Here is a 115,343-nt window from a genome sequence, read left to right as displayed (position 1 = left end):
CAAGATCATCAACGAGATCACGGGGATTCCGGCAGCCGATGTCACCCCGGAGAAGAACTTCGTGGACGAGCTCGACATCGACTCCCTGTCCATGGTCGAGATCGCTGTCGCCGCGCAGGACGAGTTCGACGTGGAGATCCCTGACGACCAGCTCAAGAACCTGAAGACCGTCAAGGACGTCATCAACTTCATCCAGGCCTAGCCCCACCGGGCCGCCTGAATCTTTAGCCGACCAAGAGGAGTGCACGCAAGTGAGTAAGGACCAGGTACGCGTCGTTGTCACCGGGCTCGGCGCCACCACGCCCCTCGGTGGGGACGTCGGCTCGACCTGGTCGGCGCTCCTCGCCGGTCGGTCGGGTGTCAAGACGCTCACCACGGACTGGATCGACACGGTGCCGGTGAAGTTCGCCGGGGTCGCCGAGGTCGATCCGGGCGAGGTGCTGCCACGCCCCGAGGCACGCCGGCTCGACCGGGCCGAGCAGTTCGCGCTCATCGCGGCCCGCGAGGCCTGGCAGGACGCGGGGGCTCCCGAGGTCGACGGCGACCGGCTCGGGGTGGTGGTCGGCAGCGGGATCGGTGGCATCACCACGATCCTGGACGCCTACGACACCTACCGCAACAAGGGCTGGAACCGCCTGTCGCCGTTCACCGTCCCGATGCTCATGCCCAACGGAGCCGCGGGCTGGATCAGCATCGACCTGGGCGCCAGGGCGGGAGCCCACTCCACGGTCAGCGCCTGCGCCACCGGCGCCGAGGCCATCGGCTACGCGATCGACATGATCCGTTCCGGCCGGGCCGACATCGTCGTCGCGGGCGGCACCGAGGCCGCGATCCACCCGCTCAACATCGGCTCCTTCGCCGCCATGCGCGCCATGTCGAAGCGGAACGACGAGCCGCAGCGGGCCTCACGCCCCTTCGACAAGGGCAGGGACGGCTTCGTGCTCGGCGAGGGATCAGGCATCCTGGTCCTGGAGTCGGAGGAGCACGCCCGTGCCCGCGGCGTCCGGATCTACGCCGAGGCGGCCGGGGCCGGCTACACCAGCGACGGCTACCACATCTCCGCCCCCGAGCCGAGCGGCCGGGGCGGCAGGCTGGCCATGCAGCACGCGCTCAAGGACGCGGGGCTCGCCCCCGAGGACGTGATCCACGTCAACGCGCACGCCACCTCCACTCCGGTGGGCGACGAGATCGAGACCCAAGCGATCAAGGACGCGATCGGCGGCCACGCCCTGGTGACCGCCACCAAGTCGATGACCGGCCACCTGCTGGGCGGCGCCGGCGGCATCGAGTCGGTCTTCACCGTCCTCACGCTGCACGAGCGCATCATCCCGGCCACGGTCAACCTCGACGACCCGGCCGACGGCATCGAGGTCGACATCGTGTCCGGTGATCCGCGCAAGCTTCCCGACGGTCAGCTCGCCGCGATCAACAACTCATTCGGTTTCGGCGGTCACAACGTCGCGGTCGCCTTCACCACTCGCTGAGGAGTCGTCCATGACGGTGCTCGACAACGGGGTGGTGACTCCGGCCTCCGATCAGGAGGCCGGCGATCCCCGTGACCCTCAGGTACGGCTGGCCGCGCTGCTCGACGAGGGTTCTCTCCGGTTGATCACCCCTGAGGACAAGAGCGGAGTCCTGGCCGCGTTGGGCCGCGTCGAGGGCGTCCCGGTGGTGGCCTTCTGCAGCGACGCCAGGGTTCAGGGCGGCGCGATGGGCGGCGAGGGGTGCGAGCACATCGTGCACGCCTACGACGTCGCGGTCCGCGAGCGGGTACCCGTCATCGGCGTGTGGCACTCGGGTGGCGCCCGGCTGGCGGAGGGCGTGGAGTCCCTGCACGCCGTCGGGCGTGTCTTCACCGCGATGACCAAGGCGTCGGGCGTCGTCCCGCAGATCTCGGTGGTCCTGGGCGCCGCCGCGGGCGGTGCGGCCTACGGCCCCGCCCTCACCGACATCGTCATCCTCGCCGACCAGGGCCGCATCTTCGTGACCGGTCCCGACGTCGTGCGCAGCGTCACCGGCGAGCAGATCGACTCGGCCGCCCTCGGCGGTCCCGAGCCGCACAGCAGGCGCAGCGGCGTGGCACACGTCGTCACCAAGTCGGAGACCGACGCGCTGCTCCAGGCCAGGCGGCTCGCCGTACTGCTGGGCCACCAGGGCAGGGTGCGGATGCCCGAGGTGCACGAGGTCGACTTCGGCGACCTGCTTCCCGAGTCGCCCCGCCGCGCCTACGACGTCAAGCCGCTGGTCAAGGGCCTGCTCGACGAGCCGGGCGTGGAGCTCCACCCCAAGTGGGCGCCGAACATCGTCACCACCCTCGGCCGGCTCGGCGGCCGGACCGTCGGCGTGGTCGCCAACAACCCGATGCGCCTGGGCGGTTGCCTCGACGCCACCTCGGCCGAGAAGGCCGCCCGCTTCGTCCGGATGTGCGACGCCCTCGGCGTGCCGCTGGTGGTCCTCGTGGACGTCCCCGGCTACCTCCCCGGTGTCGGCCAGGAGCACGACGGCGTCGTACGGCGCGGCGCGAAGCTGCTGCACGCCTTCGCCGAGGCATCGGTCCCCCGCGTCACCCTCGTCACCCGCAAGGCGTACGGCGGCGCCTACATCGCGATGAACTCCCGCTCCCTCGGCGCCACCAAGGTCTTCGCCTGGCCGACCGCGCAGGTCGCCGTCATGGGCGCCGTCGCCGCGGTGCGCGTCCTCAAGCGGCGTGAGCTGGCCGCCGCGCCGGAGGAGGAGCGCCCCGCCCTGGAGGCGCGGTTCGCCGAGGAGCACGAGAAGCTCGCGGGCGGCCTCGACCGCGCGGTCGACCTCGGGGTGGTCGACGAGGTCATCTCCCCGGAGACGACGAGGGGCGCCCTCGCCAAGGTGCTCGCACAGGCCACCCCGGCCAGGGGCGCGCACGGCAACATCCCGCTCTGAAGCTTCCCGCCGCAGGCACAGCGAAGGCCCCCGCACGGATATCCTCCCGCGCGGGGGCCTTCGTCGTACCTGCGGCGGTTGTGCGGCTTCCCCGACCGCACACACGCGTGACAGGCAGTCTTACACGGCGGCGTGGAGCCAGCGGACGGGCGCGCCGTCGCCCGCGTAACGGAACGGCTCCAGTTCCTCATCCCACGACCGCCCGAGAAGCTTGTCAAGCTCGTCTTCCAGAACGAGCCGTCCCTGGCCGGCCATCAGCATCGCCGCGCGCAGCCGGTCCTCGGGCACGAGGATGTCGCCGTTCGCCCCGATGATCGCGGTGAACGCGCCGAGCGTGGGCGTGTAGGCGTGCCGGGACCCGTCGACGCCCGGTGAGGCGTCCTCGGTGATCTCGAAGCGGATTCGCTGCCACCCCATGAGTGAGGAGGTGACCGCGGCGGCGATCCCCGGCCGGCCATCCCATTCAGCCTGCGCGCGCACAGTGTTGGGCGCGGCGGGCTGGGGCGTCCACGTCAGGTCGACGGGCACGCCAAGGACAGCCGCGACCGCCCATTCGATGTGCGGGCACAGCGCAGGCTGAGCCGAGTGGACGTAAAGCACGCCACGAGCAGACACCGGACCTCCCGTTTCGGTACGAGGTGCGCCTTCCCCAACGGCCTCGTACTGGGATGATCACAAGTGACTGTAGGAGAGACTACCGTCGGTCGTGACTCGACACCAGTGGCGGGTCATACCGAGATGTTGCGCCGGTGACACTTGACACAGTTCAGCAGGCAAGGGGATACACTCCGCGATCGACCCAACACTCTCCGGAGGTGCGTGTGGACCGTGAGATCACGGTGGCGGGCGGGGACGACGCCCCGGCGCTGATCCGCCCAGGCCAGCTCCTGACGGACGGGGCGGGGGCCGCAGCGGCGGAGCGGTGGAGCGAGGCGGTCTCCGAGTTCGGCGGCATCTGCCGGCTCCGGCTCTCCCCCGGCGTCGACCCCTGCGAGATCGCGTCCGACCTCCGCGACCTGGGTCACACCGCCTCGCCCAACCACGTGCTCGCCGGCCAGCCGCTGTTCTTCGGCGGACCTGCCTCCCGCCCCTTCCCCACCGGCCCGATCACCCTCGCCCCCGCCGGCGCCGGACGGCTCGGCCGGGGCGCGACGGTCGCCCTGCTCGACACCGGGCTCGACGCGCACCCGTGGTGGGCGGAGAGCGCCTGGTTCACCGATCAGCGGGGCGACATCGGGGAGCGCACCGACGCCGACCGCGACGACCGCCTCGACGCGCAGGCCGGGCACGGCACGTTCATCGCCGGCCTCCTGGTCCGCCGGGCCCACGGCGTACGGCTCCGCGTCATGCGGGTCCTCGACAGCCACGGCGTCGGCGACGAGGCCGGGCTGCTGCGCGCGCTCGCCCGGCTCCACGACCGGCCACCCCACCTGATCAACCTCTCCCTCGGCGGGCACACCGTGCAGGACCTGCCGCCGCTCCTCGTGGCCGGGGCGCTCGCCCGGATGCCGGGCACGGTGGTGGTCGCCGCCGCGGGCAACAGCGCCTCGCCGCGCCCCCTGTGGCCCGCCGCGCTCCCCCAGGTGATCGCCGTCGGCGCCCTCGACCCGACCGAGACCTTCCGGGCCCCGTTCTCCGCCTACGGCCCCTGGGTTGACGCCTGCGCCAGGGGCGAGTGGCTGGCCAGCACCTTCCTCACCACCGGCCCGTTCGACGGCTACGCGCGCTGGAGCGGCACCTCCTTCGCCGCCGCGCTGGTCACCGGCGCCATCGCCGACGCGGCCAGGGACATGCCGCCCAGTCAGGCCGCCGCGCACGTCCTCGACCCACTGCGTTCCCGGGAGATTCCGGATCTGGGCGTCGTGGTGCCCGCAGATCGCTAGAGTCTCACTCGGAGTCCCGCGACGACTACGCACAGTCGCGAGACCTTGGAGGCTGTAGTGAGCGCACCTGACCCATGGCCGCCGCATCGGGACATCCTCACCGATCCCGACGCGCCGGCCCTACCGCCGGCGACCCCGTCCGAGCCTTCCACCGCCCCCGCGGTGCTGGTCAGGGAGGCCGCCGACGGCGACCACAGCGCCTGGTGCCTGCTCGTGGAGAGGTTCGGGCCCGCGATGTGGGCGACCGCCCGGTCCTACGGGCTGAGCGGCGCCGACGCCGACGACGCGGTCCAGGCGGCATGGCTCCGCCTGGTCGAGAGCCTGCACGCCATCCGCGACCCGCGCGGGATCGGCGGCTGGCTGGTCACCACCACCCGCAGGGAGACCCTCCGGCTGGCCCGCGAGCGGCGCGACGTCCAGCCCTCCCACGAGCCCGCCGACCTGATACCCGATCCGGCCTGCGAGGACGCCGCTACGGCCGTGCTCGACGCCGACCGCGGCAACCGGCTCTGGCTGGCCGTCGAGTCCATGGAGGAGCCGTGCCGCACCCTGTTACGGCTCATCGCGACGGCCCCCGAGTCGGGCACGCACCAGCTCGCCGTACGGCTCGGCATGCCCAGAGGCAGTGTCGGGCCCACCCGTGGCCGGTGCCTGCGACGGCTTCGCACCCTTGTCTCAGCAGAGGAAACGTTGCATTGATCGACGACGAGTCCACGATCGCCGCCCTCCGCCTCGCCGCGGGCCGCGATCCGGTGCCCGCCCACGTGGTCATCTCCGCCCGGCGCGCGCACGCGTTGCGGGCCCCCGGCGCGGTGGTCGCCGAGCGGGTCGGCGCCGCCGCGCCCGGCGGGGTACGGCTCGGCTGCGGGCCCCGACTGCTCCGCTTCGCCGCCGCGGGTCTCGCCGTGGACGTGGAGATCGTCACCTCCGACGGCCTGGTCGACCTGGCGGGCCAGGTGACCCCCAATCCGGGCGCCGGCAGCCGGGTCGAGATCCGCACCCTGCACGTCAACCAGACCCGGGAGCTGTCGGAGTCGGGCCAGTTCGCCGCGGCGGGGCTGCCGCCCGGATGGTTCAGCATCGTCTGTCACCGTTCCGCCGGTCCGCCGATCGCCACCAGCTGGGCCCGCATCCGCGCCTGATCTCCACCGTGATCCCCTCTTCCCCCACCCCGCGCCCCGGAGACGACGTGCCCCCCACCGCCGACCCCGTAGACGACGTGCCCGCCATCACCGGCGACCGCGATGCTCACGCCGTCGGCGGCTGGCGGGTCGATCCGGTGGCCATGGCGGAGTACGCCGTGCTGTTGTGCGGGGTGGACCCCGCGCGTGCCTGGGAACGGGCGCGGCAGGCGCTGGAGATGGCCGCGACGGCCGGGTGCCTGGAGGCCGAGGTGGTGGCACGCCGGGCCCTCGGGCTGGCCGCCAGGGAACTGGGCGACCTCGCGCTGGCCGAGGAGGAGCTGCGGCGGTCCGCGGCCGAGGCCCGCCGGCTGCCCAGGCGGGCGGCGCAGGCCAGGCTGTCGCTGGTGACCGTGCGGACCGAGCTGGGCCACCCGGTCGAGGCGCTGCGGATCGCCGACACCGCCGAGCCGTACCTCTGCTCGGTCGAGCGGGCCAAGCTGTGCTCCCAGCGGGCCGTCGCGCTCATGCGGCTGGGGCGCAACGACGAGGCCGTGCTCAACTGCGACCACGCGGTCCGGGTCCTGACCGCGATCACGGCCGAGCCCGACTCGCCGCCGCTGCCCCTGACGTACGTGCCCGCGCAGCCGGGGCCGGATCCGCGGCGCGAGTGGCACGAGGATCTGAGCCGGGCGGACGACCTGCGGTTCCTGGCCGGGGCGCTGCTCAACCGCGGGCTCGCGGCCGCCTACCTGGCCGACTTCGAGCGCGCGGAGGCCGATCTGGTGGCGTGCGTGGAGCTGGCGTCTGAGGCGGGGCTCGGCCACGTGGCGGCCCTGGCCAAGGCCAACATGCCGTTCGTCGCCGCGAAGCGGGGCGACATCCCGGCGGCCTTCGCGAGATACCGCGAGGCCGAGGAGGCGCTGTTCGGCTACCCGGAGCGGCTGGCCACGATGCGCTGCGACCTGGCCGACGCGCTCGTGGTCGCCTACCTGCCCGGAGAGGCCAGGGCGCTGCTCGACCTCGCGGTGCCCGAGCTTGAGGCGGCGGGGGCGCGGGGCGCGCTGGCCGAGGCCCGCCTGCTGCTCGCCCAGCTCGAACTCCAGGCGGGCGCCCCGTACCAGGCGGCGGCCGCCGCGGAACTGGCCCGCGCCGACCTGACGGCCCAGGGCCGTGACGCCTGGATCCCGCTCGCCACCGAGGCGACCCTGCGCGCCCGGCTGGCCACCTCGCCGCCCTCCACCGGCCTGCTCACCGACCTGATCGACTGCGCGGAGGCGCTGTCCGCCGGCTCCTGGGGCACGGCCGCCGGGGCACTGCGGCTGTCCGCGGCCGAGCTGGCCATCCAGCTGGGCCTGACCGACACCGCCGAGGGGCAGCTGCGTCTTCTCACCGCCGACCGCCGCGGTCAGTCCCGGCACCCGGACGGCGGGCCCATCGAGCAGCACGCCGTGGCCCTGTCGTGCACGCTGCGCGGTGATCTGGGCGGCGCGTTCGAGGCGGTGGGCAGAGGGCTGGCCGAGGTGGGTGCGAGCAGCGTGGCGCTGACCGACCCGGTCACCCGGGCCCACGCGGTGAAGGCCGGCGAACGGCTCGCCGCCCTGGGCGTGTCGCTGGCCCTCCAGACCGGGCAGGGCCGTACGACCCTGGCGTGCGCCGAGCGGTGGCGCGCGGTGGCGGCGTCCGGTTTTCCCCGCGCCCCCGACCCCGGCATCGTGCAGGACACGCTCGGCGAGGCCGACCTGGTCGAATACGTACGGCACGGCGACGACCTGGCCGCCGTCGTGGTGACCGCCCACGAGATCACCCTGCACCATCTCGGCCCGGCCAGAACGGTCGCCGAGGCGGCGGTCCGCCTGCGCTACAGCATGCGCCGCGCCAGCCTCCGCGACACGCCTCCGCACGCGAGCCCTCCCGTGCCGGGGCAGCCGACCGGCAGCGGGACGGGCGTGCTGCCGGAGGTGGCCGAGGCGGTCAGGCAGGAGGCGGCCGTCGTCGACTCCCTGCTGGTCGCGCCGCTACGGCACGCGTTCGGGCCCGGGCCGCTGGTGATCGTTCCCGCCGGGTCGCTGCACACGATGCCCTGGCAGGCGCTGCCCTCGCTGGCGAAGCGGCCGGTGTCGGTCGCCGCCAGCGCCGCCGCCTGGCTCTCCGCGACCCGCACCTCGCCGCGCGGGACGGCGCGCCCGCTGGCCGTCGCCGTGGTGGGCGGCCCGGGGCTGGCCCACGGCGCCCGGGAGACGGAGCTGGTGGCGCGGCGGTACGACGGCGCGCGGGCGGTGCCGGCCCGGGTGAGCGAGGTGCTCAGGGCGCTCGACGAGGTGGACATCGTGCACTTCGCCGCGCACGGCTCGTTCAACGCGCGCAGTCCGCTGATGTCCAGCATCATGCTCGACGACGGCCCGCTGATGGCCTACGACCTGCTCACCCTGCGCACGCCCCCGCGCCTCGTGGTCCTGTCGGCGTGCGACTCCGGCATGGCCCACGCACCCGCAGACGGCGCGCCCCTGGGGCTCGCGGGCACCTTCCTGACCAAGGGGACGGCCTGTGTGATCGCCGGGATGATCCCGGTGCGCGATGAGGAGGCTCCGGTGCTCATGACGGAGTTCCACGACCTGATCGCCGGAGGGCACACCCCGGCCGCCGCCCTCGCGGTGGCGACCGCGAGGACCGGTGTGGCCGGGTTCGGCTGCTTCGGGGCCGGTGATCAGCCGGTGGCGACGGGCCTGTCGGGCGAAGCGACCCAGTGCGACCAGGATCCGACGTAGAGCGCGGCGGGGATGCCCGCGAGCTCCAGCGCCAGCACCTCGTGGGCGGCCGTCACGCCTGACCCGCAGTAGGCGCCGACCTGCGTCTCCGGGCCCGCCCCGAGCGCGTCGAAGCGTGCCCGCAGCCTGCCCGGGTCGAGGAATCGGCCGTCGGCGGCGACGTTCTCCCCCGTGGGGGCGTTCACCGCGCCGGGAATGTGTCCCGCCACCGGGTCCACCGGCTCGACCTCTCCCCGGTATCGAGCCGCCACCCGCGCGTCGAGCAGCACGCCCTTGCCCGCCGGTGCGCCCGCCAGTGCTCCGGCCTCCTCCGCCGAGAGCACCGCCATCCCCCCGGCGCGCGCCACGAAGTCGCCCTCGGGGACGGTCTCCGGATCGCCCGCCGTCACGGGCAGACCGGCGGCCAGCCAGGCGCGGTAACCGCCGTCGAGGACCCGGACGTCGGGGTGCCCGAAGTAGCGCAGGGTCCACCAGGCACGGGCGGCGGCCGTGGCGTCGGCGTCGTCGTAGACGATCACCGGCCGCCCGCCGCGCACGCCCAGCCGGCGCATCGCGGCCTGGAAGTGGTCGGCCGGGGGCAGCGGGTGCCGCCCCTCCGTGCCCGGCGGACCGGCGAGATCGGCGTCGAGGTCGCAGAAGACGGCGCCGGGCACGTGTCCCTCCCGGTAGGACTCGGCACCGGGCGGCCCGGCCAGCCGCCACCGCACGTCGAGCACGGTCGCCCCGTCACCGGTGAGCCGGGCCACCTCGCCCGGGCTGAGGAGGACGCTCACGAGGCGGAGCGGGCAGTGGCCTCGGAGAGGGCCTTGGCGAAGGTGAGGACGTGGGCGACGGCCTCCGCGCCGTCCGCGGCGTCGCTCACGCGCAGCGAGAGGTCGTCGGCGGTGACGGCCCCGGTGTAGCCGTGGTCGGCCTCGCAGTTCTCGTCGCCGCAGGTGGCGGGCTCCAGGTCGACGTGGGAGATCGCGCCCCAGCCGATGGTGAGCGTGGCCTCCGTCGGCGGCACGCCGGGCGCGTAGGAGGCGGGGTCGGGGACGACCCGGGTGACGGCCACCGACTGGATGCGGCTGAGTCGGACCGCCTCGGTGGTGGTTGACGCGTGGGCCACGGTGACGCCCTCGGCCGGCGGATGCTCGTCGGTGTGGCACACCAGCAGCCGGGTGGGCGAGAGCACGAGCACCGTGACGTGCCTGCGGACCTCCATTGCCGGATCGAAGGTCGCCTCGTGGTGCACCACGTAGGCGGTCACCGCTTCCTTGCCCAACGCGGAGTCGACCGCATCGGCGACAAGGTCGGGGTAGTAGCCGCTGCGATCGATGGCCTCACGCAGGCCGGCGGCCGAGACTCGGGTTTCCCTCATGGGTCCATCCTGCCCTGTTCCGGACCACGCTTTCACCCCACGCGCGGACTGCCGTCTAACCCAGCCGCCGCGGCCCCCCGTCAGGCCGCGGGCCCGCATGGCTCCGGAGTACGGCGCGGGCCCCCAGGACGATGACTCCCGACTCCCCCGCCAGGACCGGGTCGAGGTCGAGCCGGCACACCTCGGGTATCTCGTCGACGACCCGGCCGGCCAGCATCAGCAACTCCTCCAGCGCCTCGACGGCGACCGGCGGATAGCCGTACTCCCCGAGCAGCAGGGGCGCGGCCCTGACCGACCGCACCAGCGCGGCGGCGTCGCTCCGGGACAGCGGGGCCAGGCGGTAGCCCTGGTCGCCCAGCAGCCTGGCGGTCACCTCGCCGAGCCCGAAGGAGACCACGGGCCCGACCGCCGGATCCTCAACGACGCTGATCACGATGGGCACGGCGGGCTGGGGGGCCATCCGCTGCACCGCCAGCGCCGCGCCCGGCCCGAGTTGGCGGGCCAGGTCGTCGTAGGCCAGGCGCAGGGCGTCGGGCCCGGACAGGCCGAGCCGGATCGTGCCCGCCCGTTTGGCCGCGGCCGGGTCGGCGGCCTTCACCACCACCGGCCAGCCGAGCCGCTCGGCGGCCGTCACCGCCTCGGCCGGCGATCCCGCCTCCGGGGCGGGCCAGACGGTCACGCCGTACCCGGCCAGCAGTTCGGTGGCGTCGATCTCCAGTGGCCCGGTCTCCGCACCCAGCGTGAGCCGTACGCGCTCGCCGGCCTCGCGCGAGTCGCTGCCGCCCGGCTCCGGCGGGTCCTGCGCGGGGCGCTCGCGCCAGGCGGCGTACCGCACCGCGTGGGCGAGCGCGCGGACCGCCTCCTCGGGGGCGGCGTAGGAGGGGATGGAGCCGCGCGTGGGGACGTGGCCCGCGCCGGGGACGCTGAGCTCGGCGAGGATGCCGATCCGGCCCTCGAAGGTGGCGAGCACCGGCTTGGGCGAGCCCTCGACCGCACTCAGCAGGGCGGCGGCCACCTCGTTCGCCCTGCCGGGGATCGGCGGCATGTAGACGATCACGACCGCGTCCACCTCGCCGTCGGCGAGCCGCCCGGCGACGGCCACGCCGAACTCGCCCGCGCCGGCCTCGGGACCGAGGTTGACCGGCGGGCGGGGGTCGAGGCCCGCGCCGACGCAGGCGTCCACGGCCAGCAGGGCGAGCGCGTCGGAGTTGCTGACCACGGCGACCCTCGGCCCGGCGGGCAGCGGCTGGTAGGCGAGGAGCTGGGCCACGTCGAACTGCTGGATCAGGTCATCGACCCTGATCACCCCCGCCTGCTCGAACAGCGAGGACAGCGCGGTGTCGGGCAGGCCGAGCACGGGCGCGGCGTGGCCGACCGGCACCCCCTGGGTGCTGCCGCCGCTCTTGACCACCACGATCGGCTTGCGCCTCGCGATCCGCCTGGCCAGCCGGGCGAACTTGCGCGGGTTGCCGAACGACTCCAGGTAGAGCAGGACCACCTCCGTCGCGGGGTCCTCCTCCCAGAACTGCAGCAGGTCGTTGCCCGAGACGTCGGCCCGGTTGCCCGCGGAGACGAAGGAGGAGATGCCCATCCCGCGCTGGGCGACCCGTTGCAGCAGGGCCGTGCCGAGCGCCCCCGACTGGCTGAAGAACCCGACCCTGCCCCTGTCGGGGACGGTGGCCGCGAGGGTGGCGTTCAGCCGGACGGCGGGATCGGTGTTGGCGATCCCCAGGCAGTTGGGGCCGACGACGCGCAGGCCGTACGCCCTGGCTATGCGGACCAGTTCGTCCTGCCGGGCGCGCCCGTCGTCGCCGGTCTCACCGAACCCGGAGGAGACGACGACCAGGCCGCGCACCCCCTTCTCCGCGCACTCCTTGACGACGTCGATCACCCCCTCCGCCGGTACGGCCAGCACGGCGAGGTCCACCTCGCCGTCGATCGCGGTGACGCTCGGATAGGCGCGCACCCCGGCGACGGCCCGCACCTCGCGGTGGACGGGGTAGACGGGGCCGGTGAAGTCGGCGGCCAGCAGGTTGCGCAGCACGGTCTGGCCGACCCCGCCCGGCTCCCTGGACACGCCGATCACGGCGACGGAGCGGGGGGTCAGCAGCCGCTCTATGGAGCGCGCCTCGGCCTGGTGCTCGCGGACCCCAGTGACCTCCTGCGCGGTCTCCGTGGGGGTGAGGTCGAGGGTCATCCGCACGACGCCGTCGGCGAACCGGCTGTCCGCGGTGTAGCCGGCCTGCCGCAGGACGCCCATCATCCGCCGGTTGGCGGGCAGCACGTCGGCGACGAACCTGGCGATGCCCCGCTCGCGTGCCGTCGCGGCCAGATGTTCGAGCAACACGGAGGCGACGCCGCGGCCCTGGTGGGCGTCCTCGACGAGGAAGGCCACCTCGGCCTCTCCCGGCTCGATCCGGTCGTAACGGATCACCGCCACCATCTCGGTGCCGATGGTCGCGATCAGCGCGACCCGGTCGGTGTAGTCGACGTTGGTGAACCAGGAGATCTCGCGGTCGGTCAGGCGGGGCCGGGGGCCGAAGAACCTGAAGTAGATGGACTCCTCCGACAGCCGGGAGTAGAACGACCGGAGCACGCCGGCGTCCGCCGGGCGGATCGGCCGGACGTGCGCCGTTCCCCCGTCGGCCAAGACGACGTCCGCCTCCCAATGAGATGGGTACCGAGCATCCACGAGACCGCCTCCACTGTCACATCTCCAGTCCCGAGCGTAGACCGGGATCTCACATGACAAGACTCGACGACCCGGTTCAACAACGCTTGTGCATCGACTGGCGCCCGGTCTCCGCTCATCGGCCCACGCGCAGGCCAGAAACTGTTAGGTTTCTCGGCGTCAGGCGCGTGGAGGGCATTGCAGCAAGGCGGTGACATCATGACCAGGGTTGTCGTGGTGGGCGATCTCATGACCGATGCGGTCGCACGCGCCCGCTATCCGCTCGCCAGGGCAAGCGACACCCCGGCCATCGTCACGATGCATGGTGGCGGTTCCGGGGCCAACGTCGCCTCATGGCTGGCCGTCGAGGGCTCCGATGTGGCGTTCATCGGCCGCAGGGGCGCCGACATCACCGGCCGTAACCGTGACATGGAGCTGATGGGCTACGGCGTCGACGCCCGGCTCGTCATGGACCCCGAGCGGCCCACCGGCACCTGTGTGGTGCTCGTCACGCACAAGGGCGAGCGCACCATGCTCTCCGACCCGGGCGCCAACGCGGCCCTCTCGCCGGAGGATCTGCCGCGCGACCTGTTCACCTCGGGCACCCACCTGCACCTGTCGGGCTACACGCTGATCAACGAGGGTTCCCGCGAGGCCGGGCAGACGGCGCTGGAGTTCGCGCGCAGGGCGGGGATGTCCATCTCGATCGACTCCTCCTCCTCGGCGCCGCTGGAGCGCACCGGGGCCGAGTCGTTCCTGGAGTGGACCCACGGCGCGAAGCTGCTGTTCGCCAACGCCGACCAGGCCAAGGTGCTGACCGGCCGCGACGACCCGGCCGCCGCCGCCAAGGTGCTGACCGCCTGGTTCCCGCAGGTCGTCATCAAGATGAACACCGACGGCGCGCTGTGGTACACCAACAACCGCGCCGAGCCGGTCCGGGTGCCCGCGGAGTCGGTCGACCGGGTGGTCGACGGCACCGGCGCGGGCGACGCGTTCGCGGCCGGCTTCCTGTCTCCGTGGCTCACCGGCAAGCAACCCTCCGACGCCCTCGCCGCCGGTTGCTCACTGGCCGCCAAGGCCATCGCCCACCTCGGCGCCCGCCCCCGCCTCTGACCCGAGGCCCACGATCGACCACCCCGGCCGTGAGCGCACCACGCCGGGTTCCCGCGCGCCCTGAGCATCGCCTGCCACGAGGTGACGAGGACTCGGGTACGGCGCAGCCGTACCCGAGTCTCCCGGCCGAGACGCCCCGGCCGGGCCTGGTCAGGACACGGTCGCCAGGGCCAGCGGCAGCACGGCGGGGGCGCCGGCGTGGCGGACCAGGGCCGCGCCGAGGGTCATCGTCCAGCCGGTGTCGACCCGGTCGTCGACCAGCAGCACGGGGCCGCCGCATCGGGTGATCGCCGCGCCGACGTCGGTGGGCATGGCGAGCGTCCCCCTGACCGCCTGGACGCGCTTGGCGCTGTTGAACTGGCGGCCGGGCGAGCCCGCGCGGTAGCCCAGCTCCCCCAGGTAGGTCAGCTTGCCGACCTGGGCGAGCCGTTCGGCGAAGCCGCGGACCAGCAGCGGACGCGACGCCGACGGCACGTTGACCACGGCGACCGGGCGTGCCCGCCACTCCCAGGCGGCCAGCACCTGGATCATCGCCGCGAACATGTCGTCGGCGATCGGCCCGTCGCCGGCGTTGAACAGGTCGCGCAGCCGGTTGCCCCAGCCGATGTCGGTGAGCCGGCCGAGGGCGCGGCCGGGCTCGGCGGCCAGCTCCGGTTTGATCCGGCCCGACAGGTCCGCCAGGCCGGTCGGCCACTGCTTGCGGGGGTCCAACTCCACGCCCGGCCTGCGAAGCCGCTCACGGGCGCCCTCCACCGCCGCTGAGGCGATCTCCTGCGACCGGTGCGTGCCCGTGCAGTTGTCGCAGCGCCCGCAGGGCCGGGCCGCGTCGTCGTCGAGGCGGCGGCGGAGGTACTCCTCCCGGCACTCGGTGGTCGTCAGGTAGCCGAGCATGGCCTCCTGCTCGGCCCCCCGCTCGGCGGCGATCCGCGCGTAGCGCTCGGCGTCGTAGGTCCACGGCTCCCCGGTGGCCTCCCAGCCGCCCTTGACCCGGTGCACGGCGCCGTCGACGTCGAGGACCTTCAGCATCATCTCCAGGCGGCTGCGGCTGAGATCCACCCGGTTCTCCAGCGCGGGGGTCGACAGCACGCCGCCCTCGGCCAGCGCCTGCAGGGTCGCCTGGACGACGGGCTCCGGCGGAAAGGCCAGCGACGCGAAATACGCCCAGATGTCACGATCTTCCGTGCCCGGCAGCAGGATCACCTCGGCCCGGTCGACGCCGCGTCCCGCCCTGCCGACCTGCTGGTAGTAGGCGACGGGGGACTGCGGGGCGCCGACGTGGATGACGAAGCCGAGGTCGGGCTTGTCGAAGCCCATGCCGAGCGCGCTGGTCGCCACCAGTGCCTTGATCTTGTTCTGGAGCAGCGCCTCCTCGGCGGCGAGGCGCTCGGCCGGATCGGTCTGGCCGGAGTACGCGGCGACCTCGTGGCCCTGGTCACGCAGGTAGGCGGCGATCTCCTGGGTGGCGGCGACCGTCAGCGTGTAGACGATGCCGGAGCCGGGCAGGTCGTGCAGCGTCTGGGCGAGCCAGGCCAGCCGCTGTTCCGCGCTCGCCAGCCGTACGACGCTCAGGTGGAGGCTCTCGCGCTCCAGCGCGCCCCGCAGGACCAGGGTGTCCTCGCCCATCTGCTCGGCCACGTCGCGGGTCACCCGGGCGTTGGCGGTGGCGGTGGTGGCGAGCACCGGAACGCCGGGCGGCAACTCCTCGAAGAGCTTGCTGAGCCGGCGGTAGTCGGGACGGAAGTCGTGGCCCCAGTCGGAGATGCAGTGCGCCTCGTCCACGACGACGAGGCCCGCGCTCTCGGCCAGCTCCGGGAGCACGTTGTCGCGGAACTCGGGGTTGTTCAGGCGCTCGGGGCTGACCAGCAGCACGTCGATGAGGCCCTCGGCGACCTGGCCGTAGATCTCCTCCCAGGCCTCCGGGTTGGCGGAGTTGATGGTGACGGCCCGGATGCCCGCCCGCTCGGCGGCGGCGATCTGGTTGCGCATCAGCGCGAGCAGCGGGGAGACGATGACCGTGGGGCCCTCACCCAGCTCACGCAGCAGCGCGGTGGCCACGAAGTAGACGGCGGACTTGCCCCAGCCGGTGCGCTGCACCACGAGCACCCTGCTCCGCTGGACGACCAGGGACTCGATCGCGGTCCACTGGTCATCGCGTAGCCGGGCGTGGTCTCCCGCGAGCGCGCGCAGGCGTGCCTCGGCCTCGTCGCGGAGCGTGCTGTCCTCTGTGACCTCAACCATGAGGTCCTTGTTACCAGGTTTCGGCTCACACCTTGTCCCTGTGCTCGGGAAAGGCGTTGATCGTGACCCTGTGCATCCGCCTCCGCTCGGTGTAGTCGGCGACGGCGTAGTGCTGCGTGGCGCGGTTGTCCCAGAAGGCCAGGGTGCCGACCCGCCATCTGAGCCGCACCTGGTACTCGGGGTCGCGGACGCGGTCGATCAGCAGGGGCAGCAGGGCCTCGTTCTCCCTGTCGGCGAGCCCCGCCAGGCGGGTCGTCGAGGCCCGGTTGACGAACAGCGCCCGCCGCCCGGTCTCGGCGTGCACCCGGACGACCGGGCGCTCCAGGGGCGGCCACGCGGCCTGGACCTCCGCCAGGTCGAACGGATGACCCTTGGAGATGGCCTTCCGCATCGAGTTGGTGATGTCGTGCACGGCGGTCAGTTCGTCGCACAGGCGGCGCAGCGGCGCGGAGAGCGTCTCGTAGGCGAGGTAGGTGTTGGCCCACATGGTGTCGCCGCCGACATCGGGCAACTGGACGCAGCGCAGCAGCGAGCCCATCGGCGGGGTCGGTTCGAAGGTGTTGTCGCTGTGCCACTCGTCGCCGCCCTCGCCCTTGGGGGCGGTCTGGTCCAGGACGTGGATGGGGCTGCCGCCGTCCTTCTTGAAGGCGGGATGGTTCAGGGTGCCGAAGTTCAGCGCGAACCGCAGGTGCTGCTCGTCGTCGATGTGCTGGTCGCGGAAGAACAGCACGAGGTGGTCGAGGAGCCCCCGGCGGATGGTCGCGACCTCGTCGAGGGAAAGCGACCGGCGCAGGTCGACGCCGGTCACCTCGGCGCCGATGTGCCGGGTCACGGGGTAGAACTCGATCATCTCGCACGCCTTCCCTCGACGACGGCCCGATCCGACCGTAGCCAGCAAGCAACCGCTTGGTCAAGCAGGTCGCGACCCCGCGCCCCCTTTTCCCGTACGCCAAGGCGTCCGCGGTCGCGGCCCGAACCATGATTCGGCAGAATGTTCGAGGAGCGGTCATCCATACGGGCACCCGCGCGTGGGCCCATACTGGACGCGTCGCCCTACACCCACGATGAGAGCAGGAGGATGCGCCTCCCCTTCGGCAAGCAGGCCGAGGTGCCCGCGCAGGAAAATCAGATGCCCCGACGAACCACCAGCACACCCCCGCCTGAGGACTTCGAGGAGCGGATCGTCGATATCGACGTGTCCGCGGAGATGCGTACCAGCTTCCTCGAGTACGCCTACTCGGTCATCTACCAGCGCGCGCTCCCGGACGCCAGGGACGGCCTCAAGCCGGTGCAGCGCCGCATCCTCTATTCGATGAGCGAGATGGGCCTGCGCCCCGACCGCGGACACGTCAAGTCCTCACGGGTCGTCGGCGACGTCATGGGCAAGCTGCACCCCCACGGCGACACCGCGATCTACGACGCGCTGGTGCGGATGGCGCAGCCCTTCTCGATGCGCCTGCCCCTGATCGACGGACACGGGAACTTCGGCTCCCCCGACGACATGCCGGCCGCCATGCGTTACACCGAGGCCAGGCTGGCCGCCTCGGCGATGCTCATGGTCCAGTCGATCGACGAGGACACGGTCGACTTCAAGGCCAACTACGACGGCCAGGAGACCGAGCCCACGGTCCTGCCGTCGGCGTTCCCCAACCTGCTGGTCAACGGCACGTCCGGGATCGCCGTGGGGATGGCGACCAACATGGCGCCGCACAACCTCGTCGAGGTCGTCGCCGCCGCCCGGCACCTGATCAAGAAGCCGGACGCCACGCTCGACGACCTGATGCGGTTCGTGCCCGGCCCCGACATGCCCACCGGCGGCACGATCATCGGCCTGGAGGGCGTCCGGGACGCCTACGAGAAGGGGCGCGGCACCTTCCGGATGCGCGCCACCTGCACCATCGAGGCCGTCACGCCCCGCCGCAAGGGCATCGTCGTCACCGAACTGCCGTTCAACGTCGGTCCCGAGCGCGTCGTCACCAAGATCAAGGAGCTGGTGACGGCCAAGAAGCTCCAGGGCATCTCCGACCTGAAGGACCTCACCGACCGGCACAAGGGCCTGCGCCTGGTCATCGAGATCAAGAACGGCTTCCACCCCGAGGCCGTCCTCGACGAGCTGTACCGGCTCACCCCGATGGAGGAGACCTTCGGGATCAACAACGTGGCGCTGGTCGACGGCCAGCCGCGCACGCTGGGCCTGCGCCAGCTCCTCCAGGTCTACGTGGACCACCGCCTCGACGTCGTCCGCCGCCGCTCGTCCTATCGCCGCCGCAAGCGCGAGGAACGGCTGCACCTGGTCGACGGCCTCATCGTCGCACTGCTCAACATCGACGAGGTCATCCAGGTCATCCGCACCTCCGACGACTCCGCCCAGGCCCGGACGCGCCTGATGGAGGTCTTCGAGCTGTCGGAGATCCAGGCGAGTTACATCCTGGACACGCCGCTGCGCCGCCTCACCAGGTTCGACAAGCTGGAGCTCGACAACGAGCGCCAGACCCTCCAGGAGGAGATCGCCGAGCTGACCGCGATCCTCTCCTCCGACGACCGGCTGCGCAAGGTGGTCTCCGCCGAGCTCGCCGAGGTCGCCAAGACCTTCGGCACGCCCCGCCGTACGATCCTGCTGGAGTCCTCCGGCGTGTCCCGCTCGGCCAGCGTCCCGCTGGAGGTCCCCGACGACCCGTGCCGGGTCCTGCTCTCCTCCACGGGCCTGCTCGCCCGTACGGCTGACGCCTCGCCGCTGTCGGGCGAGGGCGAGCGGTCCAACCACGACGTGCTCGTCGCTGCGGTCGACTCCACGGTGCGGGGCGAGGTCGGGGCGGTCACCTCACACGGCCGGATGATCAGGGTCAACGTGGTCGATCTGCCCGCGCTGCCGCCCTCGGCCAGCCCGCCCTCGCTGTCGGGCGGCCATCCCATCAGCGAGTACGTCACGCTCAATCCCGGCGAGAGCGTCGTCGGGCTGGGCTCGCTCGCCACCGACGGTCCCGGGCTGGCGATCGGCACGGCGCAGGGCGTGGTCAAACGGGTCGTGCCCGAATATCCGGCGAACCGCGACGACTTCGAGGTCATCGGGTTGAAGGACGGCGACACGGTCGTCGGGGCGGTGGAGCTGGTCTCCGAGGACCACGATCTGGTGTTCATCACCACCAGCGCCCAGATGCTGCGTTTCACCGCCTCGATCGTGCGGCCCCAGGGGCGCCCGGCGGGCGGCATGGCCGGGATCCGGCTCGACGAGGGCGCCTCGGTGGTCTTCTTCGGCTCGGTCGACCCCGTCAAGGAGGCCAGGGTGGTCACGGTGGCGGGGTCCTCGACGGCACTGCCCGGCACCCAGACCGGCGGCGGCAAGGTCTCCGACTACGCGGAGTACCCGGCGAAGGGACGCGCCACCGGCGGGGTCCGGGTGCAGCGCTTCCTCAAGGGCGAGGACAGCCTGCTGCTCGCCTGGGCGGGCCACGCCCCCGCGCGCGCCGTCTCCGCGACCGGCAAGCCCGTGCCGCTCCCGGAGGAGCTCGGCCGCCGGGACGGCTCCGGCGTCCGGCTGACCAACACCGTGGGCGCGGTGGGCGGCGCGCTGGGCACCCACCTGCCGGCCGTACCCGTCGTCACCGAGACGCCGTGACCCAGGGCCGGCGCCCCGCGGGCGCCGGCCCCGCACCGTGCCGTCCCCAGCCGGTCCTTAATCCGTGACCAGGCAGAAGGGGTGCCCGGCCGGGTCGAGATAGACGCGGAAGTCGCCGTTCTGCTCCCCCGGCTGGTAGTCGTGCTTCACCGCGCCCAGGGCCAGCACCGCCTCCTCGGCGGCGTCCGGGTCCTCCACCCTGAAGTCGATGTGGAACTGCTGCGGATGCTCCTGGTCCGGCCAGATGGGCGAGTGGTAGTCCGCCACCCGCTGAAAGCTGATCTTGGACGTGCCGTCCCCGATCGAGATCCAGCCGGCATCGGAGGTCACGATCTCCCAACCGGCGATCTCACCGTAGAAGCGCGCCAGTGCCGTGGGGTCCGGACAGTCCAGGACGACCGCCTCCAGCTTCGCGATGCCAGTCATCGATCTCTTCCTCCCCGGCGATGGGCCACAATGGTGCCATGGCAGTCAGCTCGTTCATGGTTCCGCTCGGCACTCCGGCACCCGGCTTCGACCTGCCCGCGATCAGCGGCGGAAGGGTGGCGCTCGGCGACCTCAAGGGGTCTCCGGCGACTTTGGTGATCTTCCTGTCCAACCACTGCCCCTACGTCCGCCGGATCGAGCGCGGCATCGGCGCCTTCGCCGCCGACTACCGCGACCGGGTCGCCACCATCGCCGTGTGCAGCAACGATGTGACGAACTACCCCGATGACGACGCCGCACACCTCGCGGAGCAGGCCCGCCGGGCAGGGTTCGGCTTCCCCTACCTGCTGGACGAGGACCAGGAGGTGGCCAAGTCGTACAAGGCGGCCTGCACGCCCGACTTCTTCCTCTACGACGTCGACCTCCGGCTCGCCTACCGTGGCGAGTTCGACGGCGCGCGGCCGAAGAACGACCTGCCCGTGACCGGATCCTCGCTCCGGGCCGCGGCCGACGCCGTGCTGGCGGGAGAGGCCGTCCCCGAACCTCACCAGCCGAGCCTGGGGTGCGGCGTCAAGTGGAAGCCGGGCAACGAGCCGTTCTAGGTGAGGGTGCTCTGCAGGGTGGAGCGCATGGCCAGCAGCAACTGCCAGGGCTCGCCCGACTCCCATGACCGGATCAGCCGGGCCACCCGCTCGCCCGGGTCGAAGCCGCGCGGACCGAAGTCGGCCCGGTGCAGACCGGCGATGAGCGGGTCCTCGTCATCGAGCAGGTCGGCATAGGCCGCGGCGTCGAGCAGCGCGAGGGCGCAGCGCGCGTTGCGCCCACCGTCTCGCCGCTCCACCCGGTCCAGCCGCCGCCAGGCCTGGTCCCGGAGATACTCGGCCACTGATTGGCTCATGCTCATACCATCTCCAGTGTCGCGTACGTTAGGTAGCGACATCTTCACTCATGGCGAGCGCCGATCGTGGGTTCTTCACCAACCCTTGGGATGAAGGAGCCCGTTGACGGGTGAGAAACAGCCATGGTGAATCATAAGCGGCATGACCGTGTTCGACGATCTGATCGCCGCCAATCAGAAGTACGCCCGCAAGTTCAAGGGTTCCAACCTGAACGGCAGGGCCGCCCGCGGGCTGGCCGTGGTGACCTGCATGGACTCCCGGATCGACCCGCTCGGGCTGCTCGGCCTCAAGGCCGGAGACGCCAAGATCCTGCGTAACGCCGGAGCGCGGGTGACCGACGACGTCCAGCGCACGCTCATCCTCGCCGTCTACCTCCTCGGCGTCGAACGAGTCCTGGTGATGCCGCACACCGACTGCCGGATGTCGAAGTCGACCGACGAGGAACTGCACCGGCTCATCAGCGAGGAGCAAGGCGTGGACACCCGCAGCCTGGAGTTCCACACCGTGCCCGACCAGGACGCGACCCTCCGCCACGACCTGCTGCGCATCCGGACCAGCCCGTTCCTGCCCCGCACGCTCGCCGTCGGCGGCGCGATCTACAACGTGCACACCGGCAGGCTCATGCCCGTGGACCTCTGACCGCCGAGCGGGGACCCGAACGTGGGTCACCGTCCGCGCCCTGCCAAGACGCTGCGACTTGTCCGGTCCGCCTGGCGCTCGGTCGGCTGTCGTGTGCCGACGGGTGGCGAACATTTCCTGGTTCAGCCACCAGGTGGCGCCACCGTCCTGGGACGCATTGGAAGGTGTCGGTGAGGCGCCGGCGGTTGAGGGTGCCGTCGGCCTCGGGCTCGCTCTCCAGCAGGATGTCCCGGCCGGTTCGTCCACCGTGCGGCGCCACGTGACGCCGGCGACCGCGCCGAGCCAATAGGCGTGTCAGGCTCCGGTTCCGGGGCGCAGTAACGCAGGCGTTCCGTTGCCAGCATCCACCCCCGCTCGCAGCCCCGCCCGGCGTGGAGGCTCGGGTATGGCGGCCGCGCTTCAACCGCAGGTTCGGCCCATCGTCGGTCTGACCACCGTGGAGGCTGGGGTCCACGGCGGCACGGAGCAGACCGTCTTGTGGCTGTTTTGACAGGGGGCTTCAGCAGGGGAAACACTCGAATTGTGCATGCGGAATGGCCGAAGGATGCCAACTTTCCGGACACCGGCCGGACATCCGCGCACGAGCGGGAGGCGGCTGGGGGGTCTGAGGAGGAACGCGCTCTCCTGCTGCAGCGGGTGCAGCCGGGCTTGAGCGGACTCATCGACGGTTCGCTGTCCTCGCTGGCGCCCATCTTCGCCGTAGTGGTATCGACGCAGAAGCCCGGCTACGCGTTCGTCGCGGGGCTGGCCACGGCGATCGGAGCGGCGATCAGCATGGCCTTCTCCGAAGGCTTGTCCGACACGGGAACGGTCACCGAACGCGGCAACGCCTGGAAACGCGGTGGCGTCGTCGGCGGCGGCACCTTCCTGGGCGGGATTCTGCACACCCTGCCGTTCCTGATCCCCGACTACCTACTCGCGCTCGCCGTCGCGCTCGCCGTGGTCGTGGTCGAGCTGCTGGTCCTGGCCTGGCTACGTCACCGCTTCTTCCGCGTCTCCTTCGCCGGCTCGCTGGCCACCGTCACCCTCGGCGGCGTGCTCATCGCCGGCATCAGCATCGGCCTGGGCGCACTCCTGGGCACATCGATCGCCGACTAGGGCGCCCCGGCCAAGCTGTGCCGGCTCCTTAAGAAGATGTGAGTGCCGGGAAACGGGAGGGTCGCTCTGACGTGAGGGCGGGCTGTCATGCATCGGGCATAGGCCGCTTTACCTGCGATTTGTACTGTAAATGACACCATATGAACATGGCGTGGGGTCGCTCCATCCGGGCTCGGATGACGATTGCGGCGGTGACGGTGTTCGGCGCCATCGTCTTGGCGGGAGTGTTGGCGATCTCGCTGACCTATCCGGCGCGGGCGCGGGCCGACCTCGTCGTCTATGCCGACGACGCCAGCCGCCACCTGGCCACCGTCATCGACAAGCGGCCCTTCACCGGCCCCATCCCGCCCCGGGACCGCGTGCACATCATGCAGATCGTGGACGCCTCCGGACGGGTACGTGCCGCCAACGAGGGACCGACCAGCCGGCAGGTCCTCACCCGTGCCTGGCCCACGGAGGGCGACTCACGGGTCCAGGACCGGGTGTGCCTGCCTGACGGGTGCCTGGTCGTGGTGGGAACGAGCAACCCCACCAGCGTGTACGGGTCCGTCGTGGCCTACGCGGCCATGCATGAGCCGTTCCTGCTGAGGACGCCGTTCCTGCCCCTGCTCCTGTCCGGCTCGGCGGCGGTGCTGGTGGCACTGCTGGGATGGGGCGCCTGGTACGGGACCGGCCGGGTGCTCGCCCCGGTGGAGCGGATCCGCTCGGGGCTGGAACACTTCAGCATCCAGGACCTGGGCCGGCGCATCGACGTGCCCGACACGCGCGACGAGATCGCCGAGTTGGCCACCACGGTCAACCAGACGCTGGCGCGGCTGGAGGACGCCGTGGAACGCAACCGGCGCTTCGTCTCCGACGCCTCCCACGAGCTGCGCACGCCGATCACCGGGCTCATGGTACGGCTGGAGTCGGGACTCGAGGACCTGGACAAGAAGGAGTGGCGGGCGGCGATCACCTGCGCGCAGCGGTTGTCGGACATCGTGCACGACCTGCTCCTGCTGGCCCGGCTGGACGCGAGGGTGGGGATGGCGACGGAGCGGATCGATCTGGGGCAGCTGGTCGAGGAGGAGATCGCGCTGCGGCGCTTCAGGCTGCCCCTGGCCATCGATGTGGTGCCCGGACTCCACGTCGATGGCAACCGGCTGCGGCTGGGGCGGCTGCTGACGAATCTGCTGTCCAACGCCGACCGGTACGGGGACTCCCGGATATGGATATCCGTGCGGGGACAGGCGGACCAGGCCGTGGTGGAGGTGCAGGATGACGGGCCGGGGATTCCCCAGGACATGCGCGAGCGCGTGTTCGAACGGTTCACGCGGCTCGATCACACCCACTCCCGGGACATCGGAGGGAGCGGGCTCGGGCTGCCCATCGCCCGCGACATCGCCACGGCTCATGGGGGCACGCTGGAGGCCGGGGACGGCCCAGGGGCGCGGCTGATCCTGCGCCTACCGAAACGTTGACCGGGTTCTGCACCGCCCCGTCCGGCGTCGGCACGGTCACGGGCCGCCACGCGTGACGGGCCCACGCCCCGTGGGACGTGGGCTCAGCGCGTCAGGCGTCGATGTGGTCGCGGTCGACCTCGGCCGCGCTGCCCACGATGAACTCGCGGCGGGGAGCCACGTCGCTCCCCATCAGCAGGTCGAACACCTTCTCCGCGGCCTCGATGTCCTCGATGCGGACCCGGCGCAGAGTCCGGTGACGGGGCTCCATGGTCGTCTCCGCGAGCTGGTCGGCGTCCATCTCACCGAGGCCCTTGTAGCGCTGCACGGGGTCCTTCCAGCGCTTCCCGCGCCGTTCCAGATCGCGCAGGACCCGGTGCAGCTCGGCGTCGCTGTAGCAGTAGACGTACTTGTCCTTGCCGCGGCCCGGGTTGCTGATCTCGATGCGGTGCAGCGGCGGGACGGCCGCGAACACCCGCCCGGCCTCGACCATCGGCCGCATGTAGCGGTGGAAGAGCGTGAGCAGCAGGCAGCGGATGTGCGCGCCGTCGACGTCGGCGTCGGCCATCAGGATCACCCTGCCGTAGCGGGCGGCGGCGATGTCGAAGGTACGGCCGGACCCCGCGCCGATCACCTGGATGATGGCGGCGCACTCGGTGTTCTTGAGCATGTCGGCCACGGAGGCCTTCTGCACGTTGAGGATCTTGCCGCGAATCGGCAGCAGCGCCTGGAACTCCGAGTCGCGCGCCGCGCGGGCGGTGCCGAGCGCCGAGTCGCCCTCGACGATGAACAGCTCGCTGCGGTCGACGTCGTCACTGCGGCAGTCGACGAGCTTGGCGGGCAGCGCGGAGTTCTCCAGCGCGCTCTTGCGGCGCTGGTTGTCGCGGTGCTCGCGGGCCGTGATGCGCGCCTTGGCGGCGGCGGCGATCTTCTCCAGGGCCGCGCGGAGTTGCTGCTTCTGGCCACGCTTGGGGGCCTCGAAAACGGCCTGGAGCTCACGCGAGACCACGTGGGAGACGATCCGGGCGGCGGCGGAGGTGCCGAGCACCTCCTTGGTCTGCCCCTCGAACTGCGGCTCGGGCACCCGGACGGTCACCACGGCGGTGAGCCCTTCCAGGATGTCCTCCTTCAGGACGGGGTCGTCGCCGTTCTTCAGCAGCCGGGTCTCCCTGAGCTGCTCGTTGAGCGTGCGCACCAGGGCGCGCTCGAATCCGTTGACGTGCGTGCCGCCCTTCGGGGTGGCGATCACGTTGACGAACGAGCGGACCGTGGACTCGTAGCCCTTGCCCCAGCGGACCGCCACGTCGACGGTGAGCTCGCGCTCGACCTTGGTGGGCGTCATGTGCCCCTGGTCGTCGAGGACCGGCACGGTCTCCTGGAAGTGCCCCAGGCCCTGCAGCCTGAGCACGTCGCAGACCGCCTCGTCGCGGGCCAGGAACTCGGTGAACTCGGAGATGCCGCCGTCGAAGCGGAACTCCTCCTCCACCGGCTCCTCTCCCCGGCTGTCACGCAGGCTGAGGGTCAGGCCGGGGACCAGGAAGGCCGTCTGGCGGAGCCGTACGTGGACCTCGTCGAGCGAGATCTCGGCGTCGGGCAGGAAGATCTGCTTGTCGGCCCACCAGCGGACGCGGGTGCCGGTGCCCTTCCTGCCCAGCTTGCCCCCGTCACGCAGGCCGGACTTCTTCTTGAACTTGGCGGTGGGGCCCTCTCCGTCGAAGACGCCGGGCACGCCACGCCTGAAGCTGATCTCGTGGATCCGCTCGTCACGGTCGACCTCGACGTCGAGGCGCGAGGACAGCGCGTTCACCACCGAGGCGCCGACGCCGTGCAGGCCGCCCGACGCGCCGTAGGAGCCGCCGCCGAACTTCCCGCCGGCGTGCAGCTTGGTGTAGACCAGCTCGACGCCCGGGAGGCCGCTCTTGGGCTCCACGTCCACGGGGATGCCACGGCCGTCGTCGCGGACCTCGATGGAGCCGTCGCCGTACAACTCGACTTCGATCCGGCTGCAGTAGCCGGCCAAGGCCTCGTCCACGGAGTTGTCGACGATCTCCCACAGGCAGTGCATGAGGCCGCGTGTGTCGGTGGACCCGATGTACATGCCCGGGCGCTTACGGACGGCTTCGAGGCCCTCCAGGACCGACAGATGACGGGCCGTGTAACCCGTCTCCACACTTACGGCGGTCACACCGACTCCCACTCTTCCATTCTCCATCGAACACGTGTGCGCAGCTTACCGTTCTTCCCGATCGCGCGCGTACAAGCTTGCCAGGAGGGGATGATTAGCGTTACCTGAAGAGTGATCCCCGTCACTTTCCGACACATTCCGCTCTCGGCGTAGCCGGGGGGTGATTGGGAACGTCCAGGTCCGGTTAGATGTTGTCCCAAGTGACTGACGCCAGATCCTCGCCCAGACGGGGATGACCTGAAAGGCGATACGTGACTGGAGCTCTCGCCCCCACCAAGCCGCTGACGGCCCTCGACCGCTGTGACAGATGCGGCGCCCAGGCCTACATTCGCGCGACCCTGCCCGTGGGTGGGGAGCTGCTGTTCTGCGCCCATCACGGACGCCAGCACGTAGCAGCGCTGCGCGACAAGGGTGCCGACATCCAGGACGAGTCCGCGCGGCTCAGTGATACGACCCCTTCAATCGCTAACGACAACGAACGGTAAAGGTCAGCGGACCCGATAGTGATATCGGGCCGACACCGTGAAACCCGCTCGCTCATAGAGCGTCCGGGCCACGGCGTTGGATTCCGTCACGACCAAATATGCTTGCTTCGCGCCCTGTCGCCTCCCCTGGGAGAGCAGGGCGCGAAGTACACCAAGAGCGTGGCCTCTACGGCGCGCCCCCGGGACTACGGCCATGCAGTAGATCCCCCACCAATCTTTTTGCCTCACTCCACGCCCCACCACGACGGGGCCTTCCCCGCCGGGGCCGACACCGCCGGGGCCGACAACGGCCTCGGCGACGCGTGCACGGCCGACGTCTGCGGCGGCCGCTCCATGGTTTGACGTGCCCGCATCTCCAACGGCGTCAGCACCTCCTGCCATGCCGCCGCCTCCTCCTGCCGTGCTCGCGCCTCCTGCCGCGCGTGCTTCTCTCGTCGCGCCGGCGGGCTCCACCGCGCCCGCAGTTCCCACTGTGCACTCGGGCCCGGCCATGCCCGCACCTCCGACGGTGCCCACCTGCCCGCGCGACCCCTCTCCGGCCGCGTACCCGGAGGCGTAGCACGCCGGCACTCCCGTCAGGATCCGCCGCGCCATCTCTTTGCCGCCCGCCCCGACCCTGCCGTCGACGCTCCACCAGGCGTCCAGCCACTCCTCGGACGGCCGCGTCGCCAGCGCCACCTCGGTCCGGTGACCGCCTCGGTCCCCACCGGCATCAAGCCGATCCCCGCCGCCTGCGGCACCCGCCTCGCCGTTCCCCACGGCGAGTACGGCCGGCACCACGCCGGGTACGGCCGGCACCACAGCAGGTACGGCCGGCACCACGCCCGCCGTACCCGGGCTCTCTCCGGCGGATACGGCACCCACCGGCAGACCACTCGGCACGCCGGAGCAGAGGGGTGCGGTCATGACGAGCGTGGGATCCACCAGGCGGTAACCACGGGCGTCGAGTTCCGCGTCCAGCCCCGGAGCGGCTCCCCCACCCACCGTGAACACGCACGGCAGCCCCACCGACGCGTAGAACCTCTCCGCGTCCGCCACGGCCGCCCCGAGATCCCCCGGCTCCCCCACCGCGAGTACCGAATTGGCCCGCTTGGTCACCCCGCCCGCATGCCGGTAAACCCACGCGCCGGCCCGAACCCGGTACGGCGCCGGCCACGCCTCATCAACAAGACCGTCAAAAAGCCCATTAATCACTCAGTGAGCCTAATACTGGGACGGTCAACCGTAAGTCGGGTGCGGGGCGCCGCGCACGATCACGTCGAGAGTCTGGCCCTACCGTCCCGCAGGCCGCACACCGCCGGCGCACCGAGCCACGACCCGATTCCAGGCAAAGCAAGGGGACACTGGGCCTGCCGCCTCGCGTCGATGACGACGGCGTCGCTGTGGCGGATCCGGCCGATAGCCCACGAGACCGAACCGTGGAAGCCACGGATCTTCAGCCACGTTCCGATGACGGCGACCGGCGCCGGGCTGCGTCTCCGGTGTCCGGTTGCCCGAGCGGGCGGGCCGTCGATCACGGTGGTGGTGTTCCAGTCGGCGGTGTCCAGGCTTGTCTCCTCGCCCTCGGGGTTCTTGCTGACCACCCTGGGTGGATGGCTCTCGTCGAATAGGCCCTGGCTACCTATGGCCGATCGTGCGAGAACCGGCCGGATCACCCGATTTCGCCGGGCGGGAGCAGCGAGGCGAGCAGGGCGGCGGTGAGGGCGGCGGCGGTCCTGTCAAGCGTGCCGGGGTCGTCCTCGTCTCGGAACCGGGCGAGGAACGCGTGCTGGAAGCAGGCTCCGACGAGCAGCGCCGCAGCGGCTTCCGGGTCGGCGGTGGCGGCGATCCGGCCGAGGTCGCGCTCGGCCCGCAGGTAGGCGGCGACCTCCTGGTTCGGCAGGTCGGGCCCGGTGGCCTCACGCCGGAGGCTCTCCTGGTGAGCGGCCAGCAGACGCGGTTCCGCGAAGATCGAGGCGGCCATGGGAAACGTGACGCGGTAGAACTCCAGCGCCGAGCGAGCCGTGGCGAGGAGGTTCTCCGCCACGGTGTTCCGCCCCGCCAGATCGGGATCGGGCGCGAAACGTGGCAGCCGTTCGCGCAACACGCCGACGAAGATCTCCGTCTTGTCCCGGAAGTGCTTGTAGAGCGCGGCCTCCGAGCAATCGGCCGCTCTGGCGATCTCCTTGGTCGTCGCGTGGGCCAGCCCTCGGGCCCGCATGACCTCGGCGGCCGCGTCAAGGATTCGTTCTCTGGTGTTCCGGGCCATTCGCGCCCCCTAGGCAGGTGCTGGCTATCGTAGTGGGTGAGTACTCACTTACCGAAGGGGCAGGCGTGAAGATAACGATCATCGGGGCCAGCGGGGGCACCGGCACCCAGCTCGTGCGCCTCGGTCTGGAGCAGGGCCACGACGTCACGGCCGTCGTCCGCGACCGCGGCAGGCTCGCCGTACCCGATCACCCGCGCCTGGAGGTGGCCGTCGCCGATCCGCTCGACGCCCGCGCACTCGGACCGCTCGTCGAAGGCCGCGACGCGGTCCTGTCCGCCCTCAGCGGCGTGTGCGCCGACGGGGCGACCGCCACCGTGCGGGCGATGCACGAGTACGGCGTGCGCCGCCTGCTCGTGGTGAGCGCCGGCGGAGCCCATCCCGGCCCCGGAGACGACCCCTTCACCCGATACATCCTCAAGCCGATCCTCTGCCAGGTGCTCCGCCGGCCGTACGCCGACATCCTGCGCATGGAGGACATCGTCCGTGACAGCGGTCTCGGCTGGACGATCGTGCTGCCGCCCCGGCTCACCGACGGCAGCCACACCGGACGTTACCGCGCGCTCGCCGGGCGCAACATCCTCGGCGCGCTGAGCATGTCCCGCGCCGATCTGGCCGGCGTCATGCTGACCCTGGTCGGCGAGGACCGCTACCTCCGGCAGACGGCCACCGTCGGCTGAGCGGTCACCGCACGGACCTCCCACCGGGCGGAACCCGCGACCGTGAGACGATCGCCCCAGCTACGACCGACGGAGGATCTCATGCCCAGAACCCACGGCTATGACGTCACGGTCACCTGGACCGGCGATCGCGGCACGGGAACGAGCGGATACCGCGACTTCGATCGCGATCACGACGTGACGGCCGACGGGGTTCCGACGATCACGGGCAGCTCCGACCCGGCCTTCCGCGGCGATTCCCATCGCTGGAACCCGGAACAGCTGCTCACCGCCGCCCTCTCCCAGTGCCACATGTTGTGGTATCTCCACCTGTGTGCCGTCGCGGGAGTCGTGGTGACCGGTTACACCGACACCGCACACGGCACCATGGAGGAGTCCGCCGACGGCGGCGGCCGCTTCACCCAGGTCACGCTCAGGCCACACGTCACCGTCGCCTCCCAGGACATGGTCGAGAAGGCGGTCAGCCTGCACGAGCCGGCGAACGAGAAGTGCTTCATCGCCAATTCGGTGAACTTCCCGGTCCTTCACGAACCGGTGGTCACGATCGGCCAAGCATGAAACCCAGCCTTTACCCGATATCGTCCCTTTTGACCCTTATTTGCCTATTATGATGGTTTAATCCACTTGAGGCTGCCCCCGGGACTACACATGAAGATCGTCCACTTCCGGCCGACCACGGACTCCGTCGTCCACGAAGAGAGCGCCGACTGCGTCTGCGGACCGCAAGGCGACATCGTCGGCACCCGCACGACGCCGCACCCGGCCGGCGTGATCTACCACCACCACGCGCTGCACCACTGCGCCGAGTGGGAAGTCTCCGAAGCGAACTGAGATCGGCGGCCACCACCCGCAGGAGCACGACCTGACCTGCTCCCCTGCACCGGTAGGCTCGACAGCCGTGCTGATCCTGTTGCCGCCCTCGGAGGGCAAGGCCACCGTGGGAGACGGCCCGTCGCTACAACTCGACGGGCTGAGCTTCCCCAAACTGGCGCGATCCCGGAAGCGGGTCATCACCGCGCTCCTCGCCCTGTGCCGCACCTCGAAGGCGCGGGACGTGCTCGGACTGTCCGAGGGGCAGGCGGAGGAGATCGCGAAGAACCGCGCGCTGCGCACCGCCCCCACGCTGCCGGCCGGCCGCCTCTACACCGGTGTGCTCTACGACAATCTGGGACTCGCCACCCTCGACGCGGACGCCGCCGGGCGGGCCGCCGACAGCCTGGTGATCTTCTCGGGCCTGTGGGGGGTGCTGCGCGTGCATGATCACGTCCCGCCGTACAGGCTTTCGATGGGGGTGGGGTTGCCCCCGCTCGGCGGCCTCGCCGCCTTCTGGCAACCAGCGGTCGCCAAGGTGCTCGACCCCGAGCCCGGCCTGGTCGTCGATCTGCGCTCCTCGACGTACGCACCCGCGTGGCGGCCGGGCGCGCGCGCTGTGGCGATCAAGGTGACCAGGGACGGCAAGGTCGTCAGCCACATGGCCAAAGCGACGCGGGGCGCGATCGCGCGCTCCCTGCTGACCTCCGGCGCCGACCCCGCGACACCCGAGAAGCTGCACCGGCATCTCGCCGACCTCGGCTACCGAGTGGAACTGGGCGCGCCCCCCACCGGCAGACGCCCCTGGGAGATCACCTGTGACGTGACCTGACAGGCGGGAGCACGACGCGAAGCTCAGGTCGAAGGACTGCGGGAGCACGACGCGAAGCTCAGGTCGAAGGACCGATGAGGGCCGAATGGCTGGGACGCGTCCCCCCGCAGGGGACGGCCGCGTGAACGCCAGATCACCGGACGCCACAAGCGGCGCCCGGTGACCGGGTGAAACGAGAAACGTCAGTCGAGGTAGTCGCGGAGGACCTGCGACCTCGACGGGTGACGGAGCTTGGACATGGTCTTGGACTCGATCTGGCGGATCCGCTCCCGGGTCACGCCGTAGACCTTGCCGATCTCGTCCAGCGTCTTCGGCTGACCGTCGGTCAGGCCGAACCGCATCGACACCACGCCCGCCTCGCGCTCCGACAGCGTGTCGAGAACGGAGTGGAGCTGCTCCTGAAGGAGGGTGAAGCTGACCGCGTCGGCGGGAACGATGGCCTCGGAGTCTTCGATCAGGTCACCGAACTCGCTGTCGCCCTCCTCACCCAGCGGGGTGTGCAGGGAGATCGGCTCGCGGCCGTACTTCTGGACCTCGACGACCTTCTCCGGGGTCATGTCGAGCTCGCGGGCCAGCTCCTCCGGCGTCGGCTCGCGGCCGAGGTCCTGGAGCATCTGGCGCTGTACGCGGGCCAGCTTGTTGATCACTTCGACCATGTGGACCGGGATGCGGATGGTCCGCGCCTGGTCGGCCATGGCCCTGGTGATCGCCTGCCGGATCCACCAGGTGGCGTAGGTGGAGAACTTGTAGCCCTTGGTGTAGTCGAACTTCTCGACCGCGCGGATCAGGCCCAGGTTGCCCTCCTGGATCAGATCCAGGAACAGCATGCCGCGCCCGGTGTAGCGCTTGGCGAGCGAGACCACGAGGCGGAGGTTGGCCTCCAGCAGGTGGTTCTTGGCCCGGCGGCCGTCTTCGGCGATCCACTCCAGCTCGGCCCGCACGTCGACCGGGAGCCGGTCGCCGTCGGTGCCGAGCTGCTCCTCGGCGAACAGGCCGGCCTCGATCCGCTTGGCGAGCTCGACCTCCTGCTCGGCGTTGAGCAGGGGAACCTTGCCGATCTGCTTCAGATAGTCCTTGACCGGGTCGGCGGTGGCACCCGCGGCCGCGACCTGCGCGACAGGGGCGTCATCGTCGTCGTCGGTCAGTATCAACACTTCGTCGTCGCTCTGCACGACGACCTCGGCCTTGGGCTCCTCGTCGGGCTCCGGCTCGACGACGGCCTCAGCCTCGGGCGCCGCCTCGGACTCGGTGTCGTCGGTGTCGGCCTCGACGTCGATCTCGAAGTCTTCGAGCTCGACCTCTACGTCGATCTCGAGGTCCTCGTCGTCGACGTCGGCGGACTTCGGCTTGGTCTCGGTGCCGGCCTCGCCCTTCGGCGCCGGGCCGGCGGCCTCCGACCTGACGGTCTTCTTGGCAGGAGCGGCCTTCTTCGCCTGCGCGACCTTCTTCGCCGGAGCCTCGGGCCTGGCCTTCCTGGCCATCGACTCGGGCTCGCTGACGACCGCGGTCACGGTCTCGGGCTGCGGCTCCTTGGCGGCCGCCGAGGAGGCGGCCTTGGTCTTCTTAACGGGGGCTGCGGTGCGACGCTTGCCCGACCCACGAGACCTCTTGGGCGCGGCCGCCGAGTCGGCGGCGGTCACGACGACGGTCACACCCTCCTTGCTGAGGCTCCTGAGGAACCCAGCGGCGTGTGACATCGGGATGTCGGCCTCCTCGAAGGCCTTACGGACATCCTCGGACTCGAGGAATCCCTGCGAGCGCCCACGCTCGAGCAGTCGCTGAATGACGGGCTCGTTCAGCTCGGATGGCTTTGAGCGAGTCGAACTTGCAGGCGACACGAACACCTCTCGAACGAACGCGTGGCGACAATGGACCCAGGTGCCCGCTAGGGGCAGATGCCTTCTATGTTGTGATGGCGTGGCCGTACGGACCGCGACAGACCTGTCCAGCATTGTGACACGACACCGCACTCCATACGCCCGCCTCCCGGCGGTTGCCCTCCACCCTAGGCCGCCCCAGAGACTGGTGCGTACGGAAGCGGAGCACTGATATCCGAAAGCAACCGTTATGACTGTTTCATTCAGTCACTCTTCGTGGCCCCGGGAACGTGTATCGCCAAAACCGTAACATCATCATCTTGCTCGTACCCTGCCAACATGCGCTCTACCAGGAAGTCGAGCAACATGTGCGGGCTTCCCACCACTTCAGGTGGAGCCTCGGTCACAACCGAGCAAAGCTCGGCGAGTCCGGCGTCGAGACCCCGCTTCCGGTTCTCCACCAGGCCGTCGGAGTAGAGGACCGCGGTGTGCCCGGGCGGCACGCAGAAGCGGAACTGACGGCGGCTGCTCGCCCAGCCCAGCGGCGTGCCCGGCTCGCCGTCGCACAGCAACGGCACCCCCTGCGGCGAGACCAGCAGCGGCGGCGGGTGGCCGGCCAGCGCCAGCGTGCCCTCTCCGGTGCCGGGCTCGACCACCATGTAGGCGAGGGTGGTGACCTGCTCCTCTTCCTCGGTCGCCTCGAAGACCCGGTCGAGACCGGTCAGGACGGCCGCGGGCGGCGGGTTCGTCAGCGCCAGCGCGCGCATCGCGTTGCGGATGCGGCCCATGCCCGCGGCGGCCTTGACGCCCTTGCCCATGACGTCGCCGACCACCGCCGCGACCCGGCCGTCCTGCAGGACGAACGCGTCGTACCAGTCGCCGCCGACCTGGACGTGCCGGCTGCCGGAGCGGAACCGCTGGGCGAGCACCAGGCCCGGCACCACCGGGAGGCTGTCGGGCAGCAGGCTGCGCTGAAGCGTCTCCGCCGTGCGGTGCTCCCGCTCGAACAACGTGGCCCGCTCCACCGCCAGCGCGCACTGTCCGGCCAGCGCCTCCAGGAACACGCCGTCTTCCTGCGAGATCTTCTGCGGTCTGGTGAAGGCGAACCGGAGCGCGCCGAGCGCCCTGCCCGCCGCCAGCAGCGGCAGCCCGACCCAGGCCCGCTCGTCGCTGTGCGTGAGCCCGGCCACGGCCTCCTCGCCCCCTCCCGCTTCGAGGAGCAGCGCGGAGAGACTCTCCGGCGACTCGGCGAAGACGGGCCTGCGGCTGTTCACGGCCATGGTCATCACGCTGGAACGCGACAACGGGATCTCATCGCCGGGGGCGTCGGGCACGCCGCCGCTGTTGATCAGCTTCAGCGCGGCGCGGTCCGGGTCGAGCAGCGCGACCGCCGAGCGGTCGGCGGCCAGCGCCGTACGGCCCACATCGATGATGACCTGGACGACCTGCTCGACCGTGAGCGCCTCGGCCAATATCGCCGTGGCCCCCTGGAGCCTGGCGGTGCGCAGCGCGGCGGCGCCGAGCTGGTCGGTGAGACGGCCGCGCATCTCCTCGGCCTCACGCTGCGGCGTGACGTCGGTGTTGGCGCCGACCCACTCCACCACGCGGCCGTGCCGGATGATCGGCACCGCCCTGACCTCGAAGTGCCGGTAGCCGCTCGCCCGGGTGCGGACCCGGTAGTTCCACTCGAACATGGTGCGGCCGCGCAGAGCCTCCCGCCACGCCTCCTCGGTGTGCGGCCGGTCGTCGGGGTGGACCGCCTCCAGCCAGCCGTGGGCGAGGTACTCCTCCAGCCCCTGGCCGGTGATCGCCCGCCACTGCGGCGCGTCCTCGATCACCGCGCCGGACGGCGAGGTGATCCAGACGAGCTGGGACTGGGCCTCGACCAGCGAGCGGTAACGCTCCTCGCTGCGGCGCAGGTCCTCCTCGGTCTGCCTGCTCTCGGTCATGTCGACGCCGACCAGGACCACGGCGCGCAGCACGCCCTCGTCGTCGTTGACCGGCGAGAACGACAAGGTCCAGTGGCTGGTCTCGCCGTCGGCGGACCTGACCCGGACCCGGTGGTCGCCGTCGTCGATGCCCTGCCCGCCGTCGGCCACGTCGCGCACCGCGCCCTCGATCAGGGCGGTGAGGTCGGCAGCCAGCGTCTCACTGGGCAGCCGGCCGATCAGGCGATCGGCGGGAACGCCCACCACCTCGACGAAGACGTCGTTGACCCGCTGGACACGGCCGGCGGGGTCGAAGAAGGCGAAGGCGTAGGGAGTCTGGAAGACCAGACCGTTGAGCAGGCCGGAATCTGAGATGTCCACACCCGACTCCCGGGGACGGGGAACGGAGGTCTCGGCGCTCATGGTCGGCACCTCCGTCGCGTGCCAGGGTCTCCCACGAGGCACATCTCCAAACTCGAGAATCGGTCTAGCGCGGCTCCGGGGGACCGGATCCTGCAGTACATCATCGGCGATGGGCATGCGCGTACGGAAGCCCTGGCCGCTATGCGGTCAACGCATACTGTCAAAAACGCCCCACCGCCCGCAGCACGATCAAGCTACTTCCCCTTCGTCGCCCGCTTCGCCTCCTGCTTCGCGGCCCGCACCCGCGCCAGGCTGTCATCGTCGATCACGTCGGCGACCGAGCGGAACGAACCGTCCTCGCCGTACGCCCCCGCCGCCTCACGCCAGCCGGGGGGCCGCACCCCCATCTGCTTGCCCAGCAGGGCGAGGAAGATCTGCGCCTTCTGCCTGCCGAAGCCCGGCAGGGCGGTCAGGCGCCGGTACAGCTCCCGGCCGTCGGCCGCGTCACGCCAGAGCCCTTCCGCCGACCCGTCATAGTGATCGACGAGGTAGGCGGCCAACTGCTGGACGCGCTTGGCCATCGACGAAGGGTAGCGGTGGACGGCGGGTTTGCGGGCGAGAAGTTCCGCGAAAGCCTCGGGATCGTATCCGGCGAGCTCCTCGGCGGTGAGGTCGTGGCCGAGCCGCTCGGCGATCGTGTAGGGGCCCGTGAAGGCCCATTCCATGGCCACCTGCTGGTCGAGCAGCATGCCGATCAGCAGAGCGAGCGGGTTGCGGCCGAGCAGTTCGTCGGCCTCGGCCCGCTGGGCGAGCTGGATGCGCATGGGACCAGCTTCGCATGTCACCGATGAGGGGCTTGACACTCGCGCGAGAAGAGATGAAATGGGATCGCCAGCCCTTTAAAGCGAGGAAATGCGACTTCTATGCCCGCTCTCGCCACACGTGTCAGCGTCGGTGACACCGCACTCTGTGACCGGGTGAGCGCCCGTCTGGCCGCCGAGTTCCGCAAGGTCCCCGCCGATACCGTGGGCCGGTGCGTCACCGATGTCTGGGCCTGCGCCGACCATCTCGGCATCCCTCCCACCCCGGACGTCGTGGAACGGGTCGCGAGAGAACACCTGCTCGCGATCGTCAACTCCGCGCCGCCGCCCCGATCTGCTCGGTAACATAGGGGTCACCGGGCCGCGTTCTACGCACCGTTCGGCCCCGGAATGCGAGAAGGTTGAGGCGTGAAGCACACGGTCGCCTTCTGCCCACGCAGCCGAAACGGGAGGGGTGCGTGAGCGAGCGATCCGCCCTGCACGCGCCGCCTGCCCAGGAGGTTGCGTGATCCGAAAGCACCGCAGAGCACCACAGGAGAGCCCGCCGCCGGACGACGTCTTCGCGGAGATGTTGCTGGCCGCCCGGGAGCTCCTCGCCGTGCGCAGTCCTCTCGACGCCGAGTTGATGGTGTCGGACATGATCGGCGCCTGGTGGGGCAAGCGCCTGCGCGGTGGCGATGTGGAGCAGGTGCTGGGTGAGGGGCTGGTCGACTACGCGGCGAAGGCCGGCACGCCCGCGGGGCTGACCCTGCTGGTCGCGATGGCCTATCTGGGCACCGCGCGGCAGGCGGCCAAGGCCGAGGGCGCGGCACTCGCGCTGATGGAGTCCGGCGTGGCCAGGCCGCGCTGGGCCGACCGGGTGGGCGCGGTCAAGCCCGCCGGTTGCTTCGTCTCCAGAGACGCCTACGGCGATCAGGACACCGTCGTGTGCACCTTCGCCTACCGCGGGCCCGACGGCGGCGCCCCGGGCGAGGACCGGCACGCGCTGGTCGTCGTCGTCGACTACAACATGCGCGGCATGGCCCGTGACGTCTGGGTGTCCTCCCAGGTGGAGAAGCTGCTCGAACAGGCGGGCGCGGAGGCCGGGGCCAACCCGATGCTGCGCTTCGAGGAGCTCGAACCGCAGCAGGCCAGGGCGATGCTGGAGTCGGCGATGAAGGCCACCAGAAACGCCTTCAACCGCACCGGACCGCCCCCGGTCAGCCAGAGCTACGGCACCTACCACGCCTTCGCGCGGTCCCGGATCAAGGCGCTGCCTCCCGGCCGCAAGCGTCCCGCGCCGCTGCACACCGAGGCCCCCTACAGCCGGGAGCGCCGGGCGATGCTCGCCGCCGAGTTCCTCGCCTCCGACGCGGCCGAGCACCTGTCCGACCCCTCGGCCGCCTCGCGCTGCGCCGACCACATCATCGACTACGGCTGCGAGCAGGACTTCGGGCGACCGCTCCGGGTCAGCCCGACCAAGTGCGAGACGTTCCTGCTGGAGTGGCTGCCGAACAAGGTGATGCTGAGCCTCGCCGAGCAGGAGGCCGTGCCGTACGTCCTGTCGGCCTGGGCGCGGTTCGCGGGGCAGCGCACCGCCCTGCCCGAGGAGGGACTGCGCGCGACGCTCGACGCGATCTGGGAGGCCACCGCCCGCTTTCCCGACGCCTACCGCGACCCGACCAGCTTCGGGCTCGACCGCGAACTGGTGGAGCGGCTGCTGCCGGACGGCGACCTGTCGGCGCTGGCCCGCCGCGCGTTCGCCTTCCCCTATCTGCAGGGCGCGCACGGCGACATCCTGCTCGACGCGCTCAACCCGGCCGACGAGGGCGACCGCAGGGTGCTGCTCCAGGTCGACCACGTCGCCGAGCGCAACCGTCCCGACTACGACGAGCACCTGGCCTGGCACGAGGAGATCGCCACCCGGCTGTGGGAGGGCGACCCGCCGCAGCTCTGGGAGGCCGCGCAGCGCCTCCTCGACCTCGGCCACGACCGCCACGACGTGCTGCACGTGCTCATCGAGATCGCCGAACGCATCGGCGACCACCCCGACGAACTCGCGGACGCGTTCGACGACATCGCGGATATCCCAGACTCACCACCACTCTGAGTTCTCATCGTACGGCGTGCCACCTCTGCCACTCGCCGTAAGTGGCGAACGTCCGCGGGGTCAACGCTTCTCAGGCGCGCGTGGCCGGTCACCGTTTCGGCCGGCCCGCCGGCCATCTCCTCCGGCGCCGGACCCATCTAGGGCTCTTTCGTACGGCACGCCACGTTCCACCCCCACTCGCCGTAAGTGGCGAACGTCCGCGGGGTCAACGCTTCTCAGGCGCGCGTGGCCGGTCACCGTTTCGACCGGCTCCCCGGCCATCTCCTCCGGCGCCGGACCCATCTAGGGCTCTTTCGTACGGCACGCCACGTTCCACCCCCACTCGCCGTAAGTGGCGAACGTCCGCGGGGTCAACGCTTCTCAGGCGCGCGTGGCCGGTCACCGTTTCGGCCGGCTCCCCGGCCATCTCCTCCGGCGCCGGACCGTTGCCGCGACGGCAGGGCTCGGGCGGTGCGGTCCCGCGTGTCCTCGTCTCGGTCCGGGAGGCGGGCGGCCCGCTAGGGTGAGAGGTGTGAAGGTGATCGATCTCAATGCCGATCTCGGTGAGGGATTCGGCATCTGGCGGCTCGGTGACGACGACGCCCTGCTCGACATCGTGACCAGCGCCAACCTCGCCTGCGGGTTCCACGCGGGTGATCCGGTCACGATCCGCCGCACCTGCGCGGCGGCCGTCGACCGAGGGGTGACGATCGGCGCCCAGGTGTCCTACCGCGATCTGGCCGGGTTCGGGCGGCGGGAGATGGACGTCGACCCCGAGGAACTCTGCGCCGAGATTCTCTACCAGCTCGCCGCCGTCGACGGAATCGCCCGGGCGATGGGCGGCCGCGTCTCCTACGTCAAACCGCACGGCGCCCTCTACAACCGGATCTGCCGCGACGCCGAGCAGGCCGAGGCCCTGGTCACCGCCGTCGCCGACTACTCTCCCGGCATGCCGGTGCTGACCCTGCCGGGCTCCGCCGTACACGCGGTGGCGGCCGCGCAGGGCGTCGCGACAATCACCGAGGCCTTCGCCGACCGGGCCTACACGCCGGCGGGCACACTGGTCTCGCGACGCGAGCCGGGGGCGGTGCTGCACGATCCCGGCGTGGTCGCGGCGCGGGCCGTGCGGATGGCCGTCGAGGGCACCGTGACCGCCTCCGACTCTTCGGAGGTGGCGGTCGACGCCCGCTCGATCTGCGTGCACGGCGACACCCCGGGTGCCGTCGGCCTGGCCCGTGCCGTCCGCGAGTCGCTCATCGCCGCCGGCGTCACCCTCCGGCCCTTCTCGTGACCTCCGGCGGACACCCCGCGAACCGCCCGGCCGAAGCACACGCGCCGGCCCCGGAGGGGGACGCGCCGGGCGTGCCTGGCAACGACGCGGGGAGCCGACCGGGAAACGACGCGGAAGATGGCGGGCTGGGGAACAACGCGAAAGGCCGACCGGGGAACGACGCGAAAGGCGGGTCGGGGAACGGCGCGGGAGGCGGGTCGGGGAACGAGGTTGTGATCCGGCGGGCCGGTGAGGACGCGTTGCTCGTGGAGACCGGCACCTTGACGGTGTCGCACCGGCTCGACGCGCTGCTCCGCGCGGACCGGCCGGGCGGCGTCGTGGAGATCGTTCCCGGTCCCGCCACGGTTCTCGTCGTCGCGCCCGGCGCCGACCTGTCACGCCTGCGCGGGCACCTGTCCGCCCTGGTCCGTACGGCGAGCGCCGCCGGGCCCTCGGCACGGGAGATCCGCCAGGAGGTCGTCACCATTCCGGTGATCTACGACGGTGACGACCTGGCCGACGTCGCGGAGATCACCGGGCTGTCCACGGAGGAGGTCGTCGCCCGGCACAGCCGCAGGGAGCTGGTGGTCGGCTGGCTCGGCTTCGCGCCCGGCTTCGCCTACCTGAGCGGCCTCGACCCCAAGCTGCACGTGCCACGCCTGGCGACCCCGCGCACCTCGGTACCGGCCGGCGCGGTCGCCGTGGCGGGGCCGTACGCCGCGGTGTATCCCTCGGCCTCGCCCGGCGGCTGGCGGCTGCTCGGCCACACCACGACTCCCGTGTGGGACGTGCGCGCCGACCCGCCGTCGGTCCTCCGGCCGGGCATGCGGGTCCGTTTCGAGGTGGCCGGCACGTGATCGAGGTCCTTCGGCCGGGGCCGTACGCAACCGTGCAGGATCTCGGGCGGCCGGGGTACGCGCACCTCGGGGTCCCCCGTTCGGGGGCGGCGGACACGCGCAGCCTCAAGCTGGCCAACCGGCTCGTCGGCAACCCGGAGGGCCACGCGGCGATCGAACTGACCTACGGCGGAGCGCGGCTGCGGTTCGCCGGAGGGCGCTGGATCGCGCTCACCGGAGCGCCCTGCCCGTTGCGCCTGACGCCCGCCGGCCGGCCGGCGGGGATGTTCGCGCCGATCTGGGTTCCGCCGGGGACCGAGTTGGCGGTCGGGACCCCCGGCTTCGGGCTGCGCACCTATCTGGCCGTCCGGGGCGGGGTCGACGCTCCGCCGGTGCTCGGCAGCAGGTCGACCGACTCGTTGTCCGGCCTCGGTCCCGCGCCGTTGCGCCGGGGCGACCACCTCGCGGCGGGACCGGTCGCCGGCCTCGGCCCGATCACGACGGACGCCGCTCCCCCGCTCACGCTCCCCGGCGAGCCGGTGCTGCGCGTCGTCCCCGGCCCCCGGGACGACTGGTTCGCCCCGGGCACCCTGGACGTCCTCTGCGGCGGGCCTTACAAGGTGAGTCAGAACAGCAACCGGGTGGGGGTGCGTCTGACCGGCGCGGCGCTCGAACGGGCCCGCGCCGGCGAGATCCCCAGCGAGGGCATGGTCGCGGGGGCCGTCCAGGTGCCGCCGGACGGGCAGCCGATCATCTTCCTCGCCGACCACCCGCCGACCGGCGGCTACCCCGTCGTCGGCGTCCTCACCACCCGCGACCTCTCACTCGCCGCCCAGCTCCGCCCCGGCTCCGCCATCACCTTCCGGCTGGTCAAGACGGCAACCGAGCCGTAACCGCCGGCACATCCGCGAAGAGGGCGCGGCCGCAGTGTGTCGCGCCGGCGCTCTCACGCCGGAACATGCGAAAGGCCCGCACCGTGACCTCTCCTTCCGGAGAGTGGCGACCCGAGGCAGGAGCCCTCCGGCGTACGGCGAGCCACCGCCAAAGGCTGATCAGGACAGACATGACCCGAGCAGCGACGACATCGCGGAACCGAAGGCGGCGACCCGAGCACCCCCGGTGACCACCCGACGTGGAGGGTCTAGCGGGTGAAACCGATGTCGGCGTAGCGGAGGTCGTAGAAGCCGCGGGCGCCGGCGTTGGCGAGGGTGGACTTGACGGCGACGTTCTGCGGGCGCTGGTAGAGGGGCAGCACATTGACCTGCCGCCAGATGAGTGCGTCGGCGACGTTGGTCGCGGCGCGGGCCCGTGCCGGGTCGAGTTCGACGGCGGCCCGCTGCAGAGCCTTGTCGATCTCGGGGACGCCGATCCTTCCCAGGTTCGCGTTCCACTGCCGCTGGCCGGTGGAGTCGGTCATCGCGTTGACATACTGCCCGTAGGAACTGGAGACGGGGTACGGCGTGCCGATGTAGGAGAAGGCGGTCAGGTCGTAGTTGCCGGGGATGATGTACTTCCCGAAGAAATCGTCACCTGGCACCGCCTGCAGGACCACCTTGACGCCCACTTGCTGCAGCATGCTCTGCACCATTTCGCCCTCCGACTTGCTGAGTTGCAGCCCGGAGGGCATCACGAAGCGCAGCCTGAGTTGCCTGCCGTCCTTCTCCCTGACCCGTCCGGTGAGCCGCCAGCCCGCCGCGTCGAGCCGCTGTCTGGCCTTGGCCGGGTCGTAGACGCCGATCTCGCCGGAGTTGTCGTGGTAGCCCTTCTGGGAGTTCATGAAGAAGTGGTTGCCGAGCAGGGTGATCGGCCAGCCGAGGCCCTGAAGGTCTGACTGGGCGATGGCCTGGCGGTTGACGCCCATCGCGATGGCCTGGCGGACGGCGGGGTCCTTGAGGATCTCGCTCTGGCCGTTCATCGTGAGGTGGCGGAAGTCGGGGCCGGCGGCCTGCCGTACGACGGCGTCGCGGGTGTTCTTGGCGCGGGCGTAGTCGGGGGCGGAGGGGCCGACGTCGAAGAGGTCGAGCTCTCCGTTGGAGAAGGCGCCGACCAGGGCGTCGCTCTCCAGGGCACGGAAGATGATCTGGTCGAGCTTGGCCTTCGCGCCCCACCATTTCGGGTCGCGGGCGAGGGTGATGGTCTTGGCGGTCGGGTCGAAGCCCTGGAGGGTGAACGGGCCGGCGGTGACGGGGATCTTGTTCAGCCAGGCGGTGTTGAAGGCGTTCGGGGTGGCGTTGGCCGTCTTGGGGTAGAGCGGGCCGAACAGCGACTGCCAGTCGCCGAACGGGCGCTCGAAGGTGATGACCACCTGGTAGTCGTCCTTGCCCCTGGCCACGCTTTCGATGTCCTGGTAGCCGGTCATGCTGGTGACGCGGTAGTCGGCGTTCTCACCTCGCATGGCCTTCCACTGGGCCTCGTAGTCCTGCCAGGTGATCGGGCGGCCGTCCGACCATCTGGCCCGGGGGTTCAGGGTGAGGGTCACGACCTGTTTGGGCCGGCTCGCGGTGATCTTGCCGTCGATCAGGTAGTCGTGGTCGACCGAGATGGTGGCCATCTCGTCGGAGCGGAACGGCGCGGGCAGCAGGGCCGAGACGATCGACCTGACGTGCATCAGGTTGCCGTCGACGTGGTTGAGGTTCCACTGGGCGGGATACTCGTTGATCCCCCAGCGCAGGGTGCCGCCGTCCTTGATCTGGTCACGGGAGAGCTGGTTGATGTCGAAGGCCTTGACCGACGAGCCCATGTCGGAGCCCGCCACCTTGGGCCGGCTGGCGCAGCCCGCCAGCGCGCCGGCCGCCACGAGGGTGCCGCACAGCACAACCACCCCGAAAATTCGCACTATATCCCCTTAAAAGCTCGCATAATGACAGGCCGCGCCCTGATCCCCACCGGACCATCGGATCTCCGGCTCCTCCGCGACACACCGATCCCGCTCGCCCGCTCCGAGCACCGCGAACCTGGGACACCGGCCCCGGAACCGGCAGCCCGACGGCCGGCCCATCGGCCCCGGCAGGTCGCCGTCGAGCAGGATCCGCCTTCTGGAACGTTCCACCACCGGGTCGGGCACCGGAACCGCCGACAACAGCGCCTCGGTGTAGGGATGCGCGGGCGCGGCGTAGATCCGGTCGGCCCGGCCGATCTCCGCGATCCGTCCCGAGTACATCACCGCGACCCGGTCCGCGATGTGCCTGACCACCGCGAGGTCGTGCGCGACGATCAGGTAGGACAGGCCGAGCCTCGATCTCAGATCGTCGAGCAGGTTGATCACTCCCGCCTGTATCGAGACGTCCAGGGCCGAGACCGGCTCGTCGAGCACGACCAGCCGCGGCTCCAGCGCGAGGGCCCTGGCGATGCCGACCCGCTGCCGCTGCCCGCCGGACAGCTCCCTCGGGTAGCGGGCCGCGTGGTCGGGATCGAGGCCGACGAGTTCGAGCAGCTCGCGCACACGTGGTCCCGGCCTGCCCATCCGATGCGCGCGCAACGGCTCGGCGACGATGTCGTGGACGGTCATCCTCGGGTCGAGCGAGGCCATCGGATCCTGGAACACCACCTGCAGGTCGCGGCGGATCGCCATCCGGTCGGCGGCGGTCACCCGCGCGGTGTCCCTGCCGAGCACCGCGATCCGGCCGGCCGCCGGGCGCACCAGCCGGAGGATCTCCATCAGCGTGGTGGTCTTGCCGCACCCCGACTCGCCGACGAGTCCCAGCGTCTCCCCCTCGCGCAGGTCGAAGGTCACACCGTCGACCGCGCGCACCGTGCCCACCCTGCGCCGCAGCAACGTGCCCTTCGTCACCGGGTAGTGCCTGGTCAGCCCGTCAACCTCAAGGACGACCGGCACCGGCCGCACCCCGACACCGTCGGCGTCGACCGCCCGAGACACCCCACACCCGTCAACCCCCAGCACAACCGACTCCGGCCGCACCCCGACACCACCGGCATCGACCGCCCGAGACACCCCACACCCGTCAACCCCCAGGACGATCGGCTCCGGCCGCGCCCTCCCCTCCCCCGGCGCGTTCTCGCTCCGCACCGGGCTACGGACCTCCGCCGCCCTGAAGCACGCCGCCAGATGCCGGGGACCGCCCACAGATTCGGGCACGGGTTCGAGCACGGGTTCGAGCACGGGTTCGAGCACGGGCTCCGCCGTACCGCAGGCGGCGACCGCCATGGGGCAACGCGGCTGGAAGGCGCAGCCCGGCGGCAACGCCCCCGGCGACGGCGGGTGGCCCTCGATCGGGACCAGCCTCCCGCCCCGGTCGAGCCGCGGCACCGAACCGAGCAACCCCAGGGTGTACGGCATGCGCGTGCGGTAGTAGACGTCTTCGACGGAGCCGGTCTCGACCGGCCGGCCCGCGTACATCACCAGCATGCGGTCGGCGAACCCGGCCACCACCCCGAGATCGTGCGTGATCATGACGATCGCCGCGCCGGTCTCCCCGCGTGCCGTCTTCAGCACCTCCAGCACCTGCGCCTGGACCGTCACGTCGAGCGCCGTGGTCGGCTCGTCGCAGATGATCACGTCGGGGTCGTTGGCGATCGCCATCGCGATCATCGCGCGCTGGCGCATGCCGCCGGAGTACTCGTGCGGGAAGGCCAGCGCCCGCCGTCCGGGCTCCGGGATGCCGACCAGGTCGAGCAACTCGACCGCGCGCCTGGCGGCCTGCCCCCTGCCGGTCCGCTGGTGGACGCGCACCGCCTCGGCGATCTGGTCGCCGACCCGGTAGACGGGGGTGAGGGCGGACAACGGGTCCTGGAACACCATGGAGATCGTCTTGCCCCGGTAGGCGGCGAGCCCCTTATCCGTCGCGCCGAGGATCTCGGTCCCGCGCAGCCGTACCGAACCGGAGGCCCGCGCGCCCCGCGGCAGCAACCCCATCACCGCGAGCGCCGCCACCGATTTGCCCGACCCCGACTCCCCCACGATGCCCAGCACCTCGCCGGCCGCCAGCTCATAACTCATCCCCCGTACGGCGGGCACCGCGCCGAAGGAGACGTGCAGGTCGGTGACCCGCAGTATGGGCTCGATCATCCCGGCCTCTCAGGGTCGAGGGCGTCACGCAGGGAGTCGCCGATGAGGTTGACAGCCAGCACCGTGACGATCAGCAGGCCGGCCGCGAACCAGAACGTCCACGGCGCGTAGGTGGCGGTCCTGGTCCCGTCGGCGATCAGGGTGCCGAGCGAGACGTCGGGCGGCTGGATGCCGAACCCGAAGTAGGACAGGCTGGTCTCGGTCAGGATCGCCGCGCTGACGTTCAGGGTCGCGTCGACGACCAGCAGGGACGACAGGTTCGGCAGGATGTGCCGGAAGATGATCGTCACCGGCGGGACCCCCATGAACCTCGCCGCCTGGACGAACTCCCGCTCCCTGAGCGAGATGGTCATGCCACGGACGATCTTCGAGGTCACCATCCACAGGAACAGCGCCAGCATGGCGACGAACAGCGGCCACTGGCCGCTGGAGAACAGCGGCGACATGACCGCGAGGATCAGGAAGGCCGGCAGCACCAGCAGCAGGTCGGTGACCCACATCAGGGTGCGCTCGGTCCAGCCGAGGAAGTAGCCGGCGAACGCGCCGACCAGCGCGGCGAGCACGGTGGAGAGCACGGCCGCGAGCAGGCCCACGACCAGTGACCGCTGCAGGCCGCGCAGCGTCACCGCGTACACGTCGGCGCCCGTCTGGAGGGTGCCGAACCAGTGCAGCGCCGAGGGCGGCTGCAGGAAGGCCAGGAAGTCCTTGTCGGTGTGGCTCCATCGGCCGGCCAGCGGGCCCGCGAAGGCGAGCAGGAACACCAGCGCCAGCAGCGCGGCCCCGGACCTGCCCTGCCCCGAGCGGAGGAACCTGCCCGCGACCAGCCGCCCCCGCGAGGGCACGGCGAGCCGCCCGGCGCCGGCCGAGACCCGCGCGAGCTCCTCCCTGGAGAGCGTCACCGTCTCACCCCGCCCGGACCCGGGGATCGAGCGCGGCGTGCAGCGCGTCGGCGGCCAGCGCGGCCACCAGCACGGCGAACGCGGCGACGCAGCTGATCGCGGCCACGGTGTTCACGTCATTGGTGAAGATGGAGTCGATGAGCTGCTCGCCCAGGCCGTGCCAGCCGAAGATCTTCTCGGTGAAGGTGGTGCCGACCAGCAGGGTGCCGAAGGTGAAGGCGAAGTAGGTCACCGCCGGGATCACGGCGGTGCGCAGGGCGTGCTTGACGAGCGCGGTGCGCCTGCGCAGGCCCTTGGCCATCGCCGTGCGGACGAAGTCGGCCCCGAGCACGTCGAGCATCAGGTTGCGCTGGTAGCGGCTGTAGACGGCGGCCAGCGCCAGCGAGAGGGAGATCGTCGGCAGCACGAGGTGCTGCGCCCGGTCGAGCAGCCGGGCGAGCCAGCCGCCGGTCAGGCCGGGCGTGACCTCCCCGCTGACCAGCAGGACCTTCGCGCCGACCAGATCGTTGAACCAGGTCGCGCCGATGACCAGCATGTTGGCCAGCACCACCGTGGGAATGGCCAGCACGGCGAAGGACAGGCCGGTGGTGACCCGGTCGAGCACGCCGTACTGCCGGACGGCGGCGCAGGCGCCCACCAGCACGCCGGTGACGCTGCCCACGGCCAGGCCGGTGAGCATCAGCCGGAGCGTCACGCCCGCCCGGCGCCGCAGATCGTCGTTCACCGAATCGCCGGTGACCGTCTCGCCGAAGTCGCCGCGCACGACGCCGGCGGCCCAGGTGAGGTAGCGCGTGAACAGCGGTGACTTGTCGTTGAGGTTGAGGTCGTCGAGCCGGGCGTCGACGACGGACTCGGGCGGGCGCGGGTTGCGCTCCTGGTAGTTGGACCGCGGGTCGAGCGTGCCCGCGGCGAGCAGGTAGGCGAGGCTGGTGGCGACGGCGATGAGCACGACGTAGTTGATCAGCCTGCGCAGCAGGAAACCCGCCATCATCCCCCTTCCGGCGACACTCCAATGAAAGCAGAGTGTAGTCAAACGCACACGGAAAGGGACAGCTTCGCGCTCAGCGGTCGGCGAGCTCGTCCACGGCCGCCCGGACGTCCTCGCTCATGATGGTGGTCAGGTCGGCCGCGCTGGCGGATCCGCCCCTGGCGGCGAGGCGCACGTCACGGCGCATCGCGGCGCGCTCGAACAGGGAGCGGGCGAAGCGGCCGTTGCCGAGCCCGTCGATCAGCCGCTCGTCGCAGACCCAGGAGAACACCTCGGCCAGGTCACGGCGGGCGGCCTCGTCGAACCGGTCGCCGGCCCGCTCGGCCAGCAGCTCGGCGATCTGGGCCAGCTCCTGCGGCGCGTAGGAAGGGAAGCCGACCCGCTGGTTGAAACGGCTGGCCAGCCCCGGGTTGGTGGCCAGGAAGCGGTCCATCTCACCGGCGTACCCGGCCAGCACGATCACCAGGCGGTCGCGGTCGTCCTCGGCCCGTTTGAGCAGGGTCTGCACGGCCTCCGCGCCGAACGCGTCGCCCCCCTGGTAGCCGGCGTTGACCAGGCTGTACGCCTCGTCGACGAACAGCACACCGCCGAGCGCCCGGTCGACCAGCTCGTTCGTCTTGATCGCGGTCGCGCCGAGGTGCTGGCCCACCAGGTCGGCCCGCTGCGCCTCCACCACGTCGGGTTTGGAGAGCAGGCCGAGCGCGGCGAAGATGCGGCCCAGGATGCGGGCGACCGTGGTCTTGCCGGTGCCCGGCGGGCCGACGAAGACGAAGTGCCGCATCTGCGGCGGAGTGGGCAGGCCCTGTTCCTGGCGCATCCGCGCGACCCGCAGTTGCGCCGTGATCGCGTGGACCTGCCGCTTGACCGGCTCGAGGCCGGCCATCTCGTCGAGGTCGGCCAGCGCCTCCTCCAGCGTGGGGGTGGCCTGGTAGCCGCGGAAGCGGGCGGTCAGCTCGCTGAACGCCTTGGCGACGTCGGCGCTGCTCGTGGTCACCAGGTCGGCGGTGCTCGGCGAGCCGCCGCCGCCGACCACCCGGACGTCACGGGCCTGCGCCGCCGCCTCCACCAGGCTGCGGGCGAACCTGGCGTTGCCCAGCTCGTCGACGGAACCACGGCGGGCGACGTCCTCCAGGAGGCCGGCGAGCACCGGGCGGGCGTCCTCGGCGAGCCGGTCGCCCCGGCCGCGCTGGATCAGCTCGGTGATCAGCAGCAGTTCCTCGGCGGAGTAGCCGGGGAACTGGACCCGGGTGGAGAACCGGGAGGACAGCCCCGGGTTGGAGGACAGGAAGGCGCCCATCTCCTTCTCGTAGCCGGCGAGGATGATGATCAGGCGGTCACGGTCGTCCTCGGCCCGTTTGAGCAGGGTCTGCACGGCCTCCGCGCCGAACCGGTCGGCCTGGCCGTCGCCGGAGTTCATCAGGCCGTAGGCCTCGTCGACGAACAGAACGCCGCCGAGCGCCCGGTCGATCAGCTCGTTGGTCTTGATCGCGGTCGCGCCCAGGAACTCGCCCACCAGGTCGGCGCGCTGCGCCTCGACCACGTAAGGCGTCTCCAGCAGCCCGAACGCGTAGAAGATCTTGGCCACCGTGCGGGCCACGCTGGTCTTGCCGGTGCCGGGCGGGCCGATGAAGACGAAGTGCCGCATCGGCGGACCGGTGGTGTATCCCGCTTCCGCGCGCAGCCGGGAGGCTTCTATCGAGGCGGCGATGGACCGCATCTGCTCCTTGACGGGCAGCAGCCCGATCATGCTCTCCAGCTCGCCGAGCGCGTCCTCGACCGAGATCGGCGGCGGCGCCGCCCGCTCCGTGGCCGGCTGGCTCGGGCCTCCGCCGCGGACCCGAACCCTGACGGGCTGCTCGCGGGCCGCGAGCGCCGCCCGCTCCCGGCGCGCGATCACCAGCCGGAAGAGCAGCACCGCCCCGGCCGCGACGTAGGCGACCAGCACCGCGGCGGCCGGCGCGAGAAAGGAGAACGCGGTGGCGAGCGCGCCCGCGGCGGCCAGCGCCGCCAGGGTCGTCACCCAGGGTGCGACCCAGCGGATCAGGTGCGCCGTGGCGGCCACCGCGATGCCGAGGATCATGAGCAGGATGGGCGCCGGTGACTGCGGCTCGAAGAGCGCGACGAAGACCGGCAGCAGCGCCGCCCACCCGGCCAGCACCAGGGCCGTGGCGGCGGCGCGGGGGAAGCGCAGCGTCAGCGCGACGAAGGAGAGCAGGATCAGCGTCAGCAGGAACGTCTGGAACATGTCCCAGCCGGCCGCCGCCGCGACCCCCACCGAGCCGATTACGATCACCACGAAACCGGCTCGGCGCAGGTGTGGTGGAATCCGGAAATAGCGCAATCGCACCTGTTCGAACAGATCCCTGGCCTTTGCGCGCCCCGCCGGCCGGGCCCTGTCGGGTTCCCGCATCACGCCTCCCCGGTCCGCCCCTGGTTATACCGCACCCGAGCGGCGTTTGGGGATCTGTGCCCGTTCCGCGTTTCGGCGTGGCGTGCGGAACGAAGAAAGGCGCTCCAGGGCAGCGGAATGTCACCTCTCGGCAAGGCTTGTGCGATTACCTCCTCCGGCCCTGATGACGTCCGGGGTACTCCCCCACGATGACCTGCTCGGGAGTGACGCGCAGGATCTCCGCCGCCGGGTCGCCGACCGCGATCCCGCGCACCTCGGCCCAGAAACGGCGACCGGCCGGGTCGGCGGCGAACACGGCCACCTTCGGGTCGCGCTCCGCCGCCTGCCACGCCTCGTCGGCGACGATCAGCCGCAGCTCTCCGCCGGACCCGACGGAGGTGACCGCGCCGACGGCGAGCGCCCTCGGGCCGCCGTCGCCGGCGTAGGAGAGCACGACGCTCCGTGAGGACACGAAGGCGCGGCGGACCTCGTCGCTCAGCCCGACGGACGGCCGCGCGTCCCCCGGCAGCCGTCCCCCGCATCCCGCCCCCATGATCAGCGCCCCCCGCCACGGCCCCGGCGCCCCCCGCCACCACGCCCAAGCCGCCCGCACGCCGAACACGACCACCACCGCGCCCAGCGCCCCCGCCCCGGCCCGCCATCCCCACACGACGACCGCCCCGGACAGCGACACGGCCGGCGACCCAGGCAGTGACCCAGGCAGTGACCCGGGCGGCGACCCCGACACCGTCATCCCGACGCCCGCGGCCGCCAGGGCCGCCGACGCCGCGAACAGGAGAAGCAGGGCCAGGCCGAGCAACCGGTCGGCGGCGAGGATCTCGCGCAGGTGCCCGCCGAGCCGGGCCCGCCGCCGCGCGACCGCCAGCCCGGCCGGTACGGCGAGCACGCCCGCCACCGGCCACGGCGCGGAGATCGTCAGGGCGGCCGCCGCTCCCAGCAGCACGAGCGACCACGCCCGCATCGTGATGATCCAGACGCCGATGTCCGCGTCCCGCCTCGCCGTGCGCTCGGACATGGCGGCGGCGAACTCGGCCACCGCCCGCACGGGCCGGCCACGCCACGCCTCGGCCAGCAGTCGCAGCGTCATGACGGCCGGCCCGTTGAACACCACCAGCCCGGACAGCCCGGCCCACAGCGGATCCGGTCCTGAGCCGGCGGACGTGGCGACCGGGAAGGCGGGCAGGGTGAGGACGGCGGCGGCGTAGGCGGCGACGGTCAGCGGGGCCAGCGCGACGGACACGGTCAGCCACACGTCGCGGGCGAGCATCCGGGGGACATGGGACCACAGGCGGACCCTTCTGGCCTGCCGTACCGTCGGCGCCAGGACCAGGAGCAGCACCGCCACGCCGGCGAACCGGGCCTGGGCGTGGTGTCCGGGCCAGTGGGCGAGAGCCGCCGCCGCGCACAGCGCCACCGCGAGCAGGAGCCGGACCTGCCGGGACCAGACCGCGAGGGCCCGCCGCGTCCGGCCGGTGTCCTTCGGGTCGGCGGTCCAGGCGGGGTCGTGGTGCGTGCGCCGCCGCTCCCAGCGCAGCAGGGCCAGGCCGAGGTTGATCCGCGCGCCAGGGTGGTCGTGCGCGGCGCGCAGCGCGGTCCGGTAGGCGCCGGCGGCCCGCCGGTGCTCGCCCCGGACGAGGGCGAGGTCGCCGGCCAGCACGTGCGCGTCAGGCTCCCCGGGGGCGAACCACACGGCCCTGGCCGCCTGGGCCGACGCCTCGCGCCAGCGCCCCGGCACCCGCCGCAACGCGCCGCCCAGTCGTAGCCGCGCGGTCCACGCGCCGGGCGCCAGCCGTACGGCCTGCTCGGCGGAGACGACGGCGTCGGTGTCCCGGCCCAGCCGCTCCAGCGCCAGGCTGGCGAGCCGGTGCGCCCAGTCGAGGGACGGGTCGCGCCTGATCGCCTCACGGGCGGCCTGCAGCGCCGTCTCCGGCCGGTCCGCGTCGAGCCGGGCGATCGCCGTGACACACCACTCCCGTGCGGTGCCCGGCCCCGCCGCGGGTTTCCTGGCGGGCGGACCGGGCGCGCCCGCGTCGCCTCTCCCTCGCAGGGCCGGCCTCACCCGGGGTGCCGGGTGGTCGGTGAGGGAGGCGGAATCGACGACGGTTGCCGGTCCTCGGATTGCCTGGCCACGATCGCCATCGTCCGCGCGTCAGCACATTTTGCCTAGATCAGGGCACACGGCTGTATCTCTCTAGAGAGGACGTCACCGGCCGGTGACGCTGCGCGCACGGCCGGACCGATCGGCGGATGCCCGCCCCCGGCCGCGGGAGATGGCCTAAGCTGCCACGCATGTTCAAGCGGGCCGGGACCCCCTGAGCGGCCTATGATCACGTTCGGAGTCACCGACTCCCGCGCCGAGCCGGCCGGGACCAGCACGGATGAGCACCGGACCAACCGGTGGTCGATACTCGTGCTGCTCTGTTTCAGCCTGCTGCTGATCGCGGTGGACGCGACGGTGCTGCACATCGCGGTCCCGGCGCTGACCGCCGCGCTGGAGCCCAGCGCGGTCGAACTCCTGTGGATCATCGACGTCTACTCGCTGGTGGTCGCGCCGCTGCTCGTCACCTTCGGCACGCTCGGCGACCGGTACGGCAGGCGGCGGCTGGTGCTGACCGGATACGTGGTCTTCGGGATCGCGTCGGCGGCGGCGGCGATGGCGGGCACCCCGCTGGCCCTGATCGTCTCCCGGGTGCTGCTGGGCGTCGGCGGCGCGATGATCATGCCGGCCACGCTCTCCATCCTCCGCCAGGTCTTCACCGACCGCCGTGAGCGGGCCATCGCGCTCGGCGTGTGGAGCGCGGTCGCGGCGGGCGGGGCGGCGATCGGCCCGCTCGTCGGCGGGGTGCTCGTCGAGCACGCCTGGTGGGGTGCGGTCTTCCTGATCAACGTGCCGATCCTGCTCGTGCTGCTGCCCGCCGCCGCACGGCTGCTGCCGGAGTCGCGCGGCCGTCCGGGGCACCGGTGGGACGCGATGAGCGCGGCGCTGTCCACGCTGGGGATCCTCGCGCTGGCCTTCGGCCTGAAGGAGGCGGGCTCCGGCCACCTGCTCGGCCGCCCGGCGGCGGTGCTGGTCTTCCTGTGCGGGGCGGGGCTGCTGGTCTGGTTCGTCCGCAGGCAACGGCGGCTGCCCTATCCGCTGCTGGAGATCGGGCTGTTCCGCGACCGGACGTTCTCGACCGGGGTCGCGAGCGTGCTGCTGGCCGTGTTCGCGCTGGTCGGGCTGCAGCTCATGCTGGCGCAGTATCTCCAGCTCGTGCTCGGCGACAGCCCGCTGCAGGCGGCGGTGCGGATGCTGCCGCTGATGGTCGCCGCGATCGCGGGCGGGCTCACCGCCGCCCACCTGCTGCGCCGCTGCGGGCTGCGGGCGACCATGAGCGGCGGCCTGGCGCTCACCGCGCTGTCGCTGACGCCCACGCTGACCTGGGGCACCGAGCAGCACCCCGTGATGCTGGCCCTCTGCTTCGCGGGCATCGGCTTCGGCGTCGAGGTGGCGCTGCTCGCGGCCTCCGACACGATCATGGCCGCCGCGCCCGAGTCGAGGGCCGGGGGCGCGGCGGCGATCGAGGAGACCGCCTACGAGCTGGGCGCGGGGCTCGGCATCGCGGTCCTCGGCACGATCACCACGATCGTCTACGCGCCCGCCCTCGCCTCGGTGGCCGGGGTGCCGCAGGGTCCGATGAACCAGGCCAGGCAGTCGCTGGCCGCCGCGGCGCACGTCGCGGAGCGGCTCGGCGGGCCGCACAGCGCGATCCTGCTGCGGGACGCGCGGGCCGCCTTCATCGCCGCGCTGCACTCGACCGTGATCGTCAGCGTCGTCCTGTTGAGCCTCACCGCGGTGGTGGCGGCCTTCCTGGTGCCCCGCAGGACACCGGACGATGACCCTTCTTGACGTTTGGAACCCCTTCAGGAGGTCAGACATGTATGCGCGACCGGGTTTGGGCCTATCGGGATGAGTGACGTGCGACGAACCCTCCGAGATCTTGCGACGCTCGCCGCCCGGATCGGTGTGGGCGGCATCTTCTTCGCCAACGGCTGGCACAAGCTGGAGGCCGGGCTCACCGCGACGGGCGGCCAGTTCGCCGCGCTGGACGCGCCGGCCCCCGGCGTCTGGGCCGCCGTGACCATGCTGACCGAGCTCATCGGCGGCGCCCTGCTGGTGGCGGGGCTCGTGGTGCCCTTCTGCGGCCTGCTGCTGTTCGCCGAGGCCCTGGCGGTCTTCTTCGTCGCGAGCGGCGACCCCGGTCAGCCGCTGACCGGCGGCGACGTGAACCTGATCGTCGCGCTCGGCGCCGCCTCGATCCTGCTCGGCGTCACGGGCGCGGGACGGCTGTCGGTCGATCACATGGTGGTCATCAAGCGGCGTGAGGCGGAGGCGGCGGACGACTTCGCCGCCGACTCCGAGGCCGAGGACGTGCTCGCCTCCCTGCGCGAGCCGATGACCGAGCGGCACACAGGCGAGCGGCACACGGGCGAGCGGCACACGGGCGAGCGGCCGGTGACCGAGCGACCCACGACCGAGCGGGCCGTGCCGGAGAAGCCCGTGGCCGAGCGGGCCGCGCCGGGGCGGGACGCCGAGACGCCTCGCCCGCGTCAGGAGTCCGGCGACGACGAGGGCGACGCCGACGAGGCGCCCAAGCGTCGCCGCCGGACCAGCCCCGCCAAGTCGGAGACCCGCCCGACCGTGGACGAGACCATCGAGACGGGCGACATGCTGGTCGCGGGCCGCCGCCGGCCCAAGACGGACAAGGCCACCTGACATCTGGTCAATCTGAAACTTTCGCCGGTCCGAATCCGGCCTGCCGTACGTCTGGGCAGGTCGGAGTGGGAGTCGCGGGGGCGAGGGTACGGCGGGCACGGGTGACGGTTTGACGGAAGAGGTGCTGATCCGCCAGACAGGAACAACTCAACTTTGGGAGCGCTCCCATGTTCCCGCTCGAAGGAGGCACCCGGAAATGCGACGGAGAGCCGGTGTTGTCGCGCTGCTCGTCAGCCTGATCGGCATGTTCCTCGTCATCCTGCCGACGAGTTCCGCGCTGGCCCATGGCGCGATGACCAGCCCCGCCACCCGTACCTATTTCTGTTACCAGGAGAACCCGGAGAGCCCGGACTCCGCCGCCTGCAAGGACGCCGTCGCCCAGGGCGGAACCCAGCCGCTCTACGACTGGTTCGGGTTGCTGATCTCCAACGCCGCCGGCCGTCACCGGGAGATCATCCCCGACGGCCAGCTCTGCGGCGCGGGCACCACGAAGTACGCCGCCTACAACATGGCCAGGGACGACTGGCCGTCCACCACGCTGCGGTCGGGCAGCCAGTTCGACTTCAAGTACAACGCCTGGGCGCCGCACCCGGGCACCTGGGAGATGTACGTCACCAAGAACGGCTTCGACCCGCGCCAGCCGCTGAAGTGGTCGGACCTGGAGGCCACGCCGTTCTACTCGATCACCAATCCGCCGCTCGGCGGCGGGGAGTACAGCTGGAGCGCCCAGCTCCCGTCCGGCAAGACGGGCAAGCACATCATCTACACGATCTGGCAGCGGTCCGACAGCCCCGAGGCGTTCTACAACTGCTCTGACGTGAACTTCACCAACGGCGGCGGCGGCGACACCCAGGCGCCGACCGCACCGGGCACCCCCACCGCCTCCGAGGTGACCGCCACCGGGGCGAAGCTCTCCTGGGCTGCGGCCACCGACAACGTGGGCGTCAGCGCCTACCGCGTCTACCGCGAGGCGGGCGCCCAGGACCAGCTCGTGAGCACCGTCACCGGCACCTCGGCGACGCTGACCGGGCTCACCGCCCAGACCGCGTACTCCTTCTACGTGGTCGCCCTCGACGCGGCGGGCAACACCTCAGCCGCCTCCCCCGCCGTCTCCCTCACCACCGGCTCGGGACCGGTGACCGGCAACTGCGCGGTGGCGTACAAGGTCGGCACGCAGTGGTTCGGCGGGTTCACCGGCTCGGTGACGATCACCAACACCGGCACGACCGCCGTCTCCGGCTGGACCCTGGCCTTCGACTGGAACGACGGCCAGCAGCTCAGCCAGGGCTGGTCGGCCACCTGGGCGCAGACCGCGCGCCGGGTGACCGCCAAGAACGTCGACTTCAACGGCACCCTGCCCCCCGGCGGCTCCACCACCATCGGCTTCAACGCCTCGATGGCCACCACCAACTCCGCCCCCACCGCATTCACCCTGAACGACACCGCCTGCGCCGTCACCTGACCCGCTGCCGGCCGGCCACGCGGTCACACCCACGACCGCGTGGCCGGCTGAGCACGGCGGTTCGCGGCCGGGCGGGGAGGAGGCCGGCGCTAGTCGGGAAGGCCGTTTCGGGCGATGACGTCGCGGTACCATCCGGCGCTCGCCTTGGGGGTGCGGCGCTGGGTGTCGTAGTCGACGTGCACGAGGCCGAAGCGCTTGTGGTAGCCGTGCGCCCACTCGAAGTTGTCCAGCAGCGACCAGACGTAGTAGGCCCGCAGGTCCACACCCTGCTCGATGGCGGCGTGCGCGGCACGGAAGTGGCCGTCGAGGAAGGCGATCCGCTCGGGGTCGGGGACCTGGCCCGAGGCGTCGACCTTGTCGTCGTAGGCCGCGCCGTTCTCGGTCACCATCAGGGGGGTGCCGGGGTAGTCGCGGGTCAGCCGCAGGAGCAGGTCGGTCAGGCCGCTGGGCACGACGCCCCAGCCCATCTCGGTCACCGGCGCGGTGGGAGCGGCGAAGCGGATGCCCTCGGTGCCGGGGTACTCGCGGTGTCCGCGCGCGTCCGGGTCGGTGTAGACCGTGTTGGTCGTGTAGTAGTTGACGCCGAGCACGTCGATCGGCTGGGCGATCAACGGAACATCATCAACAAACCCCGAAACATCAACATATTTCGCCATATAGTCAAGCATGTCCGCCGGATAGGCCCCCTTCAGGACCGGATCCAGGAACAGCCGGTTCGCCAGCCCGTCAACCAGCCGCGCGGGCTCCGCGTCCCCGTGGATCGGCGACAGGTTCAGCGTCAGCGAGACCGACTGAGCCCCCGCCGAGCGCAGCGCCGAAGTGGCCAGTCCGTGCCCGAGCAACAGGTGGTGCGCCGCGGTGAAGGCCGCCGCGGGATCGGTGACGCCGGGCGCGTGCCGGCCGGAGCCGTACCCGACGAAGGCCGACACCCAAGGCTCGTTCAGCGTCGTCCAGGTGTGCACCCGGTCGCCCAGCCGCTCGTGCACCGCGAGCGCGTACTCGGCGAACTGGAGGGCGGTGTCCCGTGAGGTCCAGCCGCCGGCGTCCTGCAGCCGCTGCGGCAGGTCCCAGTGGTAGAGCGTGGCGACCGGCGCGATCCCCCGCTCCAGCAGCGCGTCGACCAGCCGATCGTAGAAGGACAGGTCGGACAGCCGCGGCCAGGCCACCGAGAAGCGGTAGGTCTGCAGGCCGAGCGAGGCCATCAGCTCGACGTCGTCGGCGAAACGGTGGTAGTGGTCGCAGGCGACATCGCCGGTCTGCCCGTCGCGGACCGCGCCGGGCGTGTGCGAGAACGTGTCCCAGATCGACGGCTCCCTGCCGCCCTCGGCCACGGCGCCCTCGATCTGGTAGGACGCGGTGGCCGCGCCCCAGAGGAACCCTTCAGGAAATGTGATCACTCGTGCTCCCTCGCACGGTCAGACGCGGCGAAAGCAGCGTCGCGTCGGGTACGGCACGGCCGTCGAGCTTTTCCATGAGCAGCCGCACCGCCTGGTGGCCGACATCCTCGGCCGGAATCAACACCGAGGTCAACGGCGGGCTGGCCCGGTCGGCCACGTCGTCGGGGCAGATCGCGACCACCGAGACGTCCTCCGGCACCCGTCTGCCCAGCACCCGGAGCGCGCCGAGCACGTGCCCGACCGCGGCCTCGTTGTGCACTACCAGGCCGGAGAGCCCGGGCTGGACCTCGAAGAGCTCTTTCACGGCGCCGCAGACCTCGTCGAAGGTCTCCTCGCACGGCAGCGGGGCGCCGGACAGGCCGTGCGCCCGCACCGCCTCGACGAACCCCTCACGGGTGCGCCTGGCGTAGCCGGTGCCCCGGTCGTAGACGACGGCGGGCGCGCCCAGCAGCGCGACCTCCCGGTGCCCGAGCGCCGCCAGGTGGTCGACGCAGAGCGCGCCCGCCCCGGCGAAGTCGAGATCCACACAGGTCAGCCCGTCGGAGTCGGCCGGGAAGCCGATCAGCACGCTCGGCTCGGCCAGCTCGCGGAGCAGCGGCACCCGCTGGTCGTGCACCTCGACGTCCATCAGCACCAGGCCGTCGACCAGCGCGCTGGCGGCGACCCTGCGCAGCCCGTCGGGGCCCTCGTCCGCCGTCATCAGCAGCACGTCGTGATCGTATCGCCGGGCGGTGGTCACCACGGAGGTGGCGAACTGCATCAGGACCGGCAGGTGCATCCCGGCGCGCAACGGCAGCACCAGCGAGATCACGTTGGCCCGTTTGCTCGCCAGCGCGCGGGCCCCGGCGTTCGGGTGGTATCCCAGCACCCGGACGCTGTCGAGCACCCGCTGCCGGGTCGTCGCGGAGATGGTCCGCTTGCCGCTGAGCACGTAGGAGACCGTGCTGACCGCGACCCCCGCGTGCCTGGCCACCTCGGAGATGGTGACCGCCCGCCGGCTCACGGCAGCACCTGGAGCGTGCTCAACGTCACGCCATCGTTCTCGAACACCACATAAAGGTCGTGGAGTCCGCCGGTTCCCGCAAGTGCGCACCGGATCTCGGACGGCTCGTACCGGCTCGCCGTACGGGGCACCGGGACCGTGGCGGCCACCTGGCCGAGCAGCGGGTCGTCCAGCCGGAGCGTCAGCACGGCGCCCTCGGTGCTCGACGCGGTGAGCTGGCAGGCGCTCGCGCCCGCGCCGAAGTCCACGCCGCCGAACCGGATCCAGCCGCCCGCCGCGTCGGATCGCACCGCGTCGCCGCGCTCCTTGGCCGCGTCGACCAGCGTCACCCCGTCGTACTCGTCGTTGTCGGCGGCCTCGATCGGCCCGGCGAAGGCGTCCCGCGGCGGGATTCGCTCCCCCGTGACGTGGAACGGCGCGCACAGCCTGATGTCCCGCGCGGACCTGCCCGCCATCAGCTTGTGCGGGGCCTCCTCGACGACGAACCTGTTCCGGGTGACGTCCCAGAAGGCGAGGTCGGCGACCTTCATGACGAGGGAGACGGTACGGCTCTCGCCCGCCGCGAGCCGTACCCGCTGGAAACCGCGGAGCTGGCGCAGCGGCTGCTTGACCCGGGAACGCTGCTGGTGGGAGTAGAACTGCACGATCTCGATCCCGGCGCGGGCGCCGGTGTTGGTCACGGTCACCGAGGCGGTGACCTCGTCGTCGTCGACCGAGACGGAGATGTCGGTGTAGTCGAAGGTCGTGTAGCTGAGGCCGTGGCCGAAGGGGTAGAGCGGCGCGCCCCGGAAGTAGAGGTAGGTGGCGTCGGCGGCGATGATGTCGTAGTCGAGCAGGTCGGGCAGCTCGCACGCCGCGCGGTACCACGTCTGGGTGAGCCTGCCGCCGGGGTCGATGTCGCCGAACAGCACCTCGGCCAGCGCGTGGCCGTACTCCTGGCCGCCGTGCGCCGACCACAGCACCGCCGGCAGGTTCTCCTCCGCCCAGTGCACCGCGAACGGGTAGCCGCTGCTCACGACGAGCACCGTGCGCGGGTTCGCCGCGTGCACGGCCCGCAGCACGGCCTCCTGCGCGGCCGGCAGGTCCAGCTCGGTGCGGTCTTCGGTCTCCCGGCCGTTCACCAGCGGGTGGTCCCCCACCACGACGATCGCGACGTCCGCGGCCGCGGCCACCGCGGCGGCGGTCTCCAGGCCGCTGGTGATCAGCTCGGGGGTGAGCACGGTCGCGGTGTCCGCGTCGTCGGTGAGCCGCAGCGTGCCGCCGTCCGCGGTGACGTACCCGCCGGTGGAGATGTGCCGCAGGACCAGTGCGCCGCGCGGCCGTTCCTCCAGCCTGAAGGTCTGGCGCACCTCCCAGCCGTTGGGGCCCGGCTGGTCGTTGACGAGCACGCCGTCCTCGCCCACCGAGACGTAACGGCCGTTGGCGACGGCGCGCAGGGCGTAGGCCCCGCCGCCCCAGTCGAACAGGTCGAACCAGGCGTTCCGGTCGTCGGCCGCCGGGGCGATCCCCAGCGGGCCGCCGCCCAGTTCCTCGCCGCCCACCAGGTAGCCGCCCGGGGTGTGCAGCGCGATCCGGTCCACGCCCTCGCAGAAGACCGCCTCGCACCGCTCGGCCAGGCCCCCGAAGGCGGTGACGGCGTAGGGCAGGGTGCCGCTGTACCAGTCCTCCATCAGGGTGTCGCCGAGCTGGCCGATCACCGCGACCTTCGGCCGGCCCGCCAGGGGCAGCAGGCCGTCGTTCTTCAGCAGCACGATCGACTGCCGCGCCGCCTCCAGCGCCAGCGCCTGGTGCTCCGGGCAGTTCACGACCGCCTCGGTGACCTCCTCGTACGGCTCGGCCGGGTCGAACTCGCCCAGCCGCAACCGGATCGACAGCGCGTGCCGTACCGCCTCGTCGACGTCCTGCTCCGTCAGCAGTCCCCGCGCCATGGCCTCCCTGATGTGGCCCAGCGTCGCCTCGGTCCGCTCGTCGTCCTGGGTGAAGCTGTCCACGCCGGCCTTGATCGCGTGCGCGTACGCCTCGGGGAGATCGGCGTGGTAGGCCTGCAGGCCGGCCAGGTTGGCGGGGGCGTAGGCGTCGCTGACCACCAGGAGGTCATCGGCGGCCCAGGTCCGCAGCACGTCGCCGATCAGCGGGCTCAGGTGCGCGGGACGGCCGTTGACCAGGTTGTACGAGGGCATCACCGCGACCGCCGCACCCGACTCCAGCGCGGGCTTGTAGGCCGGCAGTTCGTACTCGTGGAGCACGCGGGGCGGCAGGTTGCTGGAGGTCGTGCAGCGGTCGGTCTCGTTGTTGTAGCCGAGGAAGTGCTTGAGGGTCGGCGCGGTCTTCATGACCTTCGGGTCCGCGCCGCGCAGCCCGCCCGCGTAGGCGGTGCTCAGCACGCCGGTGAGCCAGGGGTCCTCGGAGTAGCCCTCCTCGTTCCTGCCCCAGCGGGGGTCGCGCAGCGGGTTGACGACCGGGGCCCAGACGTTCCGGCCCGCCCCGGTGGGGTCCTTGTGGTGGAAGGCCAGCACCTCGTCGGCCGTCGCCTCGCCCACCGCCCGCACCAGCTCCGGGTTCCAGGTGCTGGCCAGCCCGATCGCCTGCGGGAACACCGTCGCGGGCCCCAGCCACGCCAGCCCGTGCAGCGCCTCCGTCCCGGTCCTGAACCTCTTCAGCCCGAGCCGGTCGACCGGCGCCTGGTACTGGTGCAGCAGGCCGACCTTCTCCTCCAGCGTCAGCCGTCCCATCAGGTCGGCGAGCCGTTCGGCCGGGGGGAGTTCCGGGTCTCTGAAGGGAACCGGTTCGTTCATGGGGGGGACCATCCTTCACGTCGAAGCGCTTCGACGAACCTGCGAAAAGGAGCGCCTCGATCGAAGCGCTTCGAAGATGTACGAGAAGATTACGACGGTGTTAATTCGTGGGTTCTATGCACTTTGCCGCCTCAGCCAGGTCCGGTCAAGACCGGATGAAATTTTCACCCCGCCCCGTGACCGGCGATCGGACCCCGTGGCCCGCCGGGACGCACGACGCGGCCCAGCGGTTCCGGCGGCTCCCGGCGCGGCGGGGTCAGGTCCGGTGGGGTCAGGTCCGGTGGGGCAGCCGTCCCGAGTCGACCGAGTCGAGGACCCGGGCCGCGCCGCCGAGGGCCGCCGCGCCGTAGCCCAGGGTGGAGGCCACGATGCGGCAGCCGCCCGCCTCGGGCGCGATCGTGCGCCGCCGTACCTCGGCCTGGGCCGCGGGCAGCACCCAGGGGGCGAGCGGCACGTAGTAGCCGCCGAGGACCACCACCTCGGGGTTGAGCACGTTCGCCAGGATGGCGACGCCCTTGCCGAGGTTTCCGCCGATCTCGGCCAGCGCGGCCAGCGTGGCGGTGTCGCCGTTCCTGGCCAGCCGTACGACCTCGTCGATCTCGGGCTCCACCTCGGCGGGTGAGACGGGCGCACCAGGCGTGCCGGACGCCACCTTGCCGATCACGGCACCGATCCCGGCGACCGCTTCCAGGCACCCGGTCCGGCCGCAGTTGCAGACGGGGCCGGCGGGATCGATCTGGATGTGGCCGATCTCCCCGCTGTATCCCCTGCCGCCGCGCCGCAGCCGCCCGTCGAGGATCACGCCGGCTCCGACGCCGACCTCGCCGGTCAGGTAGAGCAGGTTGTCGACCCCGCCCAACGGCCCGAAACGATGTTCGGCCAGGGCTCCGAGGTTGGCGTCGTTGTCGACCTGGACCGGGAAGCCGGGGTCGCGCAGCGCCTTGGTGAGGTCACCGGTCAGGTCGACGTCGTGCCAGCCGAGGTTGGGCGCGATGCGCACCCGCCCGTCGACGTCGATCAGGCCGGGTACGGCGATGGCCAGCCCGAGGACCTGCCGCTCCTCCTTCACCATGCGGTTGACCGCGCGGCGGGCGAGGGCGGCGACCGCCGCGACCGCCTGGCTCGCCGTGGCGGTCGCCCCGGGGAAGGACCGCCGCCAGGACAGCAGCCGCTGCCCCGACAGGTCGACGGCGACCGCCGTGAGGTAGTCGACGTTCACCTCGATGCCGGCCGCGGCGTACGGCGAGCCGTCGAGGACGAGCATGGTCGCCGGACGGCCGACCCGGTTCTCGGTCAGGCCGGTCTCGCGGACCAGCCGCCGATCGATGAGATCGGCGACGAGGCTGGAGACCGTCGCCTTGTTGAGCCCGGTCGAGGCGGCGATGTCCGCGCGCGAGCACGGCGCGTGCTCCCTGACGAACCTCAGCACGACGGCCAGGTTCGTAGCCCTGACGTCGGTGAAGTCCGCGGGTTGTGGGCCCGTGGTAGAAGTGATCAAGGTCAGCCCCGTTCCCGGTCGGCCAGGCTGGGCCCATCATGCCGCATCACGCGGCCGAGGGTCATTCCGGCGGTCCCTTCACCAATCTGTGACCCCGCCCTTGTTGAGTCGCGGTGGGCGATCCCTTGTGGCGACGGTCACCCTCGACTAATTTGTTTGGTCGAAAGACGAACTAACTCTACCCCGGAGCCCTCCTCCGCTAACACCCCCTGTCTGATCGAATGAACGAAGGGAGCGCGCCGTGACACTTCCCCTCGATGGCGCGACCACCAGCCGGCGCGGATTCCTCGGTCTGGTCGGCCTCACCGCGGCCGGCGGGCTGTTGTCCGCCTGCTCCACTCCGAGCGGCCCGCGCCCCGGCTCCGGCGGCGCGACCGCGGCGGCCGGTGACAAGCTGACCTCTCTCACCCCGACCTACATCCCCTTCGAAGGGGCGAAGCCCGACATCCCTGGCACGGTGTCCAAGCTCCCCGGCGTGCCGGGTTACGGCGGCGGTTTCACGAAATATCCGGCGACGTTGACGCAGGCCATCCCGCAGAAGCTCGGCAAGGGCGGCTCCTACAAGGCGATGACCCCGCTGTGGGCCCCCATCCCGCCCGCCCTGGACGAGAACTCCTTCTTCCAGGCCGTCAACGCCGAGATCGGCGCGACCGTCGAGTTCCAGATCGCCGACGGCACCACCTACGCCGACAAGGCCATCGCCCGGATGGCCTCGGGCGACCTGCCCGACATCATGGTCATCCCGCAATGGGAGATCGAGAAGATGGCCGACTTCAACGTCGCCGTCGACAAGGCCTTCGAGGACCTCACCCCCTATCTGCAGGGCGACAAGGTCAAGTCGTGGCCGCTGCTGGCCAACCTGCCCACCCCCGCCTGGCAGTGGTCGGTGTGGAACGGCAAGCTCATGGCCGTCCCCTTCCCGACGGAGCCGTACCCCTTGAGCTTGCTCTACCGCAAGGACCTGTTCGACGAGAACGGCTGGCCGCTCCCGAAGAACGCCGAGGAGCTCTACCAACTGGGCAAGACGATCACCGACGCCAAGGCGAAGCGCTGGGCGTTCGGCGACATCCACGAGATGGCCTGGCCCATCTTCAACATCCCGCAGGAGTGGCGGCTGGAGGGCGGCAAGCTCGTCCACAAGTACGAGACGCCCGAATACGTGCTGATGCTGGAGTTCATGCGCAAGCTCTTCGAAGAGGAGCTGATCCACCCCAACGTGGTGAGCAGCAAGGGCGCCAATGAGAAGGACCTGTTCGCCGCGGGCCAGACCACCGTCTTCCGCGACGGCATCGGCGGCTGGAAGCCCTTGCTGGACCAGCAGCGCCCGAAGAACCCCGACTTCAACATCGGCGTGATGCCACTGTTCGCGCACGACGGCGGCACCCCGATCACTTACCACAACAACGCCGCGGGGATCTTCACCTTCATCAAGAAGGGGACGCCCAAGGCGAAGGTCGAGGAGATCCTCTCGATCCTCAACTTCACCGCCGCGCCGTTCGGCACCAAGGAGTACGAGCTCTACATCTACGGCGTGGAGGGCAAGCACTTCACCCGGGACGAGAACGGCGCGCCCGACAGGACCGAGCTCGGCCTGAAGGAGGCCGCCGAGTCGTACATCTTCCTCGGCGGCCGGCCGCTGGTGACCGACTGGGTGGCCTACCCGGACGCGGTCACAGCCTGCGCCCAGTGGCAGAACGACAGCTTCAAGTACATCCAGACGCAGCCGACCTCGGGCATCCGGGTCCAGCGGCCCGCCAAGCTGTCGGGCCTGCAGGTCCCCACCGAGGACAAGTTCACCGACATCATGCGTGGTCGCCGTCCCGTCAGCGACGCCAAGGACATCGTCGCGGAGTGGCAGCGCGACGGCGGCAACGAGGGACGCGACTTCTTCCTGAAGGTTCTCCAGGAAAACGGCCGTGCCTAGCAGTCGCTCGAAGACCGGCCCGGCGGGTGACCTGACCTCACCCGCCGGGACCGGCACTACAAACGATGTCCCCAAGCGACCCGTTCGCGCAAGTCGGAAGAACGCTGGTCGGAAGAATCGGTCGCCGCTGCGGGCCAGGCTGAGACGCGACTGGCCGCTGCTGATGATGACCCTGCCGGCCATCGCCCTGCTGGTGATCTTCTACTACGTGCCGATCCTCGGCAGCGTCATCGCCTTCCAGGACTACTCGCCCTACGTCGGCATCGCGGACAGCCCGTGGGTCGGGTTCTCGAACTTCCAGTGGCTGATGCTCGACGCCAGCTTCTGGGACGCGACCATCAACACGCTGACCATCATGGTCTTCCAGCTCATCTTCTACTTCCCGATCCCGATCATGCTGGCGATCCTGCTGGACAGCATCATGAACCGCCGGGTGCGGCTGGTCGTGCAGAGCATCGTCTACATGCCGCACTTCTTCTCCTGGGTGCTGGTCGTCACGCTGTTCCAGCAGATGTTCGGCGGCGCCGGGCTGCTGTCCCAGGTGCTGCGCGACAACGGTTTCCAGGGCGTCGACCTCATGACGAACCCCGACACGTTCATCCTGCTGGTCACCGCCGAGACCATCTGGAAGGACGCCGGCTGGGGAACGATCATCTTCCTGGCCGCCCTGGCCGCGATCAACCCGCACCTGTACGAGGCGGCGGCGGTCGACGGCGCGACCCGGTGGCAGCGGATGCTGCACATCACGCTGCCCGGCCTGCGCCCGGTGATCATCCTGTTGCTGATCCTCCGCCTCGGCGACGCGCTCAACGTCGGCTTCGAGCAGTTCTTCCTGCAACGCGACGCGGTCGGCAGGGACGCCGCGGAGGTGCTCGACACCTTCGTCTACTGGCGGACGCTGCTCACCGGCGAGTGGAGCTACGGCGCGGCGGCCGGCCTGGTCAAGGGCATCGTCGGCCTCATTCTGATCGTGATAGCCAACAAGGTCGCCCATCGATTCGGCGAGCAGGGCATCTACAAGAAATCTTGAATTCCTCCCCTTCGTGAACAGGGAGATTCCACGGTCGCCCGTGCGGATTCCTGCTCCACCGCCAACCGCCCGTCGACGAGGATGACTCCTCCCCCGCCTGGAGGCAGGGGCATCCACGCTCAAGGAGTTTCGATGACGACTTCACCGGCCTGGATGGAGCGGCCGAGCCCCGCGGGCCGTACCGCCAAAGGCGTGCTCCTGACGCTCATCGTGGTCAGCGTCCTGTTTCCGATCTACATGGTGGTGCTGACCAGCTTCTCCACGCAGGAGGCCGTGACCGAGGCGGGTGGCCTGGTCACCCGGCCCGGCGGGCTGTCCCTGGCCGCCTACCGGGAACTCTTCTCCGGTGGCGTGGTGACCCGGGCGGTGCTGGTCAGCCTGGGCGTCACCGCCGTGGGCACCGCGCTCAGCCTGGTGGTGACCGTACTGGCGGCCTACGGGCTGTCCCGGACCGGGTCGGTGCTGCACCGGCCGATCCTGTTCATGATCCTGCTGACCTTCCTGTTCGTGCCCGGCATGATCCCGAGTTATCTGGTGGTCAGCTCGCTCGGCCTGGTGGACAGCTACTGGTCGCTGATCCTGCCGACCGCCGTGTGGGCCTTCAACCTGGTGGTCATGCGGGCGTTCTTCATGAACATCCCGCAGGAGGTGACCGACAGCGCACGGATCGACGGGGCCACCGAGTACACCATCATGTGGCGGATCGTGCTGCCGATGTCCAAGGGCGTCATCGCCGTCATCGGGCTCTTCTACGCCGTCGGCTACTGGAACGCCTTCTTCAACGCGGTCCTCTACATCAACGACAACGCCAAGTGGCCGCTGCAACTCGTGCTGCGCCAGTACGTCCTCCAGGGCCAGTCCATCTACGCCGGTCAGGGCGGCGTCACCACGGTCGGGCAGGCGCTGCCGCCGAGCCTGGCGATCCAGATGGCGATCGTCGTCATCGCGTTGGTCCCGGTGTTGTTCATCTATCCCTTCGTGCAGAAGCACTTCACCAAGGGAGTCGTCATCGGCGCCGTGAAGGGCTGACCGTTTCGCCGCGCCGTACCCCTTTCGCAGGCTTTTCGCATCGGGGTACGGCATAGCGATTTCCGATTACACCAGGCATCGCGCCACCCCATCCTGCCGTGGCCATCCGCGCCCCTGCCCTCCCTTCGACCCGTCGGTACGCCGCGCCGTCAGTGTCCGCGGCCCCGCCTCCCGTACCGCGTCTCCCCCTCTCCCAGATGCCCGTACGGCAGGCAGTACCGGCCGCCTCGACACCCGGTGCCCTCGCGTGGACACAACAGGCTGTCGGGCCCGTGCGGGAGGATGACACGCACGTCACCCGTGCCCCCGGCACCCGGCACCGGATCCCCTGCGACGCGCATCCGCGTCCCCTACAGGGAGCACCTACCTGAGATGCGTCGCCGCCGCCCGGCGTGGGCGTGGCAGGAAACGGCAACCGCAGGCAGCTTGCTGACGTCCGAAATCCTGGTTTCAGCCCTCCCCAGGCCGCAAAGTTGGAAATGCAAGGAAAGCACCACAAAAGCAAATCAAGGCAAACCGAAAGGGGAGGTGAAAATACATGGATTCCAACATCTGGGACCTCGGTCAGGTCGACGAAGAGGCGCAGGAGTTCGACGTGCTCGGGACCAAGTCCTACTAGGCCCGGCACACGACGTGGATCGCTCATCGCCCTGCGACCGGGAGGAGCGGAGCCGCTGACGTCGTGGGGGCGGGTCGCCCAGCCAACGCCCCCACGCCAATCGTCCGAACAGCAGAAATCACAACCGAAATCACAGCCGGAATCGAGGTGAAGAACATGGGACAGAACAGCCCTTCGCAGGCGACGAGCATGCCGCGCCCCACGGTGCGCCCACTGATCAACGGTTCCGTCCATGTCGCCTGGGTGACCGGCGACGACGGAACGAGCGGCGGTGCCTGCGACGCCGATGCCGGGCGTGCGGCACTACGCGCGACCGGCGAGTACGTGGAGCGGATGAGCCACGTGTCCGCCGCCGGGGTGCTGCCCGTACTGGCGGACCCCGGAGACCGCCCCCGGATCGAGCCCGCCGCCTGGCTGGGGGCGGGCTCTCCCCCGACGAGCTGGGTGCTCGGGCACGGCCTGCGCGACGGCGCCGAGATCGCGGTGCCGGCGCAGGCGGTCTTCCTCGGCTGGGACCCGCCGCAGGGTGAGGTCCGGTGGTGCGTGCAGACCTCGGCCGGCAGCGCCGCCGGGCTCGGCCACCGGCAGGCACAGGAGACGGCCCTGCGGGAGGTGATCGAGCGGCACGTGCTGGTGAGCGGGTGGCGCACCGGCGACATCCTGTTCGAGGACCTTGATCATCTGCACACCGCGACACTGCCGCCCGCGTTCCTCGACTCGCTGCGCGAGCGCCACGTCGCGTTGCGCACCCTACGCGTGGCAGGCGTTCGTCCCGACGTGGTCGTGGCGTTCCTGCACCGCCTCGACGGCACCGTGCTCACCTGCGGCGCGGCGGCCCGTGGCGACACCGCCGAGGCCGTACGGCACGCGGTGTTCGAGGCCACCGCGGCCCGGCTCGCGCTCGGCTCGGCACGCCCTCAGGGGTCGGCCCCGAGTCTGGACCACGCCAAAGGACTGGCCGCCGTGGCCGCCAGCGAGGCCCACCTGCGGTTCGTCGCCGCCCGTACCGTCGGCAGCGGCACCGCCAGAAGCACGTCAGCCGACCTGATGACCCTCGTGGACGCGGCGGAGGAGTTGTTCGGCCGCCAGCCGGTGGACGTGGCGTTGCCCACGATCGGCGAGTACGTGGTGCACCGCGTCGTCTGCCATGGCTATGAGGTCGTCGAGCCGCTCACCCCACCCGCCGGCCTGCCCTGCCCCCTCGCCTAGGAGTTCCCCGTGCTCACATTCGCCTACCGTCGCGACGAGTCCCAGTCGTTCGGGGAACTGCGGTTTCCCGAGGTGGAGACGCTCGACGTGGCCGAGCTCGCCCGCCGCTGGTCGGCGTGGATCGATCTGTCCGACGCGGACCCCGCTCCGCTGCGCTCCCTGCACGCCGTCCACCTCGCCCGCATGTTGACGGGTGAGGACGAGCTGGAGGCGCCGAGCTGGTTCAGCACCGTCTCGGTGACCAGCTCCCGCTACCAGGTCGTCGCCCAGGCCAGGGCCCATGAACACCAGTGCGGCCGGCCCGAGCAGCTGCCGGAGCACCTGCGCACCCCGCGGTGGCGGGCACTCGTGCGGTTCCTCGACCACTGGCAGGAGCTCCCGGTCCCCGACAGGATCGTGGTCGTCATGCTGCTGACGCAGCTCGGCTTCCACCGTCACGTCGTCGGCCTCCTGCCCACCCTGTTCCCCAGCGGCGATCCGCTGCGCCAGCACCTGGCCTACGAAGCGGGCCGGGCCGCCTTCCAGCTCAACCGGAAGTCGCCGGTGCCCGCCAAGATCTTCGCCTGGCTGGCCGAGCACGCCGTACGGCCGGCGCTGCGCACCCTCGCGGCGCTGCAGCTCGTCTCCGCCAAGTCCCGCGACACCCGCGATCCGACGGCCGCGGGCCGGTGGCTCGGCGTGGCGGGCAAGGCCGCGGACGACCTGCACGCGGAGCCGGCGTGGCTGGCGCACCTCGTGCGCAGCCGCCATCACCGCGCGGCCGCGTTGCACGAGCTGTCCGGAGGCGATCACGAGACGGTGGTCGGCCACATGCGGGAGGCCCTGCGGCACGACGACGCCCTGGCGGGGCTCGTCGACGACCCGGTGCGGACCCACTACCAGCGGGAGAACCGTGGGCTCGTGCTCGAGGCCCACCTCAAGCTGGACACCCTCACAGGTAAGGCGAGCGCACCAGCCGACGCCGTGGAGCAACTGCTGACGCTGGATCCGGTCGACCCGGAACCGCTCTACGCGATCGGGCACTACCTGGCGGCCCGAGACGACTGGGAGGCGGCACACGGCGTCTTCTGGCAGGCCGCCGGTTCCGGCACGCTGCGCGGGGCGATGGCGGCCAACGCGGCGGCGGTGTGCGCGGAACAGCTGGGCCGGCCGGACGACGCGGCCCGCGCCCGGCTCCTGTGCCGCGATCTCGACCCGGCAACCCATTGATCCCGGAAGGACGAACATGCCGTACACGCACCGACAGCTCAAGTTCCGGAGCATGGGCACGTCGCCCGTCCCGGACCGGTCCTGCCCTCCCCGGCGCGAGCTCGGCGACCGGCACTCGCCGAGCCGGGCATCCGCCGGATCTCCAGCCGCGCCGGCCGAAGGGAGGATGTGATGACGAACGTCACCGAGAGTCGCGTGGCGCCGGATCCTCCCGGGCCCCCCCGTCGCTCGTTCTTCGGGTCCTTCGCACCGGACTTTCCCGCCCTCTGGGGCGCGTCGGGGGTGTCGTTCCTCGGCAGCGGGATCTCCTCCGCGGCCCTTCCGTTGCTGGCCGCCTCGCTGTCCAGCGACCCCATGGTGGTCGCCGGGGTGGTCCTCGCCAGCCGGGTGCCCTGGCTGGTGTTCGCCCTGCCCGCGGGGGTGATGGCCGACCGGTGGGACCGTAAGCGCGCCATGTGGGTGTCCGACCTGGTCAGGGCGGGTCTCACGATGGCTCTGGCGGCGGCCGTCCTGATGGGCTGGGCGAGCATCCTGCTACTGATGGTGGTGGGCTTCCTGCTCGCCATCGCCGACACCATGTTCGACAGCGCCAGCTCAGCCGTGCTCCCCAAGGTGGTCTCCACCCACCCCGAGCAGATCCAGAAGGCCAACTCCTGGCTCGTGGGCACGCGAACCACCACCGAGTCCTTCGTCGGGCCTCCGCTGGGCGGCCTGCTGTTCAGCGCGTTCCGGCCGTTGCCGTTCGTGGCCGACGCGCTGTCCTTCGTGCTCAGCGCGTTCCTGATCCGCAGGATGCGCGGCGACTACCACGTGTCCCGGAACGTGTACGGCGGGACCAGCATGCGGAGCTCCCTCACCGAGGGCGTGGCCTGGCTGTGGCGGCAACCGATGTTGCGGGCGATCACCGGCATCGCGGGCCTGTTCAACGTGGCGTGCCTGGCGCAGAGCGCGATCTTCGTCCTGTTCGCGCAGCAGGAGCTGGGCCAGGGCGCGATCGGCTTCAGCCTGCTGCTCGCGGTGGGCTCGTTCGGCGCGCTCTACGGAGCCGCGCAGGTCGGCCGGTTCAACCGGTGGTTCGGCAGCGCGCTCAGCCTGAAACTGGCGTTGACCGGAGCCGGTCTCGCCTGCCTGATCACCGCCGTCGCGCCGAACGTGTGGATCGCCGGCGCCGGCGAGATCCTGGCCGGATTCGCCGCCGCGGTCTGGAACGTCAACCAGATGTCGCTGAGGCAGGCGGGCACCCCCGATCACCTGCTGGGCCGGGTCAGCGGCGTCCACCGGCTCGTCACCTACGGCGGCATGCCGTTCGGCGCACTGCTCGGCGGCGTCCTGGCGTCGACCGCCGGGCTGCGCGCCTCCTTCGTGGTCGCCGGTCTGATCCTGTTGCTGCTCGCCGTACTGGCCGCCTTCACGATCACCCGCGCCCGGGTCAACCAACTGCTCGACCAGAGTCAGACCGAAACCGACACCAAGGAGTAAGCGATGTTGAGCAACAGTTACGAACGTGTTCTGCGGTATTCCAGGGAGAAGGTCTGGCAGACCTTGTTCGACACCGACGCGGCCGAGCACTGGCTGGGCGTGGTGGGCGCCATCATGCCGGAGCGGCCCGGAGCCGCCTTCTGCTGGATGTACGACGCCGGCGCCCGCAAGCCGGTCGTCTTCTCCGGGCGGATCGACGTCCTGGAGCGGTACGAGCGGCTGGAGCTGGTGGTCGGCCTGGTCGCCCTGGAGGCCGACATCCGGATGGTCTTCGAGCTGTCCGACCACGGCGACGGGCACACCCGGCTGACCCTGCAGCAGGACGGCTTCCCCGCCGACGGCCCCGGCAGGTTCGAACACGACGGCTTCCGTCACCACTGGGACCACTTCCTGGACCTGCTCGCCGACTACCTGGACGGCACCCCGAAGAGCTACCACACCATGCACGCGACCGAGCTCGGCGTGATCCCCATCGGAGCGGTCCGCGGCCAGGGCATGCTGGTGCAGGACGTGGCCCTCGGAGCGCCCGCGGATCTCGCCGGGGTGCGCGCGGGGGACATCATCCGCGCCGCCGACGACTTCCTCTTCGACAGCCTGGACGACCTGGACTTCTGGGTGGAGAGCCACAAGCCGGGCGACCAGGTGAGCCTGCACATCGGCGATCGGGTCGTGCCGGTCGTGCTGCGGGCCAAGCGGTACGCGCCGGCCTAGCCCCGCGCCGCGATCAAGGAGAGACCATGCCACAGATCGCTTCGCTGCCGGACCGGCCGCGGCAGATCACCGCCGGTCTGCCCGACCCCTTCAGGCGGGCCCAGCTCGACGGGACGCAGCCGGCGTTCGCGCTCACCCCCGCCGGTCCGGTGGTGAGCACGGACGCCTGGTCGGGCCGCCAGCTCGCCGCGTTCACCGGTGATCGATGGACCCGGATCACCGCGGGAACACAGTGGCACTGCCGGCCTGACTGGTCGGGAGAGCACCTGGTCTCCGAGGTGTTCGACGACCTCGCCGGTGAGCGGGCCCGGAGCCGCGAGATCCCGCTCACCGCACCGGCGGAAGGCATCGGACCTGCTCAGATCGTTTCGCGCGCCACACCTCATGAGCGGGCGCTGACACATCCCTCCCTCAGCGGGGTCGCGCTGTCGCCGCGCGCCGCCGTCCAAGCCGTCGCGCCGAACTCGTTCCGGGACGACCGGGTCGCGATCCTGCTCACCCAGGGTTCCGCGCGCCGCGTCGTCTGCGCGGACGGCGGCGGAACCACCCACTGGGACGGCCCGGTGACGTCGATCGGGCCGTGGTTGTCGGAAGACGAACTCGTCCTGGTGGTGGAGTCGTGGCCGGGCCGCACGCCGTACGCCTGGGACGTGCGTTCCGGGGCGCGACGCCGGCTGGTCGAGACCGCCGGGGTGGTCGTGGGCGACGTCCGGGCCGAGGGCGAGCTCGCCGGACTGAGCTGGACCTCCGGCGAGCAGCCACGCCGCCTGCACCTCGTGCCCGTCGCGGACCTCCGCGCGGGACGGCGGGTACGGCTGCTGCCGGATCCGCCCGCCGGCGACGCGCCCCCGCCGCCCCGCGCGACCGTGCTGGCGGGGCCGAACTGCCCGCTCCCCTGCATCGTGCGCGACCCGCACGGCGACCCTCGCGGCACCGTGCTGCTGCTCCACGGCGGCCCGAACGGCGCGAACCTGGCGACCTGGTCACCTCTGGCCGAGTCCCTGGCGCTGGCCGGCTGGCGGGTCGTCCAGCCGAACCTGCGCGGGAGCGGCGTGCTCGACCCGGCGCTCCGTCCCCCCGCCCCCGAACGGTACGGCGTGCACGACGCCGAGGACGTGCGTAGCGTGCTGCGGCAGCTGGGGACCGGGCCGGTGGTGGTCGGCGGGGTCAGCTACGGCGGCTACCTGGCGGCCCGGACCGCCAGGATCGCCCCCGAGGTGCGCGGCGTGTTCGTGATCTGCGGCTTTCTGCGCTCGTCCGACCTGGACGGATCCGACCACGACCAGGTCCGGGCCTTCCTGCGGGTGGCGTCCGATCGGTTCGCGCCCGAGGTCGCCTTCGCCCAGGTGCCGCATTTCGTGGCGCACGGCGAGAAGGACCCCCGCATCCCCGCCGAGGCGGTCCACGCCCACCTCGGCGACCTGCCGCCCGGCTCCGAGTGGGTCGGGATCGAGGACGAGGGCCACGGCATGCTCACCGACTACGCCGCGAGACGGGTGTTCCCCCGGTTCTTCTCCTGGCTCGACCGGATCGACCGGATCGACGACAAGAAAGGTTCCCGATGCTTCGCGTGATGGTCAGCAAGGTGAAACCGGATCAGGCGGACCGGCTGAGAGAGTGGTTCGGCACCGTCTCCGGTCCCCGCCGCGATGAGTTTCTGACGACTCTCCTGCAGGAGGGGGTACGGCACGAGCACGTGCATCTGCTCCACACCTCGGACGGCCCGCTGATGATCTACGCCATCGAAGCGGAGGACACGGCACAGGCCATCACCACCTTCGAGCAGTCGGCCCATCAGGTCGACCTCGACCACCGCGAGGTGCTGACGGCGGCGTTCGCGGGCATCGTCGAGCCCGAGGTGCTCCTCGACTTCGAGTGCGGCTGAGCCGGTCGGCGCACGCGGCGCGCAAGGCCCGTCCGGCACGCGATTACGTGGCCATTACGAGCCCGCAAAGCCTCCAATTCGACTCGCCGGATGACGATAATGAGTGATCTACGGGTTGAAACTCCTCAGGAGGCTTTGACATGCCGGAGATCACGGGTTTACGTCCGGATGATCCCGCCGAAGTCGGCGGCTACGCCCTGACCGGCCGGCTCGGCGAGAGCGCGTTCGTCGGCCGCGCGGGCGACGGCGCGACCGTGGTCGTCAAGCTGCTGCATCCCGGCATGGACGTCGCGCGGCTCGTCCGGGCGGTGGAACCGCTGCAGGGCATCACCGCGTTCAGTACCGCCCGCGTCCTGGCGACCGGCGCCCTCGACGATCGTCCCTACGTCGTCAGCGAGTACATCGACGGCCCCGACCTGGAGGAGGCCGGGGGCACGCTGCGCGACGTGGCGCTGCACCGGCTGGCGGTGGGCACGATGACGGCGCTGGTGGCCATCCATCAGGCGGGCGTCGTGCACGGGGATCTCCGGCCGGGCAACGTGGTCCTCGGCCCGGACGGGCCACGGGTGATCAACGTCGGGGTCGCCGGCGCGATGCAGGCGACGTCCACCACCGCGACCCGCAAGGTCGAGATCCCGGCCTTCACCGCGCCGGAGCGGCTGGACGGCACCCCCGCCGCCGCGCCCGGCGACGTGTTCTCGTGGGCCGCGACGATGGCGTTCGCCGCCTCGGGCCGCTCGCCGTTCGAGGGCGGGTCGATGACGGGCACGGTCAACCGCATCGTCAACGACGAGCCCGACCTGCCCGACCTCGGCGAGTTGCGGGAACTGATCGCGATGTGCCTGGCCAAGGACCCGGCCGAGCGGCCTGCCGCGAGCGAGGTGCTGCTGCGCCTGGTGGGCCAGACGTCCTTCCTGTCCGGAATCGTCGGCCCGACCCCGGGCAGCACGAAGCCGGAGTCCGCCGCCCGGCCGCGGCGGGGCGGACTGCTGCTGGGCCTCGTGGCCGCCTTCCTGGTGGGCGCGCTCGTTTCGGGGGCCGGCGTCTACGCGCTGACGGGCGACCGTCCCATCCCCGTCGCGGCCGGCCCGGTCACCCCCTCCCCCAACCCGGCCATCATCACCGCCGATCCGAAGATCTCCTCGTTGACGACGGTCGCCCCGCTGGAACCGGTGGAGAAGAAGGCCACGAAGGACACCGAGCTGTCCGATATCGGGCTCACCCTGCACGAACATCCCAAGGACCAGACCCGGCTGATGGGCTACGTGAAGAGCGAGCCAGACTTCGGGACCCATGTCAGGAACGCGTCCGGCGAGTTCACCCGGGTGGGCACCGGCGAGGAACCGTCCGTGTCCCCCGACGGCGCCTGGGTGGCGCTGAACCCCTGGCTCAAGTTCCAGGAGTCCGACCTGGACCAGATCAAGTTCCAGAACCTGCGGACCGGGGAGAAGTTCACCGTCACGACGGTCAAGAAGCCGTTGTCCAACCTGACTCCCGTCTGGTCCAGGGACAGCACGAGGCTGCTGCTGTCGGTCATCGACGACAAGAAGCCGCGAAGGGTCGTCGGTTTCGTGGTCGTCGACCTGCGGACCAGGAAGGCCGTCCACGTCGAGACGGAGTACAACGACGACGCCTCCATGGCCTTCACCTTCACCCCCGACGGCACCATCGCCCGGGGCTACTGGGACGGCGAGCGCAACGGGATCGAGTTCTACGACCTCGGGGGAAAGGTCACCCGGACCCTGCACTGGGTCGGCACGCCGCGCGCCCGCGACTGGTACACGCCCTCCGGCACCCAGTTCTTGACCGTGTGCCCCGAGGGCGGGGACCTCTGCGTGTGGGACGCCCGCACCGGCGACCGCAAGGCCACCGTGCGCGTCAAGGGCGACGCCCAGGTGCTGGGCTTCTTCAACGAGAACCACATCCTGTTGCAGCGGGCGGCCAAGAAGAAGGGCAAGGAGGAAGTTGTGATCATCGACCTGGTCGGAAAGTTCGTCCGGGTGCTGGCGGACGTCACGGCGGAGCGGGCCTTCGTCCAGTTCGCCCCCGTGGCACGCTGATGCCCGCCCGGCCCCTGCTGAGCGGCGACCCCGCCGTGGTCGGCGGTCACCGCATCGTGGGCCGGCTCGGCGAGGGCGGCCAGGGCGTGGTCTACCTCGGCGAGTCGCCGGACGGCACGCCGGTGGCGGTCAAGCTGGTGCGTCCCGCCCTCGACGACGGCCCGGGATCGCTGGCCAGGTTCGGCAAGGAGATCGAGCTGGCCCGCCGGGTCAAGGCGTTCTGCACGGCGCAGGTGCTGGCCACCGGCGAGGCGGGCGGCCTGCCGTACATCGTCAGTGAGTACGTGGACGGGCCCTCGCTGGCGCAGGCGATCATCGATCGGGGGTCGCTCGACGGGGCGGAGCTGCGCAGGGTGGCCATCGGCACGCTGACCGCGCTGGCCGCCATCCACCAGGCGGGCGTGGTGCACCGCGACTTCAAGCCGGGCAACGTGCTGCTGAGCAGGGACGGCCCACGGGTGATCGACTTCGGCATCTCGCAGGCCCTGGAGGTGACCGAGCAGACCAGCGACGTGCTGGTCGGCACCCCCGCGTACATGGCGCCCGAGCAGTTCTCCGGGGAGCGGGCCGGGCCGCCCGCCGACCTCTTCGCGTGGGCCGCGACCGTGGTCTGCACCGCCACCGGCCGGCCCCCCTTCGGCTCGGGCGAGCTGCCCGCCCTGATCAACAAGATCGTGTACGGCGAGCCCGCGCTCGGCGATCTCGACGGCGGCCTGCGCGAGCTGGTGATGAGCTGCCTGGCCAAGGACCCCGCCGCCCGACCGACCGCGACCCGGGCCCTGCTGACCCTGCTCGGCCATCCGGTGCCTCCGCAACGGCTGCTGGAGGAGGGGCAGCAGTCGGCCGCCCCGCCCGCGCCGCCCGAACGCCGCCGCCCGCTGCTGGTGGGGACGACGGTGGTCGCGGTCGTCGCGCTGCTGGCCGCCGGCGGGTTCTGGGCGGTGCGCGCGGCGAACCAGGAAACGGTTGAGCGCCCCGGCGCCACCGGCGCCACCACCCCGGCGCGGGTGCCGCCCACCCCCCGGTCAGGGCCGATGCCGCTCTCCGCCGATTCCGAGCTGACCCTGCCGGACACCCGCATCACGCTGCACGAGACCGAAGCCGACCCCACCTGGGTCACCTCCTACCGGGACTCCCGGCCGGAGGGCCTGGGCGTGCCTTCCTACGTCCGCGATCCGGCCTCGCGCGCCTTCGCCTTCTTCGGCACCTTCCAGGAGCCGGTCGTCTCTCCCGGCGGCGCGTACGTCGCCGCGCTGGCGGCCACCAGGCTCACCCGCACCGACTTCGAGACGGTCAGGCTGGTCGATCGCACCACCGGCGAGGACCTCCAGATCCGCACCGTCGACAAGCCCGCCTCGACCTTCCAGCCCCGCTGGACGTCTGACGGGCGGTTCCTGCTGCTGTCCGTCTTCGCCGGCCCTGAGGGCGCCCGGCGGACCACCGGTTTCGTGATCGTCGACGCCGCGGCGAGGTCGGCGAGGGTCGTCACGGTCGCATCATCCGACAAGACCGATCACGCCTACCTGTGGGACTCGACCGGCACGAAGCTGGTACGGCAGGCGCCGGAGGGGGCGGTCCGGGTGTACGACCTCGACGGCCGGGTGGTGCGCACGCTCCGCTCGGTGGGCGAACTGGTGGGCAACGGCATGGCGGCCACGTCGCTCGGCGACGTGATCGTAACGAAATGCCCCGACAAAGCCGGATATTTCTGTTTATGGGATGGAGACACGGGCGCACCGAAGACCGCGTTCCGCCCCCCGAAGGGCACCCTCGTCCACGGCTGGCTCGACGGGAAGCACATGATGGCCACCGTGCCCGACGGCAAGGTGTCCAGGATCGTGCTGATCGACCTGCGCGGCAAGGTCGTCCGCACCCTCGTCGACGGCCCGAAGGCGGAACTGGACGAGGTCGTGGTCTGGTTCACCCCGAAGTGAACCGGCCTGCCGCCGGGCGGGCTCAGACCTCGGCGCCCACCCGGTCCACGATCGCCTCCGCGCCCTCCTGGCGGGCGCAGTGCGCGCAGCAGAACCAGCGGCGGCCGGCCTCCACTCCGTGGCCGATGATCCGGCATCCACAGTGCTCGCAGACGGGCGCCATCCGCTGGATCGCGCACTCGAAGGAGTCGAACGTGTGCGTCGCCCCCTGCGCGTGCACCTCGAAGCTCAAGTCGTAGTCGTTTCCGCAGACCTCACAGCGCGCCATGATCTCCCCCAAGTCACCGGCGTTCTCCGCGAAGCCCTACCCGCCCCCGGTCCGGTCAAGCCACCGGGGGCGGGCAGCGGCGCTCACCTCAGGGAGAAGGACGAGATCCGCAGGTCTCCGGTGAAGACCAGGTAGACGTCGTGCCGGCCGCGCGCCCCGCTCAGGGCGGCGGTCGTGGTGGTGTAGGTGTACTTGTCGCCGGTCGAGGCGACCTTGGCCGTGCCGAGCAGCCGTCCCTTCACCGGGTCGCCGAGCCGGATCTGGACCGTGGCCTCGCCCGCGGCCGCGCGGGAGACCTTCGCGGTGAAGACGCCCGCGTCGAGCCGGGCGTCGGCGAACTCGACCCAGTCCCCCGCGCCCGCCCCGACCGCGTCGCCGCGCGCCTTCGACTCGTCCACCAGGTCGATGCCCGCGTAGTCGTCGAAGTCGACGGCACGGGTGTCCTTCCCGAGGTCGCGGGCGGGGATCCGGTCACCGTCGACCGCGACGGTGGCCCGCTGCCTGATGTCCGCGGCCGAGGCGCCGGCCATCAGGTCGTGGGTGGCGGACTCGACCACCCAGCGGCCCCGGGTGACGTCCCAGTGGGCGAGGTCGGCGGCCTTGACCGCCAGCCGTACGGTGCGGGACTCGCCCGGTTTCAGGGTGACCTTCTCGAACGCGCGGAGTTGCTTGAGCGGCAGCTGGTCGCGTGAGGTGCGCTGGCGGCCGTAGAGCTGGACCACCTCGCTGCCGGACCGCCTGCCGGTGTTGGTGACCTCGACGCTCGCCGTGACCGTGCCGTCCTCGCCGATCCTCGGAGAGCTGAGGCTCAGCCGGCCGTACCTGAAGGTGGTGTACGAGAGGCCGTGGCCGAAGGCGTAGAGGGGGTCGCCCTTGTAGTAGAGGTAGGTGCGGCCGGTCTTGACGATGTCGTAGTCGAGGATGTCGGGGAGTTCGGCGTCCGACCGGTACCAGGTCTGGGTGAGCCGGCCGCCGGGGTCGCGGTCGCCGAACAGGACGTCGGCCAGCGCGTTTCCGGTCTCGGCGCCCGCGTGGGTGCTCCACAGGAGCGCCGGGACGGCTCCCTGCTCCCAGGTGAGCGTGGTCGGGTAGCTGTTCTGCACGACCACGACGGTGTTGGGGTTGGCCCGCCGGACCGCCTTGATCAGTTCGGACTGGCCCTCGGCCAGCGCCGTGCTCGTGCGGTCGTGGTCCTCGCGGCCGTTGATGAACGGCATGCTGCCGACCACCACGATCGCGGCGTCGGCGCCGGTCGCGGCCTTGGCGGCGGTCTCGGCGCCGCCGCTGACGACCTCCTTGGTGAAGCGGGCGGCCCCGGCGGCGGTGGGCGAGCCGAGGGCGAGGGCGCCGTCGGCGCCGACGGTCAGGTAGTGGTTCGGGCCCGCCCAGTCGAACGCCTTCTCATAGCCGACGTAGCGGGCGGCGTAGCTGCCGTCGTCCTGCCGTTCCAGCTTGAACTGCTGCATGACGAACCAGCCGTTGGGCTGGACCTGGTCGTTCGCGAAGGCCGACCAGTTGTAGCCGACGAACCTGCCGTTGGCCACGCTGCGCAGGGTCAGCACGCCCTGACCCCAGTCGAAGACGTCGAACTGCTCGGTCGCGCCCGCCGTGGACGCGCTCACCTTCAACGGCCCGCCCCCGCCCGTGCCCGCCGTGACGTACTTCCCGCTGGCCACGTCCTTGAGCGCGATCCTGTCCACGCCCTCGGTGCCGGTGACACTCGCACCGTGACCGAGCCGCGCCTTGATCCCCTCCCGCGGAGTGACCTTGTACGGCAGGCCGCCGGAGTACCAGTCGGTGTAGACGGTGTCCGCCAGCGGGCCGATGACCGCGACCTTCTTCGCCTTGGCGGCGTCCAGCGGCAGGGCCCCGCCCGCGTTCTTGAGCAGCACCATCGCCTCGGCGGCGGTCTCCCTGGCCAGCCGCCGGTGCGCCGGGCTGTCGATCACGTCCTTGGTGATCTTCCCGTACGGCCCGCCGCCCGGATCGAACTCGCCGAGCCGGAACCTGACGCTCAGGATGTGCTCGACGGCGGTGTCCACGTCGGATTCGGCGAGCAGGCCCCTGGCCAGCGCGGTCTTGATCGCGGTGGTGGTGGGGGCCGCGTCGGTGTTGTCGGTGGTGAAGCTGTCGTTCCCGGCCTTCAGGGTGGCGGCGTCGGCCTCGGCAAGGTCCGGATAGTACGCCTGGGAGCCGACGAGGTTGTTCGGCGCGGTGGCGTCGGTGACGTTCATCAGCGTCTTGCCGGTCCAGGTCCGCACGACGTCGTCGAGATCGGCGTGCGCCGTCATCGGCCGCCCGTTGACCAGGTTGTAGGCCGTCATCACGCCGGTGGCGGCGTCGGCGGTGATCGCCGGTTTGAACGCGGCCTCGTCGTACTCGTGCAGCACCCTGGGCCGCAGGTTGGCGGAGCTGGTGTCGCGGCGGATCTCGTTGTTGTTCGCGAGGTAGTGCTTGAGCACCGGGGCCGACTTGAGGTGGTCGGGATCGTCGCCCATCATGCCCTTGCCGTACGCGGTGGAGATCGCGCCGGTCAGGTGCGGGTCCTCGGAGTAGCCCTCCTCGTTGCGGCCCCAGCGGGGGTCGCGCAGCAGGTTGACCACGGGAGCCCACAGGTTCAGGCCCCAGACCCTGGGATTGGTCGAGTTGTATCCTCTGGCCTCGTCGCCGACGGCCGAGCCGACCCGCTTGATGAGCCCGGGGTTCCAGGTGCTGGCCAGGCCGACCGCCTGCGGGAACACCGTCCCGTTAGCCGTCACGACATTTCCGGAATTGTCGTAGTCAGTCGACCAGCCGACGCCGTGCAGAGCCTCCGTTCCGGTCTTGAACAGACCGATCCCCAGCCGCTCGATCGGCGGCTGGTACTGGTGCAGCAGCGAGATCTTCTCGTCGAGCGTCAGCCGCCCGAGCAGGTCGTCGATCCGCTGCGCGAGCGGCAGGCCGGGGTCGCGGAACGGGAATTCGGCCGCCGCCTGCGCGGGCACCGCGGCCAGTGCAGCCACCAGGGACACGAGAGAGAGGACGGCCGGCCATAGGGGTCGCCGAAGGGACATTGCGCCTCCAAGTCAGGGGAGTCGAAGCGCGTGTTACTTGATCGCACCCACGGTCACGCCCCGGGTGAGAGTGCGCTGGAAGATCAGGAAGAACGCGACCGCGGGGATGATGCCGAGCAGCGCGGAGGCGCTGGACATGGTGGCGTCCATCATCCGCTCGCCCTGGAGCACGCCCAGCGCTACCGGCACGGTCTGGTTGTCGTTGCCGATCAGGAAGATCAGCGGGAGGAAGAACTCGTTCCAGGTCCAGATGAAGAAGAAGATCATCAGCACCGCCAGGGTGGGGCGGCTGATCGGCACCACGATCCGCCACAGGATCCGCCACCGGCTCGCGCCGTCGATCTCCGCGGCCTCCAGGATCGCCCTCGGGAACTGGCCGAGCACCGAGGAGAGCAGGTAGGTGCCGAAGGCGGCCTGGATCGCGGTGAAGATGATGATCACCGCGAGTTGCGTGTCGTAGAGGCCCACCTCCTTGGACAGGTAGTACAGCGGGTAGGCCAGCGCCTCCTGCGGCAGCGTGTTGGCCAGCAGGAAGCCCACCAGGATCCACAGCCGCCCGCGCACCCGGCCGATCCCCAGCGCGTAGGCGTTCAGCACCGACAGCACCACGGCGAGGATCGCCACCGCACCACTGATCATCAGGCTGTTGAGCAGCTTCCGGCCGAAGTCGACGCGCTGCCAGAAGTCCACGATGCCCTGGAGGTACAACTCCGACGGCAGCGACAGCGGCCCGCCCGCGGCGTAGTCGGCCGGCGACTTCACCGCGTTCATCGTGACGATGACGAACGGCGCCAGCATCACCACGGCCAGCACGACGAGCGCCGCCAGCACCGCCCACCTGCCCGGCCGCACCGGGATGGATCTCATGAGTCCCTGTCCTGGAAGCGCAGGAAGAAGGCGGTCACCACGACGATGATCAGCGCGAGCACGGTGGCGATGGCCGAGCCGTACCCCACGTTGGCCTTCTCGAAGAAGTTGGTGTAGCTGAAGTACGACGGGACGATGGTCGCCTTGCCCGGCCCGCCCCTGGTCAGCACGAAGATCGGGCCGAAGACCTTCAGCGCGGCGATCGTGCAGGTCAGCAGGACGACGAAGATCTCCTGGCGGACCTGCGGGATCGTGATGTGCCGGAACCGCCGCCACCACGAGGCCCCGTCGATCTCCGCGGCCTCGTACAGCGCCGGATCGACCCGTTGCAGCCCGGCCATGAAGATGACGACCGGGTAGCCGAGCTGGAACCACACCATGATCGCCATCACGGTCGCCAGCGCGAAGTCCGAGTCGCCGAGCCAGTTCTGCCCGAGCGACCCGAGCCCGACGGCGTCCAGGATCTGGTTCAGCGCGCCGTACGAGGGATGCAGCATCCAGCCCCACACGACGCCCGCCACCGCCACGGGCAGGACCTGCGGCAGGTAGTAGGCGGCGCGCAGCACGCTGGCCGTGCGCCCGCCGAACTTCTTGCCGATGTAGTCGAACAGCGCGGCGGCGAGCACCAGGCCGAGGAGCGTCGGCACGATCGCCATCGCGACGATCAGCAGCACGTTGTTCCTGAAGGACGCCCAGAAGTTCGCGTCGGCGAACAGCCGGGTGTAGTTGGTGAGGCCGGTCCACTCCGGCGTCCCGACACCCGTCCACTTGGTGAAACTGGTTCCCAGGTTCATCAGGAACGGCACCGCGATCACGGCGGTGAAGAGCACCGCGCTCGGCAGGAGGTAGAGCCGGTAGCCGCCCCGTTTCACTCGCAACGCCCTAGCCGCCGATGTCGGCGAGGTTGTCGTTGTACGGCTGAGCGATCTCGTCGAGGACCTCGGCCGGCGGCTTGCTGCCGTTGATCAGCTCCTGCACCCCGGCGACGAGCGTGTCGTAGTAACCGGGGGCGGGCCAGTCGGGATAGAAGGCCAGCCCGTCCTGCTCGCTGAGCTTGTTGAAGTTGTCGATGAGCTCCTTGTTCTTCTCCTCGGTGATGGCCGAGGAGTCGGCCGCCACCGGCACGCCGCCCGCGTTGCCCAGCTTGTTCTGGATGTCCTTCTTCATGGTGATGTCGATGAAGTCGTAGGCGAGGTCCTTGTTCTTCGCCTTCTCGGGGACGACCCAGAGGTTGCCGCTGGAGCCCGCGTTGAACTGGTTGCCCGGCCAGAGGAAGGTGCCCCACTCGAAGCCCTTGGACTCCGCGGCGACCCTGCCGTACCACCAGCTGCCCGAGATCATGATCGGGAACTTGCCCGACATGAACGCGAGCCCCATGTCCTCGGCCTTGATGCCGGCCGAGTCCTTGGAGAGGTAGCCCTTCTTCACCCAGTCGGCGAACGTCTGCGCGCCGTACGTGAACTCCGGCCCCTTGAAGTCGACCTTGCCCTTGTAGAGCTGGAAGGCGTCCACCCACTGGCGGTTGGCCTTGCTGAGGGCGAGCTGGTAGACGATCTGCTGGGCGGGGTACTCCGCGCCGCCGACCGACAGCGGGGTCACACCGGCCTTGACGAAGGTGTCCATCGCGGCGGTGAACTCGTCGAGGGTGGCGGGCACCTCGACCTTGTGCTTCTTGAACAGGTCCTTGTTGTAATAGACCATGACGTACTCGGCGTAGTTGGGGATGCCGAACCACTTGCCGCTGCCCATGATGCCGCGCTCGTCATACCGCGCGGTGGTCTGCACCGACGGGCTGAGCAGCTTGTCCCAGCCGCGCTTGGTGACCTGCTCGCTCAGGTCGGTGAGCAGCCCCTGCTTGGACAGCAGGCCCGCGGTCGCGTTCCCCTTGTTGTACTCCAGCAGGTCGGGCGCCTCGTCGGAGTTGAGCACCATGCCCGCGGTCTTCTGGATCTGCTCGAAGCCCTTCTCCTCGAACTTGACCTTCACCCCCGGATGGCTCGCCTCGAACTGCTTGATGGCGTCGGCCCACGCGACCCCCATCGCGCTCTCGGCCCCCTCGTAGTGCCACAGGGTGAGCGTCTTCGCCTCGGCCGCGGAGCCGCCGGGATCGTCCCCGCCGCCGCACGCGGCGAGGGTCAGGGCGGCGGCGGCGAGGACCGCGACCGCGCGTAGCTTCGACATGGTGTCTCTCCTGGGGGTGAGTGGTCAGGCGGGGATCAGACGGCGGGGATCTCGGTCGTGCCGACCCGGGCGGGTCCCGCCGCCGTGAGCCGCAGGACGTCGCCCTCGCGGGTGGCGGTGACGGTCGTCGTGCCGTCGAGGTCCTCGATGGTCGTACGGCTGCCGCCGTCCGCGCCGAAGCCGAGCACGGTGATCTCGCCGAAGAGACCGTCGCCCACGGCGGGCCCGGGTTCGGCCGTCGGGATGAGGGCGCCGTGCCGTACGAACAGGGGGACGCGGTCGAGCGGCCGCGTCACCTTGACGTAGCGGCCGCCCTCCAGCGTCTCGCCGCTCCAGTAGTCGATCCAGGACCCGGCCGGGAGGTAGACCTGCCGGGTGCCCTCGGGCGCGGTCATCGGGGCCACCAGCAGGTCGGGGCCGAGGAGGTACTCCAGGTCGGCCTGCCAGGCCACCGGGTCGTCGGGGTGGTCGACGCACAGCGCGCGCATCATCGGAGCGCCGGTGCGCGCGGCGGTCACCGCGGCGGTGTAGAGGTACGGCATCAGCCGGTAGCGGAGTTCGAGCGCCTCCACCACGGCCTTCTCCGCGTGCTCGGGGAACTCCCACGGCTCGCGGCTGGTGGTGCCGTGGAAGCGGACCAGCGGCGACAGCGCGCCGAACTGGGCCCAGCGGATGTAGAGGTCGTCGGTGGGGGTGCCGGTGAAGCCGCCCGCGTCGTGGCTCCAGAACGGCACGCCGGACAGGCCGTGGGACAGACCGCCGCGCAGCGTGCTGCCCATCGCGGCGTAGCTGGTGTAGGTGTCGCCGCCCCACTGGGCCGAGTGCCGCTGGCCGCCGAGGAACGAGGACCGCGCCCAGACCAGGCCGTGCCCGTTGACCTCGTGGGTGACGGCGGAGACCGCGTCGTTGAACAGCAGGGTGTAGACGTTGTGCAGTTCGGTGCCGGTCATGCCGTTGAACGCGATCGAGTCCTGCGGGACGCCCTCGGCGAAGTCGGTCTTGAACACCGCGACGCCCTGCTGGAGCAGCGGGCGCAGTTTGGCCTGGAACCACTCGGTGGCGTCGGGGTTGGTGAAGTCGACGATGCCGCAGGCGGGGTGGCTGCCGTGCCAGGAGTCGGCGACGTAGGTCTCGCCATCACCGTTCTTCAGGAAATATCCCTTTTGGGCGGCCTCGGGGAAATCCGGGCTTTTGTGGGAAATATACGGATTCATCCACAGGCTGACCTTGAACCCCATCTCCGCCAGCTCGGCCAGCATGCCGTCCGGGTCGGGGAAGTTGTCACGGTCCCACCGCATGTCGGACCAGTGGCTCTTCACCTGCCAGTAGCAGTCGAGGTGCAGCACGTCGCAGGGGATCCCGCGCTCCCTGATCTTCCGCGCCCTGGCCAGCACCCGCTCCTGGGTGTCGACGAAGAACCCCGAGGAGATCCAGGTCCCGAACGCCCACTTCGGCGGAAGCAGCGGCGCGCACGTCAGCAGATCGAACCTGCGCAGCACGTCGGCCGGCGTGGGCCCGGCCATGACGTAGTAGTCGATGAGGTCGTCCGGCACCAGGATCTGCACGCAGCTGTGCGTCGACTGGCACACGTCGAACTCGACCGGCATGCCGCTGTCGACGAGCACGCCGTATCCCCGGCTGGAGAGGTAGAAGGGGGTGTTCTTGTACGCCCGCTGCGACTCCGCCCCGAAGGCGTCGTAGTTCCACATCACCGGCCGCTGCCCGCGCTTGTCCAGCGGCGTGAACGACTCGCCGAACCCGGCGAACGACTCGTCGGGCGCGGCGGCGAGGCTCTCGTGGTAGGCCACCGTGCCGCCGTCGGCGCTCGACCGCCCGAACGGCAGCGTGCGCAACCGGCCGCTGATGTCCACGTGCCCGGAGTCCTGCTCGACCAGCAGGGCGCCCGAGGCGTCGGTGAAGCGCAGGTGCCACGGGCTCAGCGTGATCTCGGCGCGCAACGACCCGGCGTCGATCACCACCGACTCCTCGCCCACCACCACCCCGGCCTCCGGGTACTCCCCGGGGTGCACCATGGTGGTCGCCCTGGCCGACCTGGTCCGTGCGTCGGCGTCCTGCCCGAGCCGCACCCTGATCACGCCCTCGCCCGCGGCGGCCACCTGGACCACGAGGGTCTCCTCGGCGGCGGTCGTTCCCTTGAACGTCACCCCCTGGCCGTCCGAGGCCACCAGCTCGGCCCGCGTCAACACCGACAGGCCGTCCTCGCCACGCGCCCGCACGGGGAGTTCCGGGGGGTCCGCGACGAAGTACTCATGCGCCACCAGCGGGGGGCGATAGGGCATCGGAAGGCTCCTTCAAGGCAGTTCACAAGTCGCAATTAGTTTGCCGACCATACCAACAAACGTCAACGCCTTGCCGTACCCGGGAACGCCGGAAGGCGCGGTGCGAAACGCACCGCGCCTTCCGTGGATCTCCCCCGCAGGGTTACTTGCAGTTGCCGTAGGTCTTGCGGCCCCCGCTGGCGTGGGCCTGGTCGATGCGGGTGTCAGTGGTGTACCCGGAGTACCGCACGCAGTCGCCGTCGGCCTTCAGCTTCACCGGGCCCGCGTAGTACTTGAACCGCCCCGTGTCGCTCTTGGGCTTCTGCCCCTCCACCTGGAGCGTCACGCTGGTGGTGGTGGCCGTGCGACGGAACGCGGTCTTGATCAACGTGGCGCAGTTGTAGCCCGTCCTGCGGTTGTAGAGCAGGTAGACATGGCCGTAGAGGTCTTTGCCGGACTTGACGGCCCGCGTCCCGTCCTTCACCTTCGAGAATCCGGCCCCGCAGACCCCCTCCGGGGTGTACGCGGCGGCAACGGCGTGCGCCGGGTTGGCCATGAGCGCCCCCGCCGCCAGCGTGGCGGCGATGGCGACCTTCGTCGCAGTCTTGATCATGTGGTTCCTTTCCTTTCAATCGCCGCGGAACACGCCCGCGGCGAGCAAAACAGCATTGATCCTTACGTAGTCGCTGACCTGCGCGCAAGCGGGTCCGCCCGCGCACACGGCGTCGACGCGACGTTCGAATCGTCATTAGTTTGACGATTAATCGAACAAAGAGGGGAGTCGGACCGGAGGCAGGGCCGGTCCGGAGGTGACCGGCAACCGGCGGTCTGGCTGCCGAGCATCAGCTGGCCCCGTGGGCCGCGCGGCGTGCCGGGCAGGGGTCGCTGTAAGGGGTGTCGGGCAGGTAGGTGCGCCATTCCCGTTCCGACAGGCCGCGCCCGGCCCGTTCGCACACGGCGGCGGGCAGGCGGGCCGGGTCCACCGGATACTCCGCGAAGCCGCCGGCCGTGTCGAGCGTCAGCAGCCGGGAGCCGTCCCAGGAGAACGCCAGGGTCCGGAAGCCGGACACCCGCTCGGTGGCGGGGCGGCCGAGCGGGCGTCCGGTGCCGGTGTCCCACAGGGTGAGCGTGCCGGTGCTGTCGCCGGTGGCCAGCACCTTCCCGTCAGGGGAGAAGGCCAGGGCGACGATCCCCCGGGTGGGGCCGCGCAGGATGAGTTCCCGGGGGCCCGCCGTACCGGCGGCCCACACCTTCAGGTGCCCGGAGGCGTCGCCGGGCGCGAAGACGGTGCCGTCGGCGGCGAACCGCAGCCCGCGCGAGCCGCCGTCGAGCGTGGCGGGGCCGGTGAGCCTGCCGGTGACGGCGTCGACGCGCCTGACCTCCTCCTCGTACCGCAGCATCACCGAACGCCCGTCGGGGGTGAAGGTGACTTCTCTGGCCACCGTGGTGTTCAGCCGCCACAGGGCGCGCCCGGCGGCGAGGTCCCACATGATCACGCGTGTCTCGGCGTTGCTCAGGGGCGCTCCGATGGTGACGAGCCGCCGCTTGTCCGGGCTGAACGCCAGGGCATCCGGATAGTGGACCGACGCGTCCCGCAGGGTGACGCGCTTGGCGGGGTCGGCGATCGTGGAGACGTTGATCTCGCCGTCTTGCGTGTGTCCTCCGTCGGCGACGAGCGTGCCGTCCTGGCTGAAGGCGGCGTGGAAGGTGTGGATCTCGCCGCGCCTTCCGCTGCCGAGCAGCCGCCCGTCCGACAGGCGCACCTCCCCGGTGTCCGGCACGCGGGCCGCCAGCAGTCTCCCGTCGGGGCTCAGCGCGTCCCACCGCCTGCCGCCGGGGCGGACGTCGGCAGGCAGATCGAAGGTGACCACGGTGTCGCCGTCGAGATAGCGGAGGGTCCGCCCGTCCGGGTCGAAGGCGGGTTTCCCGCCGGTCCCCGAGACGCTGTGGTCCAGCACCTGAACGCTGTCCGCCGGCCGCCACACCTGGACGCCGGTGGGGGCGGCCGAGGCCAGCATCGTGCCGTCGGGGCTGAACCGCAGCGTCCCGCCGTTCCAGTCGGTCATGGGGGCGCCGTCGCGCTGCTCGCCCGTCCGCGCGTCGCGCAGGACGATCTCCGTGCCCTCCCCGACGGCGATCAGGCGGCTGTCGGGGCTCACCGCAACCGAACACGACGTGCACCGCTCGACGAGCGCGGCACGCTCGCCCTGCGGCAGCGCGAACCGGTGGACCCCGCGGCCGTCCAGCAGCGGCATGATCACCGCTTTCTCGTCCGGCAGGGGAACCGGCGCACAGCAGTCGCCGAGACCCGTCCGCCTGCCGGTGTGGGTGTTCCACACGGTCATGCTGTCCCCGAGTATCACCGTGAGCAGATGTTCCGCCTCGCCGAAGTAGATGTCGTAGTGGATCTGCTCGCTGGCGCTCGGGTAAGTGCCGGGCAGGGGGTCACCCGTCTTGACGTCCCACAGCCGGATGCCCGTGACGGTGGCGACCGCGAGCGTCCGGCCGCTCGGGCTGAGACTCGCGCCGAGCACCCGCCGCCCGTCGGTGCCGAGCCGGTCCACGCCGCCGATCCGTTCGCCGGTGCGCACGTCCCAGGCGCGCGCGGCGTCGTCGCCGACGCTGACCAGGGTCCGCCCGTCACCGCTGAGCAGCCGCCTGGCCTGCGCCGCCGGGTCGGTGAAGGTGCGCACCTTCCGCTGGGCCAGGGAGCCGGTCAGCGCCGCACGCGCCTCGGCGACGGGGGCGAGCCGCCAGGCGGCCACGCTGAGCAGCATCGCCTGCGCCGGATCCGTCGTCCGAAGTCCGTCCGCGACCGCCGCGATCCTGCGCGCCTCCGCCTCGTCGCGCTGCACGGTGAGCTGGCCGCTCTGCCGTACCGCCAGGAAGCTCGCGACCAGCGCGGCGACCAGCAGCACGGCCATCGCCACGGTGACCAGCCTGTTCCGCCTGGCCCTGCGGCGGGTGAGCGCGGCGCCGGCGTCGAGGAAGTCGCGCTCGACCGGGGTGAGCGTGATGTTGCGCCGCTCGGTGGCCGCCCAGCGCAGCGCGCCGTCGAGGTCGCCGCCCTGGAACAGGTCGGGGGCGCGGCGGCCCTGGGTGTGCCAGCGGCGCGCCGCGGTGGCGATCCCCCGGTGTACGGCGAGGCCCTCGCGGTTGGCCCTGATCCAGGCGCGCAGCCGTGGCCAGGCGTACGGCAGCGCGGGCCGGGTGAACGCGATCTCCTCGCCGGCCGAGATCAGGTAGGAGAACGCGCCCAGGATGCGGACGACGCCCTCGGCCTCGTGCTCCGGCCGGCCGTCGAGGATCTCCGCCCGCGACGCCCGGCGGACCGCGAGCGCGCCGTCGTCGGTGACGGTGACCAGCCGGAGGAACACCTCGGGGACCAGTTCCCTGTCGGCGGGGCTCAGCGTGCCGTAGGAGTCCTCGGCGAGGGTGCCGAGCGCGGGATCGACGGGGGCGGCCGAGACCACCTCGCCCGCCGCCCGGCTCCCCTCGGCGAGGAGCCTGGCCATGTCGAGCCGTCCGTCGCCGCTGATCAGGGCGAGCAGCAGCTCGGACGCCGTGGGCCTGCCTCCCGGTTCCTTGGCCAGCGCGGCGGCCACCAGGTCGCGCAGCGAGCCGGGCAGCACCCCCAGGTCCGGGTCGACGGACAGCACCCGGTGCATCACCGCGCCGAGGCTGTCGGCCCGGAACGGGTCCTCCCCCACCGCCGCGAAGAGGACGATCGCTCCCCAGGCGAACACGTCGGCGGGCATCCCGGCCCGCTCCCCCATGAACACCTCGGGCGGCATGTAGGTCGGGGTGCCGGTGGCGATGCCCGTGGAGGTCAGCGACATCTCCATGGTCCTGGCGACGCCGAAGTCGATCACCCGGGGGCCGTCCGGGCCGAGCATCACGTTGTCGGGCTTCAGGTCGCGGTGCACGACCCCCGCCTCGTGGATCGCGGTCAGCGCGGTGGCGATCGCGGTGGCCAGCCGGTAGAGGTCGTCCCCGGCGAACCGCCGCCCCCCGGTCACCGCACCGCGCAGACTCGGCCCCTCGACGTACTCACTGACGATGTACGGCCGGGCGGCGGTGAGGTCGGAGGCCAGCACCCTGGCCGTGCAGAACGACGCGACCCGCTGGGCGGCCGTGGCCTCCCTGCCCATCCGCTCCCGCAGTTCGGCGTTCTCCGCCGGGTCGCCGTGCAGCACCTTGACCGCGACCCGCACCCCCTCGGCGTCGTACGCCTCGTAGACGACGCCCTGACCGCCCGCGCCGAGCCGCCCGGCGAGCCAGTACTCACCCAGCCGCTGCGGATCCCCGTCGATCAGCGCGTTCCCCATCGGTCATCCCCCAGGCGTCGGTCGTCGGGGTGTTGGACGCCGACTATGACCACAAAGTTCTCGTCATTGGGCACACACCTCTCGATAAGGAACATCAGGGAGATACTTGGACCACTCAGATTCGGTCAGCGTCCGCCCGGCGCGTTCGCACACCGCGTCGGCGACCCGCTCGGGCGCGATGGGCATCTCGTAGACGACGCCGTTCCCGTCGGCGGCGTAGAAGGTGCCGCCGTCCGCGCCGAAGCCCTGGGTGAGGACGAAGTCCGTGCCGAGCGGCACCGGCGTCCCGAGGCGGCGTCTGGCTCCGGTGTCCCAGAACTGCACGGCGGCCGGCTCGTCGTGGACGCCGGCCAGGACGCCGCCGTCCGGAGTGAAGACGAAGGCCGACAGTCGGCTGGTCAGGCCGTGCATGACGGGGGGACGCGGCGCCTGCTCCCCGGCGTCCCACAGCGCGACGCGCCCCGCCTCGCCGCCGACGGCCATCAGCGGCCCGCGCGGGCTGACCGCGAACACGTCGCTGTCCGCGACGTTGACGCCGCGCGCGGACGGTTTGCCGGTCAGCACATCGACGATCCGCCCCGTCGAGGAGACCAGGGAGCGACCGTCGGCGGTGAACGCGATCTTGCCGAGCGAGGTCTCCAGCTCAAGGTCGCGCACGGTCCTGCCGGTCCGCGCGTCCCACACCCTCAGCCGGCTGTCGGTGGGCGGGTAGTCGACCATGGACGCCGCCAGGGTCCTGCCGTCGGGACTGAAGACCATCGACTCGACGTAGTAGTTCTTGGGGATTCGGTAACTCCACAGTTGCTTGCGGGTCGCGACGTCCCACCCGCGCACCCGGTCGGAGGACTTCATGGTCGCCATGGTGGTGCCGGTCCTGTCGAAGACGGCGCGCTCCCCCGTCTCCCTGACGCCCGGCAGCGTGCCGGCGAACCGGCGCCGCCGTACGTCCCACAGCCGGATCTCCGACGTTCGCCCCTCGACCGCGAGCCACCGCCCGTCCGGGCTGAACGCCACCCTGAAGACGTCGGGCAGGGTCGTGGTGGTGATCCGCGGCCCCAGGTCGATGGTGACCACCGTGTCGTCGAGGAGGTAGCGGAGGCGGCCCGCCGCCGAGTCGACCCACAGGTCGTCGACCGGGCCTTCCGCCCGGTAGTGCAGGATCTCCGCGTTGTCGGAGATCCGCCAGACCCTGACGGTGTCGCCGGCGAAGCCCGCGATCAGGCTGCCGTCCGGGCTGAACCGCAGACCGGAGGTCACCGCGCGGTCCAGTTCCGCGGTCGAGGCGTCGGGCTGCCACCACCAGTTGCCGTTGTCGGGGTGCAGGGGGCGGCGCCGGCCGGTGGCCGTGTCCCACAGCGCGATGTCCTGGCCACCGCAGGCCAGGGTGCGGTTGTCGGGGCTGAAGGCGACGACGTTGGTGTTCCCGCCGCAGTTCGCGGGGAAGCGCCCGTCCGCGGCGCCCGAGGGGAGACGCCGCACGACGACGCCGTCGTTCCCGGCCGCCGCGCCGAGCGCGCCCGAGCGGGAGATCGCGAGGTTCTGGACGCCGTCCCAGTCCGCGCCGTGCGTCTTGCCCGCGACGACGTCCCACACCAGCACGGCGTCGCCGCCCTGGGTCACCACCAGCGTCGACTCGTGGTCGCCGAAGGACACCACGGGCGTCGGGCCGCCCTGGCCGAGCGACTGGTGCCCGCGTGGCCTGCCGTCGCGGGTCCCCCACACGCTGACCCGCTGGTCGGTGACCACCGCGAGCAGGTCGCCGCTCGGGCTGAGGGCGGCGCTCAGCACGAACCGGCCCACGCCGGGGGGCCAGTCCCAGGCCGCGGTCCGCTTCCCCGACGGCACGTCGTAGACCTGCACGCCGTCCTCGCCCACCCCCGCCAGGACCCTGCCGCCCACACCCGCGGCCCGTACGGCGATGCCCTTCGACGGCGGCTGGCGGAAGACCGCCGTCTCGGGCTGGTAGAGCGAGGACATCATGCTGGACCTGGAGTCGTACCCCGGCGCGAGCCGCCAGCCCGCCACGCTCAGCAGCATCGCGGCGACGGGGTCGGTGCCGCGCAGGGAGTCGGCGGTGTGCGCGGCCTCGGTGCCCCTGGCCTGGTCGCGCTGCCGGCCCACCCGGTCGGTCTGGTAGAGGGACAGGCCGCCGCCCGCCAGCGAGAGGACGAGCAGCACGGCCATCGAGAGCGTGAGGAGCCGCCGCCGGCGCCCCCTGCGGCGGGTCAGGGCGGTGCCCGCGTTCAGGAAGTCGCGCTCCAGCCTGCTGAGGGTCAGGTTGCGCCGGCCGGTGGCGGCCCAGCGCAGGGCGAGGTCCAGGCGGCTGCCCTGCAGCAGGTCGCCGTCCCTGCGCCCGTTGCCCACCCAGTGCCGCGCCGCCGTGGTGATCGCACCCAGTACGGCGAGGCCGTCCCGCTCCGCGTCCACCCAGAGCCGCAGGCGCGGCCAGGCGCGGAGCAGCGCGGGGCGGGACAGCGCCACCTGTTCGTCCTTCACCGTGAGCAGGTAGGAGAACACCCGCAGGATCCGCTCGACGGCGGCGGCCTCCTGCTCGGGCCGGCCGTCGAGGAACTCCTCCTTCGCGGCCCACCTGCCCGTCTCGGTGCCGTCCTCGCCCACCGCGACCAGTCGCAGGAACACCTCGGCGGCGAACCGCCGCTCCTCCGGGGCCAGCGCGCCGTAGGCGTCCTCGGCGAGCGTGCCGAGCGCCGGGTCGCCCGTCGCCGGCACGTGGACGCCCCTGGCCGCGCGGCTGCCCTTCGCGAGCAGGCCCCCGACGTCGCCGCCGTCCCCGCTCACCAGGGCGAGCAGCAGGTCCCTGGCGGCCGGGCGGACCGTGGGGTCCTTGGCCAGCGCCGACTCCACCAACGGCCTCAGCTGTGCCGGCAGCGCGCCCAGGTCGGGCTCGTGGGAGAGCACCCGGTGCATGACGCCGCCCAGGTTGTCGGCGGTGAACGGGTCCTGTCCGGTGGCGGCGAAGACCATGACGGCGCCCCAGGCGAAGACGTCCGCCGGGGTTCCCGCGCGTTGCCCGGTGAAGACCTCGGGAGGCATGTAGGTGGGGGTGCCCGCGACCTGCCCGGTGGCGGTCAGCGACATGTCGGCGGTCCTGGCGATGCCGAAGTCGATCACTCGCGGCCCGTCCGGGCTGAGCAGCACGTTGTCGGGCTTGAGGTCCCGGTGGACGACGCCGGAGTCGTGGATCGCGGTCAGCGCGGTCGCCACCGCGGTGGCCAGCCGGTGCAGGTCGTCGCCGGCGAACCGCCGCCCGTCCAGCACGGCCCGCCGCAGACTCGGCCCGCCGACGTACTCGGAGACGATGTACGGCCTGCGCCCGTCGAGGTCGGCGGCGAGCACCTTCGCGGTGCAGAACGACGCGACCCGCCTGGCGGCCGTGGCCTCCCGGCCGAACTGGTCGCGCGTGCCGGGATCGCCGGAGGAGTGCAGCACCTTGAGCGCCACCCGGCGGCCTTCGAGGTCGTAGGCGTCGTAGACGACTCCCTGACCGCCCGAGCCGAGCCGCCCGGCGACCCAGTAGTCCCCGATACGCTGCGGATCTCCGTCGATCAATGACCGCACAATGCTCCTCCATGAATGGCCGACGGGATGTTGGACGCACGCCCCGGGGTCAAAGTTTGGCCGGTCTGGCGGATGTCACAAACTCGGAGCGTGAACCGTCCTGAATGTGTGAACGATGACGACGACGGTCTCGCCGCGACGTTCGAGGCGATCAGGCCACGTCTGGTGGGCGTCGCCCACGGGTCGCCCGGCAGCATGGCCGAGGACGTGGTGCAGGACGCGGGGTTCAGACTCGGCCGCGCGTCCCTCGCGGCCGAGGCGTGCACGGCCAGGCTCGGGCCTGGAGGACCTGCCTGAACTCATCCGGGCTGTTCAAGGACACGCCGGCCGGGGCGCGCTGCAAGCGTCTGCCAACCCGATGTCAAGCGCGAAGGAGGATGGTCGGTTCAGACGAGGGAGATAGACCAGGGAGACATGTCATGCGACGTATCAGGATCGCCAGGCCACAGGCTGGCAAGCGCACCGCCGCCACGCTGGAGCTCGACCTGCGCTCGCCCGCGGGCCGCCCGCTCCCCTACTGATCTTTACAGCGGTTTTACGGGATGATCGATACTTATTAGGTAACAAAAACATCACGCCGGGGGGCTTCGATGAAGAGACTTGTGGTGCTACCGCCCATCGTGGCACGGCACAAGATCCGTGACATCAGGACGGCGCACCGACGCCGTCGTGCCGTAGACGCCACGGTCGTCGACCTGCGGGCCTGGGCCGGCCGGAACATCATCCGCTTCCCGCGCACGAGCGGCCCCACGTCCGCCGCCTGAGGATCAGCGGCCGGCCTCGGGAAAGTAGCAGGCCGCCAGATGTGCCGCCGCGCCTTCCAGCGGAGGAGCGTGCCCGGCGCACACGTCCGCCGCCTTCCAGCAGCGGGTCCTGAAGCGGCAGCCCGAGGGCGGGTCCACCGGACTGGGCGGGTCGCCGGCCAGGATGATCCGCGTCCGGTCCCTGGCCTGCGGGCGCGGCACCGGAGCGGCCGACAGCAGCGCCTTGGTGTAGGGGTGCGCCGGCGAGCCGTACACCTCGGCCGCGGGGCCCAGCTCGGCGAGGCGTCCCAGATACATCACACCGACGCGGTGCGAGACGTGCCTGACGACGGCGAGGTCGTGGGCGATGAAGACGAGTGCCACGCCGAGCCGCCGCTGCAGGCCGGCGAGCAGGTTGACCACCTGGGCCTGCACGGACATGTCGAGCGCGGAGACCGGCTCGTCGCAGACGATCACCTCGGGGTCGGTGGCGAGCGCCCTGGCGATCCCGATCCGCTGGCGCTGCCCGCCGGAGAACTCGTGCGGGAACCGGTGCATCAGCTCGGGCGCGAGGCCGACGAGGTCGAGCAGCTCGCCGACGCGGTCGCGGCGCTGCGCCCGGCCGGCGGCGAGACGGTGCACGTCGAGCGGCTCGGCGACGATGTCGAGGACGGTCATCCGGGGGTTGAGCGAGGTCATCGGGTCCTGGAAGACCATCTGCACCCGGCGGCGCACCGCGGGCGCGGGAGCCCTGCGTCCCCTGGCGAACGGGCGGCCGTGGAAGGTCACCTCGCCGCTGTCGGGCCGTTCCAGGCCGACCAGCATGCGGGCCAGGGTCGACTTGCCGCAACCGGACTCGCCGACGATGCCGAGCGTCTCCCCCGCGCGCAGCTCCAGGCTGACCCCGTCCACGGCGTGCACGCCGCCGCCCCTGCCGAAGATCCCGCTCCCGTAGGTCTTGTGCAGGTTCTCGGCACGCAGCACCACCGGCTCGGCCTTCCCGGCGCGCGGTCCGGCCCCCTCGGCGGGCTGCGTTGAACCGGTCTTCGGGGCACGTGGTCCCGGCCTCTCGGCGCGTGGCTCCGGGTTCGCGGCGGGCGATCCCGGGTTCTCGGCGCGTGCCTCCGGGTTCGCGGCGCGCGATCCCGGGTTCTCGGCGCGTGCCTCCGGGTTCGCGGCGCGCGATCCCGGGTTCTCGGCGCGTGCCTCCGGGTTCGCGGCGCGCGATCCCGGGTTCTCGGCGCGTGCCTCCGGGTCAGGTACGGACGGCATCGAGCACCTCCTGGAGATGGTGGCAGGCGGCGGTGCGGGCGGGCGAACCGGGGACCGCGACAAGTTCGGGGCGGGTGCGCTCGCAGACGGCGGTGGCTCTCGGACAGCGGGGGGCGAAGGCGCAGCCCGTGTCGGCCGCGCCGGGCCCCGGCGGCGCGCCGGGGATGGCCCGTAGTTCGGCCGCCGGGCGGTCGAGGTCGGGGATGGCCGCCAGCAGCGCCTCGGTGTAGGGGTGCGCGGGGCGGTCGTAGAGGTCGTCGACGGGGGAGGTTTCCACGATCCTGCCCGCGTACATCACGGCCACCCGGTCGGCGACCTCCGCCGCCACGCCGAGGTCGTGCGTGATGAGCAGGACGGCGGTGCCCAGCTCGCGCCGCAGCCGGTCGATCAGCCGCAGGATCTGTGCCTGCACGGTGACGTCCAGCGCGGTGGTCGGCTCGTCGGCGATCAGCAGGCCGGGTTCCAGGGCCACGGCCATCGCGATCAGGATGCGCTGGCGCATGCCGCCGGAGAACTGGTGCGGGTAGTCCCGCACCCGCGCCGCGGGCGCGGGGATGCCGACCAGTTCCAGCAGTTCCACCGACCGGGCCCTGGCCTGCCTGCGCGACAGACCCTGGTGCACCCGGAACAGCTCGCCGATCTGGTCGCCCACGCTGAGCACCGGGTTGAGCGCGGACAGGGCGTCCTGGAAGACGAGTGACATGGCGCTGCCCCGCAGCAGCCGCCGCTCCTTGGCGGACATGGCCAGCAGGTCGCGCCCGCCGAGCTTCGCCGTACCCATGGTGACCTCGGTGTCCGGCTGGTCCAGCAGGCCCATCACCGCGCGGGCCGTCACCGACTTGCCCGAGCCCGACTCGCCGAGCAGCGCGAGCGTCTCACCTGGCCTGATGACCAGATCCACCCCTCGTACGGCGTGCGTCCGCCGTTTCGACCCGGTGAAGGTCACCTGGAGGTCGCGCACCTCCAGAGCCGCTTCGCCCACCGTCATCCGGGGAGCCTCCTTTGCCGGAACTTTGCACAGACGCCATGATCTATACCCGAAAACAACTCCAGTATTGACCTATTTGACGAATTCTGGCAACCTTTGGCCGCAGTTCGCCGGGTGTCGGCGGAGTCGTGGAATTTTGTGCGGGTCTTGGCCGATCCGCCATGAAGGGGGACGTCGCTCGTGCTCGAGCCCGCCAAGCAGTACACCGGCTACCGCTCCTACGAGTATCTGGAAGCCGGCGCCGATTACCGGACGTTCACGCTCGCGCCCGAACTGGGCCGGGTGCCCGCCTACGACGGCGTGCCGCTCGACAGCGGGCAGCAGGACCGCGTCAGGAAGCTGCTCACCGAGAGCATGGTCATCTCGCTGCACGACCATCCCTCGGTCTTCCCCGAAGACATCATGGAGACCGTCGAGTACAACCGCACGGCGCGGCACCACACCGGCTTCGAGGGTCTGGCCCGCTCCGGCATGACGGTGGTCTTCGACAACCTGATGGACGGCACCTGCTGCATCACCAGCCAGGCCGGCTGGAAGTGGAACGACGTGATCGCCGACATCGGCATGCGGCTCTCCGACATCGCCCATCAGGACTACGTGATCAAGGTCGAGACCCTCGCGGACGTCGAGCGGGCGCACACCACCGGCCGGCTGGGCCTGGTCCTCGCCCTGGAGGCGGCGACCATGATCGAGAACGAGGTCGACCGGATCGACATGCTGTACGGCTTCGGCGTACGGCAGATGGGCATCGCCTACAGCGAGGCCAACACCCTGGGCAGCGGCCTCAAGGAGCGCGGCGACGGCGGGCTGACGCTGTTCGGCGAGCGGGCCGTGCGCCGGATGAACAAGCTCGGCATCGCGATCGACGTCTCCCACTCGGGCGACCAGACCTCGCTCGACACCATCAGACACTCCACCAAGCCGATCCTGATCACCCACGCGGGCGCCCGGTCGGTGTGGCCGACGAACCGGATGAAGCCCGACGAGGTCATCAAGGCGGCGGCCGAGCGCGGCGGCGTCATCGGCCTGGAGGCCGCGCCGCACACCACCCTGTCGCCCGCGCACCCCCGGCACTCGCTCGAATCGGTGATGGACCACTTCACCTACTGCGTCGACCTGGTCGGCATCGACCACGTCGCCTTCGGCCCGGACACCCTCTTCGGCGACCACGTCGGCCTGCACGACGCCTTCGCGGTGCAGCTGTCGATCGCCGAGGCGCACGCCGGCACCACGTACGACAAGGTGCCCTACGTCGACGGCCTGGAGAACCCGGCCGAGTGCTTCTGGAACATCATCGCGTGGCTCGTCCGCAACGGATACTCCGACGACGAGATCACCAAGGTCGTGGGCGGCAACGTCCTTCGGGTTCTCAAGGAGGTCTGGCAGTGATGCGTCGCACCCTGATCGCGGCCACCGTGGCGGCTCTCGCCGTCGCGGTCGCGGCATGCGCCCCCAGTACACCGGGGTCCGGCACCGGAACTACGTCGAACTCCGGCGCCGCCGACCGGCTGACCATCGGCACGACCGCCGACGTGGTCAACTACAACCCGCTGGTCGGCAACAGCCGTACCGACTCCTGGATCACCAACCTGATGTACCCGAAGCTCATGCAGATGGACGAGGCGGGTAAGCGGATCCCCTACCTCGCCACCGAGTGGGCGTACGGCAAGGGCGGCAAGACGGCGACCCTGAAGCTGCGCGACGACATGAAGTGGTCCGACGGCAAGCCGGTGACCGCCGCCGACGTGGTCTACACGATCGAGACGGTGGACAAGGAGAAGTTCGGCGTCGTGGCCGGGCTGATCACCGCCTTCGACAAGGCGAAGGCCGTCTCGCCGACCGAGATCGAGTTCACCCTCACCCGCCCCGACGGCACCTTCCTCGACAACATCGGCTTCTGGATGCCGATCGTGCCCAAGCACGTCTTCGAGAAGGCGCCCAGCGTGCAGAAGTTCGCCAACGACTCCGGCTGGGTGAGCGCCGGGCCGTACAAGCTGACCAAGGTCGAGCGCGGGCAGCGCTATCTGATGGAGCGGGTGGAGTCGTTCACCCCCAAGCCGAGCGTCAAGGAGATCGTGTTCCGGGTGTTCCCCGATGTGAACACCGAGGTCCTCGCGCTGCGCAACGGCGAGGTCGACGTGATCGGCAACGTGCTCCCGCCGGCCACGGCCGCGACGCTGAAGAGCGACGCGAAGATCAAGCTGCAACAGATCCCCTCGCTGGGGTGGGCGCACCTGCAGTACAACACCAAGCGGAAGCCGCTCGACGACGTGCGGGTCCGCCAGGCGCTCGCGCACGCGGTCGACAACGAGGCGATCAGGAAGATCGCCCTGCAGGGCTTCGCCAAGTCCTCCAACGGCAGCGTGCTGACCCCCTCCCAGCCCGGCTACGCCGACAGCACCTCCAAGGAGTACGGTTTCGACCCGGCCAAGGCGAAGGCGCTGCTCGCGGAGGCCGGCGTCACCTCGCCGACCTTCTCGATGGTCTACGACCAGGCCGACCCGAACATCGCCAAGTGGGCGCCGATGGTCCGCGACTCCGCCAAGCAGGCCGGGATCACGATCAAGCTGCAGGGCCTGGAGCGCAACACCTACCTGGCCAAGACGCTCAAGCGCGACTTCGACATCTACGCCGGGTCGTGGGCCGTCATGGACAACCCGCCCGCGAACCTCGGGCTGGCCTTCAAGTCGGGCGGGTTCATCAACTACGCCCAGGTCGAGGATCCCCAGCTCGACAAGCTGATCGACAAGGGCCAGCGGGCGCTCACGCCGGAAGCCGCCAAGGCCCCGATCCAGGAGGCCGCGCGGATCATCCACGACAAGGTGTACGACAACGTGCTCTACGTGGAGACGTTCAACATCGCCCACTCGGCGAAGTGGACCAACTTCAAGCCGATGCCGAGCGAGCTGCTGTCGATCATCAACCCGTTGTCCCTGGCCCAGGTCAAGCCGGCCGGCTGAGCGAGAGGGATCACGGTGCGGCTCAGATTCATCGGCACACGGCTGCTGCGGGGGGCGGTGACCCTGTGGTTCGCCGTCACCGTGACCTTCTTCCTCGTACGGTTGCTGCCCGGCGACCCCGTGCTCGCGGTCGCCGACCCCAACATGACCGAGGAACTGCGTGCCAAACTGCTCGCCGACTTCGGCCTGGACCAGCCGTTGCCGGTCCAGTACGGCGAGTATCTCCTCCAGCTCGTCCAGGGCAACCTGGGCATGTCCTTCCGGCAGTCGATCCCCGTCACCACCGTGCTGATGGAACGGCTGCCCTGGACGCTGATCCTGACCCTGTCGGCGATGATCGCCACCGTCGTCGTCGGCATCCCCCTCGGCGTGCTCGCCGCCACCAAGGCCAAGGGATGGGTCGACCGGCTCATCCAGGTCGCCGGGATCACCGCCCAGTCGCTGTTCGTGCCGAGCGTCGGCGTCTTCCTGCTCTACGTCTTCGGCGTGCTGCTGGGCTGGTTCCCCATCGGCGGGGCGGTCGATCCCGACGCCACCGGCCTGGCGGCCAGCCTCAGCATGCTGCACCACCTGGTGCTGCCGTGCCTGTCGCTGGTGTTCATCCAGCTCGGCGGTTACGTGCTCACCATGCGCGCCACCCTGATCGAGGCACTCGGCGAAGACTACGTGACCCTCGCCAAGGCCAAGGGGGTACGGCCGGCCTCGGTCGTGTGGAAGCACGCCGTACGCAACGCGCTGCTGCCCACCACCACCATCGCCGGGCTGCAACTCGGCGCGCTGGTCGGCGGCGCGGTGCTGACCGAGACCATCTACGCCTACCCCGGCATCGGGCGGGCGATCTTCGAAGCCGTCGGGCAGCTCGACTTCCCGGTGCTCCAGGGGGCGTTCGTGCTGCTCGCCGCCGCCGTCGTGGCAGCGAACCTGATCACCGACGTGGCCTACGGATTCCTCGACCCCCGGGTGCGCACCTCATGACCCTGACCGCCGCCGAGCCCACCCCCCGTCGCAGGACCTGGGAGGCGTTCCGGCGCAACCCGCTGGGCACGGGGAGCGCGGCCGTACTGATCCTGCTGATCCTGGTCGCGGTCTGCGCGCCGCTGATCGCCCCGTTCCCCGAGGGGTACGGGACCGACACCTCGCAGCCGCCGAGCGGGGCGCACTGGTTCGGCACCGACGACATCGGGCAGGACGTCTTCGCCCAGGTCGTCTGGGGCACCAGGGTGAGCATCATGGTCGGCGTCAGCGCCTCGATCCTGGCCATCGTGATCGGGCTGCTGGTGGGGGTGGCCGCCGCCTACTTCCGGCGGCTGGACACCCCGCTGGGGGTGCTGATCGACCTGTCGCTGTCGCTGCCGGTGCTGCCGCTGATGATCCTGGTCGCGGCGCTGGCCGGGCCGAGCGTGCGGACGCTGGTGGTGGTGATCGCGCTGTTCAGCTGGCCGGAGGTGGCCCGGGTGGTGCGGTCCCAGGCGCTCGCGATCGTCCCGCTGCCCTATGTCTCGGCCGCCAGGGTCGTGGGCGGTTCGGCGACGTGGATCATCCGCAAGCACCTGTTCCCCGGCGTGATCCCGGTGGTCGGCGTGTCGGTGGTGCTGACGACCTCGCGTGCCGTACTGGCCGAGGCGGGGCTGTCCTTCCTCGGGCTGGGCGACCCCAACAGCTGGTCCTGGGGCGCGATCCTGCACAAGGCGCAGATGTCGGGGTCGCTGGCGTCCGCCTGGTGGACCACTCTCTTCCCGTCCTTCGCCATCCTGCTGCTCGTCGTCGCGACGACCCTGCTGTCGGTGGCCTACAACGACGCCCGCAACCACCGCACGAGGTGATCCCGCTGTTCGACCAACGTCTGTCCGCCGCGTTCTACGAGGGCACGATCGACCGGGTGCGTGCCGCGATGGCCCGCGACGGGCTCGCCGCGCTGCTCCTGGACGACCCGCTGGACGTCGCCTATCTCACCGGCTTCCAGCACTTCCCCAACGAACGGCCGGTCGCCTGCCTGCTCACCGCCGAGGGGCCGCCGATCCTGCTGGTGCCCGACCTGGAACGCGAGTACGCCGGGGACCAGGGCGCGCACGCCGAGATCGTGGCCTACCCGGAGTTCCCCGGCGTGACCGCGCCCTTCGCGGTGCTGGCCGGGCACGTGAACGCCGACCCGGCGACCGCCGGTTACGCGTCCTCGACCTCGATCGGCCGCACCACGGCGCTGGAGCAGGCGTTCCCGCGCACCTCGTGGCGGGTCAGCGAGATCGTCGGCACGGCCCGGCAGCGCAAGACGCCCGAGGAGATCGTGCTGCACGAGGAGGCGGCGCGGATCGCCGACCTCATGATCGGCGCAGGCGTGGAACTGGTCCGCGCCGCGCTGTCCGCCGGCGGCGAACTGCCCTCGGAGACGGACCTGGCCGCGCACGTCATCTCGCACGGCTCCCGCCTGATGTACGGCGAGCACCGGAACGTGGTGGTGGTCCCGATGCTGACCGGCGGCCTGGTGTACGGCGGGCCGAACTCGGCGCAGCCGCACCGGCTGCCCGACGGGAGGCGGCTGAGGCACGGCGAGTCCTTCATGCTGTCGCTCGGCTGCGCCGTCGGCGGGCGGTTCGTGGAGAGCGAGCGGACGTTCATCCTCGGCGAGCCCACCGCCGAGCAGCGCCGCTACTACGAGGCCGTCCGTGAGGCGCAGGAGACCGGTACCCAGGCTTTGCATGCCGGGGTGACCTGCGCGGAGGCCAACCGGCGTTGTCTCTCGGTGATCGAGGACGCCGGGCTGGGCGGTTACCTGCGGCACCGGCAGGGGCACGGCATCGGGCTCGGCTTCCACGAGCCGCCGTGGCTGGAGGGCGGCGACCCGACCGAACTGGCCGCCGGCATGGTCCTGTCCAGCGAGCCGGGCGTCTACGTCCCCGGGCACGCCGGCTACCGGATCTCCGACACGGTGCTGGTCACCGAGGACGGCCCGCGCAGGCTGACGGCTTACCCGCGCGACCTCGCCGACATCGTCATCGCCTGACCTGCGCCTGGTTGATGTCTGACTTATGCCTATTCATGCTGATTCATGCGATTCGTGAAGGAGGAGCGAGCGATGCTCGTCGAGATCAACGGCAACCGGCTCAACATCGAGGTGCTCGGCGACGACCGGCCGGGCAAACCGACCATGGTGGCCCACCACGGCGCCCCCGGCCTGGGCTCCCTCGGGGAGCCCCGGGCGACCTTCGGGCGGTTCGCCGACGCGTTCAGGGTGATCGTGTTCGACGCCCGGGGATCGGGGGCGAGCGAGGGGCGGGAGCCGTACACGCACGAGCAGTGGGTGGCCGACGTGGACGGGGTCCGCGCGTGGGCGGGGGCCGAGCGGATCGTGCTGGCGGGCGGCTCCTACGGCGGGTTCATCGCGATGGAGTACGCGATCACCCATCCCGACCGGGTGAGCGCGCTGGTGCTGCGCGACACCTCGGCCGACAACTCCAACCAGGAAATGGCGATCCGCAACGCGCTGGCGTCCTCCCGGGTGGAGATCGACCGGGTGAAGCTCGACCGGATCATGTCCGGCACCGTTCGCGACGACGACGATCTGCGTGACTGCTGGCGCGAGATCCTGCCGCTCTACGACCACGACTACGATCCCGCGAAGGTCGCCGAACGCGTGGCGGCGACGCCGTACCGGTATCGGACGCACAACTTCGCGTTCGCGGTGAACCAGCCGAACTATGACATCAAGCCGCGCCTGTCCCAGATCACCGCGCCGACCCTGGTGACCGTCGGCAGGCACGACTGGATCACGCCCGTGGCCTGCAGCGAGACGATCGCGGCGGGGGTGCGGGACGGCCGGCTGGCAGTGTTCGAGAAGTCGGGGCACTCGCCACAGGTGGAGGAGGCGGATCTGTTCGAAGCAACCGTCCGAGAATTCCTGAAAAATGCGCTCATAGGACGCTAGAAACCGTCACACTTCCTCCGATGAATGATCTCGACCTACTCGATCGGCAGATCCTCGCCGAGCTGAACGTGAACGGCCGCGCGAGCTGGACCGACATCGCGCAGGTCATCGGAACGTCCACGACGACCGTCGCCCGCCGCGCCCAGCAGCTCATCGGCGACGGGATGATCTGCGTCGCCGCCCTGCCCCATCTGGAGCACGACGGCCCGGTCGACATCTTCGTCGTCCGGCTGACCTGCGCGCCCGGCAGCCAGCTCCGGGTGGCGGGCGAGCTGGCGCGCTACCCGGAGATCAGGTTCGTCGCGGTCGTCACCGGCGGCCAGGACATCGTCTTCGAGCTCGTCGCGCCCAAGAACCGCGACCTCTACACGATCCTGGTCGACTACGTGCAGCGGATCCCCGGCGCGCTGCACAGCCACGCCGACCTCCTGCTGCACACCTACAAGGTCTCCTACGACTGGAGCCTGCAATCCCTGGACGGCAGCGCGGGCAACCTCCCGGCCCCGCCGGTCCCGCACACCTGCGCCCCCGGCCACCTCGACGACGTCGACATGGACATCCTCGGCGCGATGCGCACGGACGGCAGAGCCAGCTTCCAGTCCGTGGCCAAACGCCTCGGCGTCAGCGAGAGCACCGTACGGCGGCGCTTCGAGGGCATGATCGAGCGCGGCTGCGCGACCGTCGCCACCTTCATCCCCGCCTCAGCCCTGGGATACGAGGCCGAGGTGCTGTTCTGGCTGTCGGTCGAGCCGGCCCGCCTGGAGAGCGTCGCCGAGGCCCTGACCGAGCTGCGCGGCGTCCGCTACATCTCCGCCACCCTCGGCCACGCCTCCCTGCTGTGCGAGGTGATCATGCCGACCACCTCGGACCTCCACCGGTTCACCAGCCGCACGCTGGCCGGCATCTCCGGCATCCAGTCCTGGACGGCCGGCGTCAACATGCTCACCGTGAAACGCGGCTTCCTGACGCTCCCGTGGGCCACGGCCCGGGTGACCGCCGCCCTCGCCGGTCCCACCCCCTGACCACCACGCTCGACGACCACGGCGATCCTGATCGACGCGTGCGGGCGGCCGGACGTGACCGTCGCGGTGAAAGTCCGACGCTGCGTCTCGCGCCCGATTTCGCGATGAGCACCTAGTGGCCGTAATGATCGATCAATACTCAAAGTTGATAGCGTGGCGGCCTGTGACGTCCATCGTGCGCGGGCCGCTTCGTGACCAGATCCGCCAGGTGCTGCTCGACGGCCTGGTCAGCGGGCGATGGCAGCCGGGCGAACGCATCGTGGAGCGGCGCGTCGCGGCCGAGCTGGAGGTCAGCCAGGCACCGGTCCGCGAGGCGCTCAGAGAGCTGGAGTCCCTGCGGCTGATCGAGTCCTCCCCCAACAAGGGAGTCAGGGTGAAGGCGTTCACCCTCGCCGAGTTGCGCGAGGTCAACCAGGTACGGGCCGGGCTGGAGGAGACGGCCGCCGGTCTGGCCATGCCCCGCATCGGGGCCCACCTGGAGGCGCTGGAACGCCACGAGCGGCTGCTCCACGAAGCGGCGCGGGCCGGCGACGTGAACGGGCAGGTCGAACACGCCGTCGCCTTCCACCGGGTGATCGTCGGAGCCTCGGGCAACGGGGTGCTCCGCTCGGTGTGGGAGTCACTGGGCGTCGAGGTGTGGACCCACCTGGCCTTCCGCCTGCACCGCGTCGATCCCTACCGGAACGCGGCCGACCACGAGCCGCTGGTGGCGGCGTTCCGGCGGCGCGACCCGGCGACCGGGCGGATGCTGCGCGACCACGTGCTCAGCTACGCGGCAGCGGCTCCAGCAGCCGATGCGGGCTCCGCAGGGCCCGGCTGACCGGATCCGAATGCCTTGGGCGGACGGCGGCTACGTCGTGGGGAGGCCGACCGCGTTGGACGCGTCGGCCTCGAAGTATTCCGTCGTGGCGAAGGGGCCGGCGTGATCTTCGAAGAAGCTCCTGACGCCGTCGATCGAGTCATGGACGATGACGTTCACCGCCTTGGTCCCGTCGGTGCTCGCCACCCCCAGCGTCCACTTGGCACCCTTGGGAAGCCGGCCGTACGCCGACTTCAGGGAATCCCAGAAACCGTCGTTGTCGGAAATCGTGGAAACAGCCATGACGTGCACCGTGGCACCCTCCTCATTGATTCTCGGATTCACTCGGCAATTGATGTGGAGATACTGTGCGGCACCATTCTCGAAGTCGTAGATCGCGACGGTCTGAGGGTCTTCGAGCGGATCGTCCGAAGGCATCAGGAAGTGGGTCTCGCTGATCGGGAACAGCTCGTAGTCGAGCTGCTCCGGTCTATTGAGGAGCTGCGCCTCCATGGGGTTCAGGGTGAATTTGAGGTGGAGCTTTCCGCGGTCGGCCGCCACTTCGTAGCGAGTGCCGGGGCGCTCGTAGGAGCCTTCGTACCTGGACAGGTCGAGGGCCAGGGTCGGGTCGGGCTCCGGCAGGTCGGGGATCGTGACCGCGCCGAGGTCGGCCAGGATTTCGTTGAACACCTTCCGGTAGAAGCTGTCGCGCGGCCCGGCGTTCACCAGCATCGAGACGGCGATGTTCGATTCCGGCAGGATCCGCAGGCGGGCGCTCTGGCTGACTGCGCTGCCGTCGTGGGCGTAGACGGTTTGGCCGTGCCAATCGCACACGATGAGGCCGAGTGCCCATTCCGGCCCGAACATGTACGGGTCAGGTAGGGGGACCCGCGACTCCGTCATCTCACGGATGACGCCGGGTGAGACGATTCCGGTCCCGTTCGGCGCCTTTCCTTCGTTGAGGAAGACATAAGCCATCATCAGCAATTCCCGGGCTGTCGTGTTGACGTTGCCTCCGGGGCCGAAGGAGCGCGGCAGGTGACCCAGCGGTGAGAGGACGGGTCCCTCTTGGAGGGATCGGATCAGGTATCCGGTCGCGGCCCGGTCCTGGTCCGCGTACTCACGCCGGCTGCTCGTCGAGGTCAGTCCCAAGGGGTCGAACAGACGATCCTTCATGATGTCGTCCCACCGCTTGGCGTCGATCACCTCCATGATGCGGGCGAGGATCGCGTAGCCCAGGGCCGCGCTGTAGCCGTGAGTGCGGCCCAAGGGGTGGACCTGGCGTGCGCCGGCGATGTTCTCCACCATGCGCTCGTACACGTCGTCGTCCTCGCCCGGATCTCCGTAGTTCTCCTCGATGCCGTTGGTGTGGTTGAGGAGATGGCGGGGTGTGACTTTGGCGCTGACGTCGGGGTCGGCCACCCGGAAATCGGGGAGGTAGGTCCGCACCGGCTCGTCCAGGGCGACTTTCCCCTCGTCGACGAGCTGCATGAAGGCGAGGGCGGTCCAGGTCTTTGATACGGAGCCGCACTGGTAGATGGTGTCGGTCGTCGCGGGCTCCCGGGTGGAGATGTTCTTGACGCCGACCGCGAAGTCGGTGATCTCCCCGTCGCTGAGGACGCCGATCACGGCACTCGGGATCCGGTACTCCGCGAGCAGCTCGGCGACGCGAGCTCGCATCCGGGTCACATCCAACGCTCTTGCCATAAGGGGTTCCTCGTCCTGTCCGATTCTTTCCAAGCGAGAAAAGGCTACGTTGCATTTCAAGTCTCGTCAACGAGAAACCTCCAATGATGTGCTTCAGTACTGGGCTTTCATGCCAATCGTTGCAACAGCATTGTTGATAAATGCAACCCGCGCTGACCAGCCGTTGCAATGTACTGTTGGTGAACGCTCCCGTGAACCCGAACCGACAGGAGGGCGAGCCGATGCCCGGAGGCAGGCTGACCCACGAGGATCGCCGGCAGATCGCGATCTGGCTGGCCGAAGGGCTGGGATACGCCGAGATCGCCAGGCGGCTGGGCAGGCCCACGTCCACGATCAGCCGCGAAGCGGCACGCAACAGCGCGCCCAGCGGCTACCTGGCCGACCACGCACAGCAGGCCGCCGGACAGCGCGCCCGCCGCCGCAGACCGGTTCAGGCCACGGAGCCACCAGCCGACGGGCGGCCGGCCGAGCCCGTGCGCGGTTTCGTGGAGCAGTTCGCGACGCTGCTCGTCGGGACCGGACTCCCCCGGATGCCCGCTCGCGTGTTCGTCTGCCTGCTCACCTCCGGCTCCGGGAGCCTGACGTCCGCCGAGCTCGTACGCCTGCTGCAGGTCAGCCCGGCGTCGGTGTCCAAGGCCATCGGCTACCTCGAGGAGATCGAGCTGGTCAGACGCACGCAGGATGCCGGCCGCCGCGAACGGTACGTCATCGACGACGACGTCTGGCTCCGGGCGTTCAAAGCCGACACCGGGGCACACGCCGAGGTCGCGGCGGCCGCGCGGCACGGGATCGAGATCTTCGACGCCGACACGCCCGCCGGCACCCGGCTGGGCCAGATGGCTCAGTTCTTCACCTGGATCAGCGAGCAGATGAACGACAGCGGCCTCACCGACGCCGTCGCGCACGACGCGCTGACAGTGCTGGCCGCGCTGGTGTACGCCGCTCGGCCACTCACCGTGGACGAACTCGCCACGGCACTGGACTGGCCCATCCAGCGGGTGGCCGACGCCCTGGACGCGATCAGCCGTCGTCCGATCCTCGCCGACCCGCTCACCGTGGAGCAGGTCGGGCGCGGCGCGTACGCCATCACCCCGAGGCCTGACCGCCTGAGCTCCGCGCAACGCGACGCACTGATCGTCAGTCCGCGCTCGACCCGAGGGCCTCGAAAATGACGAAGCCGGACAGACCTGATCACTTCGGGGAGTACTGGGGCAGTGCACTTATTCGAAGGAGGCGGTATTCCCTCGGATCAGGTGCCGTCGATCCAGTACTTTTGCAGCCTGGCGATGGCCTCGTCCCTGCTCATCGCTGCGACCGTCATCTCGTCGAGACCCACCCTTGAGATCAACATGAAGACGAGATCTGCAGGCAACGCCTCCGACGGCAGTTCTGGCACTCCGCGATCGGGTTTCACATCATTCTGCACACACGCCCAGAATGCCGCCTCATCCACCTGAAGCTGATCACGAAGAATGTGACTCCAGATAGCCGGACCATAGGTGCTGCGATCGACTGGATGCGAGATCCGGGTTCTCAGCATCCTGCCGTCAGGAAGATCCAGCTCGTACGTGACGTGGTGGGTACCCGTTCCCCCCCGAGCGTTCCGCACCTGACGCCAGCCCTCCAGTCGACAGAACCGATCATGGTGTTCGCGAGTGGGCTGCGGCCGGCTCACCGGACAGCTCCTACCAGCCATTCGCGCAACTGATCGTCATTACTGAGGCTGATCAGCTGCACGACCCCCCAGTTCTCACGGTGATTCGGAACGTCGAGCAGGTGATCCTGCCAGTCCTCGGCGTACTCACGTAGCCCTTCGACCATCTCCGCAACGGCCTGATCAAAGGTCGCACCGTCCGCAGCGACAGGTAGCCCCGGAATGAAAATCGACCAGCCGCCTGCCTCAGGGACCACCTGCGCACGAGAAGGAGTGACCATCGCGAGGTAGTGACGCAACCTTTCAACATCCACGAAAGCCGTCACGGACGACTCGCGCCGCACGGTGGCCACGCGCCCTCGCTCAGCCGCGTCCAGGAGCGCCTTGAGATGAGTACGAGCTTCGGTATAGCTGTCGAAGTGAACGACGGCCATGGTGGCAACCTCCAGCGAGAATTGCCTTCAGAGTGCCACCCCTAGTCAAGTACGTCAAGTACTTGATGTACTTGCATGGCGCAGTTCGGATGGCCGTGTGTGCTCAAAGCGAGTCTGCACGCGTACCAGAGCCCCGCGGACGACCTCGTCCTCGGTTACCTGGCTGTCGACTTCTCCCTCACCGACCACCCCACCCTCCACGTCTACCTCAGCGTGCTGGTACGGCGGACCGCGGAGGGCTGGCTCATCACCCACTACCAGGTCTCCCGCCTCGACCGAGGAACAACGCGGTGATCGTCGGCGGGCTCGTTCTGCTTGGGGTTCAGGGTCTGAGACCTGCCGCCCCCGTGCTCAGCCTGCTCTGGGAGCACGAAACGGCTTACTACGTACGCGCTCCGGCCGGCACGTGAGGGCCCTGCGGCAATAGCAAAGAGGCCCGACCAAAAGGCCGGACCTCCTCGCAAACCCAGCATCAGCACGACCTCAGCCGAAGCGCCGAGTTCCGGTTGGACCGGATGACTTCGGGGACTCAGCTACAGCCGCTGGTGCTGCCGCAGCCCTCGCAGACGTAGCAGCTACCGGCCGGGCGCATCTTGGTTCCGCAGGTCATGCAGAGTGGCGCGTCGGCGGTGCGGCCCTGGTGGCTCTCCAGGGTGTGGCCCTGCTCCTGGCGCGGGGCGGGGCTCGCCGCGGGCGGTTCGACGGCCTTCGGCCGCTCTATGGGGGCGGACTGCGCCAGCATCTCGGCGTCGATGACGTCGTCGCCGTGCAGGGCCGCCGGGTCCTCGCCGCGCTGCTGCGCCGCGCGCTCGGAGGCGGAGAAGATGCCGAGCGCGGCCCGGTCGTCATAGGGCAGGTGGTCGAGGGCGAGCCGCCGGAAGATGTAGTCCATCACCGAGGCGGCCATCCGCACATCCGGGTCGTCGGTCATGCCGGCCGGGTCGAACCGCATGTTGACGAACTTGCTGACGTACGTCTCCAGCGGCACGCCGTACTGGAGACCTATGGAGATCGCGACGGAGAAGGCGTCCATCACGCCGGCCAGGGTCGAGCCCTGCTTGGACATCTTCAGGAAGACCTCGCCGAGACCGTCGTCCGGGTAGGAGGAGGCGGTCATGTAGCCCTTCGCGCCGCCGACCGTGAAGCGGGTCGTGGTGCTGGGCCGCTGGTTCGGCATCCGCCGCCGGGTCGGCCTGGTCACCTCGACCACCTGTACGGCAGGCGTCTCGGCCTTCTCCTCGGCCCGCTTCGAGATCGACAACGGCTGCCCGACCTTGCAGTTGTCGCGGTAGACGGCCAGGGCCTTGAGCCCGAGCTTCCACCCTTCGAGGTAGACGTGCTCGATGTCCTCGATCGTCGCCGTCTCCGGCAGGTTGACGGTCTTGGAGATCGCGCCGGAGAGGAACGGCTGGGCGGCGGCCATCATCCGGACATGGCCCATCGGAGCGATCGCCCGCTCCCCCATCGCGCAGTCGAACACCTCGTAGTGCTCGCGGCGCAGGCCGGGCGCGTCGATCACGTGGCCGTGCTCGGCGATGAACTCGACGATGGCCTCGACCTGCTCCTCCTGGTAGCCGAGTTGCCGCAGCGCGCGCGGAATCGTCTGGTTGACGATCTGCATCGACCCGCCGCCGACCAGCTTCTTGAACTTCACCAGCGCCAGATCGGGCTCGATGCCGGTCGTGTCGCAGTCCATCATCAGGCCGATTGTCCCGGTCGGAGCGAGAAGCGAGGCTTGAGCGTTTCTGTACCCGTTCTTCTCGCCCAGCCTGAGGCACTCCGCCCACTGCCTGGACGCCTCGGCGTGCAGCTTGGCGTCCATCCCGCCGAACGTCTCCAGCCCGGCGTTGGCGGCGGCGTGCTTGCCCATGACCCGCTTGTGCGCCTCGGCGTTGCGGGCGTAGCCGTCGTACGGCCCGACGACACCGGCCAGTTCGGCGCTGCGGCGGTAGGAGACGCCGGTCATCAGGCTGGTGATCGCCCCGGCGACGAACCTGCCGCCGTCGGAGTCGTAGGCATGGCCGGTCGCCATCAGCAGCGCGCCCAGGTTGGCGTAACCGATGCCGAGCTGCCGGTAGGCCCGGGTGGTCTCGCCGATCTTCTCCGTGGGGAAGTCGGCGAAGGTGATCGAGATGTCCATCGCGGTGATGATCAGCTCGGTCAGCTTGACGAACCGCGCGACGTCGAAGGTGTCGTCGTCCTTGAGGAACTTCAGCAGGTTGATGCTGGCCAGGTTGCAGGAGGAATTGTCCAGATGGACGTACTCAGAACAAGGATTGCTGGCCGTGATACGTCCGGTTTCCGGGGTGGTGTGCCAGGCGTTGATGGTGTCGTCGTACTGGATGCCCGGGTCCGCGCACTCCCAGGCGGCCTTGGCCATCTTGCGGAACAGGTCGCGGGCGTCGACCTTCTCGATGACCTCGCCGGTCAGCCGGGCACGCAGGCCGAAGTCGTTGCCCTTCTGCACGGCCTCCATGAACTCCTCGGAGACCCTGACGGAGTTGTTGGCGTTCTGGTACTGCACCGAGACGATGTCCTTGCCACCGAGGTCCATGTCGAACCCGGCGTCACGCAGCGCGCGGACCTTGTCCTCCTCGCGCGCCTTGGTCTCGATGAACTCCTCGATGTCGGGGTGATCGACGTCGAGGACCACCATCTTGGCCGCCCGGCGGGTCGCCCCGCCCGACTTGATCGTGCCCGCAGACGCGTCGGCCCCGCGCATGAACGACACCGGGCCGCTCGCCGTGCCCCCGCTCGACAGCAGTTCCTTGCTGGAACGGATCCGGGAGAGGTTGACCCCCGAGCCGGAGCCCCCCTTGAAGATCACACCCTCTTCCTTGTACCACTCCAGAATCGACTCCATCTGGTCGTCGACCGCCAAAATGAAACACGCCGAGACCTGCTGCGGGCTGGCCGTGCCGACGTTGAACCAGACCGGTGAGTTGAAACTGAAAAGCTGGTTCACCAGGGCGTGCTTGAGCTCGTGGTCGAAGATCTCGGCGTCGTCCGCGGAGGCGAAGTAGCCCTCCTCCACCCCGGTCCGGGTGTAGACGCCCACCACGCGGTCGACGAGCTGCCGCAGGCTCGACTCGCGCTGCGGCGTGCCGACCGCCCCACGGAAATACTTGGTCGTCACGATGTTCGCGGCGTTCACCGACCAGGACGCGGGGAACTCCACACCGCGCTGCTCGAAGTTGACCGACCCGTCGCGCCAGTTCGTCATGACGACGTCGCGGCGCTCCCACGTCAGCTCGTCATATGGATGCACGCCCGGGGTGGTGTAGATGCGCTTCATCTTCAGGCCCTTGCGGACCCGCTTCCCCCCGCGCGCCACCGCGCCACTCACCGTCTCCGTCATGACTCCCCCTCCCGGGGCTCGCTGGAGCCCTCGATCACGGACCAAGTTGTCGCGTCGCGTCACCCGCGACACCGGTTGATCTAGCTGTTGGCAGTGCGCTTGACGCGCAACTGTTCGATCTCGGCCTCGAAGTCGGCCAGCGTCTCGAATCCGCGGTACACCGAGGCGAAACGCAGGTAGGCCACCTCGTCGAGGTCACGCAGCGGCCCCAGGATGGCCAGGCCCACCTCGTTGGAGGGCATCTCGGCCGCGCCGGTGGCCCGGATGCTCTCCTCGACGAGCTGACCGAGTTGGGCGAGCGAATCCTCACTCACCGGTCTGCCCTGACAGGCCCGCCGCACTCCGGCGATCACCTTGTCCCGGGAGAACGCCTCCGTCACACCGCTGCGCTTGCTCACCATGAGCAGCACCGTTTCCTGGGTGGTGAATCTCCGCCCACACTCAGGACACGTACGGCGGCGTCTGATCGCCGCGCCGTCCTCGGTGGAGCGACTGTCGATGACCCGCGTGTCGGGATGCCTGCAGAACGGACAGTGCACGCGGCGTCGCCTCCCTTTGACCACCCACCCGAGCCCACCAACCCCGTCGGCTCCTCCGCACGGTGAAACCCCTCGCCAAGGGACGCTCACGCACGCCTCACAGTCGCCCATGATGCGGTAACGGAAACACAACCTATGGTGAACTACATCGGTGCAACTACTAGATGTTGTGGTCTAAACCTAGGAGCGCTCGACCATGAACGCAAGTTGAAGCGCCCCCCGCCGCTGAACTCGCTGCTCAGAGCCCTCACCTGCCCCATCATCGGCGTGTCGCCACACCGGCACCACAACCGACGACACACCACGCCCCGGCGAAGCACGCTCCGGCAACCCGTTGGAGGGGTCCGGACGAGGCGGAGCCCCGCACCCGCGCCAGGGCGGCGCGCCCGTACGCAGGGAGCGCGCCCGCATGAGCGCACGCCCGCGTGAGCAAGCGCGCCCGCGTGAGCAAGCGCGCCCGCGTGAGCAAGCGCGTCCGCGTCAGGGAGAGCATCCGCGTCAGGGCAGCGCCCCGACCGACCCTCGAAGTCCACGACCCCTCGTACGGCGAGCACGACGTCGACCGAGATCACGTTTCGCGCAGCGCGTGTCACAGCGGCGCACCGCCGCACGGTGGCGATCAGCGGGAGGCGCCGACCGCCGACACGATCGTAAGGGGGTCGCCACCCTGATGCGCGGTGACCCATGGCAGACGGGCGTGTTCCCCACCTTCATGATTCCACGTGGAGGCGATGCCCACCGCCCGAGTGCCCAGCCAGAAGACACCCAGAGCGATCATCACCACCGCGACCGCGAGCACGATCCGCCCCCGGCGCGTCAGCCGAAGAGGCGCGATCACCCGCCCCGGTCCGCGCACCCGCCTCCGCACCCGACCCGCCGCTCTCGGCCTGCCGCCTCCCGAACGCCGCCCGACGCCGCCGCCCATCGGACGCCGCCCCCGTAAAGCCCGCTCCCCGGCCCCCCTGCGCGCCACCCCCGGCCCTCTCAAACCGTCCCCTCGCACCCCGGCACCCCGACGCGGCGACACGCGGGCTCGCGAAACCTCCCCCCGCGCCTCCCCACCTCCGCGTGATGACGCCTGCACCTCCGAACCCCTACGCGAAGACGTCCGCACCCGCACCTGCCCCCGCACCTCCGCACCCGGGCGCGAACCCAGCCACACCTCCCCGCGCGTCTCCCCACCCCCGCGCGAAGACAACCGCGCCCCCGCACCCGGACGCGAGGGCGACCGCGTCTCTCCGGCGGCCCCTCCACCCCCGCGCGAAGACGACCGTGCCTCCCCGTGCGTCTCCCCGCCCCGGCGCGAAGACAACCGCGCCTCCACACCCGGACGCGACCGCGTCTCCCCGTCGGCCCTTTCGCCCCGGCGCGAAGACGTCCGAGCGTCCCCGCGGGGTACCTGCTCGTCGAAACTCCGGGGCGGCTCCGGCTCGGCGGCGGGCGGCACGATCCGCACCGGCCCCCGCCCGTCGGCGCGCGCCGCGCCCCTGCGGGCCAGCGAGCGACGCGCCCCGGCGCGCCGGAGCGCGGCCTGCCG

90 protein-coding genes (1 of these 90 running past the window's edge) are annotated in these 115,343 nt (G+C 70.9%); 49 read left to right on the top strand and 41 right to left on the bottom strand.

Translation table 11 applies throughout. The annotated features are described in order from the left end of the window. The 3 genes in view from MBA17_RS40685 to MBA17_RS40675 are tightly spaced (at most 49 nt apart) and all read left to right on the top strand, a layout consistent with a single transcriptional unit that may run on beyond the window. Positions 1-202, top strand: partial view of an acyl carrier protein gene (locus MBA17_RS40685; RefSeq protein ID WP_238503162.1) — the 3' portion only. 38 nt of this gene lie to the left of the window's left edge; the window shows 202 of its 240 coding nt (coding positions 39-240); its start codon lies beyond the left edge, outside the window; its stop codon occupies positions 200-202. A gap of 49 nt (positions 203-251) precedes the next feature. After that, positions 252-1,484 carry a beta-ketoacyl-ACP synthase II gene (fabF, locus tag MBA17_RS40680; RefSeq protein ID WP_238503160.1) on the top strand — a complete coding sequence of 411 codons (1,233 nt, stop codon included), beginning with the start codon at positions 252-254 and terminating at the stop codon, positions 1,482-1,484. 10 nt (positions 1,485-1,494) lie between these two features. Beyond that, positions 1,495-2,919, top strand: coding sequence for an acyl-CoA carboxylase subunit beta (locus MBA17_RS40675; protein WP_238503159.1), 1,425 nt, complete (start codon positions 1,495-1,497; stop codon positions 2,917-2,919). Positions 2,920-3,039: 120 nt separating this feature from the next. Here the strand turns inward: MBA17_RS40675 and MBA17_RS40670 are convergent, their stop codons facing one another. Continuing rightward, complete coding sequence (locus tag MBA17_RS40670; RefSeq protein WP_238503157.1) at positions 3,040-3,534, bottom strand: DUF3145 domain-containing protein; 495 nt, start codon at positions 3,532-3,534, stop codon at positions 3,040-3,042. Positions 3,535-3,734: 200 nt separating this feature from the next. On the opposite strand from MBA17_RS40670, the gene MBA17_RS40665 reads away from it, so the two are divergent. The 4 genes from MBA17_RS40665 to MBA17_RS50765 are packed head-to-tail and all read left to right on the top strand — an operon-like array spanning position 3,735 to position 8,691. Next, on the top strand, positions 3,735-4,802 hold the full coding sequence (locus MBA17_RS40665; RefSeq protein WP_238503154.1) for a S8 family peptidase: 1,068 nt from the start codon (positions 3,735-3,737) through the stop codon (positions 4,800-4,802). Between the two features lie 57 nt (positions 4,803-4,859). After that, complete coding sequence (locus MBA17_RS40660) at positions 4,860-5,501, top strand: RNA polymerase sigma factor (RefSeq protein ID WP_238503152.1); 642 nt, start codon at positions 4,860-4,862, stop codon at positions 5,499-5,501. Continuing rightward, entirely contained in the window at positions 5,498-5,944 is a 447-nt protein-coding gene (locus MBA17_RS40655; protein WP_238503150.1) for a hypothetical protein, read from the top strand. The genes MBA17_RS40660 and MBA17_RS40655 overlap by 4 nt, the downstream gene beginning before the upstream one ends. 8 nt (positions 5,945-5,952) lie before the next feature. Continuing rightward, positions 5,953-8,691: a CHAT domain-containing protein gene (locus MBA17_RS50765; RefSeq protein ID WP_238503148.1), complete on the top strand. Its 2,739-nt coding sequence runs from the start codon at positions 5,953-5,955 to the stop codon at positions 8,689-8,691. Here the strand turns inward: MBA17_RS50765 and MBA17_RS40645 are convergent. From MBA17_RS40645 to MBA17_RS40635, 3 genes are read right to left on the bottom strand one after another with little or no spacing between them, the layout of a single operon-like run. Next, positions 8,631-9,464, bottom strand: coding sequence for a sulfurtransferase (locus tag MBA17_RS40645; RefSeq protein WP_238503146.1), 834 nt, complete (start codon positions 9,462-9,464; stop codon positions 8,631-8,633). The genes MBA17_RS50765 and MBA17_RS40645 overlap by 61 nt on opposite strands. Beyond that, positions 9,461-10,051 (bottom strand): DUF5998 family protein, encoded by a 591-nt coding sequence (locus tag MBA17_RS40640; RefSeq protein WP_238503143.1) that lies wholly within the window; start codon positions 10,049-10,051, stop codon positions 9,461-9,463. The genes MBA17_RS40645 and MBA17_RS40640 overlap by 4 nt, the downstream gene beginning before the upstream one ends. Positions 10,052-10,106: 55 nt before the next feature. Next, entirely contained in the window at positions 10,107-12,743 is a 2,637-nt protein-coding gene (locus MBA17_RS40635) for a bifunctional acetate--CoA ligase family protein/GNAT family N-acetyltransferase (protein WP_238503140.1), read from the bottom strand. A gap of 198 nt (positions 12,744-12,941) precedes the next feature. Between MBA17_RS40635 and MBA17_RS40630 the strand changes: the two genes are divergently transcribed. Next, positions 12,942-13,835 (top strand): carbohydrate kinase family protein, encoded by an 894-nt coding sequence (locus tag MBA17_RS40630; protein ID WP_238503138.1) that lies wholly within the window; start codon positions 12,942-12,944, stop codon positions 13,833-13,835. Positions 13,836-13,985: 150 nt separating this feature from the next. On the opposite strand, the gene MBA17_RS40625 is transcribed toward MBA17_RS40630, so the two are convergent. Together MBA17_RS40625 and MBA17_RS40620 are read right to left on the bottom strand one after the other, a co-directional pair. Continuing rightward, positions 13,986-16,073 carry a RecQ family ATP-dependent DNA helicase gene (locus MBA17_RS40625; protein WP_238503135.1) on the bottom strand — a complete coding sequence of 696 codons (2,088 nt, stop codon included), beginning with the start codon at positions 16,071-16,073 and terminating at the stop codon, positions 13,986-13,988. A gap of 25 nt (positions 16,074-16,098) precedes the next feature. Continuing rightward, the gene (locus MBA17_RS40620) at positions 16,099-16,923 is read right to left on the bottom strand and encodes a TauD/TfdA dioxygenase family protein (RefSeq protein ID WP_238503134.1); all 825 of its coding nucleotides are present in this window, start codon (positions 16,921-16,923) and stop codon (positions 16,099-16,101) included. 279 nt (positions 16,924-17,202) lie between these two features. Between MBA17_RS40620 and MBA17_RS40615 the strand changes: the two genes are divergently transcribed. Further along, positions 17,203-19,689 (top strand): DNA gyrase/topoisomerase IV subunit A, encoded by a 2,487-nt coding sequence (locus MBA17_RS40615; protein WP_238503131.1) that lies wholly within the window; start codon positions 17,203-17,205, stop codon positions 19,687-19,689. A gap of 57 nt (positions 19,690-19,746) precedes the next feature. Here the strand turns inward: MBA17_RS40615 and MBA17_RS40610 are convergent, their stop codons facing one another. Then, on the bottom strand, positions 19,747-20,115 hold the full coding sequence (locus MBA17_RS40610; RefSeq protein WP_238503130.1) for a VOC family protein: 369 nt from the start codon (positions 20,113-20,115) through the stop codon (positions 19,747-19,749). A gap of 38 nt (positions 20,116-20,153) precedes the next feature. Here MBA17_RS40610 and MBA17_RS40605 point away from each other — a divergent pair, with 38 nt between their 5' ends. Beyond that, positions 20,154-20,717, top strand: a complete 564-nt coding sequence (locus tag MBA17_RS40605; RefSeq protein ID WP_238503128.1) for a thioredoxin family protein — start codon at positions 20,154-20,156, stop codon at positions 20,715-20,717. Here MBA17_RS40605 and MBA17_RS40600 read toward each other — a convergent pair. Further along, on the bottom strand, positions 20,714-21,013 hold the full coding sequence (locus MBA17_RS40600) for a hypothetical protein (RefSeq protein WP_238503126.1): 300 nt from the start codon (positions 21,011-21,013) through the stop codon (positions 20,714-20,716). The two genes, MBA17_RS40605 and MBA17_RS40600, sit on opposite strands and share 4 nt — an antisense overlap. 142 nt (positions 21,014-21,155) lie before the next feature. Here MBA17_RS40600 and MBA17_RS40595 point away from each other — a divergent pair, with 142 nt between their 5' ends. The 3 genes from MBA17_RS40595 (at position 21,156) to MBA17_RS40585 (ending at position 24,211) form a co-directional block, all read left to right on the top strand. Continuing rightward, entirely contained in the window at positions 21,156-21,653 is a 498-nt protein-coding gene (locus tag MBA17_RS40595; RefSeq protein ID WP_238503124.1) for a beta-class carbonic anhydrase, read from the top strand. A 648-nt stretch (positions 21,654-22,301) separates the two neighbouring features. Beyond that, complete coding sequence (locus MBA17_RS40590) at positions 22,302-22,751, top strand: VIT1/CCC1 transporter family protein (protein ID WP_238503123.1); 450 nt, start codon at positions 22,302-22,304, stop codon at positions 22,749-22,751. A 176-nt stretch (positions 22,752-22,927) separates the two neighbouring features. Next, complete coding sequence (locus MBA17_RS40585; protein ID WP_238503122.1) at positions 22,928-24,211, top strand: sensor histidine kinase; 1,284 nt, start codon at positions 22,928-22,930, stop codon at positions 24,209-24,211. Between the two features lie 91 nt (positions 24,212-24,302). Here MBA17_RS40585 and MBA17_RS40580 read toward each other — a convergent pair whose 3' ends face one another. Next, on the bottom strand, positions 24,303-26,402 hold the full coding sequence (locus tag MBA17_RS40580; RefSeq protein ID WP_238503120.1) for a DNA gyrase/topoisomerase IV subunit B: 2,100 nt from the start codon (positions 26,400-26,402) through the stop codon (positions 24,303-24,305). Between the two features lie 224 nt (positions 26,403-26,626). Between MBA17_RS40580 and MBA17_RS40575 the strand changes: the two genes are divergently transcribed. Then, the gene (locus tag MBA17_RS40575; RefSeq protein WP_238503118.1) at positions 26,627-26,860 is read left to right on the top strand and encodes a DUF7455 domain-containing protein; all 234 of its coding nucleotides are present in this window, start codon (positions 26,627-26,629) and stop codon (positions 26,858-26,860) included. 3 nt (positions 26,861-26,863) lie between these two features. On the opposite strand, the gene MBA17_RS50760 is transcribed toward MBA17_RS40575, so the two are convergent. The 3 genes from MBA17_RS50760 to MBA17_RS40560 all read right to left on the bottom strand — a co-directional run bounded on the left by MBA17_RS50760 (position 26,864) and on the right by MBA17_RS40560 (position 29,108). After that, the gene (locus tag MBA17_RS50760; RefSeq protein ID WP_238503117.1) at positions 26,864-27,958 is read right to left on the bottom strand and encodes a GNAT family N-acetyltransferase; all 1,095 of its coding nucleotides are present in this window, start codon (positions 27,956-27,958) and stop codon (positions 26,864-26,866) included. A 155-nt stretch (positions 27,959-28,113) separates the two neighbouring features. Continuing rightward, positions 28,114-28,515 (bottom strand): hypothetical protein, encoded by a 402-nt coding sequence (locus tag MBA17_RS40565; RefSeq protein ID WP_238503116.1) that lies wholly within the window; start codon positions 28,513-28,515, stop codon positions 28,114-28,116. Beyond that, entirely contained in the window at positions 28,512-29,108 is a 597-nt protein-coding gene (locus MBA17_RS40560) for a TetR/AcrR family transcriptional regulator (protein ID WP_238503115.1), read from the bottom strand. The genes MBA17_RS40565 and MBA17_RS40560 overlap by 4 nt, the downstream gene beginning before the upstream one ends. A gap of 65 nt (positions 29,109-29,173) precedes the next feature. Between MBA17_RS40560 and MBA17_RS40555 the strand changes: the two genes are divergently transcribed. The 4 genes from MBA17_RS40555 (at position 29,174) to MBA17_RS40540 (ending at position 31,427) form a co-directional block, all read left to right on the top strand. After that, on the top strand, positions 29,174-29,785 hold the full coding sequence (locus MBA17_RS40555; RefSeq protein WP_238503113.1) for an NAD(P)-dependent oxidoreductase: 612 nt from the start codon (positions 29,174-29,176) through the stop codon (positions 29,783-29,785). 81 nt (positions 29,786-29,866) lie between these two features. Next, positions 29,867-30,343, top strand: coding sequence for an OsmC family protein (locus MBA17_RS40550; RefSeq protein ID WP_238503112.1), 477 nt, complete (start codon positions 29,867-29,869; stop codon positions 30,341-30,343). A 90-nt stretch (positions 30,344-30,433) separates the two neighbouring features. Further along, positions 30,434-30,616, top strand: coding sequence for a hypothetical protein (locus tag MBA17_RS40545; RefSeq protein WP_238503111.1), 183 nt, complete (start codon positions 30,434-30,436; stop codon positions 30,614-30,616). 67 nt (positions 30,617-30,683) lie between these two features. Then, on the top strand, positions 30,684-31,427 hold the full coding sequence (locus MBA17_RS40540) for a YaaA family protein (RefSeq protein ID WP_238503110.1): 744 nt from the start codon (positions 30,684-30,686) through the stop codon (positions 31,425-31,427). Between the two features lie 182 nt (positions 31,428-31,609). Here MBA17_RS40540 and MBA17_RS40535 read toward each other — a convergent pair whose 3' ends face one another. The 3 genes from MBA17_RS40535 to MBA17_RS40525 form a co-directional block, all read right to left on the bottom strand. Further along, entirely contained in the window at positions 31,610-33,265 is a 1,656-nt protein-coding gene (locus tag MBA17_RS40535; RefSeq protein ID WP_238503109.1) for an RNA polymerase sigma factor, read from the bottom strand. Positions 33,266-33,507: 242 nt separating this feature from the next. Beyond that, on the bottom strand, positions 33,508-35,595 hold the full coding sequence (locus MBA17_RS40530; protein WP_238503108.1) for a SpoIIE family protein phosphatase: 2,088 nt from the start codon (positions 35,593-35,595) through the stop codon (positions 33,508-33,510). A 194-nt stretch (positions 35,596-35,789) separates the two neighbouring features. After that, positions 35,790-36,359, bottom strand: a complete 570-nt coding sequence (locus tag MBA17_RS40525) for an HhH-GPD-type base excision DNA repair protein (RefSeq protein ID WP_238503107.1) — start codon at positions 36,357-36,359, stop codon at positions 35,790-35,792. Between the two features lie 153 nt (positions 36,360-36,512). Here MBA17_RS40525 and MBA17_RS40520 point away from each other — a divergent pair, with 153 nt between their 5' ends. The 5 genes from MBA17_RS40520 to MBA17_RS40500 all read left to right on the top strand — a co-directional run bounded on the left by MBA17_RS40520 (position 36,513) and on the right by MBA17_RS40500 (position 41,423). Continuing rightward, complete coding sequence (locus MBA17_RS40520) at positions 36,513-36,701, top strand: hypothetical protein (protein WP_455432949.1); 189 nt, start codon at positions 36,513-36,515, stop codon at positions 36,699-36,701. A 223-nt stretch (positions 36,702-36,924) separates the two neighbouring features. After that, positions 36,925-38,445: a hypothetical protein gene (locus MBA17_RS40515; protein WP_238503210.1), complete on the top strand. Its 1,521-nt coding sequence runs from the start codon at positions 36,925-36,927 to the stop codon at positions 38,443-38,445. Positions 38,446-38,956: 511 nt separating this feature from the next. Further along, entirely contained in the window at positions 38,957-39,715 is a 759-nt protein-coding gene (locus tag MBA17_RS40510; protein WP_238503105.1) for a LamB/YcsF family protein, read from the top strand. A gap of 212 nt (positions 39,716-39,927) precedes the next feature. Continuing rightward, a complete protein-coding gene (locus MBA17_RS40505; protein ID WP_238503104.1) occupies positions 39,928-40,551 on the top strand; it encodes a 5-oxoprolinase subunit B family protein in 624 nt (207 codons plus the stop codon). Continuing rightward, positions 40,548-41,423, top strand: a complete 876-nt coding sequence (locus tag MBA17_RS40500; RefSeq protein ID WP_238503103.1) for a 5-oxoprolinase subunit C family protein — start codon at positions 40,548-40,550, stop codon at positions 41,421-41,423. The genes MBA17_RS40505 and MBA17_RS40500 overlap by 4 nt, the downstream gene beginning before the upstream one ends. Before the next feature lie 248 nt (positions 41,424-41,671). On the opposite strand, the gene MBA17_RS40495 is transcribed toward MBA17_RS40500, so the two are convergent. The 6 genes from MBA17_RS40495 to MBA17_RS40470 form a co-directional block, all read right to left on the bottom strand. Then, positions 41,672-43,366, bottom strand: coding sequence for an ABC transporter family substrate-binding protein (locus MBA17_RS40495; protein ID WP_238503102.1), 1,695 nt, complete (start codon positions 43,364-43,366; stop codon positions 41,672-41,674). 9 nt (positions 43,367-43,375) lie between these two features. Beyond that, entirely contained in the window at positions 43,376-45,556 is a 2,181-nt protein-coding gene (locus MBA17_RS40490) for a dipeptide ABC transporter ATP-binding protein (protein ID WP_238503100.1), read from the bottom strand. Continuing rightward, positions 45,553-46,455, bottom strand: coding sequence for an ABC transporter permease (locus MBA17_RS40485; RefSeq protein ID WP_238503099.1), 903 nt, complete (start codon positions 46,453-46,455; stop codon positions 45,553-45,555). Before MBA17_RS40485 ends, MBA17_RS40490 begins: the two co-directional genes overlap by 4 nt. A gap of 4 nt (positions 46,456-46,459) precedes the next feature. Further along, entirely contained in the window at positions 46,460-47,443 is a 984-nt protein-coding gene (locus MBA17_RS40480) for an ABC transporter permease (protein WP_238503209.1), read from the bottom strand. A 73-nt stretch (positions 47,444-47,516) separates the two neighbouring features. Beyond that, on the bottom strand, positions 47,517-49,853 hold the full coding sequence (locus tag MBA17_RS40475; protein WP_238503097.1) for an AAA family ATPase: 2,337 nt from the start codon (positions 49,851-49,853) through the stop codon (positions 47,517-47,519). Positions 49,854-49,998: 145 nt separating this feature from the next. Next, positions 49,999-51,912: a tetratricopeptide repeat protein gene (locus MBA17_RS40470; protein WP_238503095.1), complete on the bottom strand. Its 1,914-nt coding sequence runs from the start codon at positions 51,910-51,912 to the stop codon at positions 49,999-50,001. Between the two features lie 264 nt (positions 51,913-52,176). Between MBA17_RS40470 and MBA17_RS40465 the strand changes: the two genes are divergently transcribed. The 3 genes from MBA17_RS40465 (at position 52,177) to MBA17_RS40455 (ending at position 56,071) form a co-directional block, all read left to right on the top strand. Continuing rightward, positions 52,177-53,742, top strand: coding sequence for an MFS transporter (locus MBA17_RS40465; RefSeq protein WP_238503093.1), 1,566 nt, complete (start codon positions 52,177-52,179; stop codon positions 53,740-53,742). A gap of 69 nt (positions 53,743-53,811) precedes the next feature. Next, the gene (locus MBA17_RS40460) at positions 53,812-54,609 is read left to right on the top strand and encodes a DoxX family protein (protein WP_238503091.1); all 798 of its coding nucleotides are present in this window, start codon (positions 53,812-53,814) and stop codon (positions 54,607-54,609) included. A 196-nt stretch (positions 54,610-54,805) separates the two neighbouring features. Continuing rightward, complete coding sequence (locus MBA17_RS40455) at positions 54,806-56,071, top strand: lytic polysaccharide monooxygenase (RefSeq protein WP_238503090.1); 1,266 nt, start codon at positions 54,806-54,808, stop codon at positions 56,069-56,071. Between the two features lie 89 nt (positions 56,072-56,160). Here the strand turns inward: MBA17_RS40455 and MBA17_RS40450 are convergent, their stop codons facing one another. The 4 genes from MBA17_RS40450 to MBA17_RS40435 form a co-directional block, all read right to left on the bottom strand. Continuing rightward, positions 56,161-57,468 (bottom strand): GH1 family beta-glucosidase, encoded by a 1,308-nt coding sequence (locus MBA17_RS40450; protein WP_238503089.1) that lies wholly within the window; start codon positions 57,466-57,468, stop codon positions 56,161-56,163. Further along, entirely contained in the window at positions 57,452-58,471 is a 1,020-nt protein-coding gene (locus MBA17_RS40445; protein WP_238503088.1) for a LacI family DNA-binding transcriptional regulator, read from the bottom strand. Before MBA17_RS40445 ends, MBA17_RS40450 begins: the two co-directional genes overlap by 17 nt. Further along, positions 58,468-61,266, bottom strand: a complete 2,799-nt coding sequence (locus tag MBA17_RS40440) for a glycoside hydrolase family 3 C-terminal domain-containing protein (protein WP_238503087.1) — start codon at positions 61,264-61,266, stop codon at positions 58,468-58,470. The genes MBA17_RS40445 and MBA17_RS40440 overlap by 4 nt, the downstream gene beginning before the upstream one ends. Before the next feature lie 271 nt (positions 61,267-61,537). Continuing rightward, on the bottom strand, positions 61,538-62,764 hold the full coding sequence (locus tag MBA17_RS40435) for an ROK family protein (protein ID WP_238503086.1): 1,227 nt from the start codon (positions 62,762-62,764) through the stop codon (positions 61,538-61,540). A 241-nt stretch (positions 62,765-63,005) separates the two neighbouring features. On the opposite strand from MBA17_RS40435, the gene MBA17_RS40430 reads away from it, so the two are divergent. The 11 genes from MBA17_RS40430 (at position 63,006) to MBA17_RS40380 (ending at position 77,853) form a co-directional block, all read left to right on the top strand. After that, positions 63,006-64,688 carry an extracellular solute-binding protein gene (locus MBA17_RS40430; protein WP_238503085.1) on the top strand — a complete coding sequence of 561 codons (1,683 nt, stop codon included), beginning with the start codon at positions 63,006-63,008 and terminating at the stop codon, positions 64,686-64,688. Positions 64,689-64,719: 31 nt separating this feature from the next. After that, a complete protein-coding gene (locus MBA17_RS40425; RefSeq protein ID WP_274386729.1) occupies positions 64,720-65,718 on the top strand; it encodes an ABC transporter permease in 999 nt (332 codons plus the stop codon). Positions 65,719-65,850: 132 nt separating this feature from the next. Next, complete coding sequence (locus MBA17_RS40420; RefSeq protein ID WP_238503083.1) at positions 65,851-66,747, top strand: carbohydrate ABC transporter permease; 897 nt, start codon at positions 65,851-65,853, stop codon at positions 66,745-66,747. Between the two features lie 775 nt (positions 66,748-67,522). Next, a complete protein-coding gene (locus MBA17_RS40415) occupies positions 67,523-68,575 on the top strand; it encodes a YcaO-like family protein (protein ID WP_238503082.1) in 1,053 nt (350 codons plus the stop codon). Positions 68,576-68,584: 9 nt separating this feature from the next. Further along, positions 68,585-69,784 (top strand): hypothetical protein, encoded by a 1,200-nt coding sequence (locus MBA17_RS40410; RefSeq protein ID WP_238503081.1) that lies wholly within the window; start codon positions 68,585-68,587, stop codon positions 69,782-69,784. Between the two features lie 171 nt (positions 69,785-69,955). Beyond that, positions 69,956-71,263: an MFS transporter gene (locus tag MBA17_RS40405; RefSeq protein WP_238503079.1), complete on the top strand. Its 1,308-nt coding sequence runs from the start codon at positions 69,956-69,958 to the stop codon at positions 71,261-71,263. A gap of 3 nt (positions 71,264-71,266) precedes the next feature. Then, a complete protein-coding gene (locus MBA17_RS40400) occupies positions 71,267-71,974 on the top strand; it encodes an SRPBCC family protein (protein ID WP_238503077.1) in 708 nt (235 codons plus the stop codon). A gap of 26 nt (positions 71,975-72,000) precedes the next feature. Beyond that, the gene (locus MBA17_RS40395) at positions 72,001-73,548 is read left to right on the top strand and encodes an alpha/beta hydrolase (RefSeq protein WP_238503075.1); all 1,548 of its coding nucleotides are present in this window, start codon (positions 72,001-72,003) and stop codon (positions 73,546-73,548) included. After that, on the top strand, positions 73,548-73,859 hold the full coding sequence (locus MBA17_RS40390) for a DUF6176 family protein (protein ID WP_238503073.1): 312 nt from the start codon (positions 73,548-73,550) through the stop codon (positions 73,857-73,859). Before MBA17_RS40395 ends, MBA17_RS40390 begins: the two co-directional genes overlap by 1 nt. 140 nt (positions 73,860-73,999) lie before the next feature. Next, positions 74,000-75,919: a protein kinase domain-containing protein gene (locus tag MBA17_RS40385; protein ID WP_238503071.1), complete on the top strand. Its 1,920-nt coding sequence runs from the start codon at positions 74,000-74,002 to the stop codon at positions 75,917-75,919. Next, positions 75,919-77,853: a protein kinase domain-containing protein gene (locus MBA17_RS40380; protein WP_238503069.1), complete on the top strand. Its 1,935-nt coding sequence runs from the start codon at positions 75,919-75,921 to the stop codon at positions 77,851-77,853. Before MBA17_RS40385 ends, MBA17_RS40380 begins: the two co-directional genes overlap by 1 nt. A 22-nt stretch (positions 77,854-77,875) precedes the next feature. Here MBA17_RS40380 and MBA17_RS40375 read toward each other — a convergent pair whose 3' ends face one another. The 9 genes from MBA17_RS40375 to MBA17_RS40335 all read right to left on the bottom strand — a co-directional run bounded on the left by MBA17_RS40375 (position 77,876) and on the right by MBA17_RS40335 (position 94,408). Next, on the bottom strand, positions 77,876-78,121 hold the full coding sequence (locus MBA17_RS40375; RefSeq protein ID WP_238503067.1) for a hypothetical protein: 246 nt from the start codon (positions 78,119-78,121) through the stop codon (positions 77,876-77,878). A gap of 83 nt (positions 78,122-78,204) precedes the next feature. Beyond that, positions 78,205-81,132 (bottom strand): glycoside hydrolase family 3 protein, encoded by a 2,928-nt coding sequence (locus MBA17_RS40370; RefSeq protein WP_238503065.1) that lies wholly within the window; start codon positions 81,130-81,132, stop codon positions 78,205-78,207. 75 nt (positions 81,133-81,207) lie between these two features. Continuing rightward, positions 81,208-82,041 carry a carbohydrate ABC transporter permease gene (locus MBA17_RS40365; RefSeq protein ID WP_238503063.1) on the bottom strand — a complete coding sequence of 278 codons (834 nt, stop codon included), beginning with the start codon at positions 82,039-82,041 and terminating at the stop codon, positions 81,208-81,210. Beyond that, a complete protein-coding gene (locus tag MBA17_RS40360) occupies positions 82,038-82,913 on the bottom strand; it encodes a carbohydrate ABC transporter permease (protein ID WP_238503062.1) in 876 nt (291 codons plus the stop codon). Before MBA17_RS40360 ends, MBA17_RS40365 begins: the two co-directional genes overlap by 4 nt. Before the next feature lie 10 nt (positions 82,914-82,923). Then, entirely contained in the window at positions 82,924-84,222 is a 1,299-nt protein-coding gene (locus MBA17_RS40355; RefSeq protein WP_238503060.1) for an ABC transporter substrate-binding protein, read from the bottom strand. A gap of 35 nt (positions 84,223-84,257) precedes the next feature. Next, on the bottom strand, positions 84,258-86,522 hold the full coding sequence (locus MBA17_RS40350; RefSeq protein ID WP_238503059.1) for a TIM-barrel domain-containing protein: 2,265 nt from the start codon (positions 86,520-86,522) through the stop codon (positions 84,258-84,260). A 142-nt stretch (positions 86,523-86,664) separates the two neighbouring features. Then, positions 86,665-87,114: a hypothetical protein gene (locus MBA17_RS40345; RefSeq protein ID WP_238503058.1), complete on the bottom strand. Its 450-nt coding sequence runs from the start codon at positions 87,112-87,114 to the stop codon at positions 86,665-86,667. A 229-nt stretch (positions 87,115-87,343) separates the two neighbouring features. After that, positions 87,344-90,829 carry a WD40 repeat domain-containing serine/threonine protein kinase gene (locus MBA17_RS40340; RefSeq protein WP_238503057.1) on the bottom strand — a complete coding sequence of 1,162 codons (3,486 nt, stop codon included), beginning with the start codon at positions 90,827-90,829 and terminating at the stop codon, positions 87,344-87,346. Between the two features lie 63 nt (positions 90,830-90,892). Further along, a complete protein-coding gene (locus MBA17_RS40335) occupies positions 90,893-94,408 on the bottom strand; it encodes a protein kinase domain-containing protein (protein ID WP_238503056.1) in 3,516 nt (1,171 codons plus the stop codon). Positions 94,409-94,516: 108 nt separating this feature from the next. On the opposite strand from MBA17_RS40335, the gene MBA17_RS40330 reads away from it, so the two are divergent. Together MBA17_RS40330 and MBA17_RS40325 are read left to right on the top strand one after the other, a co-directional pair. Then, positions 94,517-94,705 carry a sigma-70 family RNA polymerase sigma factor family protein gene (locus MBA17_RS40330; protein ID WP_238503055.1) on the top strand — a complete coding sequence of 63 codons (189 nt, stop codon included), beginning with the start codon at positions 94,517-94,519 and terminating at the stop codon, positions 94,703-94,705. A gap of 293 nt (positions 94,706-94,998) precedes the next feature. Continuing rightward, the gene (locus MBA17_RS40325) at positions 94,999-95,172 is read left to right on the top strand and encodes a hypothetical protein (RefSeq protein ID WP_238503054.1); all 174 of its coding nucleotides are present in this window, start codon (positions 94,999-95,001) and stop codon (positions 95,170-95,172) included. A 3-nt stretch (positions 95,173-95,175) separates the two neighbouring features. On the opposite strand, the gene MBA17_RS40320 is transcribed toward MBA17_RS40325, so the two are convergent. Then, positions 95,176-96,423, bottom strand: a complete 1,248-nt coding sequence (locus MBA17_RS40320) for an ABC transporter ATP-binding protein (protein WP_238503053.1) — start codon at positions 96,421-96,423, stop codon at positions 95,176-95,178. Then, positions 96,407-97,411 carry an ABC transporter ATP-binding protein gene (locus tag MBA17_RS40315; protein WP_238503052.1) on the bottom strand — a complete coding sequence of 335 codons (1,005 nt, stop codon included), beginning with the start codon at positions 97,409-97,411 and terminating at the stop codon, positions 96,407-96,409. Before MBA17_RS40315 ends, MBA17_RS40320 begins: the two co-directional genes overlap by 17 nt. A 180-nt stretch (positions 97,412-97,591) precedes the next feature. Between MBA17_RS40315 and MBA17_RS40310 the strand changes: the two genes are divergently transcribed. The 8 genes from MBA17_RS40310 (at position 97,592) to MBA17_RS40275 (ending at position 106,135) form a co-directional block, all read left to right on the top strand. After that, on the top strand, positions 97,592-98,800 hold the full coding sequence (locus MBA17_RS40310; RefSeq protein WP_238503051.1) for a dipeptidase: 1,209 nt from the start codon (positions 97,592-97,594) through the stop codon (positions 98,798-98,800). Then, positions 98,800-100,371: an ABC transporter substrate-binding protein gene (locus MBA17_RS40305; RefSeq protein WP_238503050.1), complete on the top strand. Its 1,572-nt coding sequence runs from the start codon at positions 98,800-98,802 to the stop codon at positions 100,369-100,371. The genes MBA17_RS40310 and MBA17_RS40305 overlap by 1 nt, the downstream gene beginning before the upstream one ends. Positions 100,372-100,386: 15 nt before the next feature. Further along, on the top strand, positions 100,387-101,346 hold the full coding sequence (locus MBA17_RS40300; RefSeq protein ID WP_238503049.1) for an ABC transporter permease: 960 nt from the start codon (positions 100,387-100,389) through the stop codon (positions 101,344-101,346). Next, positions 101,343-102,194: an ABC transporter permease gene (locus MBA17_RS40295; protein ID WP_238503047.1), complete on the top strand. Its 852-nt coding sequence runs from the start codon at positions 101,343-101,345 to the stop codon at positions 102,192-102,194. Before MBA17_RS40300 ends, MBA17_RS40295 begins: the two co-directional genes overlap by 4 nt. Then, positions 102,191-103,372 (top strand): M24 family metallopeptidase, encoded by a 1,182-nt coding sequence (locus MBA17_RS40290; protein ID WP_238503045.1) that lies wholly within the window; start codon positions 102,191-102,193, stop codon positions 103,370-103,372. Before MBA17_RS40295 ends, MBA17_RS40290 begins: the two co-directional genes overlap by 4 nt. Before the next feature lie 45 nt (positions 103,373-103,417). Next, positions 103,418-104,293, top strand: a complete 876-nt coding sequence (locus tag MBA17_RS40285) for an alpha/beta fold hydrolase (RefSeq protein ID WP_238503043.1) — start codon at positions 103,418-103,420, stop codon at positions 104,291-104,293. Positions 104,294-104,313: 20 nt separating this feature from the next. Next, the gene (locus tag MBA17_RS40280) at positions 104,314-105,315 is read left to right on the top strand and encodes an Lrp/AsnC family transcriptional regulator (protein WP_238503041.1); all 1,002 of its coding nucleotides are present in this window, start codon (positions 104,314-104,316) and stop codon (positions 105,313-105,315) included. A gap of 163 nt (positions 105,316-105,478) precedes the next feature. Further along, on the top strand, positions 105,479-106,135 hold the full coding sequence (locus MBA17_RS40275; protein WP_455432948.1) for a GntR family transcriptional regulator: 657 nt from the start codon (positions 105,479-105,481) through the stop codon (positions 106,133-106,135). Between the two features lie 30 nt (positions 106,136-106,165). Here MBA17_RS40275 and MBA17_RS40270 read toward each other — a convergent pair whose 3' ends face one another. Then, complete coding sequence (locus MBA17_RS40270; RefSeq protein WP_238503037.1) at positions 106,166-107,821, bottom strand: serine hydrolase; 1,656 nt, start codon at positions 107,819-107,821, stop codon at positions 106,166-106,168. Positions 107,822-108,042: 221 nt separating this feature from the next. On the opposite strand from MBA17_RS40270, the gene MBA17_RS40265 reads away from it, so the two are divergent. After that, positions 108,043-108,993, top strand: a complete 951-nt coding sequence (locus tag MBA17_RS40265) for a GbsR/MarR family transcriptional regulator (RefSeq protein WP_274386724.1) — start codon at positions 108,043-108,045, stop codon at positions 108,991-108,993. Between the two features lie 77 nt (positions 108,994-109,070). On the opposite strand, the gene MBA17_RS40260 is transcribed toward MBA17_RS40265, so the two are convergent. Continuing rightward, positions 109,071-109,496, bottom strand: coding sequence for a cytotoxic translational repressor of toxin-antitoxin stability system (locus tag MBA17_RS40260; protein ID WP_238503033.1), 426 nt, complete (start codon positions 109,494-109,496; stop codon positions 109,071-109,073). Then, positions 109,493-109,909 (bottom strand): prevent-host-death protein, encoded by a 417-nt coding sequence (locus MBA17_RS40255; RefSeq protein ID WP_238503031.1) that lies wholly within the window; start codon positions 109,907-109,909, stop codon positions 109,493-109,495. Before MBA17_RS40255 ends, MBA17_RS40260 begins: the two co-directional genes overlap by 4 nt. Before the next feature lie 75 nt (positions 109,910-109,984). Between MBA17_RS40255 and MBA17_RS40250 the strand changes: the two genes are divergently transcribed. Next, positions 109,985-110,203 carry a hypothetical protein gene (locus MBA17_RS40250; protein ID WP_238503029.1) on the top strand — a complete coding sequence of 73 codons (219 nt, stop codon included), beginning with the start codon at positions 109,985-109,987 and terminating at the stop codon, positions 110,201-110,203. A 235-nt stretch (positions 110,204-110,438) separates the two neighbouring features. On the opposite strand, the gene MBA17_RS40245 is transcribed toward MBA17_RS40250, so the two are convergent. Beyond that, positions 110,439-113,267 (bottom strand): vitamin B12-dependent ribonucleotide reductase, encoded by a 2,829-nt coding sequence (locus tag MBA17_RS40245; RefSeq protein WP_238503027.1) that lies wholly within the window; start codon positions 113,265-113,267, stop codon positions 110,439-110,441. Positions 113,268-113,347: 80 nt separating this feature from the next. After that, positions 113,348-113,806: a transcriptional regulator NrdR gene (gene nrdR, locus MBA17_RS40240; protein ID WP_238503025.1), complete on the bottom strand. Its 459-nt coding sequence runs from the start codon at positions 113,804-113,806 to the stop codon at positions 113,348-113,350. Positions 113,807-115,343: the final 1,537 nt, after the last annotated feature.

It is taken from the genome of Dolomitihabitans soli, assembly GCF_022213955.1.
GTDB classification, from domain to species: domain Bacteria; phylum Actinomycetota; class Actinomycetes; order Streptosporangiales; family Streptosporangiaceae; genus Streptosporangium_A; species Streptosporangium_A soli.
The sequence above is the reverse complement of the archived record's forward strand: the minus strand, read 5'-3'. Positions and strand labels throughout refer to the sequence as shown.

Excerpts from the sequence above, each read along its gene's own strand:
- MBA17_RS40675 (WP_238503159.1), top strand. The coding sequence starts at position 1,495 with ATGACGGTGCTCGACAACGGGGTGGTGACTCCGGCCTCCGATCAGGAG.
- MBA17_RS40640 (WP_238503143.1), bottom strand. The coding sequence starts at position 10,051 with ATGAGGGAAACCCGAGTCTCGGCCGCCGGCCTGCGTGAGGCCATCGAT.
- MBA17_RS40630 (WP_238503138.1), top strand. The coding sequence starts at position 12,942 with ATGACCAGGGTTGTCGTGGTGGGCGATCTCATGACCGATGCGGTCGCA.
- MBA17_RS40625 (WP_238503135.1), bottom strand. The coding sequence starts at position 16,073 with ATGGTTGAGGTCACAGAGGACAGCACGCTCCGCGACGAGGCCGAGGCA.
- MBA17_RS40620 (WP_238503134.1), bottom strand. The coding sequence starts at position 16,923 with ATGATCGAGTTCTACCCCGTGACCCGGCACATCGGCGCCGAGGTGACC.
- MBA17_RS40615 (WP_238503131.1), top strand. The coding sequence starts at position 17,203 with ATGCCCCGACGAACCACCAGCACACCCCCGCCTGAGGACTTCGAGGAG.
- MBA17_RS40610 (WP_238503130.1), bottom strand. The coding sequence starts at position 20,115 with ATGACTGGCATCGCGAAGCTGGAGGCGGTCGTCCTGGACTGTCCGGAC.
- MBA17_RS40605 (WP_238503128.1), top strand. The coding sequence starts at position 20,154 with ATGGCAGTCAGCTCGTTCATGGTTCCGCTCGGCACTCCGGCACCCGGC.
- MBA17_RS40600 (WP_238503126.1), bottom strand. The coding sequence starts at position 21,013 with ATGAGCCAATCAGTGGCCGAGTATCTCCGGGACCAGGCCTGGCGGCGG.
- MBA17_RS40595 (WP_238503124.1), top strand. The coding sequence starts at position 21,156 with ATGACCGTGTTCGACGATCTGATCGCCGCCAATCAGAAGTACGCCCGC.
- MBA17_RS40585 (WP_238503122.1), top strand. The coding sequence starts at position 22,928 with ATGACGATTGCGGCGGTGACGGTGTTCGGCGCCATCGTCTTGGCGGGA.
- MBA17_RS40580 (WP_238503120.1), bottom strand. The coding sequence starts at position 26,402 with ATGGAGAATGGAAGAGTGGGAGTCGGTGTGACCGCCGTAAGTGTGGAG.
- MBA17_RS40560 (WP_238503115.1), bottom strand. The coding sequence starts at position 29,108 with ATGGCCCGGAACACCAGAGAACGAATCCTTGACGCGGCCGCCGAGGTC.
- MBA17_RS40550 (WP_238503112.1), top strand. The coding sequence starts at position 29,867 with ATGCCCAGAACCCACGGCTATGACGTCACGGTCACCTGGACCGGCGAT.
- MBA17_RS40545 (WP_238503111.1), top strand. The coding sequence starts at position 30,434 with ATGAAGATCGTCCACTTCCGGCCGACCACGGACTCCGTCGTCCACGAA.
- MBA17_RS40530 (WP_238503108.1), bottom strand. The coding sequence starts at position 35,595 with ATGAGCGCCGAGACCTCCGTTCCCCGTCCCCGGGAGTCGGGTGTGGAC.
- MBA17_RS40525 (WP_238503107.1), bottom strand. The coding sequence starts at position 36,359 with ATGCGCATCCAGCTCGCCCAGCGGGCCGAGGCCGACGAACTGCTCGGC.
- MBA17_RS40515 (WP_238503210.1), top strand. The coding sequence starts at position 36,925 with ATGTTGCTGGCCGCCCGGGAGCTCCTCGCCGTGCGCAGTCCTCTCGAC.
- MBA17_RS40490 (WP_238503100.1), bottom strand. The coding sequence starts at position 45,556 with ATGATCGAGCCCATACTGCGGGTCACCGACCTGCACGTCTCCTTCGGC.
- MBA17_RS40480 (WP_238503209.1), bottom strand. The coding sequence starts at position 47,443 with ATGGCGGGTTTCCTGCTGCGCAGGCTGATCAACTACGTCGTGCTCATC.
- MBA17_RS40475 (WP_238503097.1), bottom strand. The coding sequence starts at position 49,853 with ATGCGGGAACCCGACAGGGCCCGGCCGGCGGGGCGCGCAAAGGCCAGG.
- MBA17_RS40465 (WP_238503093.1), top strand. The coding sequence starts at position 52,177 with ATGATCACGTTCGGAGTCACCGACTCCCGCGCCGAGCCGGCCGGGACC.
- MBA17_RS40455 (WP_238503090.1), top strand. The coding sequence starts at position 54,806 with ATGCGACGGAGAGCCGGTGTTGTCGCGCTGCTCGTCAGCCTGATCGGC.
- MBA17_RS40440 (WP_238503087.1), bottom strand. The coding sequence starts at position 61,266 with ATGAACGAACCGGTTCCCTTCAGAGACCCGGAACTCCCCCCGGCCGAA.
- MBA17_RS40420 (WP_238503083.1), top strand. The coding sequence starts at position 65,851 with ATGACGACTTCACCGGCCTGGATGGAGCGGCCGAGCCCCGCGGGCCGT.
- MBA17_RS40415 (WP_238503082.1), top strand. The coding sequence starts at position 67,523 with ATGGGACAGAACAGCCCTTCGCAGGCGACGAGCATGCCGCGCCCCACG.
- MBA17_RS40405 (WP_238503079.1), top strand. The coding sequence starts at position 69,956 with ATGACGAACGTCACCGAGAGTCGCGTGGCGCCGGATCCTCCCGGGCCC.
- MBA17_RS40400 (WP_238503077.1), top strand. The coding sequence starts at position 71,267 with ATGTTGAGCAACAGTTACGAACGTGTTCTGCGGTATTCCAGGGAGAAG.
- MBA17_RS40395 (WP_238503075.1), top strand. The coding sequence starts at position 72,001 with ATGCCACAGATCGCTTCGCTGCCGGACCGGCCGCGGCAGATCACCGCC.
- MBA17_RS40390 (WP_238503073.1), top strand. The coding sequence starts at position 73,548 with ATGGTCAGCAAGGTGAAACCGGATCAGGCGGACCGGCTGAGAGAGTGG.
- MBA17_RS40385 (WP_238503071.1), top strand. The coding sequence starts at position 74,000 with ATGCCGGAGATCACGGGTTTACGTCCGGATGATCCCGCCGAAGTCGGC.
- MBA17_RS40380 (WP_238503069.1), top strand. The coding sequence starts at position 75,919 with ATGCCCGCCCGGCCCCTGCTGAGCGGCGACCCCGCCGTGGTCGGCGGT.
- MBA17_RS40375 (WP_238503067.1), bottom strand. The coding sequence starts at position 78,121 with ATGGCGCGCTGTGAGGTCTGCGGAAACGACTACGACTTGAGCTTCGAG.
- MBA17_RS40365 (WP_238503063.1), bottom strand. The coding sequence starts at position 82,041 with ATGAGATCCATCCCGGTGCGGCCGGGCAGGTGGGCGGTGCTGGCGGCG.
- MBA17_RS40355 (WP_238503060.1), bottom strand. The coding sequence starts at position 84,222 with ATGTCGAAGCTACGCGCGGTCGCGGTCCTCGCCGCCGCCGCCCTGACC.
- MBA17_RS40350 (WP_238503059.1), bottom strand. The coding sequence starts at position 86,522 with ATGCCCTATCGCCCCCCGCTGGTGGCGCATGAGTACTTCGTCGCGGAC.
- MBA17_RS40345 (WP_238503058.1), bottom strand. The coding sequence starts at position 87,114 with ATGATCAAGACTGCGACGAAGGTCGCCATCGCCGCCACGCTGGCGGCG.
- MBA17_RS40340 (WP_238503057.1), bottom strand. The coding sequence starts at position 90,829 with ATGGGGAACGCGCTGATCGACGGGGATCCGCAGCGGCTGGGTGAGTAC.
- MBA17_RS40325 (WP_238503054.1), top strand. The coding sequence starts at position 94,999 with ATGAAGAGACTTGTGGTGCTACCGCCCATCGTGGCACGGCACAAGATC.
- MBA17_RS40320 (WP_238503053.1), bottom strand. The coding sequence starts at position 96,423 with ATGCCGTCCGTACCTGACCCGGAGGCACGCGCCGAGAACCCGGGATCG.
- MBA17_RS40315 (WP_238503052.1), bottom strand. The coding sequence starts at position 97,411 with ATGACGGTGGGCGAAGCGGCTCTGGAGGTGCGCGACCTCCAGGTGACC.
- MBA17_RS40305 (WP_238503050.1), top strand. The coding sequence starts at position 98,800 with ATGCGTCGCACCCTGATCGCGGCCACCGTGGCGGCTCTCGCCGTCGCG.
- MBA17_RS40295 (WP_238503047.1), top strand. The coding sequence starts at position 101,343 with ATGACCCTGACCGCCGCCGAGCCCACCCCCCGTCGCAGGACCTGGGAG.
- MBA17_RS40285 (WP_238503043.1), top strand. The coding sequence starts at position 103,418 with ATGCGATTCGTGAAGGAGGAGCGAGCGATGCTCGTCGAGATCAACGGC.
- MBA17_RS40280 (WP_238503041.1), top strand. The coding sequence starts at position 104,314 with ATGAATGATCTCGACCTACTCGATCGGCAGATCCTCGCCGAGCTGAAC.
- MBA17_RS40270 (WP_238503037.1), bottom strand. The coding sequence starts at position 107,821 with ATGGCAAGAGCGTTGGATGTGACCCGGATGCGAGCTCGCGTCGCCGAG.
- MBA17_RS40265 (WP_274386724.1), top strand. The coding sequence starts at position 108,043 with ATGCCCGGAGGCAGGCTGACCCACGAGGATCGCCGGCAGATCGCGATC.
- MBA17_RS40255 (WP_238503031.1), bottom strand. The coding sequence starts at position 109,909 with ATGGCCGTCGTTCACTTCGACAGCTATACCGAAGCTCGTACTCATCTC.
- MBA17_RS40250 (WP_238503029.1), top strand. The coding sequence starts at position 109,985 with ATGGCGCAGTTCGGATGGCCGTGTGTGCTCAAAGCGAGTCTGCACGCG.
- MBA17_RS40245 (WP_238503027.1), bottom strand. The coding sequence starts at position 113,267 with ATGACGGAGACGGTGAGTGGCGCGGTGGCGCGCGGGGGGAAGCGGGTC.